The sequence below is a fragment of the Blastomonas aquatica genome, assembly GCF_014639875.1.
Classification (GTDB): Bacteria; Pseudomonadota; Alphaproteobacteria; order Sphingomonadales; family Sphingomonadaceae; genus Blastomonas; species Blastomonas aquatica.
Map to the genome: position 1 here is coordinate 57672 of NZ_BMGD01000004.1, position 112151 is coordinate 169822.

The 112151-nt window shown below is 61.8% G+C and carries 111 protein-coding genes, 1 tRNA gene and 1 riboswitch (2 of these 113 cut by a window edge); of the genes, 64 read left to right on the top strand and 48 right to left on the bottom strand.

Features of this window, described 5'->3' with window-relative positions; translation table 11 throughout:
* Positions 1–275 carry the final stretch of a class I adenylate-forming enzyme family protein gene (locus IEW00_RS12090; RefSeq protein WP_188514675.1) on the top strand. It extends 1489 nt beyond the left edge of the window, so 275 of the gene's 1764 nt are visible here — the last part of the coding sequence; its start codon lies off the left edge, out of view; the stop codon is at positions 273–275.
* Between the two features lie 114 nt (positions 276–389).
* Here the strand turns inward: IEW00_RS12090 and IEW00_RS12095 are convergent, their stop codons facing one another.
* Positions 390–1175 carry a SapC family protein gene (locus tag IEW00_RS12095; protein WP_188514676.1) on the bottom strand — a complete coding sequence of 262 codons (786 nt, stop codon included), beginning with the start codon at positions 1173–1175 and terminating at the stop codon, positions 390–392.
* 90 nt (positions 1176–1265) lie between these two features.
* Positions 1266–2702 carry an FAD-binding oxidoreductase gene (locus IEW00_RS12100; RefSeq protein ID WP_188514677.1) on the bottom strand — a complete coding sequence of 479 codons (1437 nt, stop codon included), beginning with the start codon at positions 2700–2702 and terminating at the stop codon, positions 1266–1268.
* 240 nt (positions 2703–2942) lie between these two features.
* Between IEW00_RS12100 and IEW00_RS12105 the strand changes: the two genes are divergently transcribed.
* On the top strand, positions 2943–3443 hold the full coding sequence (locus tag IEW00_RS12105; RefSeq protein ID WP_188514678.1) for a hypothetical protein: 501 nt from the start codon (positions 2943–2945) through the stop codon (positions 3441–3443).
* A 133-nt stretch (positions 3444–3576) separates the two neighbouring features.
* Positions 3577–5094: a DEAD/DEAH box helicase gene (locus tag IEW00_RS12110; RefSeq protein ID WP_188514679.1), complete on the top strand. Its 1518-nt coding sequence runs from the start codon at positions 3577–3579 to the stop codon at positions 5092–5094.
* A gap of 209 nt (positions 5095–5303) precedes the next feature.
* Here the strand turns inward: IEW00_RS12110 and IEW00_RS12115 are convergent, their stop codons facing one another.
* A complete protein-coding gene (locus IEW00_RS12115; protein ID WP_188514680.1) occupies positions 5304–7451 on the bottom strand; it encodes a TonB-dependent receptor in 2148 nt (715 codons plus the stop codon).
* A 448-nt stretch (positions 7452–7899) separates the two neighbouring features.
* Here IEW00_RS12115 and IEW00_RS12120 point away from each other — a divergent pair, with 448 nt between their 5' ends.
* Entirely contained in the window at positions 7900–8124 is a 225-nt protein-coding gene (locus IEW00_RS12120; RefSeq protein ID WP_188514681.1) for a hypothetical protein, read from the top strand.
* 25 nt (positions 8125–8149) lie between these two features.
* On the opposite strand, the gene IEW00_RS12125 is transcribed toward IEW00_RS12120, so the two are convergent.
* A complete protein-coding gene (locus IEW00_RS12125; protein WP_188514682.1) occupies positions 8150–8914 on the bottom strand; it encodes a prepilin peptidase in 765 nt (254 codons plus the stop codon).
* 165 nt (positions 8915–9079) lie between these two features.
* Here IEW00_RS12125 and IEW00_RS12130 point away from each other — a divergent pair, with 165 nt between their 5' ends.
* Positions 9080–10276, top strand: a complete 1197-nt coding sequence (locus tag IEW00_RS12130; RefSeq protein WP_188514683.1) for an acetyl-CoA C-acyltransferase — start codon at positions 9080–9082, stop codon at positions 10274–10276.
* 98 nt (positions 10277–10374) lie between these two features.
* On the opposite strand, the gene panB is transcribed toward IEW00_RS12130, so the two are convergent.
* A complete protein-coding gene (panB, locus tag IEW00_RS12135) occupies positions 10375–11247 on the bottom strand; it encodes a 3-methyl-2-oxobutanoate hydroxymethyltransferase (protein ID WP_188514684.1) in 873 nt (290 codons plus the stop codon).
* A 167-nt stretch (positions 11248–11414) separates the two neighbouring features.
* On the opposite strand from panB, the gene IEW00_RS12140 reads away from it, so the two are divergent.
* Entirely contained in the window at positions 11415–12509 is a 1095-nt protein-coding gene (locus IEW00_RS12140; protein WP_188514685.1) for an endonuclease/exonuclease/phosphatase family protein, read from the top strand.
* 12 nt (positions 12510–12521) lie between these two features.
* Here the strand turns inward: IEW00_RS12140 and IEW00_RS12145 are convergent, their stop codons facing one another.
* The 3 genes from IEW00_RS12145 to IEW00_RS12155 all read right to left on the bottom strand — a co-directional run bounded on the left by IEW00_RS12145 (position 12522) and on the right by IEW00_RS12155 (position 14243).
* Positions 12522–13535, bottom strand: coding sequence for a glycerophosphodiester phosphodiesterase (locus IEW00_RS12145; RefSeq protein WP_188514686.1), 1014 nt, complete (start codon positions 13533–13535; stop codon positions 12522–12524).
* The gene (locus tag IEW00_RS12150) at positions 13532–13816 is read right to left on the bottom strand and encodes a DUF427 domain-containing protein (protein ID WP_188514687.1); all 285 of its coding nucleotides are present in this window, start codon (positions 13814–13816) and stop codon (positions 13532–13534) included. Before IEW00_RS12150 ends, IEW00_RS12145 begins: the two co-directional genes overlap by 4 nt.
* A 76-nt stretch (positions 13817–13892) precedes the next feature.
* On the bottom strand, positions 13893–14243 hold the full coding sequence (locus IEW00_RS12155) for an ArsC family reductase (protein ID WP_188514688.1): 351 nt from the start codon (positions 14241–14243) through the stop codon (positions 13893–13895).
* Positions 14244–14623: 380 nt separating this feature from the next.
* Here IEW00_RS12155 and IEW00_RS12160 point away from each other — a divergent pair, with 380 nt between their 5' ends.
* Positions 14624–15349: an alternative oxidase gene (locus IEW00_RS12160; RefSeq protein ID WP_188514689.1), complete on the top strand. Its 726-nt coding sequence runs from the start codon at positions 14624–14626 to the stop codon at positions 15347–15349.
* Positions 15350–15538: 189 nt separating this feature from the next.
* Here the strand turns inward: IEW00_RS12160 and IEW00_RS12165 are convergent, their stop codons facing one another.
* The 3 genes from IEW00_RS12165 to IEW00_RS12175 form a co-directional block, all read right to left on the bottom strand.
* Positions 15539–16630 carry an energy transducer TonB gene (locus IEW00_RS12165; RefSeq protein ID WP_188514690.1) on the bottom strand — a complete coding sequence of 364 codons (1092 nt, stop codon included), beginning with the start codon at positions 16628–16630 and terminating at the stop codon, positions 15539–15541.
* A 68-nt stretch (positions 16631–16698) separates the two neighbouring features.
* Positions 16699–18222 carry a S10 family peptidase gene (locus IEW00_RS12170; protein WP_188514691.1) on the bottom strand — a complete coding sequence of 508 codons (1524 nt, stop codon included), beginning with the start codon at positions 18220–18222 and terminating at the stop codon, positions 16699–16701.
* 96 nt (positions 18223–18318) lie between these two features.
* Complete coding sequence (locus IEW00_RS12175; RefSeq protein WP_229737041.1) at positions 18319–19758, bottom strand: hypothetical protein; 1440 nt, start codon at positions 19756–19758, stop codon at positions 18319–18321.
* A gap of 138 nt (positions 19759–19896) precedes the next feature.
* Between IEW00_RS12175 and queF the strand changes: the two genes are divergently transcribed.
* Positions 19897–20355, top strand: coding sequence for a preQ(1) synthase (gene queF / locus IEW00_RS12180; RefSeq protein ID WP_188514693.1), 459 nt, complete (start codon positions 19897–19899; stop codon positions 20353–20355).
* Here the strand turns inward: queF and IEW00_RS12185 are convergent.
* Both IEW00_RS12185 and IEW00_RS12190 read right to left on the bottom strand, forming a co-directional pair.
* Positions 20352–21764, bottom strand: coding sequence for a purple acid phosphatase family protein (locus IEW00_RS12185; protein WP_188514922.1), 1413 nt, complete (start codon positions 21762–21764; stop codon positions 20352–20354). The two genes, queF and IEW00_RS12185, sit on opposite strands and share 4 nt — an antisense overlap.
* A gap of 5 nt (positions 21765–21769) precedes the next feature.
* The gene (locus tag IEW00_RS12190; protein WP_188514694.1) at positions 21770–24628 is read right to left on the bottom strand and encodes a TonB-dependent receptor; all 2859 of its coding nucleotides are present in this window, start codon (positions 24626–24628) and stop codon (positions 21770–21772) included.
* A gap of 218 nt (positions 24629–24846) precedes the next feature.
* Between IEW00_RS12190 and IEW00_RS12195 the strand changes: the two genes are divergently transcribed.
* The gene (locus tag IEW00_RS12195) at positions 24847–25248 is read left to right on the top strand and encodes an acyl-CoA thioesterase (protein ID WP_188514695.1); all 402 of its coding nucleotides are present in this window, start codon (positions 24847–24849) and stop codon (positions 25246–25248) included.
* Between the two features lie 3 nt (positions 25249–25251).
* Here IEW00_RS12195 and IEW00_RS12200 read toward each other — a convergent pair whose 3' ends face one another.
* Positions 25252–26178 carry a DUF3667 domain-containing protein gene (locus IEW00_RS12200; RefSeq protein ID WP_229737007.1) on the bottom strand — a complete coding sequence of 309 codons (927 nt, stop codon included), beginning with the start codon at positions 26176–26178 and terminating at the stop codon, positions 25252–25254.
* 45 nt (positions 26179–26223) lie between these two features.
* On the opposite strand from IEW00_RS12200, the gene IEW00_RS17515 reads away from it, so the two are divergent.
* Both IEW00_RS17515 and IEW00_RS12205 read left to right on the top strand, forming a co-directional pair.
* Positions 26224–26457 carry a hypothetical protein gene (locus tag IEW00_RS17515; RefSeq protein ID WP_229737008.1) on the top strand — a complete coding sequence of 78 codons (234 nt, stop codon included), beginning with the start codon at positions 26224–26226 and terminating at the stop codon, positions 26455–26457.
* Positions 26458–26527: 70 nt separating this feature from the next.
* A complete protein-coding gene (locus IEW00_RS12205; RefSeq protein ID WP_229737009.1) occupies positions 26528–27811 on the top strand; it encodes an enoyl-CoA hydratase-related protein in 1284 nt (427 codons plus the stop codon).
* Positions 27812–28547: 736 nt separating this feature from the next.
* Here IEW00_RS12205 and IEW00_RS12210 read toward each other — a convergent pair.
* The gene (locus IEW00_RS12210; protein ID WP_229737010.1) at positions 28548–29738 is read right to left on the bottom strand and encodes a penicillin-binding protein activator; all 1191 of its coding nucleotides are present in this window, start codon (positions 29736–29738) and stop codon (positions 28548–28550) included.
* Positions 29739–29765: 27 nt separating this feature from the next.
* Between IEW00_RS12210 and rsmI the strand changes: the two genes are divergently transcribed.
* The 4 genes from rsmI to IEW00_RS12230 are packed head-to-tail and all read left to right on the top strand — an operon-like array spanning position 29766 to position 32574.
* The gene (rsmI, locus tag IEW00_RS12215; RefSeq protein ID WP_188514697.1) at positions 29766–30623 is read left to right on the top strand and encodes a 16S rRNA (cytidine(1402)-2'-O)-methyltransferase; all 858 of its coding nucleotides are present in this window, start codon (positions 29766–29768) and stop codon (positions 30621–30623) included.
* Positions 30616–30978 (top strand): YraN family protein, encoded by a 363-nt coding sequence (locus tag IEW00_RS12220; RefSeq protein WP_188514698.1) that lies wholly within the window; start codon positions 30616–30618, stop codon positions 30976–30978. The genes rsmI and IEW00_RS12220 overlap by 8 nt, the downstream gene beginning before the upstream one ends.
* A 43-nt stretch (positions 30979–31021) precedes the next feature.
* Positions 31022–31966, top strand: a complete 945-nt coding sequence (gene gshB, locus IEW00_RS12225; RefSeq protein ID WP_188514699.1) for a glutathione synthase — start codon at positions 31022–31024, stop codon at positions 31964–31966.
* A 2-nt stretch (positions 31967–31968) separates the two neighbouring features.
* Positions 31969–32574 (top strand): DedA family protein, encoded by a 606-nt coding sequence (locus tag IEW00_RS12230; protein ID WP_188514700.1) that lies wholly within the window; start codon positions 31969–31971, stop codon positions 32572–32574.
* A 134-nt stretch (positions 32575–32708) separates the two neighbouring features.
* Here the strand turns inward: IEW00_RS12230 and IEW00_RS12235 are convergent, their stop codons facing one another.
* Genes IEW00_RS12235 through rph form a run of 4 tightly spaced genes read right to left on the bottom strand, consistent with a single transcriptional unit; the run spans position 32709 to position 36173 of the window.
* A complete protein-coding gene (locus IEW00_RS12235; protein ID WP_188514701.1) occupies positions 32709–33617 on the bottom strand; it encodes a tyrosine recombinase XerC in 909 nt (302 codons plus the stop codon).
* Positions 33618–33629: 12 nt separating this feature from the next.
* Positions 33630–34838: a radical SAM family heme chaperone HemW gene (gene hemW, locus IEW00_RS12240; RefSeq protein WP_229737011.1), complete on the bottom strand. Its 1209-nt coding sequence runs from the start codon at positions 34836–34838 to the stop codon at positions 33630–33632.
* On the bottom strand, positions 34829–35455 hold the full coding sequence (gene rdgB, locus IEW00_RS12245; RefSeq protein WP_188514702.1) for an RdgB/HAM1 family non-canonical purine NTP pyrophosphatase: 627 nt from the start codon (positions 35453–35455) through the stop codon (positions 34829–34831). Before rdgB ends, hemW begins: the two co-directional genes overlap by 10 nt.
* Positions 35456–35459: 4 nt before the next feature.
* Positions 35460–36173 (bottom strand): ribonuclease PH, encoded by a 714-nt coding sequence (gene rph, locus IEW00_RS12250; RefSeq protein WP_188514703.1) that lies wholly within the window; start codon positions 36171–36173, stop codon positions 35460–35462.
* A gap of 125 nt (positions 36174–36298) precedes the next feature.
* Between rph and IEW00_RS12255 the strand changes: the two genes are divergently transcribed.
* Positions 36299–36374 (top strand) — tRNA-Val (locus IEW00_RS12255).
* Positions 36375–36421: 47 nt separating this feature from the next.
* Here IEW00_RS12255 and IEW00_RS12260 read toward each other — a convergent pair.
* Positions 36422–37027, bottom strand: coding sequence for a TlpA family protein disulfide reductase (locus IEW00_RS12260; RefSeq protein ID WP_229737012.1), 606 nt, complete (start codon positions 37025–37027; stop codon positions 36422–36424).
* A 19-nt stretch (positions 37028–37046) separates the two neighbouring features.
* Between IEW00_RS12260 and argH the strand changes: the two genes are divergently transcribed.
* From argH to IEW00_RS12280, 4 genes are read left to right on the top strand one after another with little or no spacing between them, the layout of a single operon-like run.
* Positions 37047–38435: an argininosuccinate lyase gene (gene argH, locus IEW00_RS12265; protein WP_188514926.1), complete on the top strand. Its 1389-nt coding sequence runs from the start codon at positions 37047–37049 to the stop codon at positions 38433–38435.
* 2 nt (positions 38436–38437) lie between these two features.
* Entirely contained in the window at positions 38438–38686 is a 249-nt protein-coding gene (locus IEW00_RS12270) for a hypothetical protein (protein WP_308419335.1), read from the top strand.
* 19 nt (positions 38687–38705) lie between these two features.
* On the top strand, positions 38706–39962 hold the full coding sequence (gene lysA, locus IEW00_RS12275; RefSeq protein WP_188514706.1) for a diaminopimelate decarboxylase: 1257 nt from the start codon (positions 38706–38708) through the stop codon (positions 39960–39962).
* Positions 39959–40741: a precorrin-2 dehydrogenase/sirohydrochlorin ferrochelatase family protein gene (locus tag IEW00_RS12280; protein ID WP_188514707.1), complete on the top strand. Its 783-nt coding sequence runs from the start codon at positions 39959–39961 to the stop codon at positions 40739–40741. Before lysA ends, IEW00_RS12280 begins: the two co-directional genes overlap by 4 nt.
* Here the strand turns inward: IEW00_RS12280 and IEW00_RS12285 are convergent.
* Both IEW00_RS12285 and IEW00_RS12290 read right to left on the bottom strand, forming a co-directional pair.
* A complete protein-coding gene (locus IEW00_RS12285) occupies positions 40704–41132 on the bottom strand; it encodes a PaaI family thioesterase (RefSeq protein ID WP_229737013.1) in 429 nt (142 codons plus the stop codon). The two genes, IEW00_RS12280 and IEW00_RS12285, sit on opposite strands and share 38 nt — an antisense overlap.
* Positions 41133–41135: 3 nt before the next feature.
* The gene (locus IEW00_RS12290) at positions 41136–41546 is read right to left on the bottom strand and encodes a PaaI family thioesterase (protein ID WP_188514928.1); all 411 of its coding nucleotides are present in this window, start codon (positions 41544–41546) and stop codon (positions 41136–41138) included.
* A 249-nt stretch (positions 41547–41795) separates the two neighbouring features.
* On the opposite strand from IEW00_RS12290, the gene IEW00_RS12295 reads away from it, so the two are divergent.
* Complete coding sequence (locus IEW00_RS12295) at positions 41796–42260, top strand: DUF2721 domain-containing protein (RefSeq protein ID WP_188514708.1); 465 nt, start codon at positions 41796–41798, stop codon at positions 42258–42260.
* 77 nt (positions 42261–42337) lie between these two features.
* Here the strand turns inward: IEW00_RS12295 and IEW00_RS12300 are convergent, their stop codons facing one another.
* Positions 42338–42973 (bottom strand): c-type cytochrome, encoded by a 636-nt coding sequence (locus IEW00_RS12300; protein WP_188514709.1) that lies wholly within the window; start codon positions 42971–42973, stop codon positions 42338–42340.
* Positions 42974–43211: 238 nt separating this feature from the next.
* Between IEW00_RS12300 and IEW00_RS12305 the strand changes: the two genes are divergently transcribed.
* Positions 43212–44102 carry a prephenate dehydratase gene (locus tag IEW00_RS12305; protein ID WP_188514710.1) on the top strand — a complete coding sequence of 297 codons (891 nt, stop codon included), beginning with the start codon at positions 43212–43214 and terminating at the stop codon, positions 44100–44102.
* Positions 44103–44121: 19 nt separating this feature from the next.
* Here the strand turns inward: IEW00_RS12305 and IEW00_RS12310 are convergent, their stop codons facing one another.
* A complete protein-coding gene (locus tag IEW00_RS12310; protein ID WP_229737014.1) occupies positions 44122–45468 on the bottom strand; it encodes a cation:proton antiporter in 1347 nt (448 codons plus the stop codon).
* Complete coding sequence (polA, locus tag IEW00_RS12315; protein WP_188514711.1) at positions 45465–48269, bottom strand: DNA polymerase I; 2805 nt, start codon at positions 48267–48269, stop codon at positions 45465–45467. Before polA ends, IEW00_RS12310 begins: the two co-directional genes overlap by 4 nt.
* 126 nt (positions 48270–48395) lie before the next feature.
* Between polA and IEW00_RS12320 the strand changes: the two genes are divergently transcribed.
* On the top strand, positions 48396–48680 hold the full coding sequence (locus IEW00_RS12320; protein WP_188514712.1) for a hypothetical protein: 285 nt from the start codon (positions 48396–48398) through the stop codon (positions 48678–48680).
* Positions 48681–48689: 9 nt separating this feature from the next.
* Here IEW00_RS12320 and IEW00_RS12325 read toward each other — a convergent pair whose 3' ends face one another.
* Positions 48690–49751 carry an MBL fold metallo-hydrolase gene (locus tag IEW00_RS12325; protein ID WP_188514713.1) on the bottom strand — a complete coding sequence of 354 codons (1062 nt, stop codon included), beginning with the start codon at positions 49749–49751 and terminating at the stop codon, positions 48690–48692.
* Between the two features lie 131 nt (positions 49752–49882).
* A riboswitch (ZMP/ZTP riboswitch) is annotated at positions 49883–49963 on the top strand.
* An 18-nt stretch (positions 49964–49981) separates the two neighbouring features.
* Between IEW00_RS12325 and IEW00_RS12330 the strand changes: the two genes are divergently transcribed.
* Positions 49982–50662, top strand: a complete 681-nt coding sequence (locus tag IEW00_RS12330; RefSeq protein WP_188514714.1) for a DJ-1/PfpI family protein — start codon at positions 49982–49984, stop codon at positions 50660–50662.
* 79 nt (positions 50663–50741) lie between these two features.
* On the opposite strand, the gene groL is transcribed toward IEW00_RS12330, so the two are convergent.
* Together groL and groES are read right to left on the bottom strand one after the other, a co-directional pair.
* Positions 50742–52397 (bottom strand): chaperonin GroEL, encoded by a 1656-nt coding sequence (gene groL, locus IEW00_RS12335; RefSeq protein ID WP_188514715.1) that lies wholly within the window; start codon positions 52395–52397, stop codon positions 50742–50744.
* 49 nt (positions 52398–52446) lie between these two features.
* Positions 52447–52734 (bottom strand): co-chaperone GroES, encoded by a 288-nt coding sequence (groES, locus tag IEW00_RS12340; RefSeq protein WP_188514716.1) that lies wholly within the window; start codon positions 52732–52734, stop codon positions 52447–52449.
* A 286-nt stretch (positions 52735–53020) separates the two neighbouring features.
* Here groES and IEW00_RS12345 point away from each other — a divergent pair, with 286 nt between their 5' ends.
* The 13 genes from IEW00_RS12345 to IEW00_RS12405 all read left to right on the top strand — a co-directional run bounded on the left by IEW00_RS12345 (position 53021) and on the right by IEW00_RS12405 (position 63273).
* On the top strand, positions 53021–53308 hold the full coding sequence (locus tag IEW00_RS12345; RefSeq protein ID WP_188514717.1) for a BufA1 family periplasmic bufferin-type metallophore: 288 nt from the start codon (positions 53021–53023) through the stop codon (positions 53306–53308).
* A gap of 9 nt (positions 53309–53317) precedes the next feature.
* Positions 53318–54190 (top strand): MNIO family bufferin maturase, encoded by an 873-nt coding sequence (bufB, locus tag IEW00_RS12350; RefSeq protein ID WP_188514718.1) that lies wholly within the window; start codon positions 53318–53320, stop codon positions 54188–54190.
* Positions 54191–54194: 4 nt separating this feature from the next.
* Complete coding sequence (locus IEW00_RS12355) at positions 54195–54929, top strand: HvfC/BufC N-terminal domain-containing protein (RefSeq protein ID WP_188514719.1); 735 nt, start codon at positions 54195–54197, stop codon at positions 54927–54929.
* A gap of 122 nt (positions 54930–55051) precedes the next feature.
* Entirely contained in the window at positions 55052–55510 is a 459-nt protein-coding gene (locus IEW00_RS12360) for a DoxX family protein (protein ID WP_188514720.1), read from the top strand.
* Positions 55511–55551: 41 nt separating this feature from the next.
* Positions 55552–56076 carry a sigma-70 family RNA polymerase sigma factor gene (locus IEW00_RS12365; RefSeq protein ID WP_188514721.1) on the top strand — a complete coding sequence of 175 codons (525 nt, stop codon included), beginning with the start codon at positions 55552–55554 and terminating at the stop codon, positions 56074–56076.
* Between the two features lie 62 nt (positions 56077–56138).
* Positions 56139–56870: an NrsF family protein gene (locus IEW00_RS12370; RefSeq protein WP_188514722.1), complete on the top strand. Its 732-nt coding sequence runs from the start codon at positions 56139–56141 to the stop codon at positions 56868–56870.
* Positions 56871–56995: 125 nt separating this feature from the next.
* Positions 56996–58876 (top strand): signal peptide peptidase SppA, encoded by a 1881-nt coding sequence (gene sppA / locus IEW00_RS12375; RefSeq protein ID WP_188514723.1) that lies wholly within the window; start codon positions 56996–56998, stop codon positions 58874–58876.
* 143 nt (positions 58877–59019) lie between these two features.
* Complete coding sequence (gene crcB / locus IEW00_RS12380) at positions 59020–59412, top strand: fluoride efflux transporter CrcB (RefSeq protein WP_188514724.1); 393 nt, start codon at positions 59020–59022, stop codon at positions 59410–59412.
* Positions 59409–60701 (top strand): RluA family pseudouridine synthase, encoded by a 1293-nt coding sequence (locus IEW00_RS12385; protein ID WP_188514725.1) that lies wholly within the window; start codon positions 59409–59411, stop codon positions 60699–60701. Before crcB ends, IEW00_RS12385 begins: the two co-directional genes overlap by 4 nt.
* Positions 60698–61366 (top strand): HAD-IA family hydrolase, encoded by a 669-nt coding sequence (locus IEW00_RS12390; RefSeq protein ID WP_188514726.1) that lies wholly within the window; start codon positions 60698–60700, stop codon positions 61364–61366. The genes IEW00_RS12385 and IEW00_RS12390 overlap by 4 nt, the downstream gene beginning before the upstream one ends.
* Complete coding sequence (locus IEW00_RS12395; protein WP_188514727.1) at positions 61363–61584, top strand: hypothetical protein; 222 nt, start codon at positions 61363–61365, stop codon at positions 61582–61584. Before IEW00_RS12390 ends, IEW00_RS12395 begins: the two co-directional genes overlap by 4 nt.
* A gap of 10 nt (positions 61585–61594) precedes the next feature.
* A complete protein-coding gene (locus IEW00_RS12400) occupies positions 61595–62305 on the top strand; it encodes an ATP12 family chaperone protein (RefSeq protein WP_188514728.1) in 711 nt (236 codons plus the stop codon).
* A gap of 125 nt (positions 62306–62430) precedes the next feature.
* Entirely contained in the window at positions 62431–63273 is an 843-nt protein-coding gene (locus IEW00_RS12405) for a hypothetical protein (protein WP_188514729.1), read from the top strand.
* A 57-nt stretch (positions 63274–63330) separates the two neighbouring features.
* On the opposite strand, the gene IEW00_RS12410 is transcribed toward IEW00_RS12405, so the two are convergent.
* The 8 genes from IEW00_RS12410 to IEW00_RS12445 form a co-directional block, all read right to left on the bottom strand.
* On the bottom strand, positions 63331–65358 hold the full coding sequence (locus IEW00_RS12410; protein WP_188514730.1) for a 3-hydroxyacyl-CoA dehydrogenase NAD-binding domain-containing protein: 2028 nt from the start codon (positions 65356–65358) through the stop codon (positions 63331–63333).
* A 17-nt stretch (positions 65359–65375) separates the two neighbouring features.
* Positions 65376–66596 carry a serine hydrolase domain-containing protein gene (locus tag IEW00_RS12415; protein ID WP_188514731.1) on the bottom strand — a complete coding sequence of 407 codons (1221 nt, stop codon included), beginning with the start codon at positions 66594–66596 and terminating at the stop codon, positions 65376–65378.
* 37 nt (positions 66597–66633) lie between these two features.
* A complete protein-coding gene (locus IEW00_RS12420; protein ID WP_188514732.1) occupies positions 66634–67425 on the bottom strand; it encodes an SDR family NAD(P)-dependent oxidoreductase in 792 nt (263 codons plus the stop codon).
* A gap of 27 nt (positions 67426–67452) precedes the next feature.
* Positions 67453–68229 (bottom strand): SDR family NAD(P)-dependent oxidoreductase, encoded by a 777-nt coding sequence (locus IEW00_RS12425; protein WP_188514733.1) that lies wholly within the window; start codon positions 68227–68229, stop codon positions 67453–67455.
* Between the two features lie 2 nt (positions 68230–68231).
* Positions 68232–69305 (bottom strand): phosphotransferase family protein, encoded by a 1074-nt coding sequence (locus IEW00_RS12430; RefSeq protein WP_188514734.1) that lies wholly within the window; start codon positions 69303–69305, stop codon positions 68232–68234.
* Positions 69306–69327: 22 nt separating this feature from the next.
* Complete coding sequence (locus IEW00_RS12435; protein ID WP_188514735.1) at positions 69328–70410, bottom strand: Zn-dependent alcohol dehydrogenase; 1083 nt, start codon at positions 70408–70410, stop codon at positions 69328–69330.
* Positions 70411–70504: 94 nt separating this feature from the next.
* Positions 70505–71794, bottom strand: coding sequence for an acyl-CoA dehydrogenase family protein (locus tag IEW00_RS12440; RefSeq protein ID WP_188514736.1), 1290 nt, complete (start codon positions 71792–71794; stop codon positions 70505–70507).
* 25 nt (positions 71795–71819) lie between these two features.
* Positions 71820–73208 (bottom strand): MFS transporter, encoded by a 1389-nt coding sequence (locus IEW00_RS12445; RefSeq protein ID WP_188514737.1) that lies wholly within the window; start codon positions 73206–73208, stop codon positions 71820–71822.
* Positions 73209–73556: 348 nt separating this feature from the next.
* Here IEW00_RS12445 and IEW00_RS12450 point away from each other — a divergent pair, with 348 nt between their 5' ends.
* The 5 genes from IEW00_RS12450 to IEW00_RS12470 all read left to right on the top strand — a co-directional run bounded on the left by IEW00_RS12450 (position 73557) and on the right by IEW00_RS12470 (position 78917).
* The gene (locus IEW00_RS12450) at positions 73557–74738 is read left to right on the top strand and encodes an acyl-CoA dehydrogenase family protein (protein WP_188514738.1); all 1182 of its coding nucleotides are present in this window, start codon (positions 73557–73559) and stop codon (positions 74736–74738) included.
* 143 nt (positions 74739–74881) lie between these two features.
* Positions 74882–76018 carry an acyl-CoA dehydrogenase family protein gene (locus tag IEW00_RS12455; RefSeq protein WP_188514739.1) on the top strand — a complete coding sequence of 379 codons (1137 nt, stop codon included), beginning with the start codon at positions 74882–74884 and terminating at the stop codon, positions 76016–76018.
* A 135-nt stretch (positions 76019–76153) separates the two neighbouring features.
* The gene (locus tag IEW00_RS12460) at positions 76154–77296 is read left to right on the top strand and encodes an acyl-CoA dehydrogenase family protein (RefSeq protein ID WP_188514740.1); all 1143 of its coding nucleotides are present in this window, start codon (positions 76154–76156) and stop codon (positions 77294–77296) included.
* Positions 77297–77301: 5 nt separating this feature from the next.
* The gene (locus tag IEW00_RS12465) at positions 77302–78102 is read left to right on the top strand and encodes an SDR family oxidoreductase (protein WP_188514741.1); all 801 of its coding nucleotides are present in this window, start codon (positions 77302–77304) and stop codon (positions 78100–78102) included.
* Between the two features lie 95 nt (positions 78103–78197).
* The gene (locus tag IEW00_RS12470) at positions 78198–78917 is read left to right on the top strand and encodes a DUF4197 domain-containing protein (RefSeq protein ID WP_229737015.1); all 720 of its coding nucleotides are present in this window, start codon (positions 78198–78200) and stop codon (positions 78915–78917) included.
* A gap of 13 nt (positions 78918–78930) precedes the next feature.
* On the opposite strand, the gene gmk is transcribed toward IEW00_RS12470, so the two are convergent.
* The 4 genes from gmk to IEW00_RS12490 all read right to left on the bottom strand — a co-directional run bounded on the left by gmk (position 78931) and on the right by IEW00_RS12490 (position 82030).
* Positions 78931–79590, bottom strand: coding sequence for a guanylate kinase (gene gmk, locus IEW00_RS12475; RefSeq protein ID WP_188514742.1), 660 nt, complete (start codon positions 79588–79590; stop codon positions 78931–78933).
* 72 nt (positions 79591–79662) lie between these two features.
* Entirely contained in the window at positions 79663–80043 is a 381-nt protein-coding gene (locus IEW00_RS12480) for a hypothetical protein (protein WP_188514743.1), read from the bottom strand.
* A gap of 70 nt (positions 80044–80113) precedes the next feature.
* On the bottom strand, positions 80114–81511 hold the full coding sequence (gene fumC / locus IEW00_RS12485) for a class II fumarate hydratase (protein ID WP_188514744.1): 1398 nt from the start codon (positions 81509–81511) through the stop codon (positions 80114–80116).
* A gap of 45 nt (positions 81512–81556) precedes the next feature.
* Positions 81557–82030 (bottom strand): SspB family protein, encoded by a 474-nt coding sequence (locus IEW00_RS12490; protein WP_188514745.1) that lies wholly within the window; start codon positions 82028–82030, stop codon positions 81557–81559.
* Positions 82031–82149: 119 nt separating this feature from the next.
* Between IEW00_RS12490 and hisB the strand changes: the two genes are divergently transcribed.
* The 9 genes from hisB to IEW00_RS12530 all read left to right on the top strand — a co-directional run bounded on the left by hisB (position 82150) and on the right by IEW00_RS12530 (position 89324).
* Positions 82150–82743, top strand: coding sequence for an imidazoleglycerol-phosphate dehydratase HisB (gene hisB / locus IEW00_RS17520; RefSeq protein ID WP_229737016.1), 594 nt, complete (start codon positions 82150–82152; stop codon positions 82741–82743).
* Complete coding sequence (hisH, locus tag IEW00_RS12495) at positions 82736–83356, top strand: imidazole glycerol phosphate synthase subunit HisH (protein ID WP_229737017.1); 621 nt, start codon at positions 82736–82738, stop codon at positions 83354–83356. Before hisB ends, hisH begins: the two co-directional genes overlap by 8 nt.
* Positions 83353–84087, top strand: a complete 735-nt coding sequence (hisA, locus tag IEW00_RS12500) for a 1-(5-phosphoribosyl)-5-[(5-phosphoribosylamino)methylideneamino]imidazole-4-carboxamide isomerase (protein ID WP_188514747.1) — start codon at positions 83353–83355, stop codon at positions 84085–84087. The genes hisH and hisA overlap by 4 nt, the downstream gene beginning before the upstream one ends.
* On the top strand, positions 84084–84851 hold the full coding sequence (gene hisF / locus IEW00_RS12505) for an imidazole glycerol phosphate synthase subunit HisF (RefSeq protein WP_188514748.1): 768 nt from the start codon (positions 84084–84086) through the stop codon (positions 84849–84851). Before hisA ends, hisF begins: the two co-directional genes overlap by 4 nt.
* A 180-nt stretch (positions 84852–85031) precedes the next feature.
* Entirely contained in the window at positions 85032–85262 is a 231-nt protein-coding gene (locus tag IEW00_RS12510; RefSeq protein ID WP_188514749.1) for a hypothetical protein, read from the top strand.
* A gap of 53 nt (positions 85263–85315) precedes the next feature.
* Positions 85316–85639 carry a phosphoribosyl-ATP diphosphatase gene (locus tag IEW00_RS12515; RefSeq protein WP_188514750.1) on the top strand — a complete coding sequence of 108 codons (324 nt, stop codon included), beginning with the start codon at positions 85316–85318 and terminating at the stop codon, positions 85637–85639.
* 6 nt (positions 85640–85645) lie between these two features.
* Complete coding sequence (locus tag IEW00_RS12520; protein ID WP_188514751.1) at positions 85646–86026, top strand: histidine triad nucleotide-binding protein; 381 nt, start codon at positions 85646–85648, stop codon at positions 86024–86026.
* 141 nt (positions 86027–86167) lie between these two features.
* Positions 86168–87637, top strand: a complete 1470-nt coding sequence (locus IEW00_RS12525) for a pentapeptide repeat-containing protein (protein WP_188514752.1) — start codon at positions 86168–86170, stop codon at positions 87635–87637.
* A gap of 139 nt (positions 87638–87776) precedes the next feature.
* Positions 87777–89324, top strand: coding sequence for an amino acid permease (locus IEW00_RS12530; RefSeq protein ID WP_188514753.1), 1548 nt, complete (start codon positions 87777–87779; stop codon positions 89322–89324).
* A gap of 59 nt (positions 89325–89383) precedes the next feature.
* Here IEW00_RS12530 and IEW00_RS12535 read toward each other — a convergent pair whose 3' ends face one another.
* The gene (locus IEW00_RS12535; RefSeq protein ID WP_229737018.1) at positions 89384–90619 is read right to left on the bottom strand and encodes a multidrug effflux MFS transporter; all 1236 of its coding nucleotides are present in this window, start codon (positions 90617–90619) and stop codon (positions 89384–89386) included.
* A 108-nt stretch (positions 90620–90727) separates the two neighbouring features.
* Here IEW00_RS12535 and dinB point away from each other — a divergent pair, with 108 nt between their 5' ends.
* The gene (gene dinB / locus IEW00_RS12540) at positions 90728–91828 is read left to right on the top strand and encodes a DNA polymerase IV (RefSeq protein WP_188514755.1); all 1101 of its coding nucleotides are present in this window, start codon (positions 90728–90730) and stop codon (positions 91826–91828) included.
* Here the strand turns inward: dinB and IEW00_RS12545 are convergent, their stop codons facing one another.
* Entirely contained in the window at positions 91829–92299 is a 471-nt protein-coding gene (locus tag IEW00_RS12545) for an NUDIX domain-containing protein (RefSeq protein ID WP_188514756.1), read from the bottom strand.
* Positions 92300–92335: 36 nt separating this feature from the next.
* Positions 92336–94858, bottom strand: a complete 2523-nt coding sequence (gene gyrB / locus IEW00_RS12550; RefSeq protein ID WP_188514757.1) for a DNA topoisomerase (ATP-hydrolyzing) subunit B — start codon at positions 94856–94858, stop codon at positions 92336–92338.
* 152 nt (positions 94859–95010) lie between these two features.
* Between gyrB and IEW00_RS12555 the strand changes: the two genes are divergently transcribed.
* The 3 genes from IEW00_RS12555 (at position 95011) to guaA (ending at position 98802) form a co-directional block, all read left to right on the top strand.
* On the top strand, positions 95011–95538 hold the full coding sequence (locus IEW00_RS12555) for a YajG family lipoprotein (protein WP_188514758.1): 528 nt from the start codon (positions 95011–95013) through the stop codon (positions 95536–95538).
* Positions 95539–95643: 105 nt separating this feature from the next.
* Positions 95644–97203 carry a class I adenylate-forming enzyme family protein gene (locus tag IEW00_RS12560; protein ID WP_188514759.1) on the top strand — a complete coding sequence of 520 codons (1560 nt, stop codon included), beginning with the start codon at positions 95644–95646 and terminating at the stop codon, positions 97201–97203.
* A gap of 33 nt (positions 97204–97236) precedes the next feature.
* A complete protein-coding gene (guaA, locus tag IEW00_RS12565; protein ID WP_188514760.1) occupies positions 97237–98802 on the top strand; it encodes a glutamine-hydrolyzing GMP synthase in 1566 nt (521 codons plus the stop codon).
* Between the two features lie 9 nt (positions 98803–98811).
* Here guaA and IEW00_RS12570 read toward each other — a convergent pair whose 3' ends face one another.
* Entirely contained in the window at positions 98812–99570 is a 759-nt protein-coding gene (locus tag IEW00_RS12570) for an NYN domain-containing protein (RefSeq protein WP_188514761.1), read from the bottom strand.
* 38 nt (positions 99571–99608) lie between these two features.
* A complete protein-coding gene (locus IEW00_RS12575) occupies positions 99609–100238 on the bottom strand; it encodes a pyridoxamine 5'-phosphate oxidase family protein (RefSeq protein ID WP_188514762.1) in 630 nt (209 codons plus the stop codon).
* Positions 100239–100346: 108 nt separating this feature from the next.
* Here IEW00_RS12575 and lipA point away from each other — a divergent pair, with 108 nt between their 5' ends.
* Together lipA and IEW00_RS12585 are read left to right on the top strand one after the other, a co-directional pair.
* The gene (lipA, locus tag IEW00_RS12580) at positions 100347–101288 is read left to right on the top strand and encodes a lipoyl synthase (RefSeq protein WP_188514763.1); all 942 of its coding nucleotides are present in this window, start codon (positions 100347–100349) and stop codon (positions 101286–101288) included.
* Between the two features lie 10 nt (positions 101289–101298).
* The gene (locus tag IEW00_RS12585) at positions 101299–101763 is read left to right on the top strand and encodes a type II toxin-antitoxin system RatA family toxin (protein ID WP_188514764.1); all 465 of its coding nucleotides are present in this window, start codon (positions 101299–101301) and stop codon (positions 101761–101763) included.
* Here the strand turns inward: IEW00_RS12585 and IEW00_RS12590 are convergent.
* Genes IEW00_RS12590 through IEW00_RS12600 form a run of 3 tightly spaced genes read right to left on the bottom strand, consistent with a single transcriptional unit; the run spans position 101721 to position 103984 of the window.
* Positions 101721–102224: a CinA family protein gene (locus tag IEW00_RS12590; protein WP_188514765.1), complete on the bottom strand. Its 504-nt coding sequence runs from the start codon at positions 102222–102224 to the stop codon at positions 101721–101723. The genes IEW00_RS12585 and IEW00_RS12590 overlap by 43 nt on opposite strands.
* Positions 102221–102769, bottom strand: coding sequence for a hypothetical protein (locus IEW00_RS12595; RefSeq protein ID WP_188514766.1), 549 nt, complete (start codon positions 102767–102769; stop codon positions 102221–102223). The genes IEW00_RS12590 and IEW00_RS12595 overlap by 4 nt, the downstream gene beginning before the upstream one ends.
* A gap of 18 nt (positions 102770–102787) precedes the next feature.
* A complete protein-coding gene (locus IEW00_RS12600) occupies positions 102788–103984 on the bottom strand; it encodes a bifunctional 2-C-methyl-D-erythritol 4-phosphate cytidylyltransferase/2-C-methyl-D-erythritol 2,4-cyclodiphosphate synthase (RefSeq protein WP_188514767.1) in 1197 nt (398 codons plus the stop codon).
* Positions 103985–104069: 85 nt separating this feature from the next.
* Here IEW00_RS12600 and dusB point away from each other — a divergent pair, with 85 nt between their 5' ends.
* The 7 genes from dusB to hflX all read left to right on the top strand — a co-directional run.
* The gene (dusB, locus tag IEW00_RS12605) at positions 104070–105077 is read left to right on the top strand and encodes a tRNA dihydrouridine synthase DusB (protein ID WP_188514768.1); all 1008 of its coding nucleotides are present in this window, start codon (positions 104070–104072) and stop codon (positions 105075–105077) included.
* On the top strand, positions 105053–106162 hold the full coding sequence (locus IEW00_RS12610) for a two-component system sensor histidine kinase NtrB (RefSeq protein WP_229737019.1): 1110 nt from the start codon (positions 105053–105055) through the stop codon (positions 106160–106162). Before dusB ends, IEW00_RS12610 begins: the two co-directional genes overlap by 25 nt.
* The gene (locus tag IEW00_RS12615; RefSeq protein ID WP_188514932.1) at positions 106162–107565 is read left to right on the top strand and encodes a sigma-54-dependent transcriptional regulator; all 1404 of its coding nucleotides are present in this window, start codon (positions 106162–106164) and stop codon (positions 107563–107565) included. The genes IEW00_RS12610 and IEW00_RS12615 overlap by 1 nt, the downstream gene beginning before the upstream one ends.
* A gap of 116 nt (positions 107566–107681) precedes the next feature.
* A complete protein-coding gene (locus tag IEW00_RS12620) occupies positions 107682–110015 on the top strand; it encodes a sensor histidine kinase (protein WP_188514769.1) in 2334 nt (777 codons plus the stop codon).
* Positions 110016–110018: 3 nt separating this feature from the next.
* A complete protein-coding gene (ntrX, locus tag IEW00_RS12625; RefSeq protein ID WP_188514770.1) occupies positions 110019–111383 on the top strand; it encodes a nitrogen assimilation response regulator NtrX in 1365 nt (454 codons plus the stop codon).
* 135 nt (positions 111384–111518) lie between these two features.
* Positions 111519–112049, top strand: coding sequence for an RNA chaperone Hfq (hfq, locus tag IEW00_RS12630; protein ID WP_188514933.1), 531 nt, complete (start codon positions 111519–111521; stop codon positions 112047–112049).
* 41 nt (positions 112050–112090) lie between these two features.
* Positions 112091–112151, top strand: partial view of a GTPase HflX gene (gene hflX, locus IEW00_RS12635; RefSeq protein WP_188514771.1) — the 5' portion only. The gene runs 1247 nt beyond the window's last position; only the first 61 of its 1308 coding nucleotides appear in the window; the start codon lies at positions 112091–112093; its stop codon lies off the right edge, out of view.

The window sequence follows — 112151 nt, forward strand, 5'->3', positions numbered from 1 at the left end:
ACTCATCAGAGGTCGAAAACGCGCTGTATGATCATCCGGCGGTCACCGATGCCGCGCTGATCGGTCTTCCGCACCGGACTTTGGGCGAGGAACCCGCCGCCATCGTCCATCTGGCACCGGGTACCAGTGCCAGCGAAGCAGAATTGCAGGCCTGGGTTCGCGAGCGGCTCGCGGCATTCAAGGTGCCGGTGCGCATCGTGTTCTGCGAAGAGACCCTTCCGCGCAACGCGAACGGAAAGATCCTGAAAAAGGATCTGGCGGGCTTGTTCGGCTGACCAGATCGTGTCGCGGCCGGACGGATTACCGTCCGGCGCGGTAACAAGACTGATCCTGCCCGCCGCTGCAGTCTCCCGAACGCATCGAGGAGAATGCAGCGGCGGGTCAGGCAATCAGCTGGCGGTGGTCGCCTGTGCGGGAAGGTTGGGAACCTTGCCGTCGGCAGCCTGCTGCGCGAACAGGTCGCGCATGACCTGAAGCGAGAACAGGTGCGCGTGGATGAGCGGCAGCGCGCCATTCTGGCTAAGCTTGCGCAGTTCATCGCCGCGCATGTCACGCAGCTTTTCTTCATTCACCATCTGGAAGCCCTGATAGACGAACGGCTGCGACAGCGTCTGGTGCTCGATCTTGAGTTCGCCGTCCATCAGCAGGTCGTGCTTCTTGAGTTCTTCCATGAAGAAGGCGGTGCCCTGAACGGCACGTTCGAAATCTTCGCAGAACTTCAGGATATTCTTGGTGGTTTCAGTCGGCTGGTCGCCATCGAACAGCGCATCGCCCTCTTCGAATTCACCCAGCGCTTCGCAGGTCGGGTCGAAGCAGAGCGACAGTTCCTCTGCGTCGGGACGCAGGCGGGCGAGCATAAAGGGATAGCGGCGGATATAGGCCGGTACGTACGCTGGCTGACGGTACTTGCCGTTATCGTCGAGGAACACGTTGACGCCTTCGTTCATTCCCATCAGCGCCAAGGGCACAGGCTCGGCACCTGCCGAAAAGATGATCGGGTAGTGGCGCTGGGCAGCGGGAAACTCTTCCACGGTGAGCGGAATGGCATGCTGGTTCTTGAGGAAGTGCGCACCATCCATGGTCCGCGAGCGGAACTTGGCGTGGTCCTTGGAATTGAGCGGTACCAGATCGTTGAAGAGGACCGGCAGACGGTTGGCTTGCGGCGCACTGGCCATGAACTTTTCTCCGCTGAAACTGTTGTCTTGTTGGGTGTTCGGAACTCGCGCCTTAAGTTGCCCGCAAGCCGCGCGCAAGAGGGACAGCGCTTACAGTGCGATCAACTTCCCGGGATTCATGATGCCCTTGGGATCGAGACCGCGCTTGATCGCCTGCATCGCCATGATCCGCGCCGGATCGCTCAGTCGCGCAAGTTCATCGCGCTTCATCTGCCCGATCCCGTGCTCGGCAGAGATTGATCCGCCCGCCGCGACGACGAGGTCGTGGACGAAGGCACTGATTTCCTTGCCCGGACCGTTGGACCAGAGCCGACCATCTGCTCCCTTTGGCGCCGTGACGTGAAAGTGCACGTTGCCATCGCCCATATGCCCGAATGCGGCCGCTTGCGTGCCAGGGAACCGCGCCTCCACCGCCGCGCCCGCATCGATGATGAACTGCGCCATCGCCGCCACAGGCACGCTGATGTCGTGCTGCATGGCCGGTCCTTCGGCCCGCTCGGCCTCCGAAATGGAATCACGCAGCTTCCAGAAGGCATCGGCCTGCGATTCGCTGGTCGATATCGCAGCATCGAGCAAGAGGCCGCGCTCGAACGCGTCGGCCATCAGTGTCTGGGCAAAGTCTTCGGGTGCCTGCGCCGACGGCGTGTCGCGAGCAAACTCGATCAACACATGCCAGGGGCAGGGGGCGGCGAGGGGTGCCCGGGTGCCAGGCACATGACGCAGAACGTTGGTGAGGCAGCGCTGCGGCACGATCTCGAAGCCTTCCATCTCGCGCCCGGCGCGGGCTTCTAGCATCAGCAGCAACTGGCGCGCGACCAGTGGCGATTCCACGCCCGCCCACACAACGACCCGGTCGATCAGGGCAGGGACCAGCTTCAATGTTGCAGCGGTAACGATGCCCAATGTCCCTTCGGCTCCGATCAACAGATGCTTCAGATCGTATCCGCGATTGTCCTTCTTCAGCGTAACCAGACCCTCGTAAATCGATCCATCGGGCAGGACCGCCTCGATCCCTTCGACCAGCGCGCGCATGGTGCCATGACGCAGCACCTGGGTGCCCCCCGCATTGGTGGAAACCAATCCGCCGACCGTGGCTGATCCCTTGCCCCCCAATGTGAGAGGAAAGCGCATGCCCTGCGCGGCGACCGCCTCGTGCAGGGTCTGCAGCACGACTCCTGCCTCTGCCACCACCGCCCCGGCCTGTGCATCGATCGAACGGATCGCGTTCATCCGCCGGGTGCTGAGTAGCAGCGCAGTGCCGCGCACATCGGGTGTGGCTCCACCGACCATTCCGCTGTTGCCGCCCTGTGGCACGATCGGGGTGCCGGTGCGCGCCGCAAGCCTGACGATTTCGGCCAGTTCGGCGGTGTTCGCAGGCGAAACCATCGCCAGTGCCGCTCCATGATAGCGACCGCGCCAGTCTGTGAGCCAGGGTGCAATATCCGCAACGTCCGTGGTCAGTCCCTTTGGACCCAACACATTGGCGAGATCGTCGAGCAGCGCAGGCTGGGTGAATGCATCCATCATGCCTGCTTGTTACACCTCCAATCCGGTGCAAACAACGGCTATGGATTGGGTGAAAATCGTTGTATCTGTGCAACACTCTCCAGCTATTTCGAACTTGCCGGATCATCTGCAGCAGCGTTAATGCACAGTTCAATCGTCGGGCTTAACCGGGATGCAGGGGTGGCTGCAGGTGCAGCATTCGGGTCTGGAGGATCGCTGCGCGCGGCCATGGTTTACGTTGACGTTTTTTTTGCATTTCTGATGCTGGCGTCAGTGCCGGTTCCCGAAGAACGCGCCGCAGGGATGAATGCGGTGGGTTCCGGAATACCGATCGCAGCGCACGATGCGCTCGCGCCAAGTCCGCCTGTGATGGCCCAGGTTCGGATCGAACAGCGGATCATCATCCGGGTACCGCGGCAGTCGCTCTCACCTTCCTCGCTCTTGCCGATGCCCCAGCCTCGGCGCGTTCCACCGCCAGAGCCTCCACGGTTCGAGCGACGAAAGGTGGGAAAATGCCTGGCGATGCGCGATGTCACCGGGGTCCGCGTCATCAATGACGACATTCTGGTGCTGTTCATGCGCGATCAGCGAATGATCGAAGCAGAGCTCGAACGGACCTGCAGCGCACGCGAATTCTATCAGGGCTTCTACATGGAGCGCAGCGGTGACGGGCGGCTGTGCGTGGATCGGGATTTGCTGCAGGCGCGATCAGGAAGCAAATGCGAGGTTGAAAGATTGCGGCAACTGGTTCCGGCGGATTGATCGCGCTTTTGCACATCAACGCACAATGGTTGACTTTTGGCCGATGTTTCCGCATTGCACGCCCGTGGCCCTTAGCCCTGCATCGATGGCGTGACGAACGGTGTCCGCGCTGCTGCCTTTATCTGGATACTCTATGAATTTTGCCGATCTCGGCCTCTCCGAAGAATTGATCCAGGCGGTCACTGATTCCGGCTACACGATCCCGACCGCAATCCAGGCACAGGCCATTCCGTCTGTGCTAATGGGCAAGGATATCATCGGCATCGCGCAGACCGGCACTGGCAAGACCGCCGCCTTTGTGCTGCCGATGATCGATGTGCTCGGCGAAGGCCGCAGCCGTGCGCGGATGCCGCGCTCGCTGATTCTCGAGCCAACCCGCGAACTTGCAGCCCAGGTCGCGGAAAACTTCGACAAATACGGTAAATATCACAAGCTTTCGATGGCGCTGTTGATCGGCGGCGTATCGATGGGCGATCAGATCAAGGCCCTCGAAAAGGGCGTCGACGTACTGATCGCAACTCCGGGCCGCCTGATGGATCTGTACGATCGCGGCAACATCCTGCTAACCGGCTGCGGCCTGCTCGTGATCGACGAGGCCGACCGTATGCTCGATATGGGCTTCATTCCCGATATCGAGACGATCTGCACCCGTCTGCCCGCGACGCGCCAGACGCTGCTGTTTTCCGCGACGATGCCACCGCCGATCAAAAAGCTGTCGGACCGCTTCCTGACCAGTCCCAAGTACATCGAGGTCGCAAGGCCCGCGAGCGCCAACGCCTCGATCGAGCAGGGCAAGGTCCGCGTTCAGGCGCGCCGTAAGCGTGACACGCTGTTCACGATGCTCGATGCCGGTGTTCACACCGCGATTATCTTCTGCAACCGCAAGACCACGGTGCGCGATCTCAACAAGGCGCTGCGCCAGGGCGGTTTCGACTCGGGCGAGATTCATGGCGACATGGAACAGCGCGACCGGATCGCAGAGCTCGACAAGTTCAAGGACGGGACGATCAACATCCTGGTCGCCTCCGACGTCGCCGCGCGCGGATTGGACATCAAGGGCGTCAGCCATGTGTTCAACTATGACGCGCCGTGGCATCCGGATGACTACGTCCACCGAATCGGCCGTACGGGCCGGGCAGGGGCGACCGGCAAGGCCTATACCTTTATCACCGAAGAAGATGCCGAGGCGCTTGCGAATATCGAAAAGCTGATCGGCACCACGATCCCCGAGATCACTGTCGCCGATTCGGGTGGTGCGGTAGCTGAAGCCAAGCCAGCCAAGCCGCGCGCAACCGAGGAGCGGGCACCTAGGCGTCGCACCCGGAGTGGCGAGGCCAAGTCGCGCGCACCACGCGACGAGCGTTCGAGCGCAGATAAAGCCGAAGAACCGACCGAGGTCGATGTTCGCGAGGCGCAGCCCGTCCGCGAGAAAACGCGGGTAAGCAAACCTCGCGCAGCCAAGCCTCGGGAAGAACGGTCACGCGACAAGCAGCCGCGCGAGGAACGGCCGCGCGAGGAACGGCCGCGGTCTGAGGACCGCCGTCCGTCAGCATCCAAGCCGCGACGGTCGAATGACCGCAATGACGGCCCCGATGATGGCTGGAACGGTCCGATGCCGGACTTCCTGTCGGTGGGCTTCGGCGAGAGCTGAGGCTGCTGCGGAGACATCCGCAGACGCAGCACATCAATTTCCCTTGCTATCGTCACGCCCGCGCATGCGCAGGCCCCACGTCTGTGAGAATGGTGCACAAAACATTGTCATTTCTACGTGCGCGGGAATGACGATGTTGAACTTTCAGGGACCAATACCGCCCCCGCTCTCGGGCTTTCGCCGGAGAACGGGGTATGCGGATCGAAAGCTCAGAAGCTGAACTTTGCTGAGATGCGGAAATCGCGACCTGCAAGTGGTGCGAAGTCCTTGGTGAAGCTTGCCGCACGGCGTCCGACAACATCGAAGATATTGTTCGCAGATGCGATCAGCGTCACCCCCCGACCAGGTCCCAGGGGCTTCCAGGACGCGCTAGCATTGACCAAGGTAAAGCCGTCGGTCTCGGTTTCGAAATTGGCGTTGCGCGCCTGTTCGTCAAACCATTCGACTTCAGCGCGGAGCGCTACTGTGTCGCTCTCGGCGGCGAGGCCACCCAGCAGCCGCAGCGGCGGAATGCGGGGGACGGGACCCAATCCGTCGAGCGATGCACGCACGTAATCGGCGACACCGTTCGCGCGGAAACGGAAGTCGCCCGCCCTTGCAAAGATAACCGACGCTTCGGCCTCGAAGCCATAATATTTCGCATCGTTCTGAATATACTGAAACACCGGAAGATCATCTTCTTCCAGCCCGGTCGGTACGTCGACAATGAAATCATCGAAATCGTTGTAGAAGCCAGTGAGCGAAAGGCTCACGTCAGGGGTCGACCAGCGGATATACGCTTCCCCACCCCAGCTCTTTTCGGTGGTGAAGTCGGGGTTTCCGATCTCGAATGCCTGCGTCGCGATATGCGCGCCGTTTGAAAACAGCTCCTCGGCAGCCGGCGCGCGCTGTGCTCGGTTCAGGTTGACGCCCACGCGCAACCGGTCATCGGCGATATACGCAAACCCCAGCGCGAAGGAATAGGAGTTGAAGTCCCGCTCAACACCGAGCGACTGTGACTTGACGTTGACCTTGTCGTAGCGCGCTGCGCCTTCGACCTCGAAATTGCCGCTTCGCACTTCCTGCAGCGTGAAGAAGCCGATCTGGTCGGTGACGTTGGGCGGCAGGAACGCTTCGGCACCAACCGCGCTGAAATCGCGATGAACATATTGCACCCCGCTGGCACCGCGCCATCCGCCGCGGTCACGCTGAACGAGCTCAAGCCGAGATTCAATGCCCTGGTTGCTGAACACGGTGCCGACTTCGTCGCCCTCAAATTCAGTCTGCTTGAAATCGGCATAGGCTGCGCGCAGGCGGAGTGCCTCAAAGAAGCCGGGGAGGAAGACTTCACCGCGGAAATCGACCTTAATCTGGTCGAGTCCGATGGTGACCGGACCTTCCTCTTCCTCGCCGCCGGCTTCTTCCTCGCCTTCTTCGCCATGATGATGGCCTGCGCCGGGGCGCTCGGGTACACCGTAGAGGCTGTTATAGTAGCTGCCTGAAATGCCGAAACTGCCGCCTTCGCCGATATAGGCCAGGCCGCCAGCAAAGCTGTAGGTTTCGGTGCCGGTATTAGGAATGCGGCCGCGCAGACCGGCGAGTTCTTCGGCCTCCTCGGCTTCCCCGATGTTGCCCTCTTCGCGCTCTTCTGCGGCTTCTTCGAGCTGCTCGGCGCGCAAGGCAGGCGAAAGCACGAAGCCGCCGACGCGCAGGTCGTTCGACTTGCGGTAGCTGCCGTCAAGGTGCAGCACGAGCTTCGAGGTCAGCGGTACGTCAAGGCTTGCACCGATGCTGCGTTCATCGGCTGCCGAACCATAAGTAGCGAGTGCATCGAGATGGAACGGCTCTTCGGGTACTTCGCGCGGGATGCGCTTGTCGATCGCGTTAACCGCACCGCCCACGGCCTGTCCGCCGAACAGAAGGACTGCAGGGCCGCGCAAAACTTCAACGCGATCAAGGATGATCGGCTCGACCGTGACGCCATGATCGGGTGAGGTGTTCGATACATCGATCGTTCCGATGCCGTCGGTCAGCACGCGGATGCGTTCCCCCTGGAAGCCGCGGAGCACCGGACGCGATGCGCCAGGGGAGAAGCTGGTTGCCGATACGCCGGGCAGCTTGGTCAGCGCATCGCCGATCTGCGAGCGCGCCTCGCGCGAAAGGTCATCACCGCTCAGTTCAGACGTTCCCGCCAGAATGCTGAGATCGCGCACGAACGGTGCAGTAACGATGATCCCGCGGTTGCGATGGAAATCATCATCGTCCTGGTCGGCACGCTCGGCGTTGGTGACTGTCTGTTGCGCCAATGCAGGCAAAGGTGCCAGCGCCGCAGCGCTGAGGCAAAGCGAAGAGGAAATGAGCAGAAATGTGCTGCGCATGATCGGTGGATGCTCCCGTTGATTTGTTTTTTTTCACGTACAGCCGCCCATGCCTGATGGCGGTTGGGCGCGGGCAGATCGAACTCTCTGGCCCCGGTCCTGGCGACTGATCTGGCCAGCTACCATCTGTGTGATGTTATATCAATATAAATATACCGCCGCCAAAGCACAGTGCGGCGGGGGCAGATTGCGCGGGCTGCCGATCCAGTTCTGTGGCACTGCATTGGTCTGCTTGGCTGATCCGAACAATCGTGGAAAATGACGTCGCGGTATTGGGCGATCCTTACACGGGAGCGGATACTGAGGCGGTCGTTCATCCGATTTGCGCACGCGCGATCGGCTGAAACTGCTGTTCAAAGGCTCGAAAATCTGCCAATAAACATCATCGGCTTGGCTATTGTGTCGTTCGATATCTGCTCGACCGCAGCATCACCGAAAGTTCCCCGTCATGTTCAATGCGCTTCAATCCACCCTCGTTGTCGCCGGCCTGTTTGGGTTGATCGCCGCACCTTTCGTTGGCGTGATGCTGATCCTGCTTGCGATCGGTGCGTCCACCGGGCTGATCATTGGCCTCGGCTTTCTGACATTGCTGGTCAGCATCACTTTTGCCGTATCAAAAGCCGGTCGGAATTTTTTCGCGCCCCGGTTGCGCAAGGCTGCCCGTCGCGGCTGATTGCCTAGCCTGACCGGTTCGCGTGTCAGGCAAACGGATAAAACAGAGCGACCGGCCAAGCCGCCGCAGCCATCAGCGTGCCCAACGGAAAGCGGGTCGCACCGCTGAGTTTTGTACCGTTCTGTTGCAGGACGAGCGCGATGGCGAGGCCGGTACCGCTGGCGATCATCAGAACCAGCGGCAACATCTGCCATCCCAGCCAAAGCCCGATCGCACCCAGCAGCAGCGGATCGCCTCCGCCCAGCCCCTCGCGTCCCCGGCACTGCCGATAAGCAAAGGCTATAACCCCCAACAACCCAAAGCCTGCGCCAGCACCGATCAGGCGGCTGGTCCAGTCCGGGCCTAGCCCCGTAAGGCCGGTCATCATCCCGCCCGCGACCAAAGTCGCGGTCAACGCATGCGGTAGCCAAAAGTGCTTGAGGTCGAGCCATGCCAATGGCAGCAGCAGCCAGCCGAAAGTTGCAATTGCAACTCCCGTCCAACCCGGATGCAGTGCCAACGCGATTGCGCCGATCGCAGCTGCAATCAATTCGATGATCAGACTGTCAGGCCCTATGGGCGCACGACAACTGGCACATCGCCCCCGCAAGGCCAGATGCGAAAAGACCGGCACCAGTTGCCATGGGCGCAGAACCACGCCGCAAGCATCGCACTGTGAACGCCCGGTCATCACCGAGCGGTCCTGTGGCCAGCGGCTCGCCAGTGCCGCAATGAAGCTGCCAAGGATCGCGCCCAATACCGCTGCGGCGAATGGTCCGATGACAGGATGGTGCAGCAGTGGCGCAAGCATCGGTGAACGGGCCTTGTTCCGGGGGCAGGGACGCGACCAGCGCCTTAGCGGCCTGTGCACCTGCGTGGAAAGCGCTTTTGCGCAAGGTTTGCGGGACATTTGAATTGCCCTGCCGGTTGCTCTAGGGCTGGCGGTAACCTGAAACCCGTTTGAGGACCAAAAGTCATGACCGCATTTTCCGCCTCCGATCCCGTTGTTATCGTGTCGTACGCGCGCACCCCGATGGGAAGCTTTCAGGGCAGCCTGTCTGGCGCGAGCGCGACCGATCTGGGGGCGACTGCGGTCAAGGCAGCGGTCGAACGCGCCGGCGTATCAGGGGATGCGATCGAGCGGATCTATATGGGCTGCGTTCTGCCCGCAGGTCTTGGCCAGGCACCCGCGCGACAGGCGGCGTTGAAAGCCGGGCTGCCGATGTCGGTCGAGGCAACCACGGTTAACAAGATGTGCGGCAGCGGCATGCAGGCTGCGATCATGGGGGCCGAGGCCCTCGCATCGGGATCGGTCGATCTGCTGATCGCTGGCGGCATGGAGAGCATGACCAACGCGCCTTATCTGCTCACCAAACATCGCGGCGGGGCGCGGCTCGGCCATGATCGGGTTATGGATCACATGTTCCTGGACGGACTCGAGGACGCGTACGAGCCAGGCCGCGCGATGGGCAGCTTTGCCGAGGAGACCGCTGGCGAATATCAGTTCACCCGCGAAGCACAGGACGATTACGCGGTGACATCGCTCACCCGTGCGCAGCACGCGCAGACCTCGGGCGCGTTCGACCGGGAAATCGTCGCGGTGGAGATCGCCGGTCGCAAAGGCACTGTCACCATCGACAAGGACGAACAGCCGCTCAAGGGTGATGCAAGCAAGATTCCCACTTTGAAGCCTGCTTTCGCCAAGGACGGAACGATCACTGCGGCCAACGCCTCGTCGATCTCGGACGGCGCGGCCGCCCTGGTGCTGACCCGGCAGAGCGTGGCCGATCGGCTGGGGCTCAAGCCGGTCGCGCGGATCGTTGCCCATGCTGCACACGCGCATGCGCCGGCCAAGTTCACCACCGCGCCTGTTGATGCTAGCCGCAAGGCGATGGAGAAGGCTGGCTGGAGCGTCGATGACGTCGATCTGTTCGAGGTCAACGAGGCGTTCGCATGTGTCTCGATGATCGCGATGCGCGACCTCGGCATTCCACACGACAAGGTGAACGTCCATGGCGGCGCGACCGCGTTGGGTCATCCCATCGGCGCGAGTGGGGCGAGGATCATCGCGACGCTGATTTCGGCATTGCAGACACATGGCGGCACGCGCGGCGTGGCATCGCTCTGCATCGGCGGCGGCGAAGCGACGGCGGTAGCGCTTGAGCTGATTTGATCTGATCGACACACTGTTCTCCGGCGAAAGCCGGAGAACAGAGCAACTGCAGTGCTAACCGACTCCTGGGCTCCGGCTTTCGCCAGAGAATGGGAAAATCAGTCCTTGGGCGCGTAGGTCTGGTCGGCGCTCGGAAAGCTTCGAGCTGAAACCTCGGCGGAGTAGCTCTTCACTGCGGTTTCGATCACGCCTGCCAGGTTCTCGTACTTCTTCACGAACCGCGCGGTGCGCTCGAACAGACCCAGCATGTCCTCGGTCACCAGCACCTGGCCATCGCACTGCGCGGATGCGCCGATGCCGATAACGATGGCAGATACAGCCTCGGTCACCGCGATCGCGATCGGTTCGACGACGCCTTCTACGACAACGGCAAACGCGCCTGCCTGGTCAAGTGCAACTGCATCGCTGACGATCTTGTCGGCTTCGGCGCCCGAACGGCCGCGCGCGGCATAGCTGCCCAGGATGTTGATCGCCTGCGGGGTGAGCCCGACATGACCGACCACCGGAATGCCGCGCTCGGTCAGGAACCTGACGGTCGGCGCCATCGCTGCGCCGCCTTCCAGCTTGACCGCGGCCGCGCCGGTTTCCTTGAGCAGTCGTGCTGCGCTGGCAAACGCCTGTTCGGGCGAGGCTTCATAGCTGCCAAACGGCATGTCGATGACAACGATGCTGTGATAGCTGCCGCGAACCACCGCTGCGCCATGCGCTGCCATCATCTCGAGCGTAACCGGCACCGTGCTGGGCAGGCCGTAGATCACCTGGCCCAGCGAATCGCCGACCAGCAGCATGTCGCAATGCGGATCGAGCAGCTGCGCCATCCGCGCGGTGTAAGCAGTCAGCATCACCACCGGCTTTGCGGTCGCGCCATCGACCTTGCGCCGCTGGATCGCAGGCACGGTCAGGCGTTTCATGGGAGCAGGCGTCGGGTTCGCGCGGCTGGTCGATGTATCGAGTGTATACGTTGTGGACATGGCGACGGGTGTAGCGGTGCAGACTGCTGTGTGCAAACACAACGGATCGCACCTGCCGCAGCTGGGCATTGCCGCTGGCCCGACCTGTGGCCAACCCGCGCTTGCCTATTGTGCCCCAGCGCGCGACAAGGGCGGCGATAATTCCTTAACAACGGATATGATTCTGGATGCTGCGGATCCTCGTATTTACGCTGGCCGCGCTGGCTGCGACAGGCACCACGCTGAGTTTGCTGACCAGCTATCGATGGTACATCCGCATGTGGGATTTTCCGCGTGTCGCGCTTATGCTTGTTGCGGCACTGGCATTGGTGCTTGCGGTTCCGGTTCTGGCCGGATGGGCGCGCGCACTGGTCGTGCTGGCGATGGTGCTGGTGATCGGCTGGCAGGGTTTCCGCATCTATCCTTACACCACGCTCGCCAAGACCGAGATCGCCCAGGCGGTGATCAAGCGCGAGAACTGCATCACGGCGTTCTCGTTCAACGTTTTGCAGACCAACCGCGATTACGCTCGGACTCTAAAGCTGCTTGATCGCGAAGACCCCGATATCGTGCTGCTGCTCGAAACCGATGAGCCGTGGGAGACCGCGCTCAAGCCGGTCATCGATCGCTATCCCCATCGATTGTCGGCACCGCTTGGCAACCTTTACGGATTGATCCTGCTGTCGCGGTTGCCCGTTGAAGATGCGGAAATCACCTGGCTGATCGACAATGAAACGCCATCGGTGTTCGCGACGATGCAGACCGAGGGCGGGGCCCGGTTCCGCTATATCGGCCTGCATCCACGCCCGCCGCAGCCTGGCGAGGATACCGAAAAACGCGATGGCGAGATCGCGATCGCAGCGCGCTACGCCAAGGAAACCAAGCTGCCCGTGCTGGCAATGGGTGACTTTAACGATGTCGCCTGGTCGCGTACGTCGCAGATGTTCAAGCGGATCGGCGGTTATCTCGATCCACGGATCGGGCGCGGCCTGTATGCGACATTCCCCGCCAACCTTCCGGGTTTGCGCTGGCCGCTCGATCATATCTTCATGTCGCCCGATTTCACGCTGGTCGATATGAAGGTGCTTGAGAATGTGGGGTCTGACCATCTTCCGGTCATTGCCGAGGTGTGCCTTGCGCCGCGCGCCGCCAAGGTTCTCAACGAAGCGCCCCAAGCGCCCGATGCGTCAGATCATCAGGATATGAAGGAATCCATTCGTGACGGAAAACAGGCCGCGCGCGATGAGGGGACCGCGTCCGGCGGTTCGCCGCCTCCGCCTTGATTTGCGGCCTGATTACTTTGCAGCGGCAACGCCCTCGGTGATATTGTCGGTGAAATAGCCGTCGATGCCGGCGGCGCGGTAGGCTGCGATCTCGGCAGCGATATGGCCCGGTGCGGTCGGATCGGCGCCGTCGCGCAGGTTCTGCGGCAGGAAGTAGTTCTCCCGCCGGAATGTCCAGACATGGACCTTGAGCCCCGCAGCATGCGCGTTGCTGACCAGGGTAGTCGGCTGACCCAGATCGCCGGTCGAATCACGGGGTATCACCATCGCTTTTTCCGCGCCGATTGCGTTGGCATATTGCGCAACATCGGCAAGGCCCTTTGGCGTACTCATCGCAGCATAAGTGACGCCGGGCAGGTCGGGTGGGCCATAGGATCCAGCCATCAACTGTACCAGTGGCAGCCGGGTCATCCCGCGCAACCGCTTGAGATTCTCGACCTCGAAGCTCTGGATGAACACCGCATCGTCGCCATCGTCATAGCCCGCCGCCGCCAGCATCTTCACCAGCGGTTCCTCGATCGGCAAGCCGATCGAGCGGAAATAGCTGGGATGCTTGGTTTCGGGATACAGGCCGATCGTGCGCCCGGTTTCGCTTTGGCGCTTTTGCACCAGCGCGATGACCTCGCTCAGCGTTGGTACCTGATACTGGCCGTCATAGGCCATGTTGGCCTTGCGCAGCAGCGGCAGGCGCTCCTTCGCGCGCAAGGTCTTGAGTTCGGCGAGGGTGAAATCTTCGGTAAACCACCCGGTGAGGCTTTGGCCGTCTATCTGTTTGGTGGTCTTGCGGTCAGCGAATTCGGGATGGCTGGCGACATCGGTGGTTTCTGAAATCTCGTTCTCGTGCCGCGCCACCAGCACGCCGTCCTTGGTGCTCACCAGGTCGGGCTCGATATAATCCGCGCCTTGGTCGATCGCATGAGAATACGCTTCCAGCGTATGCTCGGGCCGCTCTCCACTGGCTCCGCGATGCGCGATGACGAGCGGGCTGGCGGTGCTGGCCAGCAGCACAATTCCGGCGAGAATCATGCGGTGACCTCAACACCCTTCCAGAACGCCATGCGATCCTTGATCTCCTTAGCGGCATCCTTGGGCTCAGGATAATACCACACCGCATCGGCGTTGGTCTTCCCGTCGACTTCGATCGAATAATACGACGCCGTTCCCTTCCAGGGGCAGACGCTTGTCGTGGCACTGGGCGTGAGCAGGTCGGCGCGCACGCTGTCACGCGGGAAATAATGGTTGCGCTCGACGATGACGGTGTCGTTGCTTTCGGCGATTACGGTGCCGTTCCAGATGGCCTTGGGCATGGGGTATCTCTCCTGTCAGTGGTCTGCTTTAGATGGGGACGGCGACAGCGATATGACAGCGGCGAAGACCGATTGATCAACCAAGCGCGTCCGCATAAACCTCAGGCTTGAACCCGACCAGTACGCCGCCGGGATATTCGAGCACCGGGCGCTTGATTAGCGCAGGCTGCTCGACCATCAGCGCGATTGCCTTGTCGCGAGTGATGTCGGCCTTGTCGGCATCGGCCAGTTTGCGGAAGGTCGTGCCCGCCTTGTTGAGCAGCACTTCCCAGCCGACGACATCTGCCCAAGCGTTCAGCCTGTCTGCCGATATGCCCGCCTTCTTGTAATCGTGGAACGCGTGCTCCATCCCCCGAGCATCAAGCCACGTGCGCGCCTTCTTCATCGTGTCGCAGTTGGGGATGCCGTTGATTGTGATCTTTGTCATTGATTTCCTTGTAGATTTTGGATGATGCCCGACAGGCATCATCGAGTATTGCGCAAGCGGCGTAGATGACAGCTTTTCACGCTATCGTCAAAAAGCAGCCTTTCCGTAAGCGACCCCGGAACCGACGTTCCTGTTGTGCTGGAATGGATTGCGTCAGCGACTGCTAATCAAAGACCACTTGCGCGCTTCGTTGGTCGCAAAACGCTTTTTTCGTCTTGCAATCGGGGCCTGCCCCACCACCTATTGCCCAAGGCCATCATGTTGCTGCCGCTAGAGCTGCGGGCATATTACGCGATTGATCAGGCATTTCCCCGCTCAACGAAACCTTCGTTGTCTGCATTGCGCAGATATCGTCCCCGCGCGTCCTGAAAGGACCGACAATGGTCAATTCCATCCTCACTCCCGATAAGCAGGCATTGATTGACGAACACAATGCGCAGCCGGTGATCCATCATGCCCCGGATGGCTTTTCGGACCAGTTCGCGCTTGGTTTTACCAAGCTGCTGCGCTTCACGGCTGACACTTTCTTCGCCAAGCGCTATGGGCACCGTGCCATTGTTCTCGAGACCGTCGCCGCCGTACCCGGCATGGTCGGGGCAATGTTCACCCATCTCACCAGCTTGCGCCGCATGAAAGATGATGAGGGCTGGATCCGCACCCTGATGGAAGAGGCGGAAAATGAGCGCATGCACTTGATGACCTTTATCGAGGTCGCCAAGCCGACGCTGTTCGAGCGGCTGGTCATCCTGATGGCGCAATGGGTCTTCCTTGCGCTGTTCTCGATCCTTTATCTGGTCTCGTCACGCACCGCTCACCGCGTCGTGGGGTATTTCGAGGAAGAAGCGGTGATCAGCTATACGCTCTACCTGCAGGAGATCGACGAAGGCCGCTCGCCCAATGTTCCTGCGCCAGCGATTGCCAAGCATTACTGGAAGATGGCAGATGATGCGACGTTGCGCGATGTCGTAGTGCTGGTCCGAGCGGACGAGGCGCACCACCGTGACGTCAATCACGGCTTTGCCAGCAAGCTAGGCGGCAAGCCGTTCGACACGGGCAAGACCGCGCCCTATCCGGCGCATGCGGATGACGTCCGCTTGAAGGCGTAGCAGGTTGCGGCCGCCGGTCGGTGACGGCGTGGCCAGACAAGGATCAAAGCCGCCATTCGCCTTTCCACCCAATCTCAGAGATCCAGGGATCCGATAGCAGAGATTGAAAGCCGCCATTTCGAGGTCCGTTAGGGGCTTGGCGACCTGGGCCGGATACGTACGGTTGGGGATGGCAAGCCGAATAGGTGCTCAATCGTTATCGAGCCGGTTCGAACCCATCACAAACTTGACCCGCTCGACGCACCCAACAAAGCCTTGCGTGGTCACAGCCTTGCCGCCTCTTACGACGATGGCAGCCTGCGCGCCGAAGTCTTCGGTCGGCTGGCTGGCGGCGACCTGGACGTTCGCGACCTCTCCCCACGGCGCGACATCATAGGTCACGATCGCCCAACCTTCGATGGCGCGTCGGCGATAGGGTTCCGGGAACCGCAGCGTGGGTTGGACGGCCCATTCGTGCTGTGAAGGGCAGGTTGCGCCAGCGGGACGGAACTGGGCTTCATCCGCGACCGGCGGAGCGGGCAGGGTGGCGGGGCTGCGCCAATAGGGGAAGCGGCACCCCTTGCGCCCACCTTTGTAATAACGCGTCTTGGCAACGGCTTCCCGGCTCGCGCCGTCTAGGGCTGCATTGCCGGTGCCGCCCAGTGTCTCGATGTTCGCCGTCTTCCCGCCATCTGCGATATCGAACCCCACCATCGACCATTCTCGCACGCCGGGGGTCGCGGGAATCGCCTTGAAGTTTGGGAATACACGCGCCCGAAGCCCCAGCGCGCGGTCGTCGCGGCAATCGCCTTGCGAATAGATTCGCTCCCACGCTTCTTTCGGCAATGGCCCGGAAATCGTGTTTACCGAATAGGCTGTCAGGTCCGCCACCGACGTGGCGTCGAGGCTTGACTGGCGAGGGGTAAAGGCAATCGTGCAGCTGGTACGCGCCTGACCCGCAGTAAATCGGCTCGCTGCCAGTGCAGGGGCAATGTCGTCCGATCCAATGGCGCGGACGTCCTTGGCAAGCTTGCGGATGCTCATCGTCCGGCCGCTCGAGTCAATATCGAATACATAGGTCACCGAGCCGGTTTGGGCGGTGTTGTTCCAGCCCAGCACAGTCAGTGGCCGCTCCAGAAATTCGGGGACCACGATGGACCGGTCGCAGCGCACCTCACCGGGCAACCAGGCGATGAACGTCCGTCCGGTTGCGACCGGGGGCGTATTCACCGCGATCACCGGCGGGGGAGAAGCCACAGAAGCGAATGACACGAGCAGTGCCCCAACAACGGTTTTGATCATGACCATGAGTATGCCTTGAAACCATTGCATTTATAAGGCGGAAAAAAACCTCACAGTCTCCGTTCGTCTCACCTTCTACTGATGAAGCTTCGGATATCGCGGGACAATTTGGTGAGGTCGGTCTCGTTGACGTACATCATGTGACCGGCGTCATAGCTGGTATATTCGATGCGGTCGGTGGGTATGCCGGTGCGGGTCAGCGAATATTCCGCGCCAAAGAACGGCGTGGCAAAATCATACCAGCCCTGCGCGACGAGCACGCGAAGACCGCTGTTCTCACGCAACGCGCGGCCGATATAGGGCGCGACGTTCTTGTAATAGCGGTTGTCGCCGCCTCTGCCGGGGAGATCCCAGTCCCACTCGCGCACACCGCCAATGGTGACATATTGCCGCTCGGGGTTGAACTTGAGATCCTGCCGTACATACGCGTTGAACGCGGCGGTATAGCTTGCATCGATGCCATAGAAGCTGGGATCGTTGTCCGGCGTTTCGCCTGCGTTATCGAAATCCTTGCCGGTGTAGCGCGCATCAAGGCGTCCAACGACCAGCCCGCGATCGCGCAGCAGTTCCTTGTAGTAACGCCCCGGGGTCACCCGCAGATCGGCGCTTTCGAGGTACTGCTCGCTGAGCCCGGTATAACGGGCGAGCTTGGAGCGGATCGCGGCACGTTCTTCATCGACCAGCGCGGTGCCCTTCATCAAGGCGGGCAGATACTCGTTGGTCGCGAAAAGCTTGGCTTCCGCTGCCAGTTCGGCAGCGCCGCCGCCGGCCGCTGCAGGCGTGGTCTTGCCATGATACAGCGCGGTCACCGCCATGCTGGGGACCATCAGCACATAGGGCATCTCGTTGCCGGGAACCTCGGCCTGTGCGCCGAAATCGAGAATGGTCGAGATCAGCAGAAGGCCGTTGAATGCGACGTCGTTGTACGTGCCTTCCAGTTCATTGACCACGGCGGCAGTGCGGGTGGTGCCATAGCTTTCTCCGCCGAGATATTTTGGCGCGTTCCAGCGGTTGTTCTGCGACAGCCAGATGCGGATGAACTCGGCGATCGATTTGGCGTCCTTAGTGACGCCCCAGAATTCCTTGGGATCGGTGTCGCCCATCGCGGTCGAAAAAGCCGTGCCGACGGGATCGATAAACACGATATCGGTGGTATCGAGCAGGCTGTCGGCGTTGTCGACGATGCGATAGGGGGGCGCGCCATCATCGCGGCCATCATTGGGGATTGCCACGCGCTTGGGGCCGAACGCGCCCATGTGCAGCCACAGCGACCCCGATCCCGGGCCGCCGTTGAACAGGAACGTCACCGGGCGGTTCGCTTCGGGGGTATCCTTGATGTAGCTGACCGAGAAGATGCGGGCGCGCGGCGTACCCTTGTCATCCTTGAGGAAGGTGTCGCTTGCAGTTGCGGTATAGGCAACCCGTTGACCCCCGAACGTACCCGAATGCCGGGTTACCGAAACAATGGGCTCGGCACGCACGGGAGCGGCCTTGTCGCTGTCCGGGGCACCGCCCTTTGCGTTATCCTGCGCCAGCAAGGGAACAGAACTCAGGCACAGCGCCATCGCCGCAGAACCAATCAAGCCGCGCATCATGGAAACCCTCTCGTTTCGAAATTCCGTATACTATCTGCAGCTTGGCACGGGTTACGGTGGCTTGGCAAGCCGCGCACGCAGAGGAACCAACGATCAGGCCGGCTGCAGCGGACGCTGGCCGACCTCGGTGAACCGGCGGGGGCCGAGGTCCAGCCGTAACGGTCCGACACGCGGACCCGGCGGCGAGCTTTCTTCGCCGACGACGAACGACTGGGTGACGGCATAGCGGGTGCCGTCGGGGCCGGTATAGCCGATCCAGATGTGCACGACGGGCACGAACAGCATCCTTCCCTTCATCTCGATCGGTTCGATCTGCTCGAGCGGCAGACGGATCTGCCCTTCGCAGCGCCGAGTGCCATCGGGTGCGATGTCGCCCACGCTCTGGAGCAGTGGCAGGGTACTGTCGCCAAGAAGTGGATCGATTGTCGGTGGCATCCCGCGCCGCGCCTGAACCACCGCGCCGTGCAGCACGATATCGCTCAGCGGAATGTCCGACATGTTGGTGATCGCGAGGTGATACCGGGCAACTGCGTTGACCAAGGTCACGTCGACACCCAGCGTCGTGAAATCGAGCAGCAACCGGGGAGGTTGGGGGAGTTGGCCGGATTGCATTGCAGGTGCTGTAGTAGACTCGGCGGCAGGAGCAGGAGCAGGAGCAGGAGCAGGAGCGGGGGTGGGGGCAGGAGACGGCCGGAAAGCCAATCCGGTTGCCTGAATGGTGCCGAACGGTTGGGCAGAATTTCCCGGTACCGGTGCTGGTGTTGCTGTCGGTGCATCTGGTACGGGTGCGACTGGCGCTGGCGCAATCGGTTCTGCTACAGGTGGCCGGGCGCGCAGCGGCGGTGTCGGGACAGTATCGGTCGGTACAACCGACGCAGGTGCTTGCGATCCTGCAACGGGCGACCGACCCGCAGACCGTTGCCGCAAGGCCATGGCGATCAGGCTGATCAGCGCGACCAGCCCGGCGGCGAGCCACCACCAGATCGACCCGTCGGCTGATCCTTCGTCGGTATCAGTTTCGACTGCAGGCGCGTCTTCTTCGAATGACGGCGTGGCCGGAACGGGCAGTGGTGCTGTTACCGGTGCTTCGGCGACGGGCGGCGCGGTATCGTCGGCGTCATCCTGAGGCGCGGGGCCGGGTTCGGGAGCGGTACGCTGTGTCGGTGCGGGTTCAGGCTGCGGCGGCGCGCGCTCGCGCAAAGGCACGGCCTCGCGCTGCTGCAGTGTGGGTACCGGAACCGGCGCGATAGTGGGCAGCGAGGGTGCCGGCGCGCTCTGGACAGGCGGATCGGTCCGGCGGGGCGGGGTGGACTCGCTATCGACCGGCCCCTGAACATCGCTGGGCGGTTGCTGGGGCGGGGGTGTGCCTGCGGGAAGCGAAAATCCACTGGGCGTCTCATCCTGCGCGCTCGCAACTATCGGCACGAACGACGTACCCGTCAGCGCCAGCGTCAGGATCACCGCGGCCGCCTTGCGATCCCGTTTTTGCAAAGACTGCATGCTCTTGATCGTCCCCATCGTACTCTGGCCCATCGTATCCCGAACATTTCCATCGCTCGTGCGACCTGTCCGACCTTCGGCCACCCCTTTGCAACGCAGGTCGCGCGCTTAATCGGCACTGAATGCATTGCAGGAGATGACATCAGCCGTGTGTCGCATTAGATGAGGCGCATGTCCGATCAACCCCAAACACGCTTTCTGGGCAAAGACAGCCCGATCCCGACCTCGCCCGAAGAGGCGGCACTGGATTATGTCCCCAATCCCCGGCCTAACAAACCCTATCTGGTGCGCTTTGCGGTCCCAGAGTTCACCTCATTGTGCCCAGTCACCGGCCAGCCCGATTTCGCGCATCTGGTGATCGATTACGCGCCCGATAAGGTGATGGTCGAATCCAAATCGCTAAAGCTATTCCTGGGCAGCTTTCGCAACCACCAGGCGTTCCACGAGGACTGCACCGTGGGCATTGGCGAGCGGCTGTTCAGCGAGATGCAGCCGCACTGGCTGCGGATCGGCGGATACTGGTATCCGCGTGGCGGTATCCCGATCGATGTGTTCTGGCAATCGGACGAACCACCTGCGGGGCTTTGGCTGCCACCGCAGGAGGTTCCGGGGTATCGCGGACGGGGCTAGTCCTTGATAGAGGCTGTGCAGGGCGCCCCATCGGGTCCAACCGCGCCCTTGCAGGCACGCAATGGCAAGAGGCCTTCGGTCTGTTCCACGAGCAGCTTCTTCCCATCCGAGGTCCGGGTCAGGTCAAAGCTGTCGTAGAGCTTACCCGATGCGGTGAACGCCCGAAAACCGATGGTCTGCGGCGTGACGTTGAACACCTGATACAGTTCGGTGTCCTCGGCCACCTTGTCCGGCTGGATCATCGCGCGGTCGTTCAGGCCGTACATTTTCTTACCAACAACCGACACGAGATAGACCGGCCCCTGCGCTGCACCTGACGCACGCTTGGCCCGCCCATCGCTGGCGCCCTGTTCGGCAGTCAGCCGACTGTAGCAATGATCATGGCCCTGGAGCACGAGATCGACATTGTGCTTCTCGAATATCGGCTTCCATGCGGCCTTGAGTTCGGCAGTGTCATTGGGCCGGGCGCAGGTGAAGATCGGCTGGTGGAACAGGACGACATTCCAGTCAGCCTTGCTCGCAGCCAACGTGGCATCGAGCCACTGGCTTTGCTGCGCCAGCGTGCCCAGATCGATTGCCGATGTGCCATCCAGAACGATGAAACGCACACCCTGATAATCGGAGAAGTATGTCGTTGATTTGGCTTCCGTTGCGCCGTTGCCGGGCAACGCGAAGCTGGCAGTCCAGTGCGAGCCCAAGCGGCGCAGTTCGCTGCCATCGGGCTTGATGTCGTCGACATATTCATGGTTGCCGGTCGCGGGGAGTTGCGGAACCATGGCAAATGCATAGCCGCCTGCCTGTGTCCACTCGCCCCATTCGTCATCATGCACCAGATCGTCGCGTTGGGCGACGAGATCGCCGGCATGCACCGCGAGCGCGGGAGCGGCTGTGTTCATAAATGCCTGGCGAATGACACGCGAACCGATGGGCAGGATGCCATTCTGCGTGTCGCCGAAATAAAGGAAGGTAAAGGGCTTGGCTTCGGCAGCGGCAGTGCGGAACTGCAGCCATTCGCTCCAGCCTTCTGCTCCCTTGACGCGGTAGAGATAGGCGGTGTCGGGCGTCAGCCCCTCAAATCGCACATGATGGTAGCGCGACGGGCCGTTGTCGGTCGTCAGGTCCAGTGAGGCCCCGGCCACAGGCTTGGCGAAGGCCGCAATGCTCGGCCCATCCACCGCAGGCGCAAGCTCTGCCACTGTGTCGGCCTGGCGAACATCGGTACGCCACGCCACTGCCATCGCGGTGGACGGGTCGGCACCCGGCGTCAGAACGACACGATCCGGAATGCCCTTGGCCGCATAGGGCTTGCCGGGGGAATGTGGAATGGCGGCCGGCTGCTGCGCAAGGGCAGCACTGCTGGTGGCAAGCGAGGTCGCCACCAGCATGAGCGTCAGTGTTTTGGAGATCATTGTCATCAGAAGGCAGCGCTTATCCCGAACTTCAGTGTGAAGCTATATTCTTCATACTGCAGCAGGCGGCGGCGATTGTTGAGGTTCTGGTAAGCGAAGTAAGGCCGGTCGCCGATGTTGATGGCTTCTGCGAACACCCGAACACCCGGCAACACCTCGACGCGACCACTCAGATCGATCTGGAAATGCTCATCGACGATCCGGTCTTCATCGGCAGCACCGCCGATTTCATCGAGATAGCGATCGCGATAGGTCCCGGCAGCGCGCAGGCTGATCGGGCCCTTTTCGTAGCCGAGGACGAGGTTAAATGTGTTCTTCGAAGCCGCAGGCAAAGTGATTTCTCGGCCGTCGAACAGCGTGCTCTTGGCATCGGTGTAGGTGTAGTTGACGTTGACCAGAATGCCGTCGAGCGGCGAGGGCAGGAAATCCAGCACCTGCTGATAGCTGAATTCAAAGCCCTTGATGGTTGCGCTTTCGCCATTCAGCGGGATGCTGGCCTCGTCATAGGCAATCCCGTTGATCACACCACCAAACGGGTCCGTCGCGGGGTTGTTGAAGGTTGCCGAAACGATGAAATCCTCAATGTTCTTGTAGAAGAACCCGCCCGAAATCGCACCGTTGCGCGAGAAATAATATTCCGCTGAAAGGTCGAGGTTCCAGGCCTTATAGGGCTGAAGCGCGGGGTTGCCGAATTCACCCTGGCGCTCGTTGCCATCGTTTTCCTCGACAACAAAGCGCGGCGCCAGATCGGCGAGGTTGGGGCGGACGAGGCTGCGGAAGCCACCGGCGCGCAGTACCACATTGGGGGCGGGCTCATACCGCACGGTCAGGCTGGGCAGCCAGTTGGTGTAGTTGCGTTCGAAACGGTTGGGGGTGACGAACACGGTGTCTTCGTCGAGTTCGACTCCGCCGCGGATGGCACCTTCCTCAACCAGCTCGACCAGGCTGGCACGAATGTCATTCTTGGTGCGCTCAACGCGAACACCGCCGATGATGCGCAGGTCCGCGCTGTCGTAGCGACCCATCAGATAGCCCGCGAGCACGTCTTCGTTGACGATGAAATCTTCAACCGATGACCCGAACGAGCTTTCAAGGCTATTCAGTTCAAACTGGCCAATGTTGTCGCGGAAGAAGCGCGAGAAAAGGCGCTTGTCGACCGCAGGGGAGATATCGGCGAGGCCATAGGTTTGCGGGCCAACAAAGTCGCTCAGCAACAGATCCGGTCCATCGAAGCCGTCATAGAAATCGAGATTGTAATTGAGGAACTTTTCACGCCAGCGGGACTTTGCGCCTGCCTGAACGGTGAACTCTCCTGATGCCAGGCCAAACCGGTGCGCCAGATCAGCGCGCAGCGTGAATTCCTCGTCCTGCGCGTCGAACAGCGATGAAATTTCTGCCCGGTTGAATTCATAAAGCGCCGGATTTGTGAACGCTCCGCGTCCTGTCGGAATCGCATAGCGCGGGATCATATCGTCGGCATAGTTGAAATTGACACTCAGGCCGTCGTCTTCAAACCGCGACCGGAAGCGGACAGGGTCAATCGAACCATCCTCCCGCTCACCGGATTTCGCCCAGCTGCCCGAATAGGTGAACTTCCAAGGCCCTGTTTCGGTTTCCCCGCCCAGCGATATCGTGCGGATTTTCTGGCTCTCGAAACGATCCTTGTTGTCGCGCCGGACTTCGATCCTGCCATCGGCATCATCGAATAGCGCGGTGTTGGCCGTACCACTGGTCGGGGCTTCATCGAACACGAACACCAGGCGGCGGCGGAATTCCTGATCGTCAAACTGGCTGTAAAGGCCGCGAAGGTAGAGCTTGGTCGCATCGCTCAGCCGTGCATCGAAGTTGAGCGTGGCGCTGATGCGTTTGCGTTCGACGTCGTAATCGCGGAAATCGACTTCATCGGCAAAGTCGATTCCGTCGTCCGATGTGCCCCAGCCACCGGTCTCGATATTGTCCGACGCAAATTTGCGCTGATAGTAAGAGATACCACCAGCAACCCCGAAATCGTCGCCAATTTTCTTGGAAAAATCGAGGCTCAGGCGTGGTGTCAGCGTATTGGCAAGATCGTTGTAGCTACCTTCGGCCTTGACCGAGAACAGATCCTTCTTGCGATCGAATGCACTGGTGGTGTTGATCTCGATCGAAGCGCCGATGGTGTCGCCATCCATGTCGGGCGTCAGTGATTTCTTGACCTCGATCGATTCGATGATGTCGCTGGAGATGACATCAAGCGCAACCGAACGGTTGTCACCATCGGGCGAGGGCACGCGAACACCATTGATCGACGTCGAGTTGAGATTGGGGTCGAGACCGCGCACCGCGACGAAGCGCCCTTCGCCCTGATCGTTCAGGATGTTGAGGCCAGGAAGGCGACGCAGCGATTCGGCGACATTCTGGTCGGGAAATTGGCCGATGGCATCGCGCGTCAGGACGCTGCTGACGCCATCTGCAGCACGTTGGCGTGACAGCGCGCTCGCCTGGTTGGCCGCCTGGCCCACCACCAGAATATCGTTGCCATCTGCAACACCCAACCGAACAGGTACCGCTATAACGCCTGTCTCATCGACCGAAATGCTGGTCGTGAACAATGGTGCGCCGACATAACGCGCCTCCAGCGTGTAGGTGCCTGCCGGAATATCGGTGAATCGAAACGTCCCGTCGCGGCTCGTCGTCGCGGTGCGGTTGAGTTCGATGATGCGAACATCAACTGCCTGCAAGGCGCGGGTAGCGTCAATGTCGGTAACGGTTCCGGTCACTTCTCCGGCGATTGCCGGCGACGCGAAACTGGCAGCGCCAAGCGCGAGCGCCAAAGCGAGACTGCGATACGAGACCGATCTGGCCGCGCGGTATGCTGTGATCATGAGACGCCCCCTTGCAAACTGTGTTGGCGTCGCCGCTAAAGCTGGGGCGTGACATCTCAGGGGCCTGTGGATGACGAATAAGTGACATCCAGATAACAGGACTGCGACGTGTCTGCGGAGCAACAGCATCCCCCCATCAGCGCTATGTGTCCGATAAGCGCTGCATGTTTATAAACTGGGTACTTTCGCTCCTCCCAAACCGTAGCTATCTACGAACAATGTCCCAAAACGCCATTCGCCACGATCATCCGATTTCCGTCGACCCTTCCGAGATCGATTTCATGGGGCATGTGAACAATGCCCATTATCTCAAATGGGTGCAGGATGCAGTGGTGGCGCACTGGCAAAACATCGCTCCGCCCCAGGCCGTAGCCGAGCACCTTTGGGTCGCGCTCAAGCACGAGATCACGTATCGCAAGCCCGCGTTTCTCGATGATCAGGTGATCGCAACGGTCATGCTGGAAAAGGTCCATGGTGCGCGTGCTTTTTATGAGACGATCATCCGGCGCGGCGAGGATGTGCTGGCCGAGGTGAAATCGAGCTGGTGCTGTCTCAATGCCGAAACCTTGCGGCCTGCGCGACTGGCCGAGGATATCACGCGGCGGTTCTTCGGCAACTGACCGTTAGCCGATCAGTCCCAGGCTGATCAGGACCATCACGAAAGCGGTCACGACGAAGATCGTGCAGGTCAGCAGGAGCACCAGACGGAATACCGCACCGATGCGCGACGAGCCATAAGCATGACGCAATTGGCGGTACATGTGGAAGGGCGCATAAAAGATCGCTACCGTCGTTATCAATCCCGGCAAGATATTGAACTTGCTTGCCAGCGTGACGACAATGAACAGCAGCGACATGAATGCGATTGAATAGGTCGTGAACACCGCGTGGTCATAAAACCGGTGTCCGCGCTTGCCCAGCGTGGCAAGCCAGACGAACGGGATTGACAGCGGGATCAGCAACCAAGCGAACTTGTACCCGTTCGATTGCAGCTTATAGAGCAGCAGCTCTGGGTTCTTGTTGGCTTTTGCGGCCATCTTGTTGACCAGTTTGTCAAACGACTTCCAGCCGGTGTCGACGTCGCCGGCAAGATCGAACTGACCGGTCCCTTCACCGCTGCTACCCCCGAGAAGCTCAGGGTAGCGCGCCTTGCCTTCAGTTGCGATCGACAGGCCGTTGACCTGCGCCTTGAGGTCCTGCAACTCTGCCGAAAGCGCCGCCGAGCCAGCATCGTCCGCACCGAGTGCCTGCGATGCTTTGGTTTTTTCCTCGATTTGCGCTTCCAGCTTAACCATTTCGGCTTGCATGCCTTCGCGCCAACCGGTGACCTTTATGCCATTGGTTGCCACCATGCCCGGCTGGTCGTCCGTGAAGTTGGGTGTGCCGACGTATGAGAACACGGCGAACATCATGAAGATCGAGAACAGGAACAGCGCCATCGGGCTGATGAACTTGGCGCGCTCACCGTGAACGTAGCGACGGGTCAGCTCGCCCGGCTTCCAGACAAGCAAAGGCAGGGTGTTCCAGAACTTGCCGTCAAAGTGCAGCACCCCGTGCAGAATGTCATGCCAGAACGCCGAGATCGAACGGTGGACATGACCCGACTGGCCGCACTGATGGCAATGCGGTCCGACAAGGCTGGATCCACAATTGAGGCATTTGCTATGCGCATGCACGCTCGCTTCGCCTGCCTGTGGTTCGGCAACGCGCGACCACATGCCACCCTCGGCGATTGCGCCTGCTGCTTCGAATTCGCCGCTCATTCCTGTTGCCGCCCCACCGTGATCAACAGCTTAAGTGTACATTTCGCGCAGAACCGGGCCAAGTGAAATGTCGCCGCTCGCCGTACACCGGGATTAGCCATTGCCTTTGAACTTCGCCTGCGGCTAATCGGCCGGCATGGCCCATTTCGATCCCAAGACCTATCGCAGCGCGCTGGGGCAGTTTGCCACCGGCGTCACCATCGTCACCACGCGCGATGCATCGGGCAACGCTGTGGGGGTGACGGCCAACAGTTTTAATTCGGTCTCGCTCGATCCGCCCTTGGTGTTGTGGTCGCTGGCGCGCACGGCGCGGTCGATGGCGGCGTTCGAGCAGTCGGGCGGCTTTGCGGTGCATGTCCTTGCCAGCGATCAGGATGATCTGGCCAACCGGTTCGCCTCGCGAACTGACGACAAGTTTGCCGGGCTCGACGTGGGCGGCGAAGGTCTGCCCCGGATCGATGGCTGCTCGGCGCGGTTGGTTTGCACGACGCGGCATATGTACGATGGTGGCGATCATGTGATCATGGTCGGCGAGGTGATGGATTACGAAAGCGAGGGCAAGGCGCCGTTGCTTTTCCATGGTGGAGGCTATGCCGACCGCATCGCCCGCGAAGCTGGTGCCGGCACTCCTCCGGTGCTGTACGCTGTCGAAGACCGCATCGCGACGATCACGCTGAACCGGCCCGAGACGCGCAATGCGCTGGCCGAAGAGGTGATCGGTGCGTTGGTCTCTGCGCTGGAGGCGGCCGATGCCAACCTGGACATCGATTGCGTGATCCTGACAGGCGAAGGTCCCGGTTTCTGCTCGGGTGGCAACATCAAGCAGATCAAGGCGCTGACCGCCGAGCAGCGCATGACACCGATCGAACTGGAAAACTGGTACAAGACCCAGATCCAGCGTATCCCGCTGACCATGGACCGGATGTCGGTTCCGGTGATTGCTGCCGTGCGTGGACATGCGATCGGCGCGGGTTGTGATCTGGCGTGCATGGCCGATATCCGGATCGCTGCTGAAGATGCGGTGTTTGCCGAGAGTTTTCTGCGGGTCGGCATCATTCCTGGTGACGGCGGTGCGTGGTTGCTGCCGCAGATCGTTGGCCTCGCCAAGGCCAGCCAGATGATGTTGACCGGCGAGTTCATCGACGCGCACAAGGCCGAACGCTATGGCCTGGTATCTGAAGTCGTCCCGGCCGAAGCCTTGATGGATCGTGCCCGCGCACTAGCACACATGGTGGCGCAGTTTCCGCCCTCGGCAATCCGCAAGACCAAGCGGCTGATCAAGGATGCCCGTGACGTGTCGCTGGCCGAACATCTCGATCAGGCCGCAATCTGGCAGGGCGTGCTCCAGCAGATGGACGACCACCGCGAGGCGATCGATGCGATATTGGAAAAGCGTAAGCCCCAATTCGAGGGTAAATAAAAACGCTGGCAACTGCGCCTGACGTCATGGCGTTGCTTTCGGTGTTCGCAAGTTCCGTCGCCGTTTGTTAACCATTTCGAATCAGTAGAAGATCAGCCAGCCTGACAACGTTGGGTGTTGTCGTCGTGACACGGTATCGTGGGGTATCGCGCCGTGGCGCGCACCCCAGAATTCCGGCTTTTCAAAAAAGATGACCCCGGCTTTTGGCCGGGGTCAAATGCTTGAATAGCCGAATTTTTCGGCTCAGTTCCAGCCGCCGCCCAGGACCCAGTCCCAGAACCCACGAACAGGCTTTTTGGTACGCTTTGCCATTTTTAGCACTCCTTATCTGGACGTGAAATTCCCTCCACGCCCAGGCCGGAAAACTAACAGAATGTAAAATGGTCAACAAGATGTTAACTTAGGTTCGTAAGCTTTTCAAAACTGCTTTGCAGTTCGTGAACCATCGCTCCCCGGCAGCAAGGCACATTGGCCGACCATGGTCGATGATTCGACGGCCGACGAAAGCCTGCGTCCATGCGTCAAAAGCCGCGCTATCGATTACAGGAATTCGCCGACGGCAAACGAAGATGGTTCTCGATATCCAGCTAGGAGCGATAGGACGGCCCACGTCTGCATCGACTTCGACAGCGACGACCTATTCACCGTGCGCCCCGCAATAGGGCGCCGGCTCCAACGGGACCCGAAAAGTTCTTGCTGCTGTAACCGCTTCGGGCGCGAATGATTCGCTGACTTTTTAGTCTGCAAAGGTCTTTGGCGCAGGCGACGCGATGGTGAGCTGGCCAACGCCGACCTGCTGCACTTCCATCAGCCGCTCGGCGACGCCATTGCGCCCAAAACGGAAGGCACCGTCGAGACCGATAAATCCTCCCGAATCGCGCAGCTTGTCCATCGGGAAGACGGTACCGGGCCGCCAGTCACGGGCGATGCGGGAGGTCAGCAGGACACTGTCATAACCCAAGGTTGAAAGCCGGAACGGGTCACTGCCAAACTGTGCCCGGTACTTGGTCGCGTATTGGCGGTAGAGGCCGTCAGAGACGCTGGCGAACCAGGCTCCGCGCATGGCGGGCGATGTGGTCAACGTGCGTTCGGTATTCCACAACTCGGTGCCCAGGATCCGGGCATCGGTGCCGCCATTGGCGCGGATGAGCGGGACAATACGGATCGCCGCAGCGCCGCTGTCGGCGATCAGGATCGCTTCATAGGCGCTGTCCTGCTCCATCTTCTTCAACGCGGTGGTGACAGCCGCATTGCCTGCAGCATAGCTTTGCATCGCAACGACGGTGCCGCCTGCTGCATTGACGGAAGCCAGCATGGCAGAGGAAGCGCGTTGGCCATAGGTTCCTGCCGGGACCAGCGCGGCAAAGCGGGTGATGCCCTGCGCGCGGGCATGACGGACGACGCGGTCGATCGACTGTGCGGGAACATAGCCCATCACAAAGACATTGTTGCCGGCAATGCCGACATCGTTGGAATAGCTGATGATCGGAACCTTAGCGGCGTTGGCAGCAGATGCGATCGCAACGACGTCATCGCCAAAGAGTGGGCCGAGAATCAGGCGGTTGCCATCGGCGATGGCACGCCGTGCTGCGGCAAGCGCGCCGCGTGCGGTGTCGTAACTGGTGATGCGGATGTTGCTGGCTTTGGTGTCCATCAGCGCGAGCGTCGTCGCATTGGCGAGCGACTGGCCAACCCCTGCGTCCTTGCCCGAGAGTGGCAGCAACAGCGCGATGCGATGCCGGGTTTCGTCGCTGGGAAGCACGCCGCCGATCGGGCCGTCATCGGGCCGGGTGGTCGGCGCGTCGGGTTGTTGGCTGGGCGAGGAGGGGGGCATGGTCTTTGGCACCATGGTCTGGCAGGCAGCCAGGAACATGGTGCCGAGCATCAGCACAAGTATGGCCTGCCATTTACGATAGAGGTGTTTCACAGCTTGTCGCTCCCGCCCGGCCGGTCCATGAACATCCGCGTGAATCATGATCCCGAACCCGGCCTGTATATCGTCGCGACACCAATCGGCAACCTTGGTGATCTGTCCGAACGCGCCCGACGGGTGCTGGAACAGGCTGATCTGATCGCCTGCGAAGATAGTCGCGTGACTGGCGGGCTGTTGCACCATCTGGGGTTCAAGCGGCCGCTGGTGCGCTATGACGACCATGCCCGGCCTGCTGATCGCCAACGCCTGATTGCCGCGGCGTTGATGGGGCCAGTGGCGCTGGTCAGCGATGCCGGTACGCCGCTGATCTCCGATCCTGGCTACAAGCTCGTTCGCGAAGCGCGTGACGCTGGCGTGACGATCCACTCGTTGCCGGGGCCATCGGCGGTGATCGTCGCGCTGACACTGGCGGGTTTGCCGACTGACAGATTTTACTTTCACGGCTTCCTGCCCAATAAGGCCGGTGCGCGCGACAAGGACATCGCCAGCCTGGCCGGCATCCCTGCCACGCTGGTGTTCTATGAAAGCGCAAAGCGCATCGCCGCATGCATTGCCGCGCTGCATGCCGGGCTTGGCGATCGCGAAGCGGCGGTGGTGCGTGAGATCAGCAAGAAGTTCGAGGAAACCCGCACCGGGACGCTGTCACAGCTCGCAGCCTTTTATGCCGATGTTACCCCCAAGGGTGAAATCGTGCTGGTGGTCGGCCCCCCGCTCGAAGACACCGGCGAACCGGATGAGGGCGTGGTTGAAGCCGCACTCGCCGAAGCGTTGGCGGCAATGCCTCCCGGCAAGGCCGCAAGCGAGGTGGCCAAACGCTTCGGGCTCGACCGCAAGGCGCTGTACGCGCGCATCATGGCCGAACGGGAAACACATGGCTGAAGCCCGCCGCAAACAGGCAGAGGCCGCCGGACGCCGCGCCGAAACGCTGGCGGCATGGTGGCTGCGACTGAAGGGCTGGCGGATATTGGCGATGCGGGTGCGAACGCCTCTGGGAGAAGTCGATCTGGTCGCAAGGCGCGGACGAATGGTCGCGTTTGTCGAGGTGAAACACCGTGCGACCGTGCAGGAACTGGATTTTGCCATCGATCACCACCGCCTGCGCCGGGTCGCCGCAGCTGCGGATGCGCTGATGCCACGCTACGTCCGGGCGGGGGATGATTCACGGATCGACGTGATCCTGCTTGCACCGCGCCGCCTGCCGCGCCATCTGACCCACGTCTGGCAGGGCGACTGATCGCTCTGCGCCTTGAATCGTTCAGCAAAATAAAGGTTATCCCATGAAGATCGCGGTACAGATGGACCCGATGCCCGGCATCAACATCAAGGGCGACAGCAGCTTTGCGCTGATGCTTGCGGCACAGGACCGCGGCTACACGCTGTATCATTACGATGTCGAAACGCTGACCTATGAAGCGGGCGAGGTGACCTGCCATGCCCACCCGGTAGCCGTCCGCAATGTGCCCGGCGACCACTTTACCTTCGGGGATCCGGTGCGGCTTGATCTGGGAGAGGATGTCGATGTCGTCCTGATGCGGCAGGACCCGCCGTTCGATGTCGGCTATATCACCGCAACGCATATCCTCGAGCGGCTCAAGGGTCGGACGCTTGTGGTCAACGACCCTGCATCGGTGCGCAATGCGCCCGAGAAGGTCTATGTGCTCGATTTCGAACAGTTCATGCCGCCGACATTGGTCACCCGTTCGCTCGCAGAGGTAAAGCGTTTCCAGGCACGGCACGGCGCGATCGTCGTCAAACCGCTCCACGGCAATGGCGGCAAGGCGGTGTTTCTGGTGAGTGAAGACGGGGCAAACCTGTCTGCGCTGGTCGAACTGTTCGGCCAGATCTGGCGCGAGCCGTTCATGGTCCAGCCGTTCCTTCCCGAGGTGGCGCAAGGCGACAAGCGCATCGTGCTGGTCGATGGCAAGGTTGCCGGCGCGATCAACCGCAAGCCGGGCGAGGGCGAGTTCCGTTCCAACCTCGCAGTCGGAGGCTATGCCGAATCGGCGACGCTGACTGCGCGCGAGCAGGAGATCTGCGACGCGATGGGGCCCGAGCTCAAGGAACGCGGGCTGCTGTTCGTGGGTATTGATGTGATCGGCGGCAAATGGTTGACCGAAATCAACGTCACGTCGCCCACCGGCATTGTCGCAATCGGCGCATTCAACAACAGCGACGTCGCAGGCATGATCTGGGATGCAATTGAGGTCCGACTGAAAACGTAAGCATGAACGATCTCGTCATCAATCTGGTTGCTCAAGGTGGATATTGGGGCGTCGTACTGCTGATGGCGCTGGAGAACATCTTCCCGCCAATCCCATCGGAACTGATCATGGGACTGGCGGGGATCGAGGCGGGCAAAGGCCATTACAACCTTTGGGCAATGATTTTTGCCGGTACCGTAGGTTCGGTCGCGGGGAATTATTTCTGGTATGCGATCGGTCGCTCATTCGGTCCCAAAAGGCTCGAGCATTTCGTCGCTCGCTGGGGGCGGTGGCTAACACTCGACCGGCGCGAGATCGACCGGTTCAACGGCCTGTTTCACCGTCACGGGGCGTCCACGATCTTCTTCGCACGGATGATCCCCACGGTCCGCACCCTGATCTCGCTTCCTGCGGGGATCTTCGAGATGAGCCGCACGAAGTTTCTGCTATGGACCTTTGCCGGGGCGGGGCTGTGGAATGTGCTGTTTGCAGGGATCGGGTTTCAGCTGGGTTCGCGGTTTGACGAGATCGACCAATACACCGGGCCTATTTCGACCGGAGTCATCGGGGTGATCATTGTGGTCTATTTAGTGCGGGTTATTTTCTGGCGGCCTGCAAAGAGCGACTAAGGGCCGACGTAGCACGCAACGTCCCTCGACTTCGCTCGGGAACTCGGAGAGGGATGTGATGAGGATCGAATCGCCCACACCCGTTTGTCCCGAGCGAAGTCGAGGGACGCGCGCGCCCCACCTTCGCCTTAAGCTCAAGCCCGCGGGTGCGCGTTCTCATAGACATCAAGCAGGTGCGCGGCATCGACCTGCGTGTAAATCTGCGTGGAGGACAGGCTGGCATGGCCGAGCAGTTCCTGCAGCGACCGCAGGTCCGCGCCGCCTGCCAGCAGATGAGTGGCAAAGCTGTGTCGCAGCGCGTGCGGGGTCGCGTCCTCGGCAAGCCCCAGCAATCGGCGCGCGTTCATCATCGCTCGGCGCACCAGCGCAGGCGACAGCGGCCCACCGCGCGTGCCGCGAAACAGCGGCTCGCCGGGCGAAAGATCGAACGGCGCGAGCGCGGCATACTGGCTGATCGCTTCGCGCAATTGCGGCAGCACCGGCACGACGCGCTGCTTGTTGCCCTTGCCGGTAATCCGCAGCGTCTCGCCCAATGGCAACACCGCCCCGGTCAGCCCCATCGCTTCGCTGATCCGCAGCCCTGCGCCATAGAGCAGCAGCAAAACCGCCCAGTCGCGCGCCTGCACCCAGGCGGGGGCATCGCGTGACGCCATCGCATCGCCCAACGCCATGATGTCATCGGGCGCGATCGGACGCGGAAGGCTGCGCTTGATGCGCGGACCTTTGATACGCGGGGCGCTGCCGTTCGAACCGCTCTGCTCGCCCGCGAAGGTCAGGAACGCACGGATCGCGGAGAGCTCTCGCGCGGTGCTGCGGTTGGCAAGGCCATCGCCGCGCCGCGCCGCGAGAAACGCACGCAGATCAGCCTGGGTGACATCGGCCAGCTGGGCCGCGCCGGGCCGCTCCCCCCAATGGTCGGACAGAAAATCGGTCAGCCGTTCGGCCGTAGCGACATAGGCGCGCACGGTGTGCAGCGAACGACGGCGGTTGTCCGCCAGATGCGCGCGCCACAGGTTGATCAGGGAAGGGGCGGGGTCTGCCATGGATGCAGCGTATCAGGCGGTGGCAGCGGGCTCAATCGCCACCAGATCGGCGAGGATCGCATCGAGCACGGGCATCCCCTGCGGGGTGACCGTGATCCGTGCTCCGTCGCGTTCAAGCAGTCCGATCCGCGTCAGGCGCTGTGCGGCAGCGTCATCGATCAACGCGGATTGCGGCACACCTGCGCGCGCGGCGACGCGTTCGAGATCCAACCCCTCGGCGAGCCGCAGCCCCATCAATAGCGCCTCCATTGCCTGTGTTTCCGGATCGAGCGGACGTTCGACCGACAGGCCGTTGCCGTTGCGGACGATCGCGGAAAGGAAGTTCTCGGGCTTGCGGTGGCGTTCTGTCGCCATGGCACCGCGCCGACCATGCGCCCCGGGACCAATCCCGGCATAATCGCCGTAGCGCCAATAGGTCAGGTTGTGCCGGCTCTGCTCGCCGATGCAGGCGTGATTGCTGATCTCGTAGGCGGGAACGCCCGCACCGGCGGTTATCTGCCGGGTCAGATCGAACAGGTCGGCGCTATGGTCGTCGTCCGCCGGGACCAGATCGCCGCGCCGGACCAGTGTTTCAAACCGCGTGCCCGGCTCGATCGTCAGTTGATACAACGAAAGGTGCCCTGTGCCGAAGCCCAGCGCACGGGTCAGTTCGCGCTCCCAATCGGCGAGCGACTGGCCAGGGCGGGCATAGATCAGGTCGAACGAGACGCGGGCAAAGCGATCCTGCGCGATTGCGAGCGCCGCGAGCGCCTCGGTCACCGAATGCGCACGGCCCAGAAACGCCAACACATCGTCATCGAGCGCCTGCAACCCCAGCGAAACGCGGTTCACCCCGGCCAGCGCCAGATCGGCAAACCGCGCCGATTCAACTGATGAAGGGTTTGCTTCCAGCGTGATCTCGATATCGTCGGAAAACCGCCAGTGACGAGCCGCCTGCTCGATCAGCGACTGCACCAGTGCGGGCGGCATCAGCGAGGGCGTGCCACCGCCGAAGAAGATCGAACCCAGTTCGCGCCCCGGCAGCAACGCGGCCTCGTGCGCCATGTCGACGAGCAACGCCGCCTGCCATTGCGCGACATCCACGCCCTCGCGGACATGGCTGTTGAAATCACAATAGGGGCATTTGGAGACGCAGAACGGCCAGTGGATATAGAGCGCGAGAAGCTCATCTCCCCTACCGCGTACGGGAGGGGAGAGGTCCGCGCCGCTGTTCAAAAGCACGCCGCGACGAGCTTGGCGAAGGCATCGGCGCGGTGGCTGATCGCGTGTTTGTGCGCCGGGTCGAGCTCGGCAAAGGTCTTGTCGAAACCGTGCGCCACGAATACCGGGTCATAGCCGAAGCCCAAGGTTCCGCGCGGCGGCCAGGTCAGCGCACCGCTCACCCGGCCCTCAAAGACCTGCGCATGCCCATCGGGCCAAGCCAGCGCGAGAGTGCAGATGAAATACGCGCTGCGGTCGGCATCGGGGCCGAGTTCGGCAAGGCGGCCTTCGACCTTGCCCATGGCCATGTACCAATCACGGCCCGGATACCCCTCGAACCACTGCCGCTCGGCCCAGTCGGCGGTATAGACGCCGGGCCTGCCGCCCAATGCCGCAACGCACAGCCCGCTGTCATCAGCCAGCGCGACGCAACCCGACGCCTGCGCCGAGGCATGCGCCTTGAGCAGCGCGTTCTCGGCGAAGGTGGTACCGGTCTCCTCGGGTTCGGGCAGACCAAGGTCGCCCGCCGACACCGGCTCGATGCCGAACGGCTCGAGCAGCGCGCGAATCTCGCGCACCTTGCCCTGGTTGTGGCTGGCGATCACCAACCGACCCGGTTCGAGTTTGCGCGCCGTCATCGGTTCAGGAAACCGCGCGTTCCTGCGCGGCAAAGATGTCGTTGCAGCCCATCCGTGCCAGACGCAACAGCCGCAGCAGCGCTTCCTCGTCATAAGGCGCGCCCTCGGCGGTCGCTTGTGCCTCGGCGATGTTGCCACCCTCGATCAGCACGAAATTGGCGTCGGCATCGGCGTTCGAATCCTCGATATAATCGAGATCGAGCACCGGCGTTCCCTGGTGGATGCCGCAGCTGATCGCGGCGACCTTGGCGGTGATCGGGTCTTCCTTGATCAGCCCCTTGGCCATCAACCCATTGACCGCCAGACGCAGCGCGACCCATGCGCCCGAGATCGAGGCGGTACGCGTGCCGCCGTCGGCCTGGATGACATCGCAGTCGAGCGTGATCTGGCGTTCGCCGAGCTTCTTGAGGTCAACCACCGCGCGCAGTGAACGTCCGATCAGCCGCTGGATTTCCTGCGTGCGGCCCGATTGCTTGCCCTTGGCCGCTTCGCGCTGGCCGCGGGTGTGGGTTGCGCGGGGAAGCATCGAGTATTCCGCTGTGACCCAACCTTCGCCCTTGCCCTTGAGCCATGGCGGAAGGCGCTCCTCGATGCTTGCGGTGACCAGCACCTTGGTATCGCCAAAGCCGATCAGGCAGCTGCCCTCGGCATGCTTGGTGAAGCCGGTTTCGATGCTGATGGCCCGCATTTCGTCGGGGGCGCGGCCGGATGGGCGCATGGGATGATTCTCCACGGATGAAAAAGGTTATGCGCCGATAGCTGCCGGCCGTGACAATGGAAAGCACCAAGCCACTTGCCATCGGCATTCAAAAATGGCAGTGGCGCGGCACTCCAAGCGATCATGGGCGATTAGCTCAGTTGGTAGAGCATCTCGTTTACACCGAGAGGGTCGGCAGTTCGAGCCTGTCATCGCCCACCATGATCCGCTTCGATCGGCCCCGCAGGTTCCGGATTGGCAAGCGTCGATCAGCCCTTGGCCAGCGTTTCTTCCATCAGCGCCGATGCGCGGGTGCCGTTCCAGTCCATCCCGCCGATCATCCGCCACACTTCCTTGCCGTCTGCATCATACAGCACTGTGGTGGGCATCACCCCGGTCATGTAGCTGAAGCCCAGGTTGTTCTCAGGATCGACGAAGGGTTGAATCGTTTTGTAGCCGTTGTTGACGAAGAAAGGCTTGATAGTGTCGAGGTTCTGCATGTCCTGCGACACGGTCAGCACCACCAGCCGGTCCTTCTCGCGTGCCGCCAACGCATCGAGCGTCGGCATTTCAACCACGCACGGACCACACCATGTCGCCCACAGATTGACCAGCACCGGCTTGCCTTTGAAAGCAGCCAGGCTGGTGGTCTTGCCATCGGGGTCGTTGAAAGTGACATCGGGCGCTGCCTTGCCGCGCTGCGAGATATCGAGCGTTCCTGAAAGCGGTACCGATGGGCCTTGCTTTTCTGCAGTTTTTTGTCCCCCTGCGGGTTGCTCCGACGCGGGGGATTGCTTATCGCACGCGCCAGTTGCCAGCGCGGCAAGGGCCACCACCGGCCAGAGGCGCCGGCTGGAAAAATGGGCGATACGCATGGGAAACAACTCCAACAGCATGTGGGGCGGACGGTTTGCCGCAGGGCCATCCGATGTGATGCGGGCCATAAATGCTTCCATCCCGTTCGACAAGGCGCTGTGGCGGCAAGATATCGATGGATCCTTGGCGCACGTCGCGATGCTGAGTGTGCAGGGGATCATCCCGGCGGACGATGCCGAGGCCATTACTCAGGGTCTCAACCAGATCGCCGACGAATATGCAGCGAATGGCGTGACCGAGGACTGGTCGCTCGAAGACATCCACATGCATGTTGAGGCGCGGCTGGCCGAGCTGATCGGACCTGCTGCCGGACGCCTGCACACCGCGCGCTCGCGCAACGACCAGGTCGCGACCGATTTCCGCCTTTGGGTGCGCGATGCCTGCGATGCCGCCGATGCCGCGCTCAAGGCATTGCAGAATGCACTGGTCGATCGCGCCGCCGAGCACGCTGACGCGATCATGCCAGGCTTCACACATTTGCAAATTGCGCAGCCGGTGACCCTCGGCCACCATTTGCTCGCCTATTACGAGATGCTCGCACGCGATCGCGACCGCTTTGCAGCTGCACGTGCGCGGATGAACCAGTGTCCGCTGGGCTCTGCTGCGCTTGCCGGGACGGGGTTTCCGATCGATCGCGATGCGACCGCTTCGGCGCTGGGCTTCGACAAGCCCACCTCCAACTCGCTCGATGCTGTTTCGGACCGCGATTTCGCGCTCGATTACCTCACCGCCGCCTCCCAATGCGCGCTGCATCTGTCGCGGTTGGCCGAAGAGTTCATCATCTGGGCGAGCCAGCCTTATGGCTTCGTCAAGCTTCCCGACAGTTTCTCGACCGGATCGTCGATCATGCCGCAGAAGCGCAATCCAGATGCGGCCGAGCTGGTGCGCGGCCATGCGGGCCGCATCATCGGCTGCCTGACTGCGCTTATGATCACGATGAAGGGCCTTCCGCTCGCCTATTCCAAGGACATGCAGGATGACAAGCCGCCGGTGTTCGAGGCCGAAGGTCTGCTGATGCTGAGCCTGGCGGCGATGACCGGGATGGTCGCCGAAACCACGTTTGAGACCGATGCCATGCGCAAGGCGACCGAGCGCGGTTTCGCCACCGCGACCGATCTGGCGGACTGGCTGGTGCGGCAGGCGGGCATTCCGTTCCGCGATGCGCACCATATCACCGGCGCGGTGGTGAAGCTTGCCGAGCAGCGCGGGGTTGCGCTCGATACGCTGCCGATTGCCGACCTGCAGGCGATCGACGCGCGGATCACCGAGGCGGTGTATCCTGCGCTGTCGGTCGATGCCTCGGTCGCCAGCCGCAACAGCTATGGCGGCACCGCGCCCGATCAGGTAAGGCTGCAGGTGGCTCGCGCCCGTGCCGCGTTGGCCGAAGGCGCGGGGGCTGGAGAATGACGATGCTGCGTACCCCCCGACTTCTGCTGGTTGCAACCGCGATCCTGGCGCTGTCCGCCTGTGGCAGCCGACAGAAATTGACAGCTGTCGAAGGCACCGCGCCTGCGCCGGTGGCCTATGGCGCGCCGATGGTGGCCACGCCGAGCGAATTGATGGAGCCGAGCACCCAGTCGCGTCCGGAACGCAATGTCGAGCTCCGGCGCAAATCGGAGGTTCGCGCCGACGATCCGTTCGATCTACCCCCTGAATAACCAGAAGGCTCCGCACCGTATGGACCATTTTTCGCTGATCGGCGGCCATCTGCATGCCGAACAGGTTCCGCTGTCGCAGATAGCCGATGAAGTCGGCACGCCGGTCTATGTCTATTCGCGAGCGACGCTCGAGCGCCATGCCGACGTTTTTCGCGAAGGTCTTGCAGGCGTGCCGCGCAAGCACCTGGCGTTTGCGGTCAAGTCGAACCCCAATCTGGCAGTGCTCAAGGTGCTCGCCAAGCGCGGCTATGGTGCCGATGTGGTATCGGGTGGCGAGCTGGATCGCGCGCTGGCGGCCGGGATTGCGCCGACGGATATCGTCTTTTCAGGCGTCGGCAAAACCGCCGATGAAATGCGCCATGCGCTGACGACCGGCATCGGCCAGTTCAACATAGAATCCGAAGAAGAAGGGCAGATGCTCGCCGAGGTCGCCGCAGCGATGGGAATGCGCGCCGCAGCGACGTTGCGGATCAATCCCGATGTCGATGCGGGCACCCACGCCAAGATTTCGACTGGCAAGGCTGATAACAAGTTTGGCGTAGGTCTGCATGTATGTCCGGGAATCTATCAGCGGCTTGCGCAGCTGCCGGGGATCGGCCTGCGCGGCGTTGCGGTGCACATCGGCAGCCAGCTGCTCAGCCTCGATCCGCTTGAGGCTGCGTTCGGCAAGATCGGCCAGCTTGTCAGCGATCTGCGCGGCGCGGGGCATGCGATCACCCATGTCGATCTGGGCGGGGGCCTTGGCGTTCCCTATCAAACCGAGCACAACCCGCCGTCGCCTGCCGAATATGGCGCGCTGGTCGCCAAGGTAACCCGCGATTGGGATGCGACGATCCTGTTCGAACCTGGACGCGTGATCGCCGGCAATGCCGGCGTCCTGCTGACCCGGGTGATCCGGGTGAAACCCGGCGTGCAGCATCCGTTCGTGGTTGTCGATGCGGCGATGAACGACCTTGCCCGCCCCGCGCTCTACGACGCCTGGCACGATTTCGAGGCGGTGGTTCCCGATGGTAGCCGGATGACAGCCAATATCGTCGGTCCGGTGTGCGAGAGCGGAGATACCTTCGCGATGGGCCGCGATATCGACGCTGTCAAAGCTGGCGACCTTGCGGTCTTCCGCACTGCAGGCGCTTATGGCGCGACCATGGCGAGCAGCTATAACAGCCGCGGCATCGTGGCCGAGGTGCTGGTCGATGGTGATCGCTTCGCTGTCGTCGCCAACCGCATCACGCCTGCCGAGATCATGGCGGCAGAACAGGTGCCCGACTGGCTGTGAACCAGCTGCCGATCTTCCTCAACCTGCGTGATCGTCCGGTGATCCTGCTGGGCGACGGCGAGGCGGCGGATGCCAAAAGGCGGCTGATCGAACGCTCCGGCGGCATCTGCGTCGGCGAGGACAATGCTGATGCACGCATTGCCATCGTGGCTCTGGAGGACGAGGCAGAAGCGATCGAGGCGGTTGCTCGGCTCAAGGCGCGCGGGCTAATCGTCAACGCGGTCGACCGCCCTGCTTTGTGCGACTTCACCACGCCTGCGATCATCGACCGCGACCCCGTGCTGATCGCGATCGGCACTGGCGGTGCGTCAGCAGGGCTGGCCAAGGCGCTGCGGCAACGGTTCGAGGGTCTGCTGCCGGCTACTTTGGGGGATCTGGCGCGCGCGCTGGATTCTGCGCGTGATGCCATCCGCTACCGCTGGCCGGGTAGCGCGGAGCGGCGGCGCGCGATCGATGCGGCTTTGGCTCCGAACGGCGCGCTCGATCCGCTGAGCGATCTGGACGCAGACCCGGTGGCAGGCTGGATTGCTGGCGGTGGGGCAGGGGTTGCGGCGGGACTCTACGATATCGCGATAGGCTCGCCTGATCCCGATGAGCTGACGCTGCGGCAGGTGCGCCTGCTGGGCAGTGCTGATCTGGTGCTCCACCCCCACGATATGCCGCCCGCGATTCTCTCTCGCGCGCGCGCCGATGCAGCCATGCAGATCGACGATGGCGAGACCACCGCCGAGGGTGTCACTGTCAGGCTGATCTGGGCGCTGACAGCAGGAAGTTCATGAACACCGTCGCGATCGGCTTGGAGGGATCATCCTGCCACGCCTTGGCCTCGACGTTTGCCACACGGCGTCCGATGCGGGTCACTTCACCCAGCGCATAGGTTCGCAACTCTCGCCCGCCGCGCATGAAGTTGATGGTGATGTTGACCGGCTTGATCTTGAGATTGCTCTCGTCCTTGCCCAACGTCACGCGCAACGCTGCGATCGCGGCGATCTCCATCAACCCGCTCATCGCGCCGCCATGCAGAAAGCCTGGGCGTCCCATCACCTGCGGACCATAATCATACGTGATCACCGGAAGGCCGCCCTGCATGTGGTCCACGGTCATTCCCATGGTCTTTGCAAATGGCGGCATGAAGCCCAGAACCGTCTCGATTGTGTCGGTGTCGCTCATCGTTCAGCCCAGAAAGTTTTCAATGCGGATGAAAGTTCCGGCGACATGCGCCACCGGATCATCGGGATCGCCATCATGCGCGATACCGCGCACGAAGGCCATCGAGCGGGTGGTCTTGTAGCATTCGCCGCGACCAACCACGGTCTTTCCCGGGGTCGCCGGGCGCATGTAATCTACCCGAAGATCGAGCGTCACTTGCGGACGAAACTTGCCGATGGCGGTCCAAACCGAAAGGCTGGTGGCGTTGTCCATCAGGCTGATGATCGGCCCCGACGCGATCACCCCGGTGTCGACGTCACCGATCAACTCGGGCGTGTAGGGAAGCTCGAGCTCGACCCAGCTGTCACCGTGCGCGCGGTACAGGATACCCAGATGTCCGCTATGGCCGTGTGTCGACATCATCTGCTGAAACATGCCGGGGTTAAAACCGCCTTGCGGCGAGGAAGTGTCGGGACGTTCGTCGTTCATGAAAACTCGCTCGATTCGCAGCGGCCTGAATTGAGAATTGATTTTCGGCAATGCGTTGCCAAGCTCTGCACCTTCACACCTGTTCGTCAACCCAAACGACATCAGCGGCGCTGCAGGACGGTGAATGGCGATTGCTGGTGTGGGGTTGCAGGCTATAGTCAGCGTCGGAATTATCCTGGAGGGCGTAGCATTATCATGTTCATTGACGAGCTGGAAATCGGACAGATCGGGCGGTTGATCCAGTTTGCCATGGCGCCTTCATTCCTGCTGGTCGCAACCGGCAGCATTCTCCAGCTGTTTGCCGGGAGACTGGCGCGGGTGATCGATCGCGAGCGGGTTCAGTTGGCCGAGTTCAGCCGAACCGAGGGCGAAGACCATGTCCGTGTCGTCCGCGAGCTGAGAATACTCGATCGGCGCGCTTCGATCGTCAACAAGGCGATCCTGATGGCGACTTTGAGCGCCTCGACCGTCAGCTTGCTGATCGCCGCGATGTTCGTTCTTTCGCTGACCGGCTACAAATTCGGACAGGTGGTGGCCGGCGGTTTCATCCTGGCGATGGTGTTTCTGATTGCGGGGCTGGGCCTCTTCATTGCCGAGATCCGGCTTGCCACCCGCAACATCCGCATCGAAGAACGATTGCTGGTGCTGACCGACGATTGAGCGTGATGACCCCCAAAAAAAAGGCCCCGCGTCTGCACGCGAAGCCCTTTTGCACCCTATTCACAGGCGTAAATAGCTTAGCCGACGACGGGCGCAGCGACCGCTTCGGCCTCGCCTTCGGCGGCAGGGGCAGTTTCACCTTCAGCCGCAGGGCCTGCTTCGCCTTCAGCTGCGGGAGCGGGAGCGGCGGGCAGCGCAAGCGGGCTACTGGTCTGGGTGTTCATCCACGCCATCAGGTTGGCTCGGTCTTCTGGCTTTCCAAGCCCTGCAAAGCTCATCTTGGTGCCTTCGGCATAGGCCCTTGGCGATGTGAGCCAGGCGTTCATTTCATCGAACGTCCAGGGACCCGACTTGCTCTTCAGCGCATCAGAATAAGCAAAGCCGGCGACCGCAGCATGGGGTGCGCCCATGATCCCGTAAAGATTGGGCCCGATGCCGTTCGCGCCACCGCTATTGATCGAATGGCACGACGAGCACTTGGCGAAAACCTTTTCACCCTGGGCGACATCGGCGCTGGCGAGCAGCGTGGCGATGGGAACTTCGGCTTCCGCTTCGCCTTCGGACGACACGACGCCTTCGATCACGAAGCCGAGCTGTTCGGGCCGCTCAGGCTTATCGGCGTGGAACACCTTGCCGCTGATAATCGACAGCCCCAGCGCAGCAATAGCGCCTGCAAGAGCCCAGCCTGCAATCGTGTTCTTGTTGTCCTGCATTGCCCAATTGCCTCGTCTTTTGCTGCAGGCGCCATTAACGGAAGCGCCCAGAAACGTCGTGGTCCGATCCGACTGGAATCAACGATCCGGTCGGGTCGGTTTTTGCTAGAGTCCGGATGCCGCGTTGCAACAAGGCCGGTTCGCCGCTTCCTCTAATGATGCGGGGGGCGCACTGCAAGCCCCGAGACGCCCGTTTTCGCCTTGTCGTGGTGCCATTGGCTGCCTATTCGGCGTGCCCATGCAAAGCTACCCCCAGATCGCCCGCCTGATGGTCGAAGACATGGCGCGAATCGCCTCTGACGCTCCCGAGCGGACAATTGCGTTTCAGGGCGCTCCTGGTGCGTATTCGCATATCGCCGCTCGCCAGTTCGCACCCGACTGGCATCCGCTGCCGTGCTATTCGTTTGAGGACGCGATGGATGCCGTAAAAGACGGGCGGGCGCAGCGTGCGATCATCCCCATCGAGAATTCGCAGCATGGCCGGGTCGCGGACATTCATTTCCTGCTGCCGGAAAGCGGGCTGACGATTGTCGCCGAGTATTTCCTGCCCGTGCGCCATTGCCTGCTGGCCAAGGGAGAGGGGCCGTTCCGCGCGGCGGTTAGCCATCCGCAGGCACTGGGGCAGACCCGGCATTATCTGCGCGCCAACAACATCCAGCCTACGACCTACGCCGACACGGCTGGCGCAGCGGCTTTCGTTGCCGAATCGGATGACCTGGGTCTGTGTGCGGTCGCCTCGCGACTTGCGGGCGAGGTGTTCGGACTGAATGTCGTTGCCGAGGGCATCGAAGACGCGGACCACAACATGACCCGCTTCGTGGTGCTGGCAGCCCATCGCGACGATCCGCTGCCCGGCGCGGGCGCGGTCATGACCACGCTGATATTCGAGGTGAAGAACATTCCTGCCGCGCTGTTCATGGCGCTGTCCGGTTTTGCCACCAACGGTATCAACATGACCAAGCTGGAAAGCTACATCCGTGGCGGAAGCTTTGCCGCAGCCGAGTTTTACGCCGATATCGAAGGCATGCCCGGCGATCCACCGGTCGACCGGGCGCTCGAGGTGCTGGGACACAACAGCAAATGGGTGCGGGTGCTAGGGAGCTACCCTCAGGCGCTGCCGAGGGTCTGAAAAAGCTCGCACGTCGGGATCAGTTCTCGGACCTTCCAGCAGTCCGGTTGAGGTGGCGCATTACCGGGGTAACCGAGAGACCATGGAGCGCAATTGATCCCAAAATGATCAAGCCGACAGTCGCCCAAAGAGTGTGCTGATCGACAAAGTCGCCATGGTTCAGCGCAAAGGCAAGATAGTACACTGAGCCCAAGCCCCGGATACCGAAAAAGGCAATCACAAACCTTTCCAGCGCAGGCCGCGGCAGATCGATCAGGGCCAGCCAACCGATCGCCGGGCGAATGACCAGCAGAACGAGCACGGCGACGAACACGCTGTCCCAGCCGATATCCTTCAGCAATTCGCCCCCGGTCAGGATGCCGCCGAACAGGACCAGCAACACCATCATCACCAGCCGCTCGGTTTCATCGGCAAAGTCGTGCAGCTCTGAATTGAACGCATCGCCGGCAGCGGACCTGTTCAACATGACGCCTGCAATGAAGACCGCAAGAAAACCATAGCCGTGGCAGAACTCGGTCGTCGCATAGATGACCAGCGTTGCACCAAGCGCGATAAAGCCATCGCCGGTTCGAGATAGCCGAGTGTTCTGCGGCATTCGGTAGATGATCTGGCCCAGCAACCAGCCACAGGCAGCACCCAGTACTGCGCCAACGCTCAGCCGCCAGACGACATCCTGCCAAAGCCATGTACCAACCGTCGAAAGGCCTAGGCCACTGACGCTGATGATGAGCGCGAGGTATACGAACGGAAAGGCAAACGCGTCGTTTAGCCCCGCCTCCGATGTCAGCGCGAACCGTGCCTCGTCGCCATCATCACCGTTGGGCCGCTCGATTTGGACGTCGGATGCCAGCACCGGGTCTGTCGGCGCAAGGCACGCACCCAGCAGCAGGGCCGATGCAAGCGGAAGGCCAAGAAACCACCAGCCCGAAAGGGCAATCGCAGCAATCGTCAGCGGCATCACGATCGCCAGCAATCGGATCGTGATACCCCAGTTGGTCACCGTGAAAGGTCGCCCGATCTTCAGACCAGCGCCCATCAAAGAGATAATGACGATGAATTCCGTCGCTTTTTCGATCAGTACCGGCGAATTAACGGGATGCGGCGAGAATGCCCCAAGCGGGGTAAATTCGAAAATCGCCATTCCGAACCCGACAAAGATGATTGGCAGCGACAACGGTAACTTCTTGAGCATCAGCGGCAGCCACGCGACCAGGAGCACGACAACGCCGATGGAGAGCAACCAAAGAACGTAGTTCTCAAGCAGAAACCTGCCGATATCGCTGGCAAACAGCGGATCAGCAAAGGCCGTCACATCCAGCGCAGGCCTTTGCGGGATCACCGCAGACCAGCGCAGTTCCTCGATCAATGTGCTGCGCCCCAGCTAGGCCCTGTGCCGATCTCGACACCCAGAGGTACGCTCAGCGCTACCGCAGGCTCAGCCGCATTTTCCATCACCGCACGAATGACCTTGGACGCCGCATCCACATCGCCTTCGGGGAGCTCGAACACCAGTTCATCGTGGACCTGGAGCAGCATTCGGACCTTATCGAGCCCCGCCGCCTCGAGCGCCGGGACCATCCGCACCATTGCGCGCTTGATGATATCGGCGCTGGTGCCCTGGATCGGCGCGTTGATCGCGGCGCGTTCGCTGCCCTGGCGCTCGGCCTGGTTCTTCGAGTTGATCCGCGGGAAATGCGTCTTGCGGCCGAACAGGGTCTCGGTGAACCCGGTCTCGCGCGCCTTTTCCATCGTCTCGGCGATATAGCGGTTGATGCCGGGGAAACGCTGGAAATAGGTGTCGATCATCGCCTGCGCCTCATCCGCGCTAACCTCGAGCCGCCCGGCCAGACCCCAACGCGAGATGCCGTAGAGGATCGCGAAGTTGATCGTCTTGGCGCGGCCACGTGTGTCGCGATTGACCTCGCCGAAAAGCTCGAGCGCGGTGCGGTTGTGGATGTCCTCACCCTTGGCAAACGCATCGCGCAGCGTTTCGACATCGGCCATATGCGCCGCCAGCCGCAGCTCGATCTGGCTGTAGTCGGCAGCCAGGATCACGTTGCCGGGTTCGGCCACGAACGCATGGCGGATCTGCCGACCGATCTCGGTGCGGATGGGGATGTTCTGCAGATTGGGCTCGGTCGACGACAGCCGCCCAGTCTGTGCGCCGACCAGGCTATAGCTGGTGTGGACGCGGCCCGTTTGAGGATTGATCTGCTCCTGCAGCGCATCGGTATAGGTGGACTTCAATTTGGCGAGCTGTCGCCAGTCGAGCACCTTGCGTGAGATCTCGGACCCTTCGCCCGCGAGCTTTTCGAGCACGGTGACATCGGTGGAATAAGCGCCGGTCTTGCCCTTCTTGCCGCCCTTGAGACCAAGCTTGTCGAACAGGATTTCGCCCAGCTGCTTGGGGCTGCCTATCGAGAAAGGCTGGTCGGCAAGCGCGTGGATTTCCAGCTCCAGCGCGGCCATCCGCGTCGCGAAATCCTGGCTCAGCGCAGCGAGTTGGTCACGATCGACTTTGATGCCGTTGCGTTCCATCGCGGCGACCACCGGGACAAGCGGGCGATCGACCATCTGGTAGACGCGGGTTACGCCTTCGACCGCGAGGCGCGGTCGCAGCACGTGCCATAGCCTCATCGTGACATCGGCATCCTCGGCGGCGTAGCGAGTGGCGTCGCTCAGCGGTACCTCGTTGAAGCCGATCTGCTTCTTTCCGGTTCCGGTCAGCGATTTGAAGCTGATGCAGGCGTGCTCCAGATGCCGCTGCGCCAGCGCATCCATGCCATGCCCGCCGCTGCCGAACTCATGGCCCGCATCGAGGTTGAAGCTCATCACCATGGTATCGTCGATCGGCGAAACCGCAACGCCGTGGCGCGCCAGCACGTTGAGATCGTATTTCAGGTTCTGGCCGATCTTGAGCACGCTGTCGTCTTCAAGCAGCGGCTTCAGCCTGGCAATCGCGATGTCCATCGCGATCTGCCTGGGCTTCTCGGCAAACATGTCGCTGCCGCCGTGACCCAGCGGGATGTAACAAGCCTCTCCTGGGACCAAGGCTAGGCTGACACCTACCAACCGAGCCTGCATCGAATCGAGCGAATCCGTTTCGGTATCGACCGCGATTGTCCCGGCAGCGAAGGCGCGGGCAATCCAGTCGTCGAGCGTTTCGACATCCTGCACGCAGACGAAAGCGTCGAGGTTGATCGGAGGCATTGCGGGCATCGACGGCGCGATCGCGTTGTCGCTGCGCGGTGCGCTGGTGTCCGAACCACCGGACGAGGTCGAAGCGTCCGCGGGTCCACTGGCGCCCAGCTTGCGCAACAGGCTGGTGAAACCATGGAGCTTGAGGAACTCGGCCAGTGGTTCGGGCGGAATGTCCTTGAGCAAGAAATCCTCGAGCTCATTGGGCAGCGGGCAATCATGCTTGAGCGTCACCAGCACCTTGCTCAGCCGCGCCATCTCGGCCTGCTCGATCAGGCTGTCGCGCAGTTTTGAGGGCTTCATCGCAGACGCGGCTGCCAGCACGCTCTCCAGATCGCCATGCTCGACAATCAGCTTTGATGCCGTCTTGGGACCGATGCCCCGGATACCGGGAACATTGTCCACCGCATCTCCCATCAGCGCGAGCACGTCGCCAAGCTGTTCGGGCGTCACGCCGAACTTTTCCATCACCGCCTCGGGGCCCATACGCACGTTCTTCATCGTGTCGAGCATGTCGAGCCCTGGCTGTATCAACTGCATCAGGTCCTTGTCGGACGAGACGATGGTCACCTTCCACCCCTTGGCCAGCGCATCGAGCGCATAGCTGGCGATGATGTCGTCCGCCTCGACATTGTCTTCCTCGATGCACGGCATGGAGAACGCGCGGGTTGCATCGCGGATCAGCGGAAACTGTGGGACAAGGTCTTCAGGCGGGGGAGGGCGATGCGCCTTGTACTGATCGTACAATTCGTTCCGGAAGCTCTGCGAACTCTTGTCGAGGATCACCGCCATGTGCGTCGGGCCATCGGCCTTGTGAAGGTCATCGGCCAGCTTCCACAACATGGTGGTATAGCCGTAGACCGCACCCACCGGCGTACCTTCCGGATTGGTCAGCGGCGGCAGCCGGTGGTACGCGCGAAAGATGTAGGAGGAGCCGTCGACGAGATAGAGATGGTTCTGTTGTTCCATGGATCAGCCGATAGCAGCGCGTCTCGGCATGGTCATGCAGTTTTCGGAAAATCAGACTGCCGCATCGGCATAGCATTGATGCGGGGGAGGCGTATATTCGGGTATCTCACTAACGGAGCCATATTCATGCGAAATTTTGCAATCGTCGGTATCGCTGCCCTCGCTTTGGGGGTCTCGGCCTGCTCGGCTGACACCGAAAACAAGGCGGGTGCCGCTGCAGAGGCAGCAGGCGATGATATCGAAGCCAATGTCGATGCGGCAGGCGAAGCGATCGAGAACACGATGGACGATGTCGAAGCCAGCGTTGATAAGGCCGCAAGGGACCTGGACGTCAAAGCCGACAGGGCTGGCGACAGCATCGAAAATGAGTTTGAAGAAACCGACGGTGGCGTCGCGAAGAACACCAACTGACCATGCGGCCTAAAGCAGGCCTGCCTGTTCGATCTTGTCCGACCGGGCAGGCAGGCTGATCTTTAATCCGTCCTCGCCCATGACCACCTTGCCCGAATAGGCATCTGCCACACCGCGAAGAAAATACGGGTGGAGCAACCGTGTCGGCATACGCGGCACGATATGGGTGAACAGCAGCATCCGCGCCATGCCGCTTTGCGCGATCTGGGCGGCAGCGACTGGCGTGGTGTGATAGCCGGGGATATCCGACATAATCTTGGCGATCCGATCGTCTCCGCGTGCCTTGGCGGTAGCGGAAATCCTGCCGACCATGTCTGCGTTGAGCACATCGTGAACCAGCACGTCACAGCCGTTGCAGATTTTTGCGACCGCAGGCGTGGGCGCGGTATCACCACTGATCACCACCGAACGGCCCTGATAGTCGAAGCGATAGCCCAAAGCGGGTTCGACCGGATCGTGCTTGACCTGAAAAGCAGTGACCTTCACCCCGCCGTTCGAATAGATCACGGCGGGTAATTTGCTCCCAACCGTTCGGGCGCGGGCCCCTGCTCCGCTGCCCGGCATGATGTCGGCGCCGTGATGGGCGATGCGATAGCCGTAGTCTGCGGTGTAGGCGGTATCGAAGCCCGAAACGACACGCTCGACGCCTTGTGGCCCGAACACGGGCAGTGGCGTTGGGCGACCGCTTGCCGCCCAACGCAACATCAGCACTTCGCCCAAGCCATCAATATGGTCGGAGTGAAAATGCGTGAGGAAGGCCGCGTCAATCCTGCCCAATGGAACACCGATCTGCCCGATCCGTCGCCCCGCGCCCGAACCTGAATCGACCAGGAAAACCTGTTTTCCCGCGATTATCAAAGTGCATGGGCCAGACCGTGCCGGGTCGGGCAGGGGAGAACCTGTCCCGCAAAGGATGAGGTGCAGACCGTCATCGAGTTTCGCGGTGGCATCAGTGCCATAGCTTGCCTCCAGCGCACGCGCGAACACGATCTCTCCCAGCCGTTCGCGGGCAAGCCAAAGACCTGCGCCCAAAGCGCCCAGAACTAAAACAACCACGACAAGGCGGAGCATCGGCTATCCCCTCGATATTATGTCATATCTAATGCCATAATATCGCATGAAACACCAATGGTAATCAACAAGCGATGAGTTCCCAACGTTCCAAACGGGTGCTTGGCAGGGCAGCTTCAGCGGCGTACACTGGCTTCATCCGCAACTGGCGCATCAGATGGACCACCATCGGGGAGCGGGCTATATATGTGTCGCGCGCCTGGGCAGTCTGCTGAATGAAAGGCATGCCCATGACCCAAGCCCAAAACCCCTTCAACGTCGTCTTCGTCTTGTTCGACAACGTCACCCAGCTCAATTTCACCGGGCCGGCGCAATTTCTTTGCCGGATGCCCGGGGCAAAGGTTCACGTCGCGGCAGCGAGCCTCGATCCGGTGATGACCGATGTCGGCTTCGGCATCATGCCGACGGTAACATTCGAGGACTGCCCGCAGTCCGATCTGCTATGCGTTCCCGGTGGCCTGGGCGTTGCGCCTGCGCTGAGCGATATCCAGTTGATCGATTTCGTAGGCCAGCAGGCGTCGGACGCACAATGGATCACCAGCGTCTGCACCGGCGCATTTATTCTCGGACAGGCAGGGTTGCTGCAGGGCAGGCGCGCAACGACGCATTGGGGCTTTACCAGCCTTTTGCCGATGGTTGGCGCGGTGCACGAGGACGCCCGCACCGTGTTCGACGGCAATATCGTCACTGCGGGCGGGGTAACCTCTGGCATCGATTTTGCGCTGACGATCGTCGCGCATTTGCATGGCGAAGATGTTGCCCGCTCGCTCCAGCTCAATTTCGAATATGACCCCGCGCCGCCGTTTGCTGGAGGGACCCCTGCAACGAGCCCACAGCACATCGTCCAAGCCATGCAGTCACGGTTCTATGATGACCGTGCCGCAGAGATGGAGAAAGCGCTTCGGGGCTGATCCCATAAAAATGGGCCGGAAGGTTTCCCCTCCGGCCCCGTTTTTTTGTGCGTTGGCTTGGTAGCCGAACGTGCGTGGATCAGAAATCCATGCCGCCCATGCCGCCCATGCCGCCGGGCATTCCGCCGCCCATGCCGCCACCCGAAGACTTGTCTTCCGGTGCGTCGGCGATGGCTGCTTCGGTGGTGATCAGCAGACCGGCAACCGAGGCTGCATCCTGCAAAGCCGCACGCACGACCTTGGTCGGATCGATCACGCCAGCCGAAACCAGGTTTTCATACACATCGGTCGATGCGTTGAAGCCCAGGGTTTCGTCGTTGCTGTCGAGCAGCTTACCCGAGACAACCGCGCCATCGTGCCCTGCATTCTGCGCGATCTGGCGAACCGGAGCGTACAGCGCCTTGCGGATGATATCGATGCCGCGAGTCTGGTCGTCATTGACGCCGGTCATGCCTTCAAGCGCACGGGTTGCATAAAGCAGTGCCGTGCCGCCGCCGGGGACGATGCCTTCTTCAACGGCTGCGCGGGTTGCGTGCAGCGCGTCGTCAACGCGGTCCTTCTTTTCCTTCACTTCGACTTCCGAAGCGCCACCGATCTTGATGACTGCAACACCGCCGGCGAGCTTGGCCAGACGTTCCTGCAGCTTTTCACGATCGTAATCGCTCGAAGTGTTCTCGATCTGGCCACGGATGGCTTCCACGCGCGACTTGATCGCATCGGCTTCACCCGAACCATCGACGATGATCGTGTTGTCCTTGTCGATCGATACGCGCTTGGCCTGGCCGAGCATGCCGATGGTAACGCTTTCCAGCTTGATGCCGAGATCTTCGCTGACCATTTCACCCTTGGTGAGGATCGCGATATCTTCCAGCATCGCCTTGCGACGATCGCCAAAGCCAGGGGCCTTGACCGCAGCAACCTTCAGGCCGCCGCGCAGCTTGTTGACCACCAGGGTCGCAAGCGCTTCGCCTTCGATGTCTTCTGCGATGATCAGCAGCGGACGACCGGTCTGAACGACAGCTTCCAGAATGGGGAGCATCGCCTGCAGGTTCGACAGCTTCTTTTCGTGGATCAGGATGAAGGGGTTGTCGAGCTCGACAGTCATCTTGTCCGGGTTGGTGATGAAGTAGGGCGACAGATAGCCGCGGTCGAACTGCATGCCTTCAACGACATCCAGTTCCGACTCCATGCCCTTGGCTTCTTCGACGGTGATGACGCCTTCCTTGCCGACCTTTTCCATGGCCTGCGCGATCATCTCGCCGATTTCTTTCTCGCCATTGGCCGAGATGGTGCCGACCTGGGCAATCTCGTTGTTGCCGGCGACGGGCTTCGAACGCGACTTCAGGTTTTCGACAACCTTGGTCACCGCCAGATCGATACCGCGCTTGAGGTCCATCGGGTTCATTCCGGCAGCAACCGACTTCATGCCTTCGCGAACGATGGCCTGGGCCAGAACGGTGGCGGTGGTGGTGCCGTCGCCTGCGATATCATTGGTCTTGGAAGCAACTTCCTTGACCATCTGCGCGCCCATGTTCTCGAACTTGTCCTTGAGTTCGATTTCCTTGGCGACGGTGACGCCGTCCTTGGTGATGCGCGGAGCGCCGAAGCTCTTGTCGATGACGACATTGCGGCCCTTGGGGCCCAAAGTCACCTTGACGGCGTCAGCGAGGATGTCGACGCCGCGCAGAATGCGTTCGCGAGCGTCGCGGCCAAACTTTACGTCTTTAGCAGCCATGAGTGTGTTCCTTCTTATCGTTTCGGGTCAGTCGGCTTGATCGGATGGATCAGCCCAGAATGCCCAGAATGTCGCTTTCCTTCATGATGATCAGGTCTTCACCATTGATCTTCACTTCGGTGCCGGACCATTTGCCGAACAGGATCTTGTCGCCAACCTTGACGTCGAGAGCGATGCGATCGCCGTCTTCGTCACGGGTGCCTTCGCCGGCGGCGATGACTTCGCCTTCCGAGGGCTTTTCCTTGGCAGCGTCGGGGATGATGATCCCGCCGGCGGTCTTTTCTTCGGCTTCGATGCGGCGCACCAGAACCCGGTCGTGCAACGGACGAAATGTCATGCGTTAAGCCTTTCCTTGCGTCACTGAAATTAGTGAAACCCCCTGCGCGGCAGGCTCATCTGATGATGACCGCGTCCGCGATTAGCACTCGATCGGGGTGAGTGCTAACGCTGCGGTAGATAGCGGACAGCGCCGCGCGGTCAACCCTTGGCGTACGGAATTTTTTGCGCGCGTCGGCAAAACCGGGTAACCTCTCCATATTGCGGGACGAACCGATTGACGGACAGGCGATCACGCCGTGGATGCCAGTCCTTTTGCGATCCATTGAACCTGAGAGGATGTTTCCATGTCGAATTCCATGCTGACCCTGGGAGCTGCTGCTGCAGCCGTGCTGGCCGCTGCCACCGTTGCCGCGACACCCGCCGCTGCCGCCGGTGAAAAGGAAAAATGCTACGGCGTTTCGCTCAAGGGCAAGAACGATTGCGCTGCTGGCCCAGGCACATCGTGCGCCGGAACCTCGACCGTCGACTATCAGGGCAGCGCCTGGAAGTATGTCGCCAAGGGTGAATGCAGCAAGATGGGTGGATCGCTGACCCCGATGAAGGGCAATGCCAAGCCCATGCCCAAGGGCTGATCCTGCACGATGGTTGACGGCCCGATGATCCTGCCCCCCGCAACAGGCATCGGGCTGAAACCGGCCCACTATCGCGATGTTCTGGAGCCCCAGCCGGGTTGCGCTCTCCCTTCATGGGTCGAAGTGCACCCGCAGAACTATTTCGTCGATGGTGGGCCGCCCCATCGCTGGCTGACTGCAGTCGCAGCACGGCTGCCGGTCAGCTTTCACAGCGTCGGCCTGTCGATCGGCACCGCCCAGGGTCTTGACGAAGACGAGCTTGAGCAGCTGGCCAGGCTCTGCGCGCGGTACAATCCTGCCAGCATTTCCGATCATCTCAGCTGGTCGGGCAACAGCACCGATCGCTATGCCGACCTTCTTCCCATTGCCTATACCAACGCCACGCTCGACCATGTCACCGCGCAGATCGGCCGCGTGCAGGATCGCCTCCAGCGCCCGATCCTGATTGAAAACCCGTCGCGTTACCTCGCCTTTGCACGCGACGAGATGGACGAAGTCGCGTTCATCCATGCGCTTTGCGCAAGAAGCGGCTGCGGGCTGTTGTTCGATATCAACAACGTCGAGGTCAGTTGCACCAACCTGCAGACCGACCCGTTCGCTTATGTCGATGCGATCGATCCGGGCATCGTCGGCGAAATCCATCTGGCAGGGCATGCCACCGAATGGCACGGCAATCGCCCGCTGCTGATCGATGATCACGGCAGTCCCGTCAGCGATCTCACCTGGCAGCTGTTCGATCGGTTCATCGGCAGGGCAGGGGCCAAGCCGGTGCTGATCGAATGGGATACCGACGTGCCCGACTATGCGGTGCTGATCGCGCAAGCCGAGCGCGCGAACGCGCATATGGCGCGCGCGGTCACCCTGGCACTCCAGACCGCCTGAACCCGTGACAGACCTCACGGACGACCAGGCGCGCTTTATCGCGGTGCTGCAGCAGGGACCGCCAGCCTTCCCCGAAGGCATGTTCGCAGGCGATGCAGGTCGCGCGCTGCTGGGGCTGAAGGCGCACGCCAACACGATCAGCCATGCGCGGCTGGTCGCGCTGGAGCAGTCCTATCCGCGCACCCTCGCCCATATCGGGCCCGAAGCGTTCAACGCGCTGTCTCGAGCGTTTATCGATCTGGCTGATGTGCGGTCGCGCAAGCTGATGCAGATCGGCGAGGGTTTCGCCGGTTATCTGGTCGATCATGCGGGCGACCCTTTGGCAGCCGATCTGGCCGCGATCGAATGGGCCTGGTTGGGCAGCTATCACGCGGCGGACGTGCCCCCGCTGCTGCTATCCGACCTGGCACAGTACGACGAGGCCGGGTTGCTCGCGATGCCCGTGATCGTCCATCCGGCAACACGGATCGTACTGGTCGAAAGTGCCGTGACGGGGCTGATGCCCGAACTGGCTGGCAGCAGTGTTGGCGCCACCGCCATTCTACTGACCCGCCCAGGAGAGAGCGTGCGATTACTGCCGCTCGATGCAGCACACGCCAGTATCGCGGGGCTGGCAAAAAATAGCGGCACAATGGGTAACCTTTTGCAGATCGCGATCGAAACAGGCGACGAGGCAGAGGCCTTGCCGGTGATCTTCGCGCTGATTGAAGCGGGAGTGCTGGCAAGACCGGGGGGCTGAGACCTGACAGGCGCGTTCCTTCAGCGATGCATGTGCATCGTCTGCGGGCCACCGGTGACGGTACGACTTTCCTGGCACGTCCGAGCCCTTGACGATTTCAGGCCCAACCGGAAGCCGTGCATATGATGTCCCTGATTCAGCGCCCGATAGCGCTGCTCGAAACCCGATTTTTCGAAGGGCTTGCGCTACTGGTCGCGCGCCTCGCGCTGGCGGCGCAGTTCTGGCGGTCTGCACGCACCAAGGTGGTCGATGGCACCTGGCTACAGATCGATCCGATCACCTTCGATCTGTTCCGTGATGAATATCATATGCCGTTCCCCGAGGTCAGCGGCGTGCTTGCAACCTATGCCGAGCACGGCCTGTCGGCATTGGTCATGCTCGGGCTGGCGACGCGGTTCGGCGCGGCGGGACTGTTGGTGATGACCGGCGTGGTACAGCTGTTCGTCTATCCCGACGCGTTCTGGAACCCGCACGTACTGTGGTTCGGGCTTGCGCTGGTGCTGATTGCGCGCGGGGGCGGGATGTTCGCGCTTGATCGCGCTTTCGATTCGATTTTCAAGCCGAAGGGCACCCAGTCCTGATGCTTACCGCCATTGCGCTGGCCCCGTAGGTTTCAAGCCACATGGCCAGTCAGGATGACATGCTGCGGCAATTGATGCTGGCTGCGCAGGCAGGCGACCGGCAGGCCTATGCGCGCCTTCTGCGCGAGTGCCAGATCTGGCTTTCGCGCTATTTCGCCCGCCGTATTCCACCTTCGCAGATCGATGACCTGGTGCAGGAGACGCTGATCTCGGTACACCGCAAACGCGCGACCTATGATGGCGAACGCGCGTTTCTGCCGTGGCTCGCGGCGATCGGGCGTTATCGCTGGATCGATCATCTGCGCAAGGTCTACCGCGCCAGCGAGACCGGCCTGGATGAAGCGCTGCACGCCGCGCCGCAGGATGATACCGTCATCGATGGTCTCAGCGTTGATGCGCTGCTGCAGCAACTGCCCGCGCGGCAGGCTGAAGTCATCCGACTGGTCAAGATCGCCGGTTACAGCATCACCGAAGCTGCCGAGCGGACCGGACAATCCGAATCCCTCGTCAAGGTCAACATTCACCGCGGCATCCGCAAGATGAGCGCGTTGATCGAGAAAGTGTAACCGTATGGCGCTTGGGATCGAAACCGTCATGAACACATTTGCCGCCCCAGGGGCGATGCCGCATGCTGTCTGGACACCCCGATGCAGCGGAATTCGAGCGGGAACTGATGATGCAGGATGATGCCTCTGCGCTGGGACGCCCCGGTGTGGACCGTTTTGATATCGATGCTCTGGTAGACGACCTCGTCCCCGTGCGTCGTCTTAGGATGCGCGATGGACTGGCGATCGCGCTGGCGACGATGGCGCTGTGTGCGCTCGCAATCGCCTTCTCGCTGGGCGTGCGCGGCGATCTTGCCAATGGCGCGCCGAACTGGATGTTCATCCTGCGATCGGCAACGCTGCTGATGCTTGGGATCACCGCCGCCGCTGCAGCGTTATCGTCGGCAACCCCGTCAGTCGGCGGCGCGCGGCAGGCATTCTGGAAATGGAGTCTCGGCTTTGCGGCGATTTTTCCGTTGGGCGCGGCATTCGTCTGGGTGAGCGATTTCCGCGCGATCGAAGGCGCCCGGAGCGCGCTCGATCCAGCCTACGGAATGCAATGCCTGCAGATGAGCACCTTGTGCGCAGCCTTTGTCGGCACGGCCATGACGCTTTGGATGAAGCGAGGGGCGCCGGTGTCACCGACCCGCACCGGTTGGTTGGTCGGGCTCGCGTCGGGAAGCTTGGGTGCCGCTGCCTACAGCATCGCCTGCAGCGAGAACGTCGTGATGTATATCGGCACCTGGTACACGCTGACGATCGCTGGCTGCGCCATTGCCGGAAGGCTGATCGTGCCGCAGGTGCTGCGCTGGTAATATCGCCGGCACGTCGGCTGTCGAACGCTGTTCGCCGTCTGTCGCGCGAAGCTGTGGCATTCTGCCCTATCGCTCCCTAGATAGGGATCAGGGGCATATCCGCCCACTGCGGAGCAATTGCGATCATGGGTTTTGTCAAAAGCGCCTGGAAGGTGCTGGTGGCCATCAAGGACGGGCTTGTCCTGCTGGCCATGCTGTTGTTCTTCGGTCTCATTCTGGCAGCGTTGTCATGGCGGCCCAATCCTGCGGCGGTCACCGATGGTGCGCTGCTGGTCAAGCTCGATGGCGTGATCGTCGAGGAGCCCGAAACCACCGATCCGATCGCAGCCATTCTCGGCGGACAGGCTCCGCTCAAGCAGTTTCGCGAGCGTGATGTCATCCGCGCCATCGATACCGCAGCCGAGGACGACCGCGTCAAGGTGATCGCGCTTGATCTCGACCGGTTCATGGGCGGCGGGCAGGTATCGCTCGAGCAGATCGGCGAGGCGCTGGGCCGCGCGAAGGCCAAGGGCAAACCGGTCTACAGCTTTGCGACCTTCTACAGCGATTCCGCCTATCTGCTGGCATCGCACGCCACTGAAATATGGATCGATCCGATGGGGGGTGCCGCGTTTACCGGCCCCGGTGGTTCGCGCCTCTACTACAAGGATGCTCTCGATCGCTTCAAGGTCACCGCGCACGTCTATCGCGTCGGCACCTTCAAGAGCGCAGTCGAACCCTATTTGCGCTCGGAGCAGTCTCCCGAGGCCAAGCAGGCGCTGCTTGCCGTCTATGAGCCGATCTGGGCCAATTGGCAGGCCAACGTCAAAAAAGCGCGGCCACAGGCTGATCTTGCAAGCTATATTGCCGACCCCGCTGCGGCGGTGACCGCAGCCAATGGCGACCTCGTCAAGCTGGCGACGGACCGCAAGATCATCGACAAGGTCGGTGATCGCACCGCATTCGGCAAGCGTGTTGCGGAACTCGCAGGCGCAGATGACGACAAGGGGCCCGGCGCCTTCAAGCACACCAGCCTCCGGGACTGGGTCGCTGCCAATCCGCTTAAGACCGGCGGCGACGAGGTCGGTGTGATCACGATCGCAGGCACCATCGTCGACGGCAAGGCCGGCCCAGGCACCGCCGGTGGCGATCGCATCGAAAAGCTGCTGCACGATGGATTGCAGCGCGACAACCTCAAGGCGCTGGTCGTCCGCGTGGATTCGCCGGGTGGCTCGGCGTTTGCATCGGAGCAGATCCGGCGTGCCATCGAGAGCTATCGCGGCAAGAAGATCCCGGTCGTGGTGTCGATGGGCAATGTCGCGGCCAGCGGCGGCTATTGGGTCGCGACTGCCGGCGACACCATCTTTGCCGAGCCTTCGACCATCACCGGGTCGATCGGTATCTTTGCAGTGCTGCCCAGCTTCGAACGCGCGCTGGCCGAGTATGGCGTACGGGCCGACGGCGTTGCCACCACCGATCTTTCGGGTCAGCCCGATGTGCTCGGAGGGTTCAACAGCACCGTCGATACCTTTATCCAGAGCTCGATCGAGCACGATTACGGACGGTTTCTCGGCCTGGTCGGCAAGGCGCGTGGCATGTCCACGGCTGACGTTGACGCTATCGCTCAGGGCCGGGTCTGGGATGGCGGGACCGCGCGCCAGATCAAGCTGGTTGACCGGTTCGGATCGATCGACGACGCCATCGCCGAAGCGGCCAAGCGTGCCAAGTTGAAGGACGACGGCTATTCGGTGCATTACCTCGAAACCTCGCTCGATCCGTTCCAGCAGCTGATCGCCGGCATGTTTGCTCCTGCGGAGGACACCCAGCAGGTACGCGGCCTCGTTGCTCAGCTTGCCTGGCGTCAGCAGGCAGCGCTCGGCCAGGTATTGGGCGATCTCAATGTGCTTAGTGGTGTCCAGGGTGTTCAGGCATGGTGCCTCGAATGTTCAGGCGCGCTGCCACCGCGTGTTGCCGCCAAGGCCAACACCGGCGGGATGACACGGCTGTTTGCGCGAACCGGAAACTGAGGCCGAGCGGGCATCCGCGTCCATCCCGCCCGTTCCTCGATTTCGATAAACGTGGTTGGGCCGCACGTGAAAGTGCGGCCCATTCAGGCGCGGGTTCGAATAGACCTAGCCAATAACCGCCCAATCCCGCTAAGGCTGGGCAGATGGACGTTCAACTTACTTACAAAGCCACCGGACTGGTGATGGCAGGCGGCGCTATTGGTGCTGCCTTGCGTTTTCATGGCACCCAGCTTGCGGTGCGCCTTGGTCACACCGGCTACCCCTTTGCGACTCTGGGCATCAATGTCGTCGGCGGGCTAGCGATGGGGGTACTCGCGGCATTGGTGCTGCGCGAGCATGTCGGTGAACCGATCCGGCTGTTCGTGGCGGTGGGTGTGCTGGGCGGGTTCACCACGTTTTCGGCCTTCAGCCTCGAGATGTTCCAAATGATCGAACGCGGGCAGACGGCGTTGGCGTTGGGCTATGCGCTTTTGTCCGTCGCACTTTCATTGGCCGCGCTTGCTGCCGGATATACGGTGACGCGGGGGCTGACATGAAGCCTCCCGTCGGCAAGACCCCAATCAAGCGCGCTGGTCCGGTCCGCAAGGCTGCAGCGCTCACGCCCGCTGCGGCTACCCACAAACCCAGCGAGGCACGCCAGTTCACCATCGACACCGATGATGACGGCATCCGGCTCGACCGCTGGTTCCACCGGCATTTGCCCGACGTGAACTTCAATCTGGTCTCGCGCTGGGCGCGCACCGGTCAGGTTCGGCTCGATGGCAAGCGCGTCGGCCCTGGCGACCGCATCGTTGCCGGGCAGACCATCCGGATTCCTCCCTCAGAGGTCGAACCAGAACGATCCGTCGCCCGCGAGATGCCCAAGACGCTGAGCGATGACCAGATAGCCTATGCCCAGTCGATGGTGATCCACCGTGATCGCGCTGCGCTGGTGATCAACAAGCCCCCGGGTCTTGCGACGCAGGGTGGCACCCGCACCCATGCGCACGTCGACGGTCTGGGCGAGGCGCTGATGTACGACAGCGCGGTGAAGCCGCGTCTGGTCCACCGGCTCGACAAGGATACTTCAGGTGTCCTGCTGCTCGCGCGCACACCGGGTAGCGCGGCGTATTTTGCCAAGCGCTTTGCCGGACGCAATGCCAAGAAGGTCTATTGGGCGCTGGTGGTCGGCGTGCCCGATATCTATTCGGGGCTGATCGAGCTTCCGCTGGCCAAACAGCCCGGAACCGGCGGCGAGAAGATGCATGTCGACGAGGAGAATGGCCAACCTTCGCGCACCGCCTATCAGGTGATCGAACGCGCCGGCTCGCGCGCTTCATGGGTCGCATTGCAGCCCTTCACCGGGCGTACCCACCAGTTGCGCGTGCACATGGCCGCGATCGGGCATCCGATTGTCGGCGACGGCAAATATGGTGGTCAGAACGCGTTTTTGACCGGCACGATCAGCCGCAAGATGCATCTGCACGCACGCCGCCTGCGGATCGCGCATCCTGATGGACCCGCGCTGGATGTGACGGCCGAACTGCCCGAACATTTTGCCGAATCGATGGAAAGCCTGGGCTTCGACCTCGGCCTTGGCGATTCGGTGTTCGCTGATGAGGCGATCGAGCCGGCAACCCGCGAGGTCAAGAAGCAGCAGGCCAAGGCGCATGCCAAGACCATCCGCAAGGAACGCCGCGGCGAACGGCGCAGCCGGTCGAGCGCCACGCAGCCCACCGGTAAAGGCAAACCTGCCGGCAAGTCCAAGTCTGCCGCAGGTGGCCCTGCCAGGCCCGGTACGCGGTCCAGGCCTGCGGGACCCGCGCGGACACCCCGGCGCCCATGACGACAAAGCTTGCGATCTTCGATTGCGACGGAACGCTGGTCGATAGCCAGGCGAATATCTGCCGGGCAATGGAAATGGCGTTTGCGGCAGAAGGGCTTGGCCATCCCGATCATCACCGGGTCCGGCGTATCGTCGGGCTGTCTCTGGTCGAGGCGATGCGGGTAATGCTGCCCGATGCCGAAGCCGGTTTCCATGTTGTGCTGGCCGACCATTACAAGAACGCGTTTCACGAACTGCGCGGCAACGGAACGCTGCAGCATGAGCCGCTGTACGACGGATTGCTGGAGGTTCTCGATCGCCTGGACCAGCAGGGCTGGAAGCTCGCCGTTGCTACCGGCAAGTCCGATCGCGGGCTCGATCTGTGCCTGACGCACCACGGGATCAAGCAGCGTTTCGTATCGCTGCAGACCGCAGACCGCCATCCCTCCAAGCCGCACCCTTCGATGATCTTCCAGGCTTTGGCCGATGCCGGGGCCAGACCCGAAGCAGCGGTGATGATCGGCGATACCAGCTACGACATGGCGATGGGTGTCGCCGCCAATGTTCGTGCCATCGGGGTCGACTGGGGCTATCATGACGCGTCCGAACTGCAAACCGCAGGCGCAGACAGCATCGCCTATACGATGGATGAACTGTTCGACCACATCGCCAGGCATCCGGCATGACACCCGAAGACCGCAAGGCACGCACGCGTTTCTTCATCATCGGCCTGGTTCGGCTGGCAGGGGCGCTGACGATCGCGCTGGCGGTTGCGGTGTCCTATGGCAAGGTGACAGGCGTTCCCAATGCTGTAGGGTTTATCCTGCTGGCGGTCGGTATTGTCGAAATGATCATCCTGCCGCAGATGCTGGTGGCGCGGTGGAAGTCACCCCCCACACCGTGATGGCAGCAGCATGAAGCGTTTTTACAAGTCGGTCGCGGTCGAGCCTGTCAAAGGCGGGTTTGCCCTGTTGCTCGATCGCCGCCCGGTCAAGACACCAGGACGCACGGCCTTGATTTTGCCCAGCGCTGCTATGTCGCGGGCAGTCGCGGACGAATGGGAAGGGCAGGGAGAGGAAATCGTCATCTCAACGATGCCGATGACGGGTTTTGCCAATGCCGCGATCGACCGGATCGCCCCGGACCCGGCCCGGTTCGTCAGCGACATCGCTGCTTATGGTGAAACAGACACGCTATGTTACCGCGCAGATCCGGGTGATCCGCTGGCTGCAAAGCAGGAGCACGAGTGGGAACCGATCCTGCGCTGGGCCGAAAATCGGTATGATATTAGGTTGATCCGGGTTGCGGGCATTGTCCATCAACCGCAAGCCATGCACAGCCTGTCCCGCCTTACGGCAGTGGTTCGCGCGTTCGATCCGTTCACGCTGGCAGGTCTATCCACGATCGCCAGCATTGGGGGGTCGCTGATATCTGCGCTCGCTATGCTCGAAAATGCCTATGCACCCGACGTGATCTGGCGAGCCGTCTGTCTCGAGGAGCTTTGGCAGGAAGACCTGTGGGGTGCCGATGCCGAAGCCGAGGCAACCCGAGCCTTGCGCCGTACCGCATTTGACGACGCCTATCGCTTTTGCTGTATTGCCCGCGGCATCAGCGGGGAACGTTAGAGCGACGTTCGCGTTCTTGTAATGTTGCCAATGTTCCAATTCGTGTTGCAGCCGATCAGTGTCGATGGCCCGTTACGGCTTTTTTGATCGGTCGTGAACATGCCACCTCAAGGAGACATCCCCAAATGATGAAATCTGCGATTTCCGTACTTTTCGCGTCTACCGCCTTGGCATTTGCGGCAGCCCCCGCAGTCGCTCAGGATGCTGCGGAACCAAGCACTGCACAGCCGACGACCGATCAGCCTTCAGCTGGCCAGCCCGATTCTGGTCAGTCGGGCACAGCCCAGCCCGGTACCGCGCAACCCGGTACTGCTCAGCCTGCGGCTGCTGCGGCGACACAGGCTCCGGCAGGTCCGTTGAGCCCTGAACAGGTCGAAGCCCAGAACAAAGCAATTGCTGACTTCTCCGCGGCACAGCAGGCTCAGGCCGCTGGCAACCACGCGCAGGTAATCTCCACCCTCGAACCCGCTTTGCCGGTTATTCGCGAGATCGCCGGACGTAATCCGTCCGATATCCAGAACGCAGGGTTTCTTGCCAGTGCGCTGACCATTACCGCCAATTCTCAGGGCGCGTTGGGCAACATCGATGCGATTGCCCCGCTATACATGGAAGCCGCGCCGCAATGGACCAAGGTCTACGAAGCTGACAAAGCAAACGCCGGTGTGCGTGGAACGCTGATTTCAATCCTCGTCAATCTGGGCAACTTCAGCCTGAACAAGCAGGACAAGATGGCTGCCCAGCCGCTCTTCGAGCAGGCATTGGCCGTCACCAAGGAAGGCCGCGCGGCAGACCCGGCTTCGGCAGATCTGGCAAACTTCGAATTTGCCAGTCTGATCGGACTGAACCAGGCGACCGGTGAAGCCAGCTATCTTGAAGCAGCCAAGCCGATCGGTGCCGAATTGCGCGAAAAGGGCACCGTAAGCGCAGCGAACCAGCCCGCTGTCGACGCGATCCTCGGCGCAGCCTGATCGCATTCGACCCTAACGAAGAACCCCGCCGGAGACGATCCGGCGGGGTTTTTTGTTTCAGAAGCCTTCGTTCTTTTCGGCTTTTTCTGCCAGCAGCGGTGATACCGCAAATCCGTGCTTTTTCAGCCCCTCGACGATCTTCGGAGTGCCTTCAAGTCCCGCCCAGAACATCGGGCCACCGCGATAGATCGGCCAGCCATAGCCATAGATCCACACCACATCGACGTCGGATGCGCGCTGCGCCATGCCCTCTTCGAGGATCATCGCGCCTTCGTTGACCATGGTGTACAGCGTCCGTTCGATGATCTCCTGATCGCTGATCTCACGCTTGGGCATGTTCGAGCGCGACCGGAAATCCTCGATGATCTCGGCCACTCGCACGCTCGGCGTGGGGTTGCGCTTCTCGTCATAGTCATAAAAGCCCGCGCCCTTCTTCTGACCCCAGCGGTCCTCTGCGCACAAGGCGTCGCGGATGCTCTCGATCCGGCTCGGATCGCGATGCCAGCCGATATCGACCCCGGCTAGATCGCTCATCTGGAAAGGGCCCATCGGCATGCCGAACTCGACATGGACGCGGTCGATCTGCTCGGGCGTCGCACCTTCCATCAGCAGCTTGTTCGCTTCGACCTGGCGCGGCATCAGCATGCGGTTGCCGATGAAACCGTGGCAGACGCCCGCGACCACCGCGACCTTCTTGATCTTTTTCGCGAGCGCCATCACGGTGGCGAGCACGTCATCTGCGGTCTTGGCACCGCGGACGACCTCGAGCAGCTTCATCACGTTGGCAGGCGAGAAGAAGTGCATGCCGACCACATCGTTCGGGCGGCTGGTCGATGCGGCGATCTCGTCGACGTTGAGATAGCTGGTGTTGCTGGCGAGGATCGCGCCGGGCTTGGCGATGGCGTCGAGCTTACCGAACACCTCCTTCTTGACGTCCATGTTCTCGAAGATCGCCTCGATGATCAGGTCGCAATCGGCAAGGTCATCGAGCGACAGCGACGGGGTCAGCAGACCCATTGCTGTCTCGACCTGCTCGGTGGTCAACCGGCCCTTGGCCGCGCTCGCCTCGTAATTCTTGCGGATCACGCCGACACCGCGGTTCAGCGCATCCTCTGCCTGTTCGACGATGGTCACCGCGATTCCTGCGGACAGGAAGTTCATGGTGATGCCGCCACCCATGGTGCCTGCACCGATCACGCCGACCTTGGCGATGGGGCGCAATGCGACATCGCTGGCGATCCCGTCGATCTTGCTCGCCTTGCGCTCGGCAAAGAAGATGTGCCGCTGGGCCGCAGACTGCGACCCGAACATCAGCTTCATGAACTCGCCGCGTTCGAACTCAAGACCTTCGGCAAAGGGCAGGCGGGTTGCAGCTTCGACGCAGGCGATGTTGGCAGCTGGCGCATCAAAGCCGCGGAACTTGCGGGCGTTTTCCTTGCGGAACGCTTCGATTGCTGCATCGTCCGCAGCCACCGACTTCTCGCTCACGCGCGGGATCGGGCGAACATCCTTGACCTTGTCGGCAAAGGCCAATGCTGCATCAAGCAGCGCGCCTTCTTCGGCGAGGTGATCGACCAGGCCCCATTGATGGGCCTTGCTCGCAGGAACAGGGTCACCCTTGGCTGTCATCTCCAGCGCCGCCTTGACGCCGACGACGCGCGGCAAACGCTGGGTTCCGCCGGCACCGGGCAGAAGGCCCAACTTGACTTCGGGCACGCCGAGTTTGGCGGACGGTACCGCCACGCGGTAATGCGCCCCCAGCGCGGTTTCCAGCCCTCCGCCAAGCGCGGTGCCGTGGATCGCCGCGATCACAGGCTTGTCGAAGCTTTCCATCCGCGCAATGATCGCAGGCAGCATCGGCTCGACCGGCGGCTTGCCGAACTCGGTGATGTCAGCACCGGCGAAGAAGGTCTGGCCAGCACAGATCAGCACGATCGCCTTGATGCCATCGTCGGCTGCCGCTTCGTTGAGGGCGGCCTCGAGACCGGTGCGCACGCCAGCGCCCAGCGCGTTGACCGGTGGGTTGTTCGACGTGACGATCAGGATGTCGCCGCGTTTTTCGGTGGAAATAGGGAAATCGGACATGGTTTGGGTTCCTTTTGTCATTCAACGGCGGCGTAGAGCATCGTCTTGATCTCTCGCCGGATGGGATAGGTGCTCGATGGCATCAGCTGGGTCATGAAGATCATGATGATGTCTTCGACCGGATCAACAAAGAACGCGGTCGAGAACATGCCGCCCCAGTAGAAATCGTTGTTCGATCCGGGGACACCGGTCGCAGCGCTGTCGATCGTGGTCGCAAAGCCCAGGCCAAAGCCCGCACCGGCGTTCTCCGCCTCGCTGAACAGCGCCTTGCTGTGCTTGGTCAGGTCGCCACCGCCCGGCAAGTGGTTCGATATCATCAGGTCGAGCGTCTTGCGCCCCAGGATACGCACCCCGTCGAGCGTTCCACCGTTGAGCAACATACGGCAGAAGCGGTGATAATCCGCGAGCGTCGAAGCCATGCCGCCGCCGCCCGATAGCTGACTCGGTGGCCGTCCCCAAGCGGTGGTCGCACCAGGATCGTACATCTTCATCTTGTCGGTAGGGTGGAAAACATAGCAATCGGGCACCCGGTCCAGCTTGCTTTCAGTGATCTGGAAGTGGGTGTCATCCATCCCCAGCGGGCCGGTGACCCGGTCGGCGATGATCTGATCGAGCGGCTTGTTGTCGACCCGCTGCAGGATCGCGCCCAGAATGTCGGTCGAGATCGAATAGTTCCACGACGTGCCCGGATCGAACTGCAGCGGAATGCCTGCCAGGATACGGACGAACTCTTCGAGATCGGGACCGGCAAAGGCCTCCAGCTTGTGCTTGCGATAGGCCGCGTCGATCGGGGTGCGCTCCTGGAACCCGTATGTCAGGCCCGACGTGTGCCGCAGCAGATCGACCATCCGCATCGGCTGGCTCGTCGGGCGGGTGACGAACGGCTGGTTGCCGCCGCCCGAGACGAACACGCCCAGGTTCTTCCATTCGGGAATGATCCGGTGGACGGGATCGGCCAGCGCGATCTTGCCCTCCTCGACCAGTTGCATGAACGCAACCGAGGTGATCGGCTTGGTCATGCTGGCGATCCGGAAGATCGCATCCTGCGCCAACGGCTGGCCCGGGCGGGCCTCGCCCTGCAGCGACAGATGCGCCACCTCGTGCCCGCGCCCGATCAGCAGCGCGGCATGGGGCAGGCATTGGCTTTCCAGATATTTGCTGCGGATGTGGACGGGAATACGCTCAAGCAAAGACTGGTTGAAGCCAAGGTCGGCCGGGTCTGACACAAAAATACTCATCTGGGAAAATCCGCTGCTCCGCTGGGGTGGTGATAGGTCAGGTCGCCGTCTGCCCGAAGCGCTGCCGGGCATAGGGATGCGAGCTGGTGAGGCCGCCATCGACAACAAGCGCATGGCCGTTGACATAGCTTGAGCGATCGGACGCGAGGAACAATGCCGCTTCGGCGATCTCGCTGGGGATGCCACCGCGCTGCATCGGGTTCAATTGCCCGATCTTGTCTTCAAACCCTTTTTCGCGCGCCTTGGTATAGATGAACTCGGTCATCCCGGTTTCGATCAGCCCGGGGCAGATTGCGTTGCAGCGCACGTCGCTGCCGGTCAATTGCTGCGCAGCAATCCGCACAAGGTTGATCACGCCTGCCTTGCTCGCGGTGTAGGCCGGACCGCCCGCGCCCGAGCGCAAGCCGGCGACCGAGGCTGTGCAAATGATCGATCCGCCATTGCCGGCATCTGCCATGACCTTGCCTGCGTGCTTGATCGCGAGGAACGGACCGATCAGGTTGATCGCCAGGATCCGTTCCCATTCCTCGACGGTCTGATCGAAGATGCCATCGAACCCGCCCGAGATGCCCGCATTGGCGAAAAAAACATCGAGCTTACCATGCCGCTCGACCGCTTTGGCGACCAGCATCTGGACGTCGGCCTCCTTGCTGACATCGGCCTGGACCGCAGTGATCGCATCGGGGTTCTGTGCCGCAGTGTCGTCCTGCTTGCCGGTGATATCGCTGGCGATGACCTTGGCGCCATGCTGCGCGAACAGCAGTGCGCTGGCTTTGCCGATACCGGAGCCAGCACCGGTGACGATCGCGACCTTGCCTTGAAGATCCATGAAATTATCCCTCCGTGATACAGCGTGTCAAAGCGCCGCTGCGATTGTCGTGCCGCCATCGATGACGATCGACTGGCCAGTGATATAGGTCGCGGCGTCAGATGCCAAAAACACCGCTGCGCCCGCAATCTCGTCAGGCTGGCCGATCCGGCGCAGCGGCGTGACACTGCGGATGTGGCCCATGACCTGGTCGTTCTCCCATAGCGCGCGCGCCATGTCGGTCTGGATCAGGCCCGGCGCGATGCAGTTGACCCGGATGTTGTCGGGCCCCAGCTCGACCGCCAGATTGCGCGCGAGCTGAAAGTCCGCTGCCTTGGAGATGTTGTAGACGCCGATGCTGGCGGTGCCCTGCAGCCCGCCAATCGACGAGACGATGATCACCGATCCGCGTCCCGCCGCGCGCATATCAGGCAGCGCCATCTGGATCAGCCAGTGATTGGACAGGATGTTGTTGTCGAGGATCTTGCGGAACTGATCATCGCTGATCCCGCTCATCGGCCCGTAATAGGGATTGCTCGCAGCGTTGCAGACCAGAATGTCGATCGGACCCAGCTGCGTGCGGGTCTGGTCGACGAGGTTTTGCAGATCGTCCTTACGCGAGATGCTGGCGGCGACCGCTATCGCGGTGCCGGCTCCGTGCTGCGCGTTGATCTCGGCAGCTACAGCGTCGCAGGCGTCCTGCTTGCGGCTGGAGATCACCACCTTGGCGCCTTGCGCTGCCATCTTGCGCGCCGTGGCGGCACCGATCCCGCGCGACGATCCGGTGATGATAGCGACGCGCCCGGTCAGATCAAAGCTCGACACGCTCACTGCGCCCCTGCCTTTTTGGCATATTGCCATGCGGCCTGCGCCAGCGGGATCACACGCTCGGCCATTTGCGCTGCCTGCGCGCTCGATGCGGTGCCATCGATGACCCGCTTCTTGATCCCCTGCAAAATCGCGGCGATGCGGAACTGGTTGTAGGCGAGGTACCAGTCCATATCGGGGACGTGGTCGAGCCCGGCCTTCTCGACATAGCGGGCGGTCGCCTCCTCGATCGTCGGGATGCCCAGCGCCTTGACGTCCACGCCGAGCAGTCCGTTGCGGCCCTCGGCGGGCTGGACCCAGCTCATCAGGAAATAGGAAAGGTCGGCGATCGGATCACCGAGCGTTGACAGCTCCCAGTCGAGCAAGGCCAGCACCTTGGGCTCATCCTTGTCGAAGATCATGTTGTCGATCCGAAAATCGCCATGCGCGATGCCAAAGCCGCGCTGCTCGGGCACGGTCTTTTCCAGCCATTCGATCAGCTGGTCCATTTCCGGAATGGTTTCGGTTTCGGAGAGCCGGTACTGCTTGGTCCAGCGTGAAATCTGGCGCGCGCAATAGTTGCCAGGTTTGCCATAGGTTTCGAGGCCAATGGCGAACGGATCGAAGCTGTGCAGATGCGCCAACGTATCGATCATCGCATTGTAGATCGCGGTGCGCTGCTCGGGCGTCTTGCCGGGCAGGGTACCATCCCAATAGCTTGCACCATCGGTGAAGCTCATGACGTAGAACATCGAGCCGATAACGCTATCGTCCTCGCACAATCCGTACTGGCGCGAGACCGGGAAACCCTGATCGAACAATGCCGCCTGGACGCGGTATTCGCGGTCGACCGCATGCGCCGATGGCAGCAACGGACCGAAGGGCTTGCGGCGCAGCACATAGGCAGCGTTCGGCGTGCTCACCTTGTAGGTCGGGTTGGATTGGCCACCCTTGAACTTGGACATGCTGAGCGGTCCGGCAAAGCCTTCGACATTGGCCTCGAACCAGGCGGTTAGCTTGCCCTCGTCCAACCGGTCCTGCTCGGGCACGTCCATCGTGCCGGTCATCGTCGCCTGTGCGTCGATTTGTTCCATAATCGTCTAATTCCCTGCCATCTCAGCTATAGGTAATGACCGACCGCGCGGAGTCACCAACACGCAGCGCGTCAAACGCGTCGTTGATCCGTTCCAGCGGCATGCGTTCGGCAATGATGGTGTCGAGGTCGAGCATGCCGCGCATGTAAAACTCCACAAGTCGCGGAATTTCAACAGGAAATCGGTTGTTGCCCATCAACGAGCCTTGGAGCTTCTTGCCCTGCAGCAGTTCCATCGCGCTCAATGATACCTTCTCGGCCAGTGGCATCATCCCCAGAATGGTCGCGGTCCCGCCGCGCCGCAGCACCTTGACCGCCATCGCGCCTGAAGCCGGTCGGCCCACCGCTTCGATGGCGTGATGGACACCGCCCTTGGTCATCTCGATCACCACATCGGCGGCACCTTCCGCGCTCGAATCGATCATGTCGGTCGCGCCCAATTTGTGAGCGAGCGCGCGCTTGTCGGCGACAGGATCGATCGCGATGATGCGGCCTGCGCCAGCAATCTTGGCAGCATTGACAGCCGCCAGGCCGACGCCGCCGCAGCCAACGATCGCCACGGTCTCGCCGGGAACAAGATCGGCCGCATTGAAGATCGCGCCCGCGCCGGTGGTGACGGCACATCCGATGACGCAGGCCCGGTCGAGTGGCATATCGGGGTTGATTGCAACACAGGCATGCTCGTGAACTAGCATCATTTCGGCATAGGCCGACAGGTTGAGCATCTGGTGTACCGGTGCCCCGTTGAGGCTGAGCCGGGGGGCTTCATTGAGTCCGCGCTTGGTATCCTGGCCGATGCACAACGCCATCCGCCCCGTCACGCAAAACTCGCAGTGACCGCAATAGGCGCTCAGACAGGTCACGACCGCATCGCCCGGCTTTACCGTCGTCACGCCGTCACCCACCGCCTCGACAATCCCTGCGGCTTCATGACCTGGAATAAAGGGAAGGGGGGCAGGATAGCTGCCATCGACGAAATGCAGATCGGACCGGCACACCCCGGTTGCAGCGGTGCGGATCAGCACCTCGCGCGGGCCGGGCTTGTCGATGGTGACGTCGTGCACCTCGAGCGGTTTGCCCGGCTCAAAACAGATCGCGGCTTTCATCGTTGCTCTCCCAAGCCATGAATCACTTCACGTGTCGCTCGCCCCGTCTGATGCGGGGTTTTCCCTCTCCCACGGAGGGGAGAGGGAAAATCAGTCAGCGCGTCACACCCAGATCGCCTGAGCTCAGCTCGCCGTCATCGTCGTTCACGCCGTGGCGTCCCAGTTCCATCCGTGCGATGGTGCGGTTGTGCACTTCATCGGGACCATCGGCAAGCCGCAGCGTGCGCATGTGCGCATAGGCCTTGGCCAGACCAAAGTCTTCGCTGACGCCCGCACCACCGTGCGCCTGGATGGCATCGTCGATGATCTTGAGCGCCATCCGCGGCGCAGCAACCTTGATCATCGCGATCTCGGCCTTGGCGTACTTGTTGCCGACCTTGTCCATCATGTCCGCAGCCTTGAGGCAGAGCAGACGGTTCAGCTCGATGTCGATGCGCGCGGCAGCCAGACGCTCGTCCCAGATGCTGTACTCGGAAATGCGCTTGCCGAACGCGACGCGGGTCTGCAGGCGACGCGCCATCTTCGCCAGCGCTTCTTCAGCAACACCAATCGTGCGCATGCAGTGGTGGATGCGGCCAGGTCCAAGGCGGCCCTGCGCGATCTCGAAGCCGCGCCCCTCACCCAGCAGCATGTTCGATGCCGGGATGCGGACGTTGTTGAGCTCGATTTCCATATGGCCATGCGGTGCATCATCGTAGCCGAAGACGGGCAGGTGGCGCACGATCTTTACGCCCGGCGCATCGAGCGGCATCAGCACCATCGACTGCTGCGCGTGGCGCTTCGCCTCGAAATCGGTCTTGCCCATCACGATTGCGATCTTGCAGCGCGGATCGCCCGCACCCGACGACCACCACTTGCGGCCGTTGATCACATATTCGTCGCCCTCGCGGCGGATCGAGGTTTCGATATTGGTCGCATCGGACGAGGCGACCTGCGGCTCGGTCATCAGGAAGGCCGAACGGATTTCACCGTCCATCAGCGGCTTGAGCCACTCATCCTTGTGTGCGCGGGTGCCATAACGATGGAGCACTTCCATGTTGCCGGTATCGGGTGCCGAGCAGTTGAACACCTCGCTCGCCATACCGACGCGGCCCATTTCCTCGGCGCACAGGGCGTATTCGAGGTTGGTGAGGCCGGGGCCATCGAATTCGAAGCTGTCGTCGACATGCGCCAGATTGGGGTTCGATGGCGGCATGAACAGGTTCCAGATTCCTGCAGCCTTGGCCTTGGCCTTCTCTTCCTCGATGACCGGCAGCACCTTCCAGCGCGAGCCTTCGGCCTGCTGGTCGTGATAGTCCTTTTCGCGCGGACGGACATTGCTTTCGATGAAGGCGCGGACGCGATCGCGCCAATAAGCCTGACGTTCGGTAAGATCAAAATCCATAACCCGGATATCCTTTCATGAAATTCTAGCGATTGGCGATATCTGCCAGGCGGGCCTCATGATCGGCGCGACCCAGCGGAAAGCGGGAAAACATGTAAGCGCAGGCTATGCCGATCAGCGCTGTAACGGTGGCGAAGGTGACCGCCAGCCGGTCCAGCACTTCATCGGAAACCGAACCCGGCTGCGCAGCGTCCGGGAATCCGGCGAAGGCCAGGATCAAAGACGATACCAAAATGCCCAGACCTCCCACACATTTCTGCATGAAGAAGAAACCGGCAAAATAGATACCTTCTGTCCGCCGTCCGGTGCGCGCCTCGCTGGCATCGGTCACATCGGCGATCATCGAGCTGGTCAGCACCATCGCGCAGATCCCGAAGGTTGTCGACAGGCTGATCGCCGCCAAAATCAGCACGATCGAAAGCGTCGATCCGTTTACCGGGAAAACGCCGGCAAGCCGCAGCCAATAGGGAAGCGTTGCAAGAACCACCGCGATCAGCGCCGAGATCGAAGCGGTTCGCGGCTTCTCAAGCCGCCTGGACATCGGACCAACGATAAAGAATGCGAGCATCACCCCCAGAAACAACGCGAACGGATAGATACTGAACGTGTCCTGGGAGAAGCCCCAGACATACAGCATGAGATAATTGGTCAGCGCAAAAAGCAGGCCCTGGTTGGCAAAGGCAAAGATGCCCGCTCCCAGCAGGATCAGGAAAGGCTTGAAGCGGAGCGCTTCGCGAAAATCGGCAAGACCATGGCCCGCGTGCATGGCGCTGTGTCTGTTCGACGTTGCCATCACCTTGTGTGTACCAAGCGCGGACACCAGCACCGAAACCAGCATCACTATCGCGCCGACGATGGCGTAACGGTGATAGCCGTTGGGGTTGAGCACCCCGTTTTCAAAGCCTGGCTCGGGCACCAGCAGAATGGCGTAGGCTGCATAGAGCATCACCAGCCCGCCTGCCCATCCAAACAGGAAGCGATAGCGCAACACCTCGGTGCGCTCGTCATAATCGCGGGTCAACTCGGGGAGCATCGCCAGCGACGGCACTTCGTAGGAAGAAAATGAAAACCGCACCGCCATGGCTACGGCAATCAGATAGGCGAACATCCAGCCACCAGTCGTCTCGGGCGGGTTCCACAGCAGCAGCCAGCTCAGCGCTATCGGAAGTGCCGACCCGTACAGCCAGGGGTGCCTGCGACCCCAGCCACTGCGCGTCCGGTCGGACAGGTGGCCGACGATTGGGTCGTAGAAGGCATCGGCGACCAGAGCGATCAGGATCGCAAGGCCGACCTGCTCGGCGGGCATTCCCACCACCTGATTGTAAAACAGCAGCAGAAAGACCGCGAACCCATTGTCCTTGATGCCGTAAGCGACCGCGCCAAAACCATAAGCCAGCTTGGTAGACGTCGCCACGCGGCGGCCGTGCAGAGTGGATTGTAGGCTTGCAGCATCATTCATGCGCGGCAAGCGTTCTGCCAACAGGCAGGCGCAATCCGGGCGCGTCCCTTCGCCCGTGATGCGATGGACCGGTTGGTCCGCTGCATTGATTCTCTCCTGCGTCTTTTTCTGGGGCGCACCATATGATGCCTGCCGTAAACGTCAACCGCCCTCACGATGACGTTACGGCATTCGGTCGCGGATTCAACAGGCTTGCAGCCCGGTTCGCTCCACCATAGACTAGGGCGCGAAGCGCATTTTGGGCTGCAGGAAAAACTTCCCGGCCGGGCATGCGTGCGATGGGACAATGCGGAGAGGATGACGATGAGCGATCTCGAACAGTTCAGGATGGAAGCGCGTGCGTGGCTGGAGGAAAACTGCCCCGCCGAGATGCGCGAGCCGGTTCGCGGCGAAGATGACGTCTGCTGGGGCGGACGCAACTGGACCTTCAAAAATGAAGCACAGAAGCTTTGGCTGGAGCGCTGCGTGGCCAAGGGCTACACCGTGCCCGATTGGCCGCAGGCCTATGGCGGAGCGGGTTTGACCGCAGCGCAGGCCAAGATCCTCCGCCAGGAAATGGCGCGGATCAACGCCCGCCCGCCGCTGTCGAGCTTCGGCATCTGGATGCTCGGCCCTGCATTGCTGCAGTTCGGCACCGAAGAGCAGAAGGTGCATTATCTCGGCCAGATTGCGCGCGGCGAAATCCGCTGGTGCCAGGGCTATTCGGAGCCCGGTTCAGGTTCTGACCTCGTCAGCCTCCAGACCTTTGGCGAGGACAAGGGCGATCACTGGAACGTCAACGGCAGCAAGATCTGGACCAGCTATGCCGACAAGTGCGACTGGATTTTCTGCCTGGTCCGCACTGACAAGACGAACAAGTATCAGGGCATCTCGTTTCTGCTGTTCGATATGACAACCCCCGGCGTTTCGACCAAGCCGATCAAGCTGATCAGCGGCAATTCGCCGTTCTGCGAAACCTTCTTCGACAATGTCGTGGTACCCAAGGACCAGATCGTTGGGCAGCTCAACCGCGGTTGGGATGTCGCCAAGTATCTGCTGGGCCATGAGCGCGAGATGATCTCGGGCGGCGGCCTGGGTGATGGCGCGCCGTCATTGGGCGCGCAGATGGTGGCGTCGATCGGCACCAACGGTCTGGGTCAGCTCGACGATGGCCTGCTGCGCGCGGAACTGGCGCAGTTCGATGTCGATGCGCTGGCGTTCAAGGCGATGGCCGAGCGCTTCACCGACGAGATGAAGTCGGGCAAGGGCCATCCAGCCCAGCCGAATATGATGAAGTATGCCGGAACCGAGCTCAACAAGCGTCGCCACGAACTGGTGATGGCGGGCAACGGGTCTGATGCGCTCGAATGGGAGAGCGAAGCCTCCAAGGGCGGCGCCAAGGCCCGCAACTGGCTGCGTACCAAGGCGAACAGCATCGAGGGTGGCACCAGCGAGGTGATGCTCAACGTCATCGCCAAGCGTATCCTGGATCTGCCGGGGGCGTGAGCGCGATATAACCCTCTCCCCTTGAGGGGAGAGGGTTGGGAGAGGGGGCGGCCCTCTCGTTTTTCCAATCCATTCAAGGGTCGGGCGAGGCTTCATTCCCCTCTCCCCGGCCCTCTCCCCTGGAGGGGAGAGGGAGACTTCAAATGCCAATGTACCTCAACGAAGACCAGACGATGCTGCGCGACAGCGCGCGCGAATTCCTCAAATCCGAAGCGCCTGTCAGCCATATGCGCAAGCTGCGCGATGAAAACTGCAAGGACGGCTTCCGCCACGCGCTGTGGAAGCAGTTCGGCGAGATGGGCTTCACCGGCATCCTGATCGGTGAAGATGATGGCGGCCTTGGCCTGGGCCATGTCGAAGCCGGCGTCGTGCTCGAAGAGATCGGTCGCAACCTGTCGCCATCGCCGTTTCTGACCACCGCCATCGCCGGTGTCGCCGCGCTCAACCATGGCGGCCAGCACCTCAAGGACAAGTTTTTCCCTGGCATTCTGGCAGGTGAAACCGTGCTGGCGCTGGCGATCGACGAAGGCGCCAAGCACCGGCCTGCACACATCGCGACCAAGGCCGAGCGTTCGGGCAACGGCTTCAAGCTCACCGGGCAAAAGCAGTTTGTCATCCAGGGTGCCAGCGCCGATGCGCTGATCGTCGCCGCACGCACTGCGGGCGCACCGGGCGAAACCGATGGCATCACGCTGTTTGCGGTCGAAAAGGATGCGGCGAACATGTCGATGGACAGCGCGCGGCTGGTCGACAGTTCGATGGCGGCGCATGTCACGCTCGATGGTGTCGAGGTCGATGGCGATGCGGTGATAGGCGAGGTGGATAATGGCTGGCAGGTGCTCTCAGGCCTGCTGCGCGCGGGCCGGGCAGGTTCGGCTGCCGAACTGGTTGGCGTCGGCGCAGGCGCGATGGACATGACGGTCGATTATCTAAAGCAGCGCAAGCAGTTCGGTCGTCTGATCGGCGAATTCCAGGCGCTGCAGCATCGCTCTGCGCATGTTTACAGCGAGATGGGAATCGCGCGCGCCGCGGTGCTCAAGGCGCAGCAGTTGCTCGACGAGGGCAAGGACAGCGCAGAGGTCTATGTCTCGGTCGCCAAGGCAAAGGCGGGTCGCACCACCAATCTTGCGGTGCGGGAAGGCGTGCAGATGCACGGCGGCATCGGCATGACCGACGAATACGACATCGGGTTCTACATGAAGCGCGACCGTGCGTTGAACGAGTTCATGGGTGACGCGAACTTCCACGCAGGCCGGGTGGCGGAGATTTTCGGCTATTGATGAACAAAAGCCCCTCCCGTTGAGCTCCGCTCGTCTGCGGCTCAGGGGAGGGGTTGGGGTGGGGAATGGAGTGGCGGCGGAAGTGTATTCCCCACCCCCGGCCCCTCCCCTGAAGGAGAGGGGAGAAACGTAACAATGGCACTCGATCCCGATATTTTCGACGCATTGCTGGATGGCGTCCGCCGGTTCGTCAGCGAACGGCTGCGGCCACTCGAGGCACAGGTTTCCGAGACCGACGAAATCCCCGACGACCTCGTACAGGACATGCGCGAGCTCGGCCTGTTCGGGCTGTCGATCGGCGAGGAGTTCGGCGGGCTTGGCCTCAACATGGAGGAAGAGGTCCGCATCGCGTTCGAACTCGGGCGGACTTCGCCTGCGATGCGATCCACCTTCGGCACCAATGTCGGCATCGGCAGCCAGGGGCTGGTGATGGACGGCAATGATGCGCAGAAGGCGAAGTATCTGCCGGCAATCGCCAGTGGCGAGATCATCACCTCGTTCGCGCTGACCGAGCCCGATGTTGGGTCGGACAGCGGCGCGGTGAAGTCTCGGGCCGAGCTCGATGGCGACGCCTACGTGCTCAACGGCTCGAAGCGCTATATCACCAATGCCGACAAGGCTGACTTGTTCACCGTGATGGCCCGCACCGGTGGTCCAGGCCCCAAGGGGGTGAGCGCGTTTCTGGTGCCGCGCGATCTGCCCGGGCTTTCGGTCGGCAAGCCCGAGCGCAAGATGGGCCAGCAGGGCGCGCATGTCTGCGATGTCACCTTCGACAATGTCCGTGTTCCGGCAGAGAACCGGCTGGGCGCGGAAGGCGACGGCTTCAAGGTCGCGATGCGCGTGCTCGACCGGGGCCGGTTGCATATCTCTGCGGTCTGCGTTGGCGCAGCCGAACGGTTGATTGCCGACTCTGTCGCTTATGCCAAGGAGCGCCAACAATTCGGCAAGCCGATCGCCGAGTTCCAGATGATCCAGGCAATGATTGCCGACAGCGTCGCCGAAGCCAAGGCGGCCAAGGCGCTGGTGCTGCAGACCGCGCGCGCCAAGGACCGGGGCGAACGGATCACCGAGGATTGCGCCTGCGCCAAGCTGATCGCATCCGAAATGGTCGGCCGCGTCGCTGACCGCGCGGTGCAGATCTTCGGCGGCGCGGGCTATATCGCCGATTACGGAATCGAACGCTTCTACCGCGATGTCCGCCTGTTCCGCATTTATGAGGGAACGAGCGAAATCCAGCGCACCATCATCGCAAGGGAAGCCTTGCGCAACGAAGGATGAATATCATGAACATCGAACAGCTGTTTTCGGTCAAGGGCAAGGTCGCGCTGGTGACCGGCGGGTCGCGCGGCATCGGCAAGATGATCGCGCAGGGCCTGATCGCGGGCGGCGCCAAGGTCTATATCTCGGCCCGCAAGGCCGATGCCTGCGACGCAACTGCGGCGGAATTGGGCCCCAACTGCATTTCGCTTCCCGCCGACATTTCCAGCGTCGAAGGCGCGCGTCAGCTGGCGGCACGATTGGCAGAGCACGAGCAGCGGCTCGACATTCTGGTCAACAACGCAGGCGCGGCCTGGGGAGCGGAGTTCGAGGATTTCCCCGAGATCGGCTGGGACAAGGTGATGGACTTGAACGTCAAATCGCCCTTCTTCCTGACCCAGGCGCTGCATGGTCTGCTCAAGGCGGGTGCCAGCGCGGACACGCCCGCCAAGGTGATCAACATCTCGTCGGTCGATGGCATGCGGATCAACCCTTGGGAAACCTACAGCTATCAGGCGAGCAAGGCGGCGCTGATCCAGCTGACCAAGCGCATGGCCGTGCGCCTGCTGCGCGATCACATCTATGTCACCGGCATTGGCCCGGGCGCATTTCCGTCTGACATGAACAAGGCTGCGCGCGATAATGGCGACATGGTTGCCAATGGCATCCCCAACAAGCGGGTCGGCGACTGGATGGACATTTCCGGCGCGGTGATCTTTCTCGCCAGCCGGGCAGGCGATTACGTCATCGGCACGACGATCCCGGTCGATGGCGGCATCGTCAACGCGCAGGTTCCGCTGGGCGGCTATGATCCCGAAGGCCATTGAGGCGCTCTGACAGGACGTAAAATCGCAGCGCCGTATCTGGCGCTGCGATTGGTCTTGCTGCATCCTGTTTCGAACCATCGGCAGGAGAGAGCAGCATGGCATTCAGGAACCTACACCTCGCTCTGGCGCTGGCAGCGACCTCGGCAACACTGGCTTTTGTAGCGATGCCCACTCCCGCTTTTGCGCAAACAGCCAAGGCGCCCAAGACCGCCGGGGGATCGATGAAGGGCCTGCTCGGCACTGCCTCGGACAGCGCACTTGACCGGCTGTCACGTCCCGGGGCGTTCTATGCCGATCAGGCGGTGCGCATCCTGCTTCCAGGACCGTTGCAAAAGGCGACCAGGCTGATGTCTCTGACCGACAAGGCAGGTCTAACCACCAACCTGACTCGATCGATCAACGATGCGGCTGGGCTTGCCGCGCAGGAGGCCAAGCCGGTGTTCCGTTCGGCGATCGATTCGATGACGCTGACCGATGGCGTAGGGATCGTCACTGGCGGCGACACCGGGGGAACCCAATATCTGCGCCGGACATCGGGCGAAGTGCTGCGGCAGAAGATGCGCCCTTTGGTCAGCGATGCCTTGGGCAGGACCGGAGCCTTGAAGCAGCTTGACACGCTGGGCAGCGGCGGTGGCAACGGCGGCATGCTGGGCGCGCTGGCGGGGGTCAATATCAGCCGGGATGGCCTCATCGACAGCGTCACCGATCAGGCGATGCCGGGGATCTTCACTTATATCGGCCGCGAAGAAGCCACCTTCCGCCAGAACCCGCTTAAGGCTGGGCAAAGGCTCCTCGATAGCATCCGGCAGCGTTAGGGGCGGCGACACGTCAGGGGCGGTCGCCCGGGTTCATCAGATCGCGGACATAATCGATCAGGCCGGTCTGGCGCGCACGGCGCATCCGCTCGGACTGCAAAATCTGGCAAACCTTGGCAAAGCAGCTATCGACATCATCGTTGATCACGACGAAATCATAGCCGTCCCAGTGGCTGATTTCGTCCTGCGCACGCGCCATGCGGCTCGCGATCACATCGTCGCTGTCGGTATTGCGACCCCGCAGTCGACGGTGAAGCTCTTCCAGCGAGGGTGGCAATATGAAAACGCGAACGACATCGCCTTCTGCGCGCTGATACAATTGCTGGGTACCCTGCCAGTCAATGTCGAACAGGAAATCCTGGCCCTCGCGCAGGCCCTGCTTCACCGCTGCTTTTGGCGTGCCGTAATAATGGCCAAAAACCTTGGCCCATTCGAGCAGCGCGTGGTCTTCGACCAGCTGGTGAAAAGTCACCTCGTCTATGAAGTGGTAATGCGTCCCATCGATCTCACCGGGACGCGGTGGACGGGTGGTCACCGACACCGACATGCACAACTTGTTGTCCGCCTCCAGCATCATCCGGGCGATGGTGGATTTCCCGGCGCCCGAAGGCGAGGACAGGATGAACAACAGCCCGCGACGGGCTAAAGCGTTTTTGGAAGCGGATATGACCATGCTGGCTCATGGCCAAAGCACAAGCTTTGCGTCAACCGGTTTGTACGTCAGTTGTGGAGCGCGCACCGCTGCTCAGGGCTTGGGCGGAGTTTCACTCGCCTTGCGCTGATCATAAATTGCCTTGGCAATCAAGGCGCCGCCCACAAGCAGGGCGCCGGGGACGGAGCGAGTCGCAATACGCGCGGCAATGGCTCCCACCAGGGTTCCACCGAACAGGCCGGCTGCAAGGTTACCCCTGGCACGCGAACTGATCATGCTGCGCACCATCTCATCGTTGGCTGCGGTGGAAATGAGCCGACCAGCGCCACTGATTGCACCCCGCGACCAATGGGTCGGCGTGGTTGACGTCTGCGAAGATGCGGGCGCAGGTCCGCTCTTGGGCGGGTTTGCCTCGGGTGCTGACGCAGTGTTGGCTGGAGCGGGGGCGGGCGGGGTGGTGTTGGTGCTGGTCATGAAGGCTTCCATAGCATGAAATGGATTTTGACCTCAAACGCGCCGTCAGGCCCAAGCGTTCCGCACCAATCTATCGCCCGGTCATGTTCTCGGCGCGGACATGGGCGTCAAAGGTTGCCTCGTCGACTAGGCCGAGCGAGAGCCCTGCCTCCTTGAGAGTCAATCCGTGTTCATGGGCGTGCTTGGCGATCTTTGCCGCATTGTCATAGCCGATCACGGGCGCCAACGCAGTGACCAGCATCAGCGATCGCTCGACCAGCTCGGCAATGCGGCCTTCATTGGCCTGAAGCCCATTGACGCAACGTTCGGCAAAACCGTCCATGCCCGTAGCCAGTAGGTCAATCGAGCGCAGCACATTGGCGCCGATCAGCGGCTTGAACACGTTCAATTCCAGATGCCCCTGCATCCCACCGATGGTCACCGCCTGATGGTTGCCAATCACCTGCGCTGCGACCATTGTCAGCATCTCGCACTGAGTGGGGTTGACCTTGCCCGGCATGATCGAGCTTCCCGGCTCATTGGCGGGAAGGTCGATCTCGCCCAGCCCCGATCGCGGGCCAGATCCCAGCAGGCGGATGTCGTTGGCGATTTTGGTCAGCGCCACCGCGAGCGTGTTGAGCGTACCCGACAGGTGAACCAGCGGGTCATTCGAGGCGAGCGCCTCGAAGCTGTTTTCGGCGGGATGGAAGGGGTGTCCGGTGATTTCGGCGATCGCCTCACACATGTTGGCGGCAAAGCCTTTGGGCGCGTTGAGCCCGGTGCCCACGGCCGTTCCGCCGATCGCGAGCCGATAGGTCCCTGCTACGATCCCCGGCTCGATCCGTTTGCCACAGCGGTAGAGCTGGTTGGCGTAGCCTGAAAACTCCTGCCCCAGCGTCAGCGGTGTGGCATCCTGCAAATGGGTACGGCCGATCTTGACGATATCTCCCCAATCGGATGCCTTTGATTCGAGCGCAGCAGTCAACCTCGCAAGTGCAGGCAGAAGTCTGGCGAGGCATTCGAGGCTCGCCGCGATGTGCAAGGCCGTCGGAAATGTATCGTTCGAAGATTGGCCCAAATTGACATGATCATTGGGATGCACCGGCGTTTTGCCGCCGCGTTTGCCGGTGAGCAGTTCGTTCGCCCGTCCCGCGATGACCTCGTTGACGTTCATGTTGGTCTGGGTTCCACTTCCGGTCTGCCAGATGGTCAGCGGGAACTGGTCATCGAGCGCACCAGAGATCACCTCGGCGGCAGCCGCATCGATCGCGTCGGCGATCTCTGCCGCAAGTCCATGGCAGCGATTGACCCGGGCGGCAGCCTGTTTGACGATGGCGAGGCCATGCACGATCGCAATCGGCATCCGCTCGTGCGGTGCAAACGGGAAGTTCTCTATACTGCGCTGGGTCTGCGCGCCCCAATAGCACGCAGCCTCGACTGGGATTGCTCCCAGCGAATCGCTTTCCATCCGGGTTGCTTGTTCAGTCATGTGCGTCGTTCCATCTGGTTTGTCAGGATACGCCGCCCCCAAGCGTTATTTGCGTTTGCCGAAGTCCACGCTGACGACATTGGAGCCATCGCCATCGCCGCCGGGATGATCGTTCTCGGCTGCTTCGTGCGGCTCGGGCGGCGGCGTGTCGCCGGTCACCTGGAACTGCAGGCCGAAATCGACCGCCGGATCGACGAACGCGGTAATCGCACTGTATGGAATAAACAGATGTGCTGGCACGCGGTTGAAGCTGAGCCCGACCGCGAAACCGACCTTCTCGACCTTCAGGTCCCAGAACTTCTGCTGTAGCACGATGGTCATTTCATCGGGGAAGCGCTCGACCAGATGCCGAGGGATATCGACGCCAGGCGACTTGGTCTTGAAGGTGATGTAGAAATGGTGGTTGCCGGGCAGGCCATTGGTCTCGACCTCGCCCAGCACCCGGCCCACGACAGCGCGCAGGGCTTCCTGCACGATTTCGTCATAGGGAATCAGGCTGTCGGCTGCATCGTCACTCATGCCCTTTTAGTTGGACTGGCTGCCGCGCAGGGTCAAGGCGCTATTGCCTTTGGGGGCCACACGCAGCGACGAACGGCAAAATTGTTGCGCGTCCCGGCTGGGTGATTATAGGGCGCAGCATGCGCACCGCCCGGATAGAACGCAAGACCCATGAAACCGACATCTTCGTCGAGGTGAACCTCGACGGGACGGGACAATTCGACGTGTCCACCGGTATCGGCTTTCTCGATCATATGGTGGAGCAATTCTCTCGTCATTCGCTGATCGACCTGACCTGCCGGATCAACGGTGACCTGCATGTCGATCAGCACCACACCACCGAAGACTGCGCGCTCGCTATCGGCCAAGCGATCGTCCAGGCGCTGGGCGACAAGGGTGGTATCGTCCGGTACGGGCATGCCTATTCGCCGATGGATGAGACGCTGAGCCGAGTCGCGGTCGATATCTCGGGACGGCCCTTCCTGGTGTGGAAGGCAGCATTTTCGCAGCCTCGACTAGGCGAGATGGATACCGAGCTGTTCGAACACTGGTTCCATTCGATCGCGCAGACCGCGGGGCTGACGCTCCACATCGAACTGCTCTATGGCGCGAACAATCACCATATCTGCGAAAGCATCTACAAGGGTTTTGCCCGCGCGATGCGCTCGGCGGTCGAGATCGACCCGCGCAAGCAGGGCGCCATTCCCTCGACCAAGGGTGTGCTGGGTGGCTGAGCGGGTCGCGCTGATCGATTATGGCGCCGGCAATCTTCACAGCGTCCACAATGCCCTGAAAGCTGTCGGCGCGCCGGATATCGCGGTGACCGATGACCCTGCCGTGGTGCGGGCCGCCGACCGGATCATTCTGCCCGGTGTCGGAGCTTTTGCCGCGTGCATGGACGGGCTGTCCGCAATCCCCGAAATGATCGATGCTCTTGAGCAGCGCGTGCTCCGCGAGACAGTGCCCTTTCTGGGCATTTGTGTCGGAATGCAGTTGCTCGCGACCCGCGGTGTCGAACATGGCGTGCACCAGGGGCTTGGCTGGATTCCCGGCGAGGTGAGGTTGATTGAAGCGGCACCCGAGATCAAGGTGCCGCATATGGGCTGGAACGACGTCATTCCTGCCACGGGCGCACCGTTGATCGCGCATGGCGAGGCGTATTTTCTGCACAGCTATCACTTCGCCGCAGCGGACGACGCCGACGTTGCCGCAAGCACTGATCATGGCGGCCCTGTCACCGCCGCGGTGGCACGCGGCAACATCATCGGCGTGCAATTTCACCCGGAAAAGAGCCAGACTTATGGGCTGGGGCTGCTCCGGCGTTTTCTGGACTGGATACCGGCATGAGCATCATCGTTTTTCCGGCAATCGACCTCAAGGGTGGACAGGTTGTCCGGCTCGCCGAGGGAGATATGGACCGCGCCACCGTCTATGGCGACGATCCCGCAGCGCAGGCGACATTGTTCGCCGAAGCCGGTGCGCAGCATCTGCATGTTGTCGACCTTGATGGCGCATTCGCTGGCGAGGCGGTCAATCGCAGCGCGGTCGAATCGATCATCGAAAGCTTCCCCGGCTATCTGCAATTGGGCGGCGGCATCCGCACCCGCGCAGCGGTCGAAGGCTGGTTCGGCCTGGGTGTCGCGCGTGTGGTCATCGGCACTGCGGCGCTGACCGACCCTGAGTTTGTCCGCGACATCGCGAAAGCCTATGACGGCGGCATCGTCGTGGCCGTCGATGCGCGCGACGGCATGGTTGCCACCCATGGCTGGGCCGATGTCTCGGATGTGCCAGTTGCCGACATGGCCCGCCGGTTCGAGGATGCGGGTGTTGCCAGCCTGTTGTTCACCGATGTGGGCCGCGACGGCATGCTCAAGGGTTGCAACATCGAGGCGACCGTGGAGCTCGCCCGCACCACCGACATTCCGGTTATCGCCAGTGGGGGGGTCAAGGGTCTTGATGACATTCACGTACTTAGCCTGCATGCCGATGACGGCATCGAAGGCGTGATCACCGGCCGCGCGCTCTATGACGGGCGCCTCGACCTTGCCACCGCGATCGCCATGGCTTCGCGCGGATGAGTGTCCGCGTCCGCGTCATCTCCTGTCTCGACGTTGCCAATGGCCGGGTGGTCAAGGGCGTCAATTTTGTCGATCTCAAGGACGCGGGCGATCCGGTTGAACAGGCGCGCGCCTACGATGCCGCCGGTGCCGACGAACTGTGCTTTCTCGATATCTCCGCCAGCCACGAAGCGCGCGGCACGATCATCGACGTCGTGCGCCGCACCGCCGAAGTCTGCTTCATGCCGGTGACGGTCGGCGGCGGGGTGCGCAGCCCTGAGGATGCGCGCGCATTGCTGCTCGCAGGCGCGGACAAGGTCGCGATCAACAGCGCTGCGGTCGCGCGGCCCGAACTGGTCGGCGACATCGCCGAGCGCTTCGGAAGCCAATGCGTGGTTGCTTCGATCGACGCACGGCGACGTGCTGAGGGCGAGGGTTGGGAAATCTTCACCCATGGCGGGCGCAAGGCGACCGGGATCGATGCCATCGAGCACGCGCTCAACCTCACCAGGCTGGGCGCTGGCGAACTGCTGGTCACGTCGATGGACCGCGACGGCACGCGTGATGGCTATGATCTTGAACTGATCCGGACGATCGCCGACATGGTTGATATCCCGGTCGTCGCCAGCGGTGGGGTGGGGAATATCGGTCATCTGGTCGATGGCGTGACCCAGGGCCATGCCAGCGCGGTGCTGGCGGCATCGATCTTCCACTTCGGCGAGGCTAGCATTGCCGATGCACACGACGCGCTGCGAGCGGCCGGATTGCCCGCCCGCGCGACCTGAGCCACGTAAAATCGGCGCGCCGAACTGTCGGCCCGGTTGACAAACCACGCCGATGCGCGTCGGGCCTTAACCATTATACGCAAGCCCATCCGCCGCTTTCGCCATTTTGGCCAGCAGCTTGCTTAACCATTCGATATGAAGTGTCTTGCAATGAAAACCGGCAGATTCAAAGACCTTGCGGTGCGCATTGTTTCAGCCGCTTTGGGACTTGCTATGTTGTCCGGGCAGGCGGCCCTCGCAAACCCGCTGGCGCAGGTATCGCTTGACGGGCTGACGCGCGCCGATGGGATTCGCGGCTGGATCGAGATCGCCGAACCCGGCAATCTTGGGCTGCTGTTCATGGGCATTGCCGGTCTGCTGATCGGGCGCTGGGCCGCCAGAGGAAAACGCAAGGGCCCGCCCGAAGACTAAGCTGCGCTGGCAGCACTTGACCTCGCCGATGGCTGCGCGCAGAGCGCTTGACCATGGCAGACCCCATCATCCAGCGGCTTGAGGCCATCATCGCTGAGCGGCGCAATGCCTCTCCAGATAGCAGCTACGTTGCAAAGCTCACCGCGCGCGGTCGGAGCCGCATCGCCCAGAAGATCGGCGAAGAGGGCGTGGAAACCGTGATCGCCGCGATGCGTGACGATGGCCCAGGCGTGATCAGCGAAAGCGCCGATCTGGTTTTCCATCTGCTGGTTCTGTTTGCCGATATGGGCCTGTCATGGGATCAGGTAACAGCCGAGCTCGATGCTCGCGAAGGAACGTCCGGAATTGCCGAAAAGGCGTCCCGCCCCAAGGAGTGAACGATCATGCCGATTGACCCTACTCTGCCCTATGATGACCAGAACATCTTTGCAAAGATCCTGCGCGGCGAAATCCCCTGCAAGAAGGTGCATGAGGACGACCACGTGCTGGCGTTCCACGATATCAACCCGCAGGCACCCACGCATGTGCTGGTGATCCCGAAGGCCCCGTTTGTCAGCTGGGACGATTTCTCCGCGCGCGGCACCGACGAGCAGATTGCGGCGTTCGTACGCGGGGTCGGAGAGGTGGCACGGATGCTCGGACTGGTTGCGCCAGGATATCGGCTGCTCGCCAATGTCGGGCTTGATGCGCACCAGGAAGTTCCGCACCTGCATGTACATCTTTTTGCCGGGCGAAAGCTTGGCCCCATGCTGATGAACGGCTAAGTTTTCCTGCTGCTGTCCGATACAACAAAGCGGATGGCGCAGACCCGGGGAGGGGGCGTGATCAGGGCTCTGGTAATCCTTGCGTCATGGCTGCTGGTTGCGGATCCGGCCGTGGCCCAAGCCGCGGTACCATGCGTTCAAATGGTCGGCGATTTCTGGGGCGAAAACCCGGCCCCTCCCGGCGTCAAGACGGTCGATGGCGAGAGCATCAAGACCCCTGAGGCGCTTGCTCGCGCTGTTGGCGATGGCGCTGTCATTCAGGGTGGCAGCTTTTCGGAATGGCATTTCCGCGGGATCACGCTCGAAAACGCATGTTTTGTCGAGGCTGATCTCAAAGGGAGTGTGTGGACGGGGGCAAGGGCGCGCGGGGTCGGCTTCATCAAGTCCGATCTGACTGAAGCATCACTGGCCGGCATCCAGGCGCCCGGCGTGCTGTTCCGCGACGCGGTGCTCACCAATGTAAAGGCAAGCGGGGCCGATTTCACCGGAGGGTTGTTCGAAGGCGGCTGGTTCGATGGCAGCGTTGATGGTTGGGTTCTCGATGGCGCCAATTTGACCGATTTCGTCTTTTCGTGCGGGATCACCTTGGCTGACGGGTGCCCGGTCTACACAGGCGGCAAAGCCATCTCGGCTCGGGGAGCAAACCTGACCCGCGCAAAGCTCAGCCGTTTCAGGTCCTATGGCTTCATGGATGTCGGTCTGGATTCAGCAATTCTGGACCAGGCAGAAATCTCGCCCGAACAATTGCGCACGTTGTCCGGCCTTGCGATGACCCATCCGGTCGTTCTGGTCGGCGGTGACGCCAAGGTCGAACTTACCGCGCGGGACGCCACATCACTGATTGCCGACTCCACCGCACATTCCGCGCGCACTCACGGCCCTTCTTTCGATTGCGCCAAGGCATCGAGTAGGGTCGAGACGCTGCTGTGTGCAAAGACTGCAGGCGATCTGGCCCGAAGCGACAGATTACTGGGCGCGTTATATGCACAAGCTCGCATCGGCCGCCCCGCCACTTTGCGCGAACAACGCCAATGGATCATCCAACGCGATGCCTGCATGCGCTCGCAATTCCCCACGGATTGCCTGCGGACTGTTTACCACGACCGGATAGGCGCGTTGCTGGGGCAGCTTGGCGAACGCGACTGGTTGGAAAAGGGGCAGGCTGCGCTGTTCATCGAAGACAGCCTGCCGCTCAGTGATGCAGTGCGCGCGAGCGCGCTGTTCACCCGGATCGCGCCAATGCTGGCGAGTGGCTCGATGGCCCGCATCGTTGTGAGCCGCGAAGCAGATGGCAGCTATTCGGTCGGGGGAGATGTGGTCGGCGCCAATGCGCATACCTGCTCGCTGAGTGCCAAGGGGCTGCGGCTCGATCCGCAGACCGGTTGGTATTCTGTCCCCATTCTGCAGCAACGTCGCAATGCTCGTGTATTCAGGGTCATCGGTAACGAGATCGAGGTGTTCGAGAACGGACGTCCCTCTAGCGACCTTCCCGAGGCAGAAATGGACCACATGAGTTGCGGAATGCGCGCAGCCTTTGGTGCGCTGCGGCGGATCGACCTGCCCGAGGCGCTGCTCAAGCGGTATGCCGATCAGGATACTTTCGAGCCATAACCCCAGCTTTCCTGCGGCAACTTTGTTACAAGCCGGTTGCCACCGCGTGAAAAGCCGCTAATCCTGAGGTCATAGAGGTGTAACCTTGGGACGCAACCGGCAGGTCCGAACCTGCCATGGGTGGGAAATCGAAAACATCATGAAATTTGCCCGTGTCAAACCGCTGGACGCCATCTTGGCGACCGCGAAGAAAAAATCTCTACACCCTACACTGGGTGCCGTGCAGCTTACGCTGTTCGGAATTGGCTGTGTCATCGGGACCGGCATCTTCGTTCTGACATCGGCTGGTGCGCAGAAGGCCGGACCTGGCCTGATGCTGGCATTCGCGATTGCAGGTCTGATCTGCATCGTGGCCGCACTTTGCTATGCCGAGATCGCTGCGATGATTCCGGTGGCTGGGTCTGCCTACACTTACACTTACTCTGTTATGGGCGAAATGCTCGCATGGACCGTCGGATGGGCGCTGGTGCTTGAATATGCGGTTGCCGCAAGCGCAGTGTCGGTCGGGTGGTCCGGCTATTTCACCGGCACGATACTGAACGAATTTTTCGGGATCGTGCTGCCAACCTATCTCACTGCAGGACCGGTCGCGCTGGGAGGCGCTCCGGGTGGGCTCATCAATCTGCCTGCGGTGGTGATCGCACTGCTGGTGACTTGGCTGCTGATGATCGGCACCAATGAATCGGCCAAGGTCAATGCGGTTCTGGTGATGATCAAGGTGACTGCACTGACCGCGTTCATCATCCTGACGCTGCCAGCAGCAGAGATGGATAACTTCAATCCCTTCCTGCCCGCCGGCGTGTTCGGTGGCTTCGGATCGGGCGTCGGTGCGGTGGGTGCTGCTGCCACGATCTTCTTTGCCTATGTCGGCTTCGACGCGGTCTCGACTGCGGCTGAAGAAACCAAGAACCCACAGCGCAACGTACCGATCGGTCTGATCGGCAGCCTGGGCATCTGCACGGTATTCTACATTCTGGTGGCAGCAGGTGCCGTCGGATCGATTGGCGGCCAGCCGATCATGGGGCCCAATGGCGTGCCTTTCCCTGCGGGATCGGAAATGCTCGCCCGCCAATGCGCCATGCCCGAATATGCTGACATGCTGGTGTGTTCCAACGAGGCGCTGGCACACGTCCTGCGCATGATCGGCTTTAGCGGCGTGGGCAACATGCTTGGCATTGCAGCCTTTATCGCGCTGCCTTCGGTGATCCTCATCCTGCTGTTCGGTCAGACACGCATCTTCTTCGTGATGGCGCGCGATGGCCTGCTGCCTGAGGGCCTTTCAAAGATCCATCCCAAGTGGAAGACGCCTTATGTGGTGACTGCCATCACCGGTGCGATCGTGGCCTTTGCCGCCGCGTTCCTGCCCGTCGGTCAGCTGGCCGATATCGCCAATGCCGGAACGCTGTACGCGTTCATGATGGTGGCGATTGCGGTGATGATGCTGCGCAAGACCGATCCCGATCGCAAGCGCGTGTTCCGCACGCCAGCCCTGTGGCTGGTTGGACCGGCGACGATTGCAGGCTGTATCTTCCTGTTCCTCAACCTGCCGTTCGAAGCGATGATCGTGCTGCCCGCCTGGGCTGGCATCGGCCTGGTGATTTATTTCCTCTATGGCTACAAATCGAGCCATCTGGGCAAGGGAATCATCGAAGTTCCCGATGACGACATCCTCAACCCGCACGGGTGACACACAAAAACCCCGGCCTCATCAGCCGGGGTTTTTTGTGTGTGTTCACGTCCGTGCGCTCACATCGGTGCGTTGGGACAGGTGCCGGGGCGCCTGAACAGTTTTCCGCGCTCGGCCCAGTAGATGACCGCAAGGGCTGCAATCCCGCAGAACAAAAACCCGAACGCCATCGGCAGCGTGCTTCCGTCAAAAGCCTGGCCGACAAACGCGCCGATCGCAGTGCCCAGAACGGTGCGGAACGCCATCTGGAACGACGAGGCCGCGCCTGCCATCTTGCCGAACGGCTCCATCGCGATCGATCCGAAGTTGGCTCCGATAAAGCCGATCATCGCCATATTGAGCGCGACGATCACCAGGAACAGCGCCATTGGCTCGCCGGGAAGCATCGCTGCGCCTATCTGCATCATCGACAGTACCAGAAACGCGAGCAGCGCCAGTTGCGACACCCGCCGCGCACCAAAGCGTTCGACGATGCGGCTGTTGAACCAGTTGGACACCGCCATCGCGCCTGCCACAGCGGCGAACGCGTAAGGGAAGATATCCTGCGCGTCGAAGACCTCCGAGAAGATCTGCTGCGAGCTGTTGAGAAAGCCGAACATCGCCCCCATCAGCAGTCCGCCGGCCGCGACATGGCCAAAGCCGGTGCGGTTGAACACCACCTTGAACCAGGTGCTGCCAATCGTGTCGAGCCGGATTGGGATGACATTTTCAGGCCGCAATGTTTCGGGCAGCCGCAAATAGACCCACACGCCCACTGCGGTGCCCATCACTGTGAGCAGGATGAAGATGAAACGCCACTCGGCGAAATAGAGGATGAGCTGGCCGATCGTCGGCGCGATGACCGGCACCGCCATGAAGACGATAAAGATGATCGACATGAACCGCGCCATCCGGTCTCCGGAAAAGATGTCGCGGATAACAGAAACGACCAGAACTCCCATTGCGGCAGCGCTGAACCCCTGGGCAAAGCGCAGGGTGAGAAGCGTATCGAAATCGGGAGCAAAGGCGCAGGCGAGGCCGAACGCGACATAGAGCGCCACCGACCCCAGCAGCACCGGCTTGCGCCCGTATCGATCACCGATCGGGCCATAAAACAGCGAGCCCAGCCCCATTCCCATCAGATAGCTACTGATAAGATATTGCCGACTGTTGGGGTTCACGACCCCGAACGCTTCACCGATTTCCGGAAAGGCGGGCAGGATCGAGTCGATCGCCAGCGCATTGAGCGCCATGAGCGCGGCCATCATGGCCACGAGTTCGCGCGGACCGAGCGGAAACCCGGTCGTCGGCGCCATGGCTGCTTTTGGCGCCGGTTCTGCTAGCTGGTTATTGTGCATTGCATCATAATGGGCGCTGGCGCGCCGATTGCCAACTGTTTGCAGCGCCTCTATTTGTTGCGGCACATGGCTGACCCACCCGATCCGCAGGCACGCAAGATCATCCACATCGATATGGATGCCTTCTATGCGAGCGTGGAGCAGCGCGACAATCCCGCATTACGCGGGCTACCGGTCGCAGTCGGCGGGTCGTCGCGGCGCGGGGTGGTGGCAGCGGCGAGCTACGAGGCGCGAACCTTCGGGGTGCGTTCAGCGATGCCATCGGTGACCGCGCTGCGCCGTTGCCCTGACCTTGTGTTCGTCAAACCCCGCTTCGATGTCTATCAACAGGTGTCGCGCCAGATCCGCGAGATATTCGCGCAGCACACCGACCTGATCGAACCGCTGTCGCTCGACGAGGCGTATTTGGATGTAAGCAGCAACCGGCAGGCAATCGCCTCGGCGACGCAGATCGCGCAGTTGATCCGCGCCGATATCCGCCGCGTCACCGGGCTGACGGCGAGTGCAGGCGTGTCGTACAACAAGTTCATCGCCAAGTTGGCGAGCGACCAGAACAAGCCCGATGGCCTTTGCGTGATCCGTCCGGAGCAGGGGGCGGCGTTCGTGGCTGCGCTTCCGGTCAAGCGCTTCCATGGCGTTGGACCGCGCACAGCAGACAAGATGGCATCCTTCGGCATCGTCACAGGCGCTGATCTTGCAGAGAAGTCCGAGCAATGGCTGCTGACCCATTTCGGCAGCTGGGGCAGCTATCTGCACGGTGCGGCGCGCGGGATCGACAACCGGCCTGTCCGTGCCGACCGGATCCGCAAGTCGATCGGGGGTGAACGCACCTATGGCGAGGATATCTGGGCGGAATCGGCACTCCGCGACGCGCTCGAGAGCATCGCCGATATCGTATGGGAGCGGGTCGAACGCAATGAAGCGCAGGGTCGGACGGTGACGCTCAAGGCGCGTTATGCCGATTTCCAGACGATCACCCGCGCTCGGTCGCTTGGCCAGCCGGTCAAAGGCCGCTCTGCGTTCGGGCAGATCGGCCAAAGCCTGATCGACCAGATCCTGCCGCTGCAAAATGGCATCCGGTTGCTCGGTCTGACACTGTCGGGTTTGTCGCATTCCGAGGATGAAGACGAGGCGGACATCCGGCAGCCGGAGCTGCCGTTCGGCTGATCACCAGCTATCCGCCGGAGGGAGATGATCCCGGACCTCTATCAAACGGCGCAGCGTGGCAGGGGCGATATTGCCGGGTAGGGCATCCAGCGGGACAAACGCTGCCTCAAGGATCTCGCGGCCATCGGCTTTTGGGTATCCAGACGCACTGCCGGTGACGACGGTGATATGGTTGCGCGCGCCTTCGGCAGACGAGAAGAACTCGCCATGGATGCAGGGCGCGCCAAGCACGCACCCGGCCTCTTCGCGCAATTCGCGGACCGCAGCGGCCATCACCGTCTCGCCGCGGTGAATGCCGCCGCCGGGCAGCATGAACAGGTCTCGAGACTGGTAGCTGTGCCGCACCAGCAGAACATGACGGTCATCGCGCATGGCGATGATCTTGACGCCATGGGTTCGCGGCTTGACGATTCGCCAGTAGACCAGCCTGACCTTCTGGGCGATCCGGTAGGCCAGGTGCATCGCGCTCATGCGCGATCCCCGGCCATGTCGCATCGCCCGTGAGGGTCAGACATCCAGATTGGCGACGTTGAGCGCGTTCTCCTGAATGAACTCGCGGCGTGGCTCGACGATATCGCCCATCAACTGGGTGAACACCTCGTCGGTGATATCGGCATCGTCGACCTTCACCTGCAGCAGCGAGCGGTGGTTGGGATCGAGCGTGGTCTCCCACAGCTGCTCGGCGTTCATCTCGCCAAGACCCTTATAGCGGGCGATGGCCAGCCCCTTGCGCCCGGCTGCGAGGATCGTCTCGAGCAGAACCGATGGCCGGTTGATCGTCACGCCGGTGGGCGCGGCAACCGCTTCCTCCAGCTCGTCACCATTGCTCTCGGAATCGCTCTCCGTCGGCGCGGCGGCTCCGCCTTTGACCAGCCTGCTGGGGTTCAGATACATCGGAGCAAATTCGCCCGCCACCCGGTGCAGCTTGCGCGCTTCGGCGCTGTTGAGGAAGGGCAGGTCGACGACGTGATGGTCGGTGACCCCGCGCCACCAACGCTCAAGATGATAGCCGCCCTCGACCGACAGCGCGCCGCTCCAGCGCGCTTCCGGATCGGCGCCACCCATCCAGGCGGTCGCGGTGTTGACCGCGGCCAGCCGGTCGCTGTCGGGCATATCGGGCGAGAGAGCACCGGCCAGCGCCAGCCCCTCGATGATCAGCGGATCGTAGCGACGCGGGATATAGGTCATCAGGCTCTTCATGCGCCGAGCATGCTCGACCAGCTCGCGCAGATCATCGCCGCCACGTGCACCCTCGATCGTCTCGAGGATCCGGCCCTGCAGCCCCGCATCGACCAGATACTGGTCGAGCGCGTCGTTGTCCTTGAGATAGACCTCGCTCTTGCCCTTGGCGACCTTGTACAGCGGTGGCTGGGCGATGTAGAGATAGCCGCCACGGATGATCTCGGGCATCTGGCGGTGGAAGAACGTCAGCAGAAGCGTGCGGATATGCGCGCCATCGACGTCAGCGTCGGTCATGATCACGATCTTGTGATAGCGCAGCTTCTCGATGTTGAAATCATCGCGGATGCCGGTGCCCATCGCCTGGATCAGCGTGCCGACTTCCTTGGACGAGATGATCCGGTCGAAGCGCGCGCGCTCGACGTTGAGGATCTTGCCCTTGAGCGGCAGGATCGCCTGATAGTGTCGGTCACGGCCCTGCTTGGCCGATCCGCCTGCCGAGTCACCCTCGACCAGGAACAGTTCGGATTTGGCAGGATCGCGCTCCTGGCAGTCGGCAAGCTTGCCGGGGAGCGAGGCGATGTCCATTGCGCCCTTGCGCCGGGTCAGCTCGCGCGCCTTCTTGGCGGCTTCGCGCGCTGCGGCGGCGTCTATGATCTTGGCGACGATCGACTTGGCGTGCGCAGGATTTTCCTCGAGCCACTCGGCCATCTTATCGGCCATCAGGCTTTCCAATGGCTGCCGGACTTCGGAACTGACGAGCTTGTCCTTGGTCTGCGAGCTGAACTTGGGATCTGGCAATTTGACCGAGACGATCGCGGTGAGCCCTTCGCGCATGTCATCGCCGGTGAGCGAGACCTTTTCCTTCTTCAGCAGCCCCGATTTCTCGGCATAATTGTTGAGCGTACGGGTCAAAGCGGCGCGGAACGCGGCAAGGTGCGTGCCGCCATCGCGCTGCGGGATGTTGTTGGTGAAGCAGAGGACATTTTCATAATAGCTGTCGTTCCACTCGAGCGAGACGTCGATGGTGACCTCGTCGCGCGATCCCGAGATCGAGATAGGCTCGGGCATCAGCGACTGCTTGTTGCGATCGAGGAACTTGACGAACGCCGCGATGCCGCCCTCGTAATACAGGTCGTGCTCCTTGGGCTCGGCATGGCGTTCGTCACGCAAGATGACGCGGACGCCCGAGTTGAGGAAGGCGAGTTCGCGATAGCGGTGCTCGAGCTTCTCGAAGTCGTACTCGGTGACGTTCTTGAAGGTGTCCTGTGAGAACAGGAACCGGACCTGCGTGCCCTTCTTGCCCTCGGGGGCGGGGCCGAGCACCTTCAAGGGCGCTTCGGAATCGCCGTGGCGGAAGCGCATCCAGTGCTCCTGGCCGTCACGCCAGATGCGCAGCTCGAGCCACTCGGACAACGCGTTGACGACGCTGACGCCCACGCCGTGCAGACCGCCGGAAACCTTGTAGGCGTTGTCGTCGCTGGTGTTCTCGAATTTGCCGCCCGCGTGCAGCTGGGTCATGATCACTTCGGCGGCGGAGATGCCTTCTTCGGTGTGGATGCCGGTCGGGATGCCGCGGCCGTTGTCTTCCACCGTGACAGAATTGTCGGGATTGAGCGTGATCAGCACGCGGTCGCAATGGCCGGCGAGTGCTTCGTCGATCGCGTTGTCGGAAACCTCGAACACCATGTGGTGCAGGCCCGATCCGTCATCGGTATCGCCAATGTACATCCCCGGCCGCTTGCGCACCGCATCGAGGCCCTTGAGGACCTTGATCGAATCTGCGCCATAGCTGTTGGTGTTGGCTGGGTTTTGGTTGTTTTCGGTGGAAGTGCTGGGAGTGTCTGTCATCGTTGTGTCATAGCCGCGCGAGCCCCGAAACCCAAGCGGAACTGGCCGGTTTTGCACATATTTTCGCGCATAGGCTGGCGCATCGAAACCCGGTTGCCGGGCATCGGGCGCAGCTTGCTTGAATGATAGCCTCGATCACCTATAACCAGCCCATGAAAGCCATTTCGATACCCGTACTTGCAATGCTGATCGTCGCCGGTTGCGCCGATCCCGAGCCGACCGAACGGCGCGCGCCGGGCGGTCAGGCCGCCGGAGAGCGTCTGGGCGCCTCAGAGGCGAGCCCGACCGCGCGTCCGGTGACCATTGGCGAGGGAGGCGCGCGGTTCGCCGCCTGCCAGGGGCGTGGGCGCGTCGGCGGATTGCGCGGGGATGAACTGCCGGTACGCGACGCACCGTTCGAAGGCGCCAGGCAGGTCGGCGCGCTGACCGACGACACCGAGGTGTTCGTCTGCACCCGTAGTCTTGACCAGCAATGGCTTGGCGTCGTTGTCGGACAGTTCCCCGCAAGCTCGGCAGTACCACAGGGCGCTGCAGCGCCACCTGTGGATGATACGGGACCTGCTGCAGCGCCCGCGGTCGAGTGCGGGGTAACGCGGCCTGTCCGCACCAAGCAGCCCTATTCCGGCCCGTGCCTTAGCGGCTGGGTGGAGAACACCTTCGTGGCATCGGTCGCCAACTGATCGCCCGGCCCTTCGATATAGCGCGATTGTTGCTTTCCACGCGACGCCGCTCTGGGCATAACCTCCCCAAGCAAGCGGCAAGCAAGCCGCCGGGAGAGGCCTTGGATGGATATCAGCGCACAGCTCGAACGGGAATTCGGCAACTGGCCCGGGATCGTTGCCGAATGGGGCAAGCAGCGGCCCGATGCGCTCGCGCTCGATGATGGCGAAACCCAAATCAGCTGGGGCGAACTTTCGGCGCGGATTGACCGGATGGCAGTGCAACTGCTCGACGATGGGCTGCAGCGCGGGCAGGCGGTCGCGATCCTGGGCATCACCGGTATCCCTTATGCCCTGGCCTATCTCGCCGCAATCCGCGCAGGCGGATGCGCCGCGCCGCTGACCACCAGTGCGACCCCGCGGCAGCTCGCCAACATGCTCGCCGATTCGGGTGCGATCCACCTGTTCATCGATTCCGAAAAGCGCAGCGAACTGCTGACAAGCGAGGTGGATCTGGGGTCGGCGCAGCACATCATGCTCGATAGCGCTGGCACCGACGCGCCGGCGCTGGGCGAATGGATGGCCGCCCAGGGCGCCGTGCCAGACATCGCGCCGCCGCTCCCCGGTGATGCGTTCAACATCATCTATTCCAGTGGCACCACAGGCACGCCCAAAGGCATCGTCCATTCGCATGGTATGCGCTGGCGGCAGTCGGTTACCGGTTTCCAGGCGATCTACAGCGAAAACGCGCGCTCGATCCTTTCGACGCCGCTCTATTCGAACACCACGCTGGCCGTTTTCCTGCCGACGATCGTGCATGGCGGTATGGCGCGGCTGATGGGCAAGTTCGATGCCGGGCAATGGCTGGACGCCGCCCAGCAGATGCGCGCCACGCACACCATGCTGGTGCCGGTGCAGTATCAGCGGCTGATGAACGATCCCGGTTTCGATGCGCACGATCTGTCCTCGATGCAGATCAAGTTCTGTACCAGCGCGCCGTTCAGCGCCGAACTCAAGGCCGAGGTGCTGCGCCGCTTCCCTGGTGGTCTTGTCGAAATCTACGGGATGACCGAGGGCGGGGTGGTGTGCATGCTCCAGGCGCATAATTTCCCCGACAAGCTGCACACTGTCGGCCAGCCGGTGAAGGGCCACGACCTCAAGGTCATCGACGAAGAGGGCAACGAGCTTCCTCCCGGATCGAAGGGCGAGATGGTCGGCCGCTCGCCGACGATGATGAGCGGCTACAAGAACCAGCCCGACAAAACCCGCGACATGGAGTGGCGCGATGCGGACGGCAATCTGTGGTTCAAGATGGGCGACATCGGGATCGTCGACGAGGACGGCTTCGTCCAGATCGTCGGCCGCGCCAAGGACATGATCATCTCGGGCGGATTCAACATCTATCCCAAGGATCTCGAGGAAATCCTGATGCAGCAGCCGGGCGTCGCCGATGCCGCAGTCGTCGGGATGTCATCCGAGCGTTGGGGCGAGACCCCGGTCGGTTTTGTCGTCGCAGCACCGGGCGCGCCGCTGGACCTCGATGCGCTGCTGGCGAACGTCAACGCCGAACTCGGCAAGACCCAGCGCCTGTCCGCGCTCCACCCGATCGACGAGCTGCCTCGCAGCCACATCGGCAAGGTCCTGAAGACTGATCTGAGGGCGATGCTGGCTCAGACTGCAGGCTAGACTTGGCGTGCTGCTCAAACTATCGGCAGACGCATGACCATAGCCCATGACGAATCCGTTCTGATTGTCGATTTCGGCAGCCAGGTGACGCAGCTTATCGCACGCCGGGTGCGCGAGGCGGGGGTATATAGCGAGATCGCCCCGTTCAGCACCGCTGAGGCGGCGTTTCATCGGCTGAAGCCCAAGGGGATCATCCTGTCCGGCAGCCCGGCATCGGTCATCGACGAAGACAGCCCGCGCATTCCTGATGTCATCCTGCAGTCCGGGTTACCGATCCTGGGCATTTGCTATGGCCAGCAGGTGATGACCAGGCAGCTTGGCGGCAACGTCGAGGGCGGCGGCGACAAGGGCGGCGAATTCGGCCGTGCCTTCATCGAGATCACCGATCGCTGCCGCCTGTTCGACGGGCTGTGGAAGGAAGGCGAGGCGCATCAGGTCTGGATGAGCCATGGCGACAAGGTCACCGAGCTTGCTCCCGGCTTCCGCGCGGTCGCATCTTCGCCAGGCGCGCCGTTCGCGGTCATCGCCGACGACGAGCGCTGCTTTTATGCGATGCAGTTTCATCCCGAGGTCGTGCATACCCCCGATGGCGGCAAGCTGATCGCCAACTTCGTGCGCCACGTTTGCGGATGCCGCGGCGACTGGTCGATGGCCGAGTTCAAGGCCGCCAAAATCGCCGAGATCCGCGAGCAGGTCGGCAAGTCACGCGTGATCTGCGGGCTTTCCGGCGGAGTCGACAGCGCGGTCGCAGCCGTACTGATCCACGAGGCCATCGGTGACCAGCTGACCTGCGTGTTTGTCGATCATGGCCTGATGCGGCTGGGCGAGGCGGACCAAGTTGTCAGCCTGTTCAAGGGCCATTACAACATTCCGCTTGTGCATGTGCAATGCGAAGCTTTGTTTCTGGGCGGCCTCGCCGGGGTCACCGATCCCGAGCTCAAGCGCAAGTTCATCGGCAAGACCTTCATTGATGTGTTCGAATCCGAAGCCCGCAAGATCGGCGGCGCCGAGTTCCTGGCGCAGGGTACGCTCTACCCTGATGTGATCGAAAGCGTGTCGTTCACCGGTGGGCCTTCGGTGACGATCAAGAGCCACCACAATGTCGGCGGCCTACCTGAGCGCATGAACATGAAGCTGGTCGAACCCTTGCGCGAACTGTTCAAGGACGAGGTGCGCGCCTTGGGCCGCGAACTGGGGCTGCCTGATGTGTTCGTCGGTCGCCATCCATTCCCCGGACCCGGCCTTGCCATCCGCATCCCCGGGGAGGTGACTCGCGAGCGTTGCGATATCCTGCGCAAGGCCGACGCTGTCTATCTTGACGAGATCCGCAACGCCGGGTTGTATGATGCGATCTGGCAGGCGTTTGCGGTGTTGCTGCCGGTCAAGACCGTGGGCGTGATGGGCGATGGCCGCACCTATGACAACGTATGCGCGCTTCGCGCCGTGACCAGCACCGACGGCATGACGGCGGATATCTATCCGTTCGATTCCAGCTTTCTTCAACGCACCGCGACGCGGATCATCAACGAGGTCAAGGGCATCAACCGTGTGGTCTATGACTACACGTCGAAGCCGCCGGGCACGATCGAATGGGAATGAACGTCGGGATCAACGCAGCCGCTTGACGAACAGCCCGCCATTGTCGCGGCGCTCGGTGGTGAACTGGGGCGAGGCTTCGAACATGTCGAGCAGGCGCGGGAAGCCGTGGTTGCGCACGTCGAAGCTCGACCGGTTGCCCGCGATCTTGCCGACTTCGCTCAGTGAGGCAAAGCCGCGTTCGTCACGCTTGCTCGCCTGATAGGCGTCGATCAGCAGCTGGATCACGTCCTCGTCGATGCTGGCGCCGCCCGCTGCGGGCTTGGTATCCGGCTTCGCATTTCCTTTAGCGGCGGCGGCACTGTCGGCTTTCTTCTCCGCTCCCTGCACCTTGATCAGCGCATTGACATCGATGAAGCGGGTGCAGGCCTGCTTGAACGCCTCGGGCGTTTTGTCGCCGCCAAAACCGTAAACCGGCAGCCCGTCCTGGCGAATGCGCTGGGCGAGCGGCATGAAATCGCTATCCGAGCTCATGATGCCGAAGCCGTTGACTCGGCCACGAAACAGCAAGTCCATCGCGTCGATGGTCATCTTCATGTCGGTCGCGTTCTTGCCCTTGGTCAGATCGAACTGCTGCTGCGGTTCGATGCCGAACTTGTGCACGATATCTGCCCAGCCCTTGAGCGCGGGCTTGCGCCAGTTGGCGTAGGCGCGGCGAATGTTCACGGTGCCCAGCTCTGCCAGAACGGTGAGCACCGGGTCGATCCCGGCGGGGCTGGCATTGTCTGCGTCGATCAGCAGCGCGATGTTTGGAGGTATTTCCTTGGTCATGCCTGAAATTGGCCGCTGAGCTGATCAAATGCAACGGCTCATGGCACCAGCCATTGCCCTTGCCATGCCCCGTCAGCCGATTTGCGGAACATTGCCCGACGGTGCCCGGTGTGCGCGAGGTGGAGAAACTCGATCGTATGAACTTCCGCCATCAAAAGCGCGAAATTGGGCCGGCCGGGAGCTACCTCCTTCTCGTCCTCGGGCTTGCGACCTTCGATGTCGGCGGCAAGCCCTGATACTGCCACGTCCGAAACTGTCCCCGGTGCAGGGTCGGCAAGATAGCACCGCTTTGCAAACAACGTTGCCTCGGCCCAGGCGTGGTCGGCGGCGGGCGTGTCGGTTTCCACGCGTGCTGTTCCGGTCAGCCTGAACTGCCGTTTGGCCCCCGCGTCATATCCCAGAATCGATACCGGACTGCCAGCACCGACCTGATCGGCCTTCGCTGCGCGGGAATCGGTATGGAAACGCAGGGTCGCAGTGGCACGATCAAACGCGCGCAGCACCATAACCCGTTGGCTCGGCGCGCCATCGTGCGCAATCGTCGCAACAACCGGGGTGTGCATCGCGGCCCGCCGATCCTTGGCGGCGCGACCAAGCCGTTGCCAGACATCGGCCAGCACGGCATCGAGATCGTCTGCAAGGTCGAGCAAATTAGCGGCTTCCATCATGTCCCCATTCGTTGGTGCGGCGCAGGCCGGGCCGCCTCGCGCATAGGTGTGATCGCCGCTTCGCTTTTACCAGTGGAAGTGCGTTCAGGGCTGCGCTAAAGCGCGTGCATGAATGAAGTCACCCCCATCGAAAGCCCAGAAGGTCGTCCCGCCCGTGTCCGCAAGCCGGACTGGATCCGGGTGCGCGCACCCACCAGCAAGGGATTCAATGAAACCCGCAAGCTGATGCGCGACCTCAACCTCAACACCGTCTGCGAAGAAGCCGCGTGCCCCAATATCGGCGAGTGCTGGACCAAGAAACACGCCACGGTGATGATCCTGGGAGATGTTTGCACACGCGCCTGCGCGTTTTGCAACGTCAAGACCGGCATGCCCCGCGTGGTCGATCTCAAGGAACCGCAGCACGTCGCCGATGCGGCTGCGCAGATGGGGCTGCAGCACATCGTCATCACCTCGGTCGATCGCGACGATCTGGCCGATGGCGGCGCCAGCCAGTTCGTCAAGGTGATCGAGGCTCTGCGGCGCACTACGCCCGATACCACGATCGAGATCCTGACGCCCGACTTCCGCAACAAGCACGAAGCCGCGGTCGAGGCGATCGTCACTGCGCGTCCCGATGTCTACAACCATAACCTCGAGACGGTGCCCCGGCTCTATCCGACCATCCGCCCGGGCGCGCGCTATTATGCCTCGCTGCGGTTGCTCGAAACCGTAAAGCGGCTCGATCCTTCGATCTTCACCAAGTCCGGCGTCATGCTGGGACTGGGCGAAGAGCGGCTGGAAGTGCATCAGGTGATGGATGACATGCGCTCTGCAGATGTCGATTTCCTGACGATGGGCCAATATCTGCAGCCGACACCGCGGCACACCAAGGTCATCGATTTCGTCACCCCCAAGGCGTTCGATGCCTATGCCGCGATCGCGCGCGCCAAGGGCTTTTTGCAGGTCGCATCAAGCCCGCTGACCCGCTCGAGCTATCACGCCGGCGAGGACTTTGCCGAAATGCGCGCCGCGCGCGAGGCAAAGCTGGCGCGGCAGGCGGCGAGGTAGAGGTAGACCCATGCCATCGCACCGCGAGACCCGGTACCTGCAATGGAGCCCCGATCAGATGTACAATCTGGTCGCCGATGTGGCGCGCTATGCGGAATTCCTGCCCTGGGTGATCGCGACCCGGGTGAAGTCGGACACCGATGTCGAGATGGTCGCCGACATGGTCGTCGGCTTCAAGCAGCTCCGTGAGAAATTCACGTCGCTGGTACGCAAGGTTCCAGGCCAGCGGATTGAGGTCGAATATCTCGATGGACCGCTGAAAAACCTCGAGAATGTCTGGCAGTTTGCCAGCGACGGCAAGGGCGGCTGCACCGTCGATTTCTACGTCTCGTTCACCTTCAAGAACCGGCTGTTTGAAACGCTGGCGGGGCAGTATTTCGACCGAGCGTTCCGCAAGATGGTTGGCGCGTTCGAAACCCGGGCCCAGGAACTCTACGGCAACAACAGCTCGAGCGCCGCCATCGCAGCTTCCTGACGAATTTCGGCGCGGCTGAGCGTCGGATCAAAGTTCTTCTGCTCGGCGCTGATGTCGTTTTCATTCTGTCCGCGGATCGCGCACGCAAACACCACGGTTCCGACTGGCTTGGTTTCGGTACCACCGCCTGGCCCTGCAACCCCGGTAATTGCAACCGCAACATCAGCATCCGAGTGCTTGAGCGCGCCACGCGCCATCGCCCACGCTACTGCGGGAGAAACCGCACCGAAGGTATCGACCAGCTCGGCGCTGACCCCCAGCGACTCGATCTTGGCGTCATTCGAATAGGTCACGAAACCGCGATCGAGCACATCCGAGCTCCCTGGAATCTCAGTGATCGCAGCCGACACCAGGCCGCCGGTGCAGCTTTCCGCCAGCACAATCCGGCGTCCGATGGCTGCGTTTTCGGCCACCACACGCGCGGCAAGGTCCGTCAGAGTCGGTGGCAGCAGCGTTTTCACTGGGTAACGTCCTTGCAAATCTTGAATGGATTTTTTGACGATTCGCCGGGCTTCTTTGAAGATTCGTCGAGCTTCATCAGCGCGATCAGCAGCTTACCCATATTTTCAGGGGGAAGCGGTTCGAGCGCGCTGTAGAAATCATCGACTGCCCTGCAGTCCTGGGGCTTGACCTCCTGCTCGACCAAGCTTGAAATCGCAGCGGTCATCAGCGGGCGGATCAGCTGCGGATCGGTGCCCGGGGGCAGCGGCAGTTCAACCGCAGCCATAAAGGCGCGCCCCGCACTTGGCCATGCCCGGTCAGCAGCAGGCTGATACACCTGCGCGATCCGGGTACCCGATCTGGCCAGAGCCGAAGATGCCGGAAGGTGCGGCAGGCAGGCACGGCGTGCGCTGGCCAGCGCGTCCGGCAATGCGGCGACCGCAACCGACTGAGCATCAGTTGACGTCAGGCATGCTGCGGTTTGGGCAGCGACGGTGTTGCCAGCCAATGCGCCCGTCATCGCAAGCAGAGCTGCCGACCGGGTAACCAGAGTGTATCGTGTCATATTGCGTGTCCTGTAGGGTTATCCGGCGACCATGATGCTGGCCGCCGCCTGTGCCGCGATTCCTTCGCCGCGCCCGGTGAAACCCAGACGTTCGGTCGTCGTGGCCTTCACCCCGATCTGGTCGGGGCGCAGCTGGAGGATATTGGCGATGCGTTGCTGAATGGAAGCTTTGTGCGGGCCGATTTTCGGTTCCTCGCAGATGATTGTGAGATCGATGTTGGCGATTGTGCCCCCCTTCGCCTTAACCAATGATGCAGCGTGTGCGAGAAATTGCGCCGAATCTGCGCCCCGCCATTGCGGATCGCTGGGAGGAAAGTGCTCGCCGATATCGCCCAGCGCCAACGCACCCAGCAGCGCATCGGTGATGGCATGCAACGCGACATCGGCATCGCTGTGTCCGGCCAGACCCTTGTCGTGCTCGATCCGGATACCGCCCAGCCACAGCTCCTCGCCGCTGGCGAGGCGGTGGACATCATAGCCGATCCCGGTGCGGACCATCATCGACGGTGCGGATGGAGGGACAGGGGCGTGTGGCACAGCAAAGTCCTCGGCAAAGGTAATCTTGGCAAGCGCTTCATCGCCTTCGACCAATGCGACGGCGAGGCCATGCGCGCGGGCGATCTGGCTGTCATCGGTCGCGGCTTGGTCCGATGGCCAGGCGAGATGCGCAGCCAGCACGGCATCGAAGTGAAACGCCTGTGGGGTCTGGATCCGCCAAAGATGCGCACGTTCGACGGCCTGCTCTATGACGCCGTCGGCACCGCGGGCGATGCTGTCGACGACGGGCAGCACAGGCACCGCGCCGGGATTCTGATCCAGCGCGACATTCAGCCGGTCGAGCACATCGACCGACAATTGCGGGCGTGCGGCATCGTGAATGAAAACACGGTCCGCGCCGCCCCGTGCCGCGATCGCCAGCAGCCCCAGCCGGACCGAATCGCTGCGCTCAGTACCGCCGGTGACGAAAAAGATATCGTTCAACTCGGCAAGCGCGGCCTCGGCCAGCGCGGCCTGCCCTTCGCCGATGACGACAAAGATCGCCGGCGCGGCATCCCAGGCCTCAAAGGCTTCGGCGCTATGGCGCAGCAGCGGCTTGCCCTGATAATCAGCGAACTGCTTTGGAATATCACCGCCAGCGCGCAGACCCTGGCCCGCCGCCACGATCAGGGCAGCGAGGCGAGGGGTGTCGCTCGAAAGGCTGGGCGCATCGTGCATCGGGCGCGGGCAATAGACCAAGTGCCGCTTGCCCGCCAGTCGCTTTGCGATTATGGGCCTGCCTAAATATTAGGCACATTTGATCATGACGCACAGCCCAGCCCTCAAGCCGATCAACATCGGTTCGCTCCAGATCGCCGAGCCGGTGATCCTGGCACCGATGACCGGCGTGACCGACATGCCGTTCCGCACGTTGGTGCGGCGCTATGGATCGGGGCTCAACGTCACCGAGATGATCGCCAGCCAGGCGATGATCCGCGAGACCCGCCAATCGCTTCAAAAGGCCGCGTGGCACCCGGTCGAAGAGCCGGTGTCGATGCAGCTTGCAGGATGTGGCCCCAAGGAAATGGCCGAAGCCGCCAAGCTCAACGAAGACCGCGGCGCGGCGATTATCGACATCAACATGGGCTGCCCGGTCAAGAAGGTGGTCAATGGCGATGCCGGGTCGGCGCTGATGCGCGATCTACCGCTGGCAGCAAGCCTGATCGAAGCAACAGTCAAGGCGGTCAAGGTCCCGGTGACGGTGAAGATGCGGATGGGCTGGTGCCATGACAGCCTCAACGCGCCCGAACTCGCGCGCATTGCCGAAGACCTGGGTGCACAGTTGATCACCGTCCACGGGCGTACCCGCAACCAGATGTACAAGGGCTCGGCCGACTGGGCATTCGTCGCCAGGGTCAAGGCTGCGGTCAAGCTGCCAGTGATCGTCAACGGCGACATCTGCGGCGTCGAGGATGCCCGCACCGCGCTGGAACAAAGCGGCGCGGATGGCGTGATGATCGGGCGCGGAGCCTATGGCAAGCCCTGGCTTCTGGGGCAGGTGATGCATGCGCTGCGCACCGGAGAAACGCTGCCCGATCCCGATCTCGACGAACAGTTTCATCTGATCATCGAGCATTATCACGCGATGCTCGCGCATTACGGCAGCGACGTCGGCGTCAAGATCGCGCGCAAGCACCTGGGCTGGTATACCAAGGGGCTGACCGGATCGGCCGAACTGCGCAACAAGATGAACCAGATCGACAATCCCGATACGGTGATCGCAATGCTCGGCGAGTTCTATCGCCCATGGCTGCGCCGCGCCGCCGCCTGATGGAGCCGCTGACCGGACGGGCTCCCGATGCCGCCGCACAGCTGCAGAGCCTGCCGATGGCGGTGGTCATGCTGCATGCCGATCGGTCGATTGCGGCCGCAAATGCTGCTGCGGAAAACATGCTCGAGCAGAGCGCTCGCCGGCTGATCGGCAGGCCATTGTCCGAGTTCCTGCGGTTCGATGACACGCGCATCGCTCTGGCGCTCGACCAACCCGACACCAATCTGGCGGCGCATGGCATGCGCGTGCAGATCGGCCGCTACAGCGTCCGCAAGGTCGATATCTCGCTCAGTCCGGTGGGGGAGGGGTGGCAGTTGCTGGTGCTCAGTGAATCGGGCGCAGGATCCCCGCTTTTCGATAGCGAACCATCTGCCGAAGGGTTTGCGGTGCGTGGGCCGGATATTCTGGCGCACGAAATCAAGAACCCGTTGGCGGCCATCAAAGGCGCCGCGCAGCTGATCGAACGCCAACTCGACGGCGCTGGGCGGAGGCTTTCCGGACTGATCACTGCAGAGGTCGATCGCATCGCCCTGTTGATCGACCAGATGCAATCGCTGACCCGGCGTACAGCGGCCCCGGTCCAGCCGTGCAACATCTACGAACCACTGGCGAGGGTGCGCGAGATCGTCGAGACCGCGCATCCCGGTTCGGTGCGCTTTGTCGAGCAGTTCGATCCGTCGATCCCGCCGGTGCTGTCAGACGTCGACAATCTGGTGCAGGTACTGCTCAACCTGATCACCAATGCACGCGAGGCGATGGAGGGGCAGGAGGATGGCTGCATCACGCTGACCACCAAGTTCGTGTCCGGTGTGCGGCTGCGGCTGTCGCGGAACAACAGCTACATCCGGTTGCCAGTGGAGGTCCGCGTCAGCGACAATGGTCCGGGCATCGATGCCGATATTGCCGAAGACATCTTCTCGCCTTTCGTCACCACCAAGAAGACCGGGCAAGGGCTGGGCCTCGCGCTGGTGCAGAAGCTGGTGCGCGACATGAACGGGCGGATCGTCCACGAACGCGATGCCCAGGCTGGGCTGACCAACTTCCGGCTGTTTCTGCCACTCGCCGCTCAGGAGAACCAGACGTGATGGGAAAATCCGTGCTTCTGGTCGAAGACGATCGAGCGATCAGCCAGGTGATCATGGCAGCGCTTGAGGCTGAGGGCTGTGCGGTCGACCATTGCACCTCGATAGCCCGGCGCAATGTGCTGATCGGCACCAAACGCTATGCCGCGATCCTGACCGACGTGATGCTCGAAGACGGCGATGGCATCGCGACGCTGGACGTGGTGCTCGAACGCCACCCAGAGACGCCGGTCATCGTCCTGTCGGCACAGAACACGCTCGATACCGCAGTGCGCGCCAGCGAGGCGGGGGCATATGAGTATTTCCCCAAGCCGTTCGATCTGGACGAGCTGATCCGCGCGGTGCTGCAGGCGATCGCCCGCAGCGGCGACACTGGGGGCAACCTGGATGCCGATCCCGCCGATAGCGGGCTGCCGCTGGTCGGCCGCAGCGCGCCGATGCAGACCGTGTACCGGATGATCACCCGCGTGCTGCGCAACGACCTGTCAGTGCTGATCCTGGGCGAATCCGGCACCGGCAAGGAGCTTGTGGCCGAGGCGATCCATCAGCTGGGCCATCGCAAACAGGGGCCTTTCGTGGCAGTCAACATGGCTGCCATCCCTGCCGAGCTGATCGAATCCGAGCTTTTCGGGCACGAGAAGGGGGCGTTCACCGGGGCGGTGGCGCAATCCATCGGCAAATTCGAACAAGCCCATGGTGGCACATTGTTTCTCGACGAGATCGGCGACATGCCGATGCAGGCGCAGACCCGGCTGCTGCGCACATTGCAGACCGGGCGAATCACCCGCGTCGGTGGCCATCGCGAAATTGAGCTCGATGTGCGCTTTCTGGCGGCGACCAACAAGCCATTCGGCCCGCTGATCGAGGCAGGACTATTCCGCGAAGATCTGTATTACCGGATCAATGTCGTTCCGATTGAGCTTCCGCCCTTGCGCGAACGGCTGAGCGACATCCCGGCGCTGGTCGAGCATTTCCTTGCGCTTGCGGTGCACGAGGGTCTCCCGCGGCGCAGCTTCAACGAAAACGCGATCGCCGCGATGCAGCGGCGTAACTGGCGCGGCAATGTGCGTGAACTTCGAAACCTAGTGTTCCGTGCGGTCATCATGAGCCGCGACGATCAGATCACGGCGGAAGCCTTGGGCAGCATCTTTACCGAACCGGCGCTCGGCGGCGAACCCCGGCGAGAGGAGAGCGATTTTATCCAGGCGGTCACCCGGTTCCTGCTCACCGAACGGCCCGAGCATGGTACGGTTTATGATCGGGCTCTGGCGGCCTTCGAAATTCCGTTACTGCAATCGATCATGCGCCAATGCGATGGCAATCAGGTCAAGGCTGCCGCGATGCTGGGCATCAACCGCAATACACTGCGGAAAAAACTGGTCGAACACGGGCTTGCCAGCGTCTAGCCGACACGAGCGATCGACACCCGTGCGTTGAAGCGGGTGCAATATGCGGCGACAATCGGGGGTTACAAGCGAAACCCCTTGTATTCTGGCAACGCAACTGTTGTAAACTGACAACTATGCCTGCGTCATCCGCATTACCCCAACCCAACAAGAGCCGCCTTGCGCGCCGCTATGCCGTCATGATGCGCAAGGGCAGCCTGTTTCCTGCGCTGGAAATCGGCTTTGCGGTTCTGCTCGCGGTAATGATCGGCTTTTCCTGGTGGCTGGTGAGCAGCTACCAGGGCCGACAGGCGATGGTACCTGCACCGATCACCGCAAGTCTGCTGGTCGGAAACCTAGTGCCCGCGATGGCGCTTCTCGCATTGATCGGAAGGCGGGTTGCGATCCGCAGGGCCAATGCCAGTGGCGAACAGGGTACCGGGCGGCTCCACGTGCGGTTCGTCGCGCTGTTCTCTCTAATCTCCTCGATCCCGATGCTGCTGGTTGTCGTGATTACCTCGCTTTTGTTCCAGTACGGCGTCGAGTTCTGGTTTTCGGACCGCGCACGCGGGATGCTCGAGAACGCCAATGATCTGGCGCGCGGTTATTACGAGGAGGGACGCCGTGACGTGGCTGCGGAGACCGTCGCGATGGCAAGCGACCTGCGCGAATATTTGCAACAGACACGCATCGACAGCCCGGAGTTTGCTGAGGCCTATATTTTCCAGGTCGTCGGGCGGAAGATGAACGAATCCGCGATCGTCGAGATCGGTGAAGATGGCGTGATCCGCACTGCCGCGATCGTCGACCCGGACAACCGCACATCGTCGGACAGGGTTACCCCAGAGATCGTTCGCCAGTTGGAAGCCGGTGAGACCGCGGTAGTCTCTGCCGAGTCCGACCGGATCGAGGTGGTCACCCAACTCGACAAGCAGGCTCAGGTCTACCTGTACGTTGCACGCGCATCGAACCAGTTGGCGCTCAGCCAGTGGGAACGCGCGCAGACGGTGCTGTCCGATTACAAGGCCCTGTTCGCCCGGTCGCAGAACCTGCAGGTCCGCTTCAACATCGCCCTGTTCGTGGTCTCATTGCTGCTCGTGGCGGTCGCATTGTGGGCTGCGCTCAAGTTTGCCGACCGGATGGTGCGACCGCTGACCGATATGGCGAGCGCTGCCCGTGACATCAGTACCGGAAATTTTGCCACGCGGGTTGATACCGCCAACCGCACCGACGAAGTCGGTGTGCTGGGCCGGGCTTTCAACCGCATGGCGAGCCGGCTTTCGGAGCAGACCTCTGCGCTGATCCGCGCCAACAGCCAGCTTGACGATAGGCGTGCGTTTACCGAGGCCGTGCTCGAATCGGTCAGCGCCGGGGTGATCTCGATCGACCCGATGGGCATGGTCCGCTTGATGAACAGCACCGCGCAACGGCTGCTGCTGATCGATGGCCAGCAGTGTCTGGGATGCACGCTGTCGAGCATCTCGCCACCGTTTGCGCGACTCGCGTCTGACGGCACCGAAAAGGCGGTGATCCAGTATTCGCGTGGCAATGACCTGCTCACCCTGGCGGTGCGCGCGGTACGCGAGCCCTATGGCATGGTGATCACCTTCGAGGACATCACCCAGCAACTGGTCGATCAACGGCAGGCGGCATGGTCGGATGTTGCGCGGCGCATTGCCCACGAGATCAAGAACCCGCTCACCCCTATCCAGCTTGCCGCCGAGCGTCTCAAGCGCCGGTATGCCAGCAAGGTCAGCGAGGATGACCCGACGTTTGTTCAACTGACCGATACCATCGTGCGGCAGGTCGGGGATCTGCGCAACATGGTCGACGAGTTCTCATCGTTCGCCCGGATGCCCAAGCCGGTGTTCCGCGAGGAGAATTTCTTCGACCTCGTCAGGCAAGCGATCTTTCTTCAGGAAGTGGCGCACCCAGGCATCCAGTTCGCCACCGAAGGCGTGCATGAGGGCAGCGATCTGCATTGCGACCGACGCCAGATCGGGCAGGCGATCACCAATATCCTCAAGAATGCGGTCGAAGCCATCGAGGCACGGCAACTGGGCGAAGAAGGCCATGCTGGCTTGGTCAGCGCCACCGTGACGCGTCAGAACCAATATCTGGTGATGACGCTGGACGATAACGGCATCGGGCTTCCTGCAGACCGTGACCGCATCGTCGAGCCGTATATGACAACCCGCGAGAAGGGGACCGGCCTTGGCCTCGCTATTGTGAAAAAGATCATCGAGGAGCATTTCGGTGATCTTGCCTTCGAACCCAATGACGACGGCGGTACCCGCGTGATCATCAGAATGGATGTCGACTTGCTGCGTGCCAGTGCGCTGCAGGATGCCGACAGCGTCCTGTCCGAGCAGCGGGCAGACGGATCGCGCAAGCCCACCATGATCGGGGCGACCACCGGACGCCGTCAAAGCGAACTGAGCCGCACTGCGCAGGATGAAGAAAGTACGTAAGCCATGCCTTTGGAAATCCTAATCGTCGATGATGAGCGCGACATCCGGGACCTCGTTTCGGGTGTGCTGGAAGACGAGGGCTATAGCTGCCGTACCGCAGGCGGCAGCGATGCCGCGCTCGCGGCAATCGATGAGCGCAGGCCGTCATTGGTGTTGCTCGACGTTTGGCTCAAGGGAAGCAAGCTTGATGGTCTTGAACTGCTCGACGAGATCAAAGCGCGCGATGCCGACCTTCCGGTGATCATTTTCTCCGGGCATGGCAATATCGACACCGCAGTGTCTGCCGTTTCGCGTGGAGCGATGGACTTCATCGAAAAGCCTTTCGAGGCTGAGCGGCTGATCCACATGGTCGCCCGCGGCACAGAAACTGCCCGGCTCCGTCGCGAAAATGCGCAGCTACGGGAAAAGCTCGGGATCTCGGATGAACTCACCGGCAGTTCGAGCGCCATCAACGCGGTCCGCGCAACACTCAAGCGTGTCGCCAACAGCGGCAGCCGGTTGCTGATCACCGGGCCTGCAGGCGTGGGCAAGGAGGTAGCAGCGCGCCTGTTGCACAGCTGGAGCGGACGATCGGGAGGGCCGTTTGTCACGGTCAATTCAGCCCGCATGACTCCCGATCGGTTCGAGCAGGAATTGTTCGGCGAAGAAGACCAGGGCAGGGTCGCGACGTCGGGGCTGCTCGAACGTGCGCATGGCGGCACGCTGTTTCTGGATGAAGTCGCCGACATGCCTGAATCGACGCAGGCCAAGATCCTGCGCGTGCTGACCGACCAGAGCTTCTCGCGGGTGGGTGCCACGCGGCCAATCAAGGTCGATGTGCGGTTCGTCTCGGCGACCTCGCGCAACTTGGAGTTTGAAATCGCCGAAGGGCGGTTCCGCGAAGATCTGTTCTACCGATTGAACGTGGTCCCTGTCGAAATTCCCGCACTCACCGAACGGCGCGATGACATTCCGCCGTTGGTCGAGCATTTCGTTGCCCGGTTCGCGAGCGAGCACGGTGTCACGCCGCCCGAAACCAGCAGCGAAGCCATGGCAGCGCTGCAAAGCTACAACTGGCCCGGCAACGTCCGCCAGCTGCGCAATGTCATCGAGCGCACCATCATCCTGGCGCCACGAGGACGGCTATCGAGCATCGACGTCGACATGCTGCCACCTGAATTAGTGCAGGGAGACGGCGGGCGTGCGGCGGGTATTTCGAGCCTGATGGGGGTGCCGTTGCGCGAAGCCCGCGAAAGCTTCGAACGTGAATATCTGAAAATCCAGATCCGACGCTTTTCAGGCAACATCTCCAAGACAGCAGAGTTCATCGGAATGGAACGCTCGGCGTTGCACCGCAAGCTTAAGCTGTTGGGATTGCACGACCGGTAATCACCTGTGCGAACAGTAAACTGCAAAAGCGGTAAACTGGGCCTAGGCGAGGTGAAGGTTGCACACTATGTATATAGGGCGGCTGTGGGCCGCAGACAGCGCCGAACGTGACGAGCTGGCTTTTCATGAACCGTGATGCAACGTCATCGCCAAGACCGGGGGTCAAAAATGACCGAAAAGGCTCAAAATATTCAGGATGTGTTCCTCAACTCCCTGAGGAAATCCAAGATTCCAGTGACCATGTTTCTGGTCAAAGGCGTAAAACTCCAAGGTATCGTGACCTGGTTCGACAACTTCTCTGTCATGCTTCGGCGCGATGGGCAGTCGCAATTGGTCTACAAGCATGCGATTTCTACAGTTATGCCAGCGCAACCGATTGATCTTGGCATTTTTGCCGGATTGATGGGTGCAAAGAGCGCCAAGAACCGCAACCTGCAGGAAGTGTTCCTGCGCACGGTTCAGGAAACCGGTGTTCCGGTGACTATGTTCCTGATCAACGGCGTGATGCTGCAGGGGAAGGTCGCCGCATATGATCTGTTCTGCATGCTGCTCGAACGTGAAGGGATGGCACAGCTTGCTTATAAGCACGCTGTCTCGACCGTGCAGCCCAATGCGCCTGTCGATCTGACCGGTGACTGGAGCGAGACCGAAGGCGAAGACGATTGATTTTGCAATCGTGGGGCCGGACAAAAGGAATATATTGAAGTTTGAACGACCCTCATGCTCTTGATTTCGTGCGCGGTACCCGCGCTGTCATTGCTTATCCCG

Bases quoted from the DNA above. Each gene is read 5' to 3' on its own strand.
- IEW00_RS12410 (WP_188514730.1), bottom strand. From the start codon at position 65,358: ATGTCCGATTTCCCTATTTCCACCGAAAAACGCGGCGACATCCTGATC.
- IEW00_RS12525 (WP_188514752.1), top strand. From the start codon at position 86,168: ATGGTCGGCGATTTCTGGGGCGAAAACCCGGCCCCTCCCGGCGTCAAG.
- IEW00_RS12555 (WP_188514758.1), top strand. From the start codon at position 95,011: ATGAAAGCCATTTCGATACCCGTACTTGCAATGCTGATCGTCGCCGGT.
- IEW00_RS12305 (WP_188514710.1), top strand. From the start codon at position 43,212: ATGCAAAGCTACCCCCAGATCGCCCGCCTGATGGTCGAAGACATGGCG.
- IEW00_RS12470 (WP_229737015.1), top strand. From the start codon at position 78,198: ATGGCATTCAGGAACCTACACCTCGCTCTGGCGCTGGCAGCGACCTCG.
- sppA (WP_188514723.1), top strand. From the start codon at position 56,996: ATGGGTTTTGTCAAAAGCGCCTGGAAGGTGCTGGTGGCCATCAAGGAC.
- IEW00_RS12175 (WP_229737041.1), bottom strand. From the start codon at position 19,758: ATGGGCCAGAGTACGATGGGGACGATCAAGAGCATGCAGTCTTTGCAA.
- IEW00_RS12325 (WP_188514713.1), bottom strand. From the start codon at position 49,751: ATGCTCCGCCTTGTCGTGGTTGTTTTAGTTCTGGGCGCTTTGGGCGCA.
- IEW00_RS12490 (WP_188514745.1), bottom strand. From the start codon at position 82,030: ATGAGTGACGATGCAGCCGACAGCCTGATTCCCTATGACGAAATCGTG.
- IEW00_RS12110 (WP_188514679.1), top strand. From the start codon at position 3,577: ATGAATTTTGCCGATCTCGGCCTCTCCGAAGAATTGATCCAGGCGGTC.
- hisB (WP_229737016.1), top strand. From the start codon at position 82,150: ATGCGCACCGCCCGGATAGAACGCAAGACCCATGAAACCGACATCTTC.
- IEW00_RS12360 (WP_188514720.1), top strand. From the start codon at position 55,052: ATGATGTCCCTGATTCAGCGCCCGATAGCGCTGCTCGAAACCCGATTT.
- IEW00_RS12465 (WP_188514741.1), top strand. From the start codon at position 77,302: ATGAACATCGAACAGCTGTTTTCGGTCAAGGGCAAGGTCGCGCTGGTG.
- IEW00_RS12100 (WP_188514677.1), bottom strand. From the start codon at position 2,702: ATGATGGATGCATTCACCCAGCCTGCGCTGCTCGACGATCTCGCCAAT.
- IEW00_RS12120 (WP_188514681.1), top strand. From the start codon at position 7,900: ATGTTCAATGCGCTTCAATCCACCCTCGTTGTCGCCGGCCTGTTTGGG.
- gshB (WP_188514699.1), top strand. From the start codon at position 31,022: ATGAAGATCGCGGTACAGATGGACCCGATGCCCGGCATCAACATCAAG.
- IEW00_RS12095 (WP_188514676.1), bottom strand. From the start codon at position 1,175: ATGGCCAGTGCGCCGCAAGCCAACCGTCTGCCGGTCCTCTTCAACGAT.
- argH (WP_188514926.1), top strand. From the start codon at position 37,047: ATGTGGGGCGGACGGTTTGCCGCAGGGCCATCCGATGTGATGCGGGCC.
- IEW00_RS12205 (WP_229737009.1), top strand. From the start codon at position 26,528: ATGGCCCATTTCGATCCCAAGACCTATCGCAGCGCGCTGGGGCAGTTT.
- groES (WP_188514716.1), bottom strand. From the start codon at position 52,734: ATGACATTTCGTCCGTTGCACGACCGGGTTCTGGTGCGCCGCATCGAA.
- IEW00_RS12270 (WP_308419335.1), top strand. From the start codon at position 38,438: ATGCTGCGTACCCCCCGACTTCTGCTGGTTGCAACCGCGATCCTGGCG.
- IEW00_RS12140 (WP_188514685.1), top strand. From the start codon at position 11,415: ATGCTGCGGATCCTCGTATTTACGCTGGCCGCGCTGGCTGCGACAGGC.
- IEW00_RS12345 (WP_188514717.1), top strand. From the start codon at position 53,021: ATGTCGAATTCCATGCTGACCCTGGGAGCTGCTGCTGCAGCCGTGCTG.
- crcB (WP_188514724.1), top strand. From the start codon at position 59,020: ATGGACGTTCAACTTACTTACAAAGCCACCGGACTGGTGATGGCAGGC.
- IEW00_RS12115 (WP_188514680.1), bottom strand. From the start codon at position 7,451: ATGCGCAGCACATTTCTGCTCATTTCCTCTTCGCTTTGCCTCAGCGCT.
- queF (WP_188514693.1), top strand. From the start codon at position 19,897: ATGTCCGATCAACCCCAAACACGCTTTCTGGGCAAAGACAGCCCGATC.
- IEW00_RS12330 (WP_188514714.1), top strand. From the start codon at position 49,982: ATGACCCAAGCCCAAAACCCCTTCAACGTCGTCTTCGTCTTGTTCGAC.
- IEW00_RS12560 (WP_188514759.1), top strand. From the start codon at position 95,644: ATGGATATCAGCGCACAGCTCGAACGGGAATTCGGCAACTGGCCCGGG.
- IEW00_RS12125 (WP_188514682.1), bottom strand. From the start codon at position 8,914: ATGCTTGCGCCACTGCTGCACCATCCTGTCATCGGACCATTCGCCGCA.
- lysA (WP_188514706.1), top strand. From the start codon at position 38,706: ATGGACCATTTTTCGCTGATCGGCGGCCATCTGCATGCCGAACAGGTT.
- IEW00_RS12385 (WP_188514725.1), top strand. From the start codon at position 59,409: ATGAAGCCTCCCGTCGGCAAGACCCCAATCAAGCGCGCTGGTCCGGTC.
- IEW00_RS12390 (WP_188514726.1), top strand. From the start codon at position 60,698: ATGACGACAAAGCTTGCGATCTTCGATTGCGACGGAACGCTGGTCGAT.
- IEW00_RS12545 (WP_188514756.1), bottom strand. From the start codon at position 92,299: ATGAGCGCGATGCACCTGGCCTACCGGATCGCCCAGAAGGTCAGGCTG.
- IEW00_RS12145 (WP_188514686.1), bottom strand. From the start codon at position 13,535: ATGATTCTCGCCGGAATTGTGCTGCTGGCCAGCACCGCCAGCCCGCTC.
- IEW00_RS12585 (WP_188514764.1), top strand. From the start codon at position 101,299: ATGCCATCGCACCGCGAGACCCGGTACCTGCAATGGAGCCCCGATCAG.
- groL (WP_188514715.1), bottom strand. From the start codon at position 52,397: ATGGCTGCTAAAGACGTAAAGTTTGGCCGCGACGCTCGCGAACGCATT.
- IEW00_RS12165 (WP_188514690.1), bottom strand. From the start codon at position 16,630: ATGATCAAAACCGTTGTTGGGGCACTGCTCGTGTCATTCGCTTCTGTG.
- IEW00_RS12195 (WP_188514695.1), top strand. From the start codon at position 24,847: ATGTCCCAAAACGCCATTCGCCACGATCATCCGATTTCCGTCGACCCT.
- IEW00_RS12220 (WP_188514698.1), top strand. From the start codon at position 30,616: ATGGCTGAAGCCCGCCGCAAACAGGCAGAGGCCGCCGGACGCCGCGCC.
- IEW00_RS12260 (WP_229737012.1), bottom strand. From the start codon at position 37,027: ATGCGTATCGCCCATTTTTCCAGCCGGCGCCTCTGGCCGGTGGTGGCC.
- bufB (WP_188514718.1), top strand. From the start codon at position 53,318: ATGGTTGACGGCCCGATGATCCTGCCCCCCGCAACAGGCATCGGGCTG.
- IEW00_RS17515 (WP_229737008.1), top strand. From the start codon at position 26,224: ATGACCCGACTGGCCGCACTGATGGCAATGCGGTCCGACAAGGCTGGA.
- IEW00_RS12105 (WP_188514678.1), top strand. From the start codon at position 2,943: ATGCTGGCGTCAGTGCCGGTTCCCGAAGAACGCGCCGCAGGGATGAAT.
- IEW00_RS12320 (WP_188514712.1), top strand. From the start codon at position 48,396: ATGCGAAATTTTGCAATCGTCGGTATCGCTGCCCTCGCTTTGGGGGTC.
- IEW00_RS12405 (WP_188514729.1), top strand. From the start codon at position 62,431: ATGATGAAATCTGCGATTTCCGTACTTTTCGCGTCTACCGCCTTGGCA.
- IEW00_RS12615 (WP_188514932.1), top strand. From the start codon at position 106,162: ATGGGAAAATCCGTGCTTCTGGTCGAAGACGATCGAGCGATCAGCCAG.
- IEW00_RS12155 (WP_188514688.1), bottom strand. From the start codon at position 14,243: ATGACAAAGATCACAATCAACGGCATCCCCAACTGCGACACGATGAAG.
- hisF (WP_188514748.1), top strand. From the start codon at position 84,084: ATGAGTGTCCGCGTCCGCGTCATCTCCTGTCTCGACGTTGCCAATGGC.
- IEW00_RS12150 (WP_188514687.1), bottom strand. From the start codon at position 13,816: ATGCCCAAGGCCATCTGGAACGGCACCGTAATCGCCGAAAGCAACGAC.
- IEW00_RS12420 (WP_188514732.1), bottom strand. From the start codon at position 67,425: ATGGATCTTCAAGGCAAGGTCGCGATCGTCACCGGTGCTGGCTCCGGT.
- polA (WP_188514711.1), bottom strand. From the start codon at position 48,269: ATGGAACAACAGAACCATCTCTATCTCGTCGACGGCTCCTCCTACATC.
- IEW00_RS12235 (WP_188514701.1), bottom strand. From the start codon at position 33,617: ATGGCAGACCCCGCCCCTTCCCTGATCAACCTGTGGCGCGCGCATCTG.
- IEW00_RS12460 (WP_188514740.1), top strand. From the start codon at position 76,154: ATGGCACTCGATCCCGATATTTTCGACGCATTGCTGGATGGCGTCCGC.
- IEW00_RS12520 (WP_188514751.1), top strand. From the start codon at position 85,646: ATGCCGATTGACCCTACTCTGCCCTATGATGACCAGAACATCTTTGCA.
- IEW00_RS12170 (WP_188514691.1), bottom strand. From the start codon at position 18,222: ATGCGCGGCTTGATTGGTTCTGCGGCGATGGCGCTGTGCCTGAGTTCT.
- hisA (WP_188514747.1), top strand. From the start codon at position 83,353: ATGAGCATCATCGTTTTTCCGGCAATCGACCTCAAGGGTGGACAGGTT.
- IEW00_RS12130 (WP_188514683.1), top strand. From the start codon at position 9,080: ATGACCGCATTTTCCGCCTCCGATCCCGTTGTTATCGTGTCGTACGCG.
- rdgB (WP_188514702.1), bottom strand. From the start codon at position 35,455: ATGACGGCGCGCAAACTCGAACCGGGTCGGTTGGTGATCGCCAGCCAC.
- IEW00_RS12230 (WP_188514700.1), top strand. From the start codon at position 31,969: ATGAACGATCTCGTCATCAATCTGGTTGCTCAAGGTGGATATTGGGGC.
- IEW00_RS12415 (WP_188514731.1), bottom strand. From the start codon at position 66,596: ATGAGTATTTTTGTGTCAGACCCGGCCGACCTTGGCTTCAACCAGTCT.
- IEW00_RS12400 (WP_188514728.1), top strand. From the start codon at position 61,595: ATGAAGCGTTTTTACAAGTCGGTCGCGGTCGAGCCTGTCAAAGGCGGG.
- IEW00_RS12600 (WP_188514767.1), bottom strand. From the start codon at position 103,984: ATGCACGATGCGCCCAGCCTTTCGAGCGACACCCCTCGCCTCGCTGCC.
- ntrX (WP_188514770.1), top strand. From the start codon at position 110,019: ATGCCTTTGGAAATCCTAATCGTCGATGATGAGCGCGACATCCGGGAC.
- IEW00_RS12480 (WP_188514743.1), bottom strand. From the start codon at position 80,043: ATGACCAGCACCAACACCACCCCGCCCGCCCCCGCTCCAGCCAACACT.
- IEW00_RS12455 (WP_188514739.1), top strand. From the start codon at position 74,882: ATGCCAATGTACCTCAACGAAGACCAGACGATGCTGCGCGACAGCGCG.
- IEW00_RS12435 (WP_188514735.1), bottom strand. From the start codon at position 70,410: ATGAAAGCCGCGATCTGTTTTGAGCCGGGCAAACCGCTCGAGGTGCAC.
- IEW00_RS12570 (WP_188514761.1), bottom strand. From the start codon at position 99,570: ATGACCAAGGAAATACCTCCAAACATCGCGCTGCTGATCGACGCAGAC.
- IEW00_RS12295 (WP_188514708.1), top strand. From the start codon at position 41,796: ATGTTCATTGACGAGCTGGAAATCGGACAGATCGGGCGGTTGATCCAG.
- IEW00_RS12190 (WP_188514694.1), bottom strand. From the start codon at position 24,628: ATGATCACAGCATACCGCGCGGCCAGATCGGTCTCGTATCGCAGTCTC.
- dinB (WP_188514755.1), top strand. From the start codon at position 90,728: ATGGCTGACCCACCCGATCCGCAGGCACGCAAGATCATCCACATCGAT.
- IEW00_RS12535 (WP_229737018.1), bottom strand. From the start codon at position 90,619: ATGGCGCCGACGACCGGGTTTCCGCTCGGTCCGCGCGAACTCGTGGCC.
- hfq (WP_188514933.1), top strand. From the start codon at position 111,519: ATGCAACGTCATCGCCAAGACCGGGGGTCAAAAATGACCGAAAAGGCT.
- guaA (WP_188514760.1), top strand. From the start codon at position 97,237: ATGACCATAGCCCATGACGAATCCGTTCTGATTGTCGATTTCGGCAGC.
- IEW00_RS12620 (WP_188514769.1), top strand. From the start codon at position 107,682: ATGCCTGCGTCATCCGCATTACCCCAACCCAACAAGAGCCGCCTTGCG.
- IEW00_RS12300 (WP_188514709.1), bottom strand. From the start codon at position 42,973: ATGCAGGACAACAAGAACACGATTGCAGGCTGGGCTCTTGCAGGCGCT.
- panB (WP_188514684.1), bottom strand. From the start codon at position 11,247: ATGTCCACAACGTATACACTCGATACATCGACCAGCCGCGCGAACCCG.
- IEW00_RS12285 (WP_229737013.1), bottom strand. From the start codon at position 41,132: ATGAGCGACACCGACACAATCGAGACGGTTCTGGGCTTCATGCCGCCA.
- IEW00_RS12530 (WP_188514753.1), top strand. From the start codon at position 87,777: ATGAAATTTGCCCGTGTCAAACCGCTGGACGCCATCTTGGCGACCGCG.
- IEW00_RS12430 (WP_188514734.1), bottom strand. From the start codon at position 69,305: ATGGAACAAATCGACGCACAGGCGACGATGACCGGCACGATGGACGTG.
- IEW00_RS12365 (WP_188514721.1), top strand. From the start codon at position 55,552: ATGGCCAGTCAGGATGACATGCTGCGGCAATTGATGCTGGCTGCGCAG.
- IEW00_RS12185 (WP_188514922.1), bottom strand. From the start codon at position 21,764: ATGATCTCCAAAACACTGACGCTCATGCTGGTGGCGACCTCGCTTGCC.
- IEW00_RS12440 (WP_188514736.1), bottom strand. From the start codon at position 71,794: ATGGATTTTGATCTTACCGAACGTCAGGCTTATTGGCGCGATCGCGTC.
- IEW00_RS12610 (WP_229737019.1), top strand. From the start codon at position 105,053: ATGGCTGCGCCGCGCCGCCGCCTGATGGAGCCGCTGACCGGACGGGCT.
- IEW00_RS12575 (WP_188514762.1), bottom strand. From the start codon at position 100,238: ATGATGGAAGCCGCTAATTTGCTCGACCTTGCAGACGATCTCGATGCC.
- dusB (WP_188514768.1), top strand. From the start codon at position 104,070: ATGACGCACAGCCCAGCCCTCAAGCCGATCAACATCGGTTCGCTCCAG.
- IEW00_RS12595 (WP_188514766.1), bottom strand. From the start codon at position 102,769: ATGACACGATACACTCTGGTTACCCGGTCGGCAGCTCTGCTTGCGATG.
- fumC (WP_188514744.1), bottom strand. From the start codon at position 81,511: ATGACTGAACAAGCAACCCGGATGGAAAGCGATTCGCTGGGAGCAATC.
- IEW00_RS12515 (WP_188514750.1), top strand. From the start codon at position 85,316: ATGGCAGACCCCATCATCCAGCGGCTTGAGGCCATCATCGCTGAGCGG.
- gmk (WP_188514742.1), bottom strand. From the start codon at position 79,590: ATGGTCATATCCGCTTCCAAAAACGCTTTAGCCCGTCGCGGGCTGTTG.
- gyrB (WP_188514757.1), bottom strand. From the start codon at position 94,858: ATGACAGACACTCCCAGCACTTCCACCGAAAACAACCAAAACCCAGCC.
- IEW00_RS12370 (WP_188514722.1), top strand. From the start codon at position 56,139: ATGCTGTCTGGACACCCCGATGCAGCGGAATTCGAGCGGGAACTGATG.
- lipA (WP_188514763.1), top strand. From the start codon at position 100,347: ATGAATGAAGTCACCCCCATCGAAAGCCCAGAAGGTCGTCCCGCCCGT.
- IEW00_RS12160 (WP_188514689.1), top strand. From the start codon at position 14,624: ATGGTCAATTCCATCCTCACTCCCGATAAGCAGGCATTGATTGACGAA.
- IEW00_RS12290 (WP_188514928.1), bottom strand. From the start codon at position 41,546: ATGTTTCAGCAGATGATGTCGACACACGGCCATAGCGGACATCTGGGT.
- rsmI (WP_188514697.1), top strand. From the start codon at position 29,766: ATGAACATCCGCGTGAATCATGATCCCGAACCCGGCCTGTATATCGTC.
- IEW00_RS12450 (WP_188514738.1), top strand. From the start codon at position 73,557: ATGAGCGATCTCGAACAGTTCAGGATGGAAGCGCGTGCGTGGCTGGAG.
- IEW00_RS12395 (WP_188514727.1), top strand. From the start codon at position 61,363: ATGACACCCGAAGACCGCAAGGCACGCACGCGTTTCTTCATCATCGGC.
- rph (WP_188514703.1), bottom strand. From the start codon at position 36,173: ATGCGCCCATCCGGCCGCGCCCCCGACGAAATGCGGGCCATCAGCATC.